The 109,162-nt window shown below is 73.5% G+C and carries 115 protein-coding genes and 2 pseudogenes (2 of these 117 cut by a window edge); 69 read left to right on the top strand and 48 right to left on the bottom strand.

Annotated elements, in window-relative coordinates; genetic code table 11:
- The 7 genes in view from ACPPVO_RS41195 to ACPPVO_RS41165 are tightly spaced (at most 23 nt apart) and all read left to right on the top strand, a layout consistent with a single transcriptional unit that may run on beyond the window.
- Positions 1–976: the 3' portion of a LacI family DNA-binding transcriptional regulator gene (locus ACPPVO_RS41195; protein WP_426504003.1), read on the top strand. 14 nt of this gene lie to the left of the window's left edge; 976 of the gene's 990 nt are visible here — the last part of the coding sequence; the start codon falls outside the window, past its left edge; its stop codon occupies positions 974–976.
- The gene (locus tag ACPPVO_RS41190) at positions 973–2,568 is read left to right on the top strand and encodes an FAD-dependent oxidoreductase (protein WP_426504002.1); all 1,596 of its coding nucleotides are present in this window, start codon (positions 973–975) and stop codon (positions 2,566–2,568) included. The genes ACPPVO_RS41195 and ACPPVO_RS41190 overlap by 4 nt, the downstream gene beginning before the upstream one ends.
- 18 nt (positions 2,569–2,586) lie before the next feature.
- The gene (locus ACPPVO_RS41185; RefSeq protein ID WP_426504001.1) at positions 2,587–3,849 is read left to right on the top strand and encodes an ABC transporter substrate-binding protein; all 1,263 of its coding nucleotides are present in this window, start codon (positions 2,587–2,589) and stop codon (positions 3,847–3,849) included.
- Positions 3,850–3,851: 2 nt separating this feature from the next.
- Positions 3,852–4,739 carry a carbohydrate ABC transporter permease gene (locus ACPPVO_RS41180; protein ID WP_426504000.1) on the top strand — a complete coding sequence of 296 codons (888 nt, stop codon included), beginning with the start codon at positions 3,852–3,854 and terminating at the stop codon, positions 4,737–4,739.
- Entirely contained in the window at positions 4,729–5,568 is an 840-nt protein-coding gene (locus ACPPVO_RS41175) for a carbohydrate ABC transporter permease (RefSeq protein ID WP_426503999.1), read from the top strand. Before ACPPVO_RS41180 ends, ACPPVO_RS41175 begins: the two co-directional genes overlap by 11 nt.
- Before the next feature lie 7 nt (positions 5,569–5,575).
- The gene (locus ACPPVO_RS41170; RefSeq protein WP_426503998.1) at positions 5,576–6,538 is read left to right on the top strand and encodes an acetylxylan esterase; all 963 of its coding nucleotides are present in this window, start codon (positions 5,576–5,578) and stop codon (positions 6,536–6,538) included.
- A 23-nt stretch (positions 6,539–6,561) separates the two neighbouring features.
- Complete coding sequence (locus ACPPVO_RS41165) at positions 6,562–7,140, top strand: hypothetical protein (protein WP_426503997.1); 579 nt, start codon at positions 6,562–6,564, stop codon at positions 7,138–7,140.
- A 42-nt stretch (positions 7,141–7,182) separates the two neighbouring features.
- Here ACPPVO_RS41165 and ACPPVO_RS41160 read toward each other — a convergent pair whose 3' ends face one another.
- The 3 genes from ACPPVO_RS41160 to ACPPVO_RS41150 form a co-directional block, all read right to left on the bottom strand.
- On the bottom strand, positions 7,183–7,635 hold the full coding sequence (locus ACPPVO_RS41160) for a hypothetical protein (RefSeq protein WP_426503996.1): 453 nt from the start codon (positions 7,633–7,635) through the stop codon (positions 7,183–7,185).
- On the bottom strand, positions 7,636–9,093 hold the full coding sequence (locus tag ACPPVO_RS41155) for an O-antigen ligase family protein (protein WP_426503995.1): 1,458 nt from the start codon (positions 9,091–9,093) through the stop codon (positions 7,636–7,638). It abuts the gene before it with no gap.
- 119 nt (positions 9,094–9,212) lie between these two features.
- Positions 9,213–10,097 (bottom strand): hypothetical protein, encoded by an 885-nt coding sequence (locus ACPPVO_RS41150; protein WP_426503994.1) that lies wholly within the window; start codon positions 10,095–10,097, stop codon positions 9,213–9,215.
- Between the two features lie 149 nt (positions 10,098–10,246).
- Between ACPPVO_RS41150 and ACPPVO_RS41145 the strand changes: the two genes are divergently transcribed.
- On the top strand, positions 10,247–11,899 hold the full coding sequence (locus ACPPVO_RS41145; RefSeq protein ID WP_426503993.1) for a beta-1,3-glucanase family protein: 1,653 nt from the start codon (positions 10,247–10,249) through the stop codon (positions 11,897–11,899).
- Between the two features lie 126 nt (positions 11,900–12,025).
- Here the strand turns inward: ACPPVO_RS41145 and ACPPVO_RS41140 are convergent, their stop codons facing one another.
- The 5 genes from ACPPVO_RS41140 to ACPPVO_RS41120 are packed head-to-tail and all read right to left on the bottom strand — an operon-like array spanning position 12,026 to position 17,263.
- The gene (locus ACPPVO_RS41140) at positions 12,026–13,159 is read right to left on the bottom strand and encodes a serpin family protein (RefSeq protein ID WP_426503992.1); all 1,134 of its coding nucleotides are present in this window, start codon (positions 13,157–13,159) and stop codon (positions 12,026–12,028) included.
- Positions 13,160–13,178: 19 nt separating this feature from the next.
- Positions 13,179–14,213, bottom strand: a complete 1,035-nt coding sequence (locus ACPPVO_RS41135; protein ID WP_426503991.1) for a LacI family DNA-binding transcriptional regulator — start codon at positions 14,211–14,213, stop codon at positions 13,179–13,181.
- A 31-nt stretch (positions 14,214–14,244) separates the two neighbouring features.
- The gene (locus ACPPVO_RS41130; protein WP_426503990.1) at positions 14,245–15,075 is read right to left on the bottom strand and encodes a carbohydrate ABC transporter permease; all 831 of its coding nucleotides are present in this window, start codon (positions 15,073–15,075) and stop codon (positions 14,245–14,247) included.
- The gene (locus ACPPVO_RS41125; protein WP_360372051.1) at positions 15,072–15,965 is read right to left on the bottom strand and encodes a carbohydrate ABC transporter permease; all 894 of its coding nucleotides are present in this window, start codon (positions 15,963–15,965) and stop codon (positions 15,072–15,074) included. Before ACPPVO_RS41125 ends, ACPPVO_RS41130 begins: the two co-directional genes overlap by 4 nt.
- Positions 15,962–17,263 (bottom strand): ABC transporter substrate-binding protein, encoded by a 1,302-nt coding sequence (locus ACPPVO_RS41120; RefSeq protein WP_426503989.1) that lies wholly within the window; start codon positions 17,261–17,263, stop codon positions 15,962–15,964. Before ACPPVO_RS41120 ends, ACPPVO_RS41125 begins: the two co-directional genes overlap by 4 nt.
- A gap of 136 nt (positions 17,264–17,399) precedes the next feature.
- On the opposite strand from ACPPVO_RS41120, the gene ACPPVO_RS41115 reads away from it, so the two are divergent.
- From ACPPVO_RS41115 to ACPPVO_RS41105, 3 genes are read left to right on the top strand one after another with little or no spacing between them, the layout of a single operon-like run.
- The gene (locus ACPPVO_RS41115; RefSeq protein ID WP_426503988.1) at positions 17,400–19,361 is read left to right on the top strand and encodes a beta-galactosidase; all 1,962 of its coding nucleotides are present in this window, start codon (positions 17,400–17,402) and stop codon (positions 19,359–19,361) included.
- Positions 19,358–19,915 carry a DeoR/GlpR family DNA-binding transcription regulator gene (locus ACPPVO_RS41110; protein ID WP_426503987.1) on the top strand — a complete coding sequence of 186 codons (558 nt, stop codon included), beginning with the start codon at positions 19,358–19,360 and terminating at the stop codon, positions 19,913–19,915. The genes ACPPVO_RS41115 and ACPPVO_RS41110 overlap by 4 nt, the downstream gene beginning before the upstream one ends.
- A gap of 30 nt (positions 19,916–19,945) precedes the next feature.
- The gene (locus ACPPVO_RS41105) at positions 19,946–20,512 is read left to right on the top strand and encodes a hypothetical protein (RefSeq protein ID WP_426503986.1); all 567 of its coding nucleotides are present in this window, start codon (positions 19,946–19,948) and stop codon (positions 20,510–20,512) included.
- Between the two features lie 30 nt (positions 20,513–20,542).
- On the opposite strand, the gene ACPPVO_RS41100 is transcribed toward ACPPVO_RS41105, so the two are convergent.
- Together ACPPVO_RS41100 and ACPPVO_RS41095 are read right to left on the bottom strand one after the other, a co-directional pair.
- The gene (locus ACPPVO_RS41100) at positions 20,543–21,643 is read right to left on the bottom strand and encodes a glycoside hydrolase family 53 protein (protein WP_426503985.1); all 1,101 of its coding nucleotides are present in this window, start codon (positions 21,641–21,643) and stop codon (positions 20,543–20,545) included.
- A 139-nt stretch (positions 21,644–21,782) separates the two neighbouring features.
- A complete protein-coding gene (locus tag ACPPVO_RS41095; RefSeq protein ID WP_426503984.1) occupies positions 21,783–22,634 on the bottom strand; it encodes a tetratricopeptide repeat protein in 852 nt (283 codons plus the stop codon).
- A 39-nt stretch (positions 22,635–22,673) separates the two neighbouring features.
- Between ACPPVO_RS41095 and ligA the strand changes: the two genes are divergently transcribed.
- Entirely contained in the window at positions 22,674–24,782 is a 2,109-nt protein-coding gene (gene ligA / locus ACPPVO_RS41090) for an NAD-dependent DNA ligase LigA (RefSeq protein WP_426503983.1), read from the top strand.
- Positions 24,783–25,519: 737 nt separating this feature from the next.
- Positions 25,520–25,888, top strand: coding sequence for a VOC family protein (locus ACPPVO_RS41085; protein WP_426503982.1), 369 nt, complete (start codon positions 25,520–25,522; stop codon positions 25,886–25,888).
- Between the two features lie 288 nt (positions 25,889–26,176).
- Here the strand turns inward: ACPPVO_RS41085 and ACPPVO_RS41080 are convergent, their stop codons facing one another.
- Positions 26,177–28,123, bottom strand: coding sequence for a DUF6541 family protein (locus tag ACPPVO_RS41080; RefSeq protein WP_426503981.1), 1,947 nt, complete (start codon positions 28,121–28,123; stop codon positions 26,177–26,179).
- 184 nt (positions 28,124–28,307) lie between these two features.
- Between ACPPVO_RS41080 and ACPPVO_RS41075 the strand changes: the two genes are divergently transcribed.
- Both ACPPVO_RS41075 and ACPPVO_RS41070 read left to right on the top strand, forming a co-directional pair.
- A complete protein-coding gene (locus tag ACPPVO_RS41075) occupies positions 28,308–28,967 on the top strand; it encodes a methyltransferase (protein WP_426514786.1) in 660 nt (219 codons plus the stop codon).
- Positions 28,968–29,363: 396 nt separating this feature from the next.
- Positions 29,364–30,113, top strand: coding sequence for a hypothetical protein (locus tag ACPPVO_RS41070; RefSeq protein WP_426503980.1), 750 nt, complete (start codon positions 29,364–29,366; stop codon positions 30,111–30,113).
- Between the two features lie 412 nt (positions 30,114–30,525).
- Here the strand turns inward: ACPPVO_RS41070 and ACPPVO_RS41065 are convergent, their stop codons facing one another.
- Together ACPPVO_RS41065 and ACPPVO_RS41060 are read right to left on the bottom strand one after the other, a co-directional pair.
- Positions 30,526–31,410 (bottom strand): diacylglycerol/lipid kinase family protein, encoded by an 885-nt coding sequence (locus ACPPVO_RS41065; RefSeq protein WP_426503979.1) that lies wholly within the window; start codon positions 31,408–31,410, stop codon positions 30,526–30,528.
- 47 nt (positions 31,411–31,457) lie between these two features.
- Complete coding sequence (locus ACPPVO_RS41060; RefSeq protein WP_426503978.1) at positions 31,458–32,489, bottom strand: LLM class flavin-dependent oxidoreductase; 1,032 nt, start codon at positions 32,487–32,489, stop codon at positions 31,458–31,460.
- Between the two features lie 82 nt (positions 32,490–32,571).
- Between ACPPVO_RS41060 and ACPPVO_RS41055 the strand changes: the two genes are divergently transcribed.
- From ACPPVO_RS41055 to ACPPVO_RS41040, 4 genes are read left to right on the top strand one after another with little or no spacing between them, the layout of a single operon-like run.
- Positions 32,572–32,718 (top strand): hypothetical protein, encoded by a 147-nt coding sequence (locus ACPPVO_RS41055; protein WP_426503977.1) that lies wholly within the window; start codon positions 32,572–32,574, stop codon positions 32,716–32,718.
- 32 nt (positions 32,719–32,750) lie between these two features.
- Complete coding sequence (locus ACPPVO_RS41050) at positions 32,751–32,987, top strand: hypothetical protein (protein WP_426503976.1); 237 nt, start codon at positions 32,751–32,753, stop codon at positions 32,985–32,987.
- Complete coding sequence (locus ACPPVO_RS41045; RefSeq protein ID WP_426503975.1) at positions 32,984–33,754, top strand: class I SAM-dependent methyltransferase; 771 nt, start codon at positions 32,984–32,986, stop codon at positions 33,752–33,754. The genes ACPPVO_RS41050 and ACPPVO_RS41045 overlap by 4 nt, the downstream gene beginning before the upstream one ends.
- 19 nt (positions 33,755–33,773) lie before the next feature.
- On the top strand, positions 33,774–35,540 hold the full coding sequence (locus ACPPVO_RS41040; protein WP_426503974.1) for a DUF6082 family protein: 1,767 nt from the start codon (positions 33,774–33,776) through the stop codon (positions 35,538–35,540).
- A gap of 82 nt (positions 35,541–35,622) precedes the next feature.
- Here ACPPVO_RS41040 and ACPPVO_RS41035 read toward each other — a convergent pair whose 3' ends face one another.
- Positions 35,623–35,994 (bottom strand): winged helix-turn-helix transcriptional regulator, encoded by a 372-nt coding sequence (locus ACPPVO_RS41035; RefSeq protein WP_426503973.1) that lies wholly within the window; start codon positions 35,992–35,994, stop codon positions 35,623–35,625.
- A 74-nt stretch (positions 35,995–36,068) separates the two neighbouring features.
- Between ACPPVO_RS41035 and ACPPVO_RS41030 the strand changes: the two genes are divergently transcribed.
- The 4 genes from ACPPVO_RS41030 (at position 36,069) to ACPPVO_RS41015 (ending at position 39,994) form a co-directional block, all read left to right on the top strand.
- The gene (locus ACPPVO_RS41030; RefSeq protein ID WP_426503972.1) at positions 36,069–36,860 is read left to right on the top strand and encodes an NAD(P)H-binding protein; all 792 of its coding nucleotides are present in this window, start codon (positions 36,069–36,071) and stop codon (positions 36,858–36,860) included.
- A 147-nt stretch (positions 36,861–37,007) separates the two neighbouring features.
- Positions 37,008–37,670: a zinc ribbon domain-containing protein gene (locus ACPPVO_RS41025; protein ID WP_360372111.1), complete on the top strand. Its 663-nt coding sequence runs from the start codon at positions 37,008–37,010 to the stop codon at positions 37,668–37,670.
- 1 nt (position 37,671) lies between these two features.
- A complete protein-coding gene (locus ACPPVO_RS41020) occupies positions 37,672–39,087 on the top strand; it encodes a hypothetical protein (RefSeq protein WP_426503971.1) in 1,416 nt (471 codons plus the stop codon).
- 52 nt (positions 39,088–39,139) lie between these two features.
- Complete coding sequence (locus ACPPVO_RS41015) at positions 39,140–39,994, top strand: alpha/beta hydrolase family protein (protein ID WP_426503970.1); 855 nt, start codon at positions 39,140–39,142, stop codon at positions 39,992–39,994.
- Here the strand turns inward: ACPPVO_RS41015 and ACPPVO_RS41010 are convergent.
- The 4 genes from ACPPVO_RS41010 to ACPPVO_RS40995 form a co-directional block, all read right to left on the bottom strand.
- On the bottom strand, positions 39,991–40,380 hold the full coding sequence (locus tag ACPPVO_RS41010) for a DUF4240 domain-containing protein (protein WP_426503969.1): 390 nt from the start codon (positions 40,378–40,380) through the stop codon (positions 39,991–39,993). The two genes, ACPPVO_RS41015 and ACPPVO_RS41010, sit on opposite strands and share 4 nt — an antisense overlap.
- Positions 40,381–40,391: 11 nt before the next feature.
- Complete coding sequence (locus tag ACPPVO_RS41005; protein ID WP_426503968.1) at positions 40,392–40,997, bottom strand: hypothetical protein; 606 nt, start codon at positions 40,995–40,997, stop codon at positions 40,392–40,394.
- 11 nt (positions 40,998–41,008) lie between these two features.
- Positions 41,009–41,410 (bottom strand): HIT family protein, encoded by a 402-nt coding sequence (locus tag ACPPVO_RS41000; protein ID WP_426503967.1) that lies wholly within the window; start codon positions 41,408–41,410, stop codon positions 41,009–41,011.
- A gap of 123 nt (positions 41,411–41,533) precedes the next feature.
- On the bottom strand, positions 41,534–41,971 hold the full coding sequence (locus ACPPVO_RS40995) for a hypothetical protein (protein WP_426503966.1): 438 nt from the start codon (positions 41,969–41,971) through the stop codon (positions 41,534–41,536).
- 23 nt (positions 41,972–41,994) lie between these two features.
- Here ACPPVO_RS40995 and ACPPVO_RS40990 point away from each other — a divergent pair, with 23 nt between their 5' ends.
- Genes ACPPVO_RS40990 through ACPPVO_RS40980 form a run of 3 tightly spaced genes read left to right on the top strand, consistent with a single transcriptional unit; the run spans position 41,995 to position 44,169 of the window.
- On the top strand, positions 41,995–43,257 hold the full coding sequence (locus ACPPVO_RS40990; protein ID WP_426503965.1) for an alpha-hydroxy-acid oxidizing protein: 1,263 nt from the start codon (positions 41,995–41,997) through the stop codon (positions 43,255–43,257).
- A gap of 15 nt (positions 43,258–43,272) precedes the next feature.
- Positions 43,273–43,821 carry a DUF4232 domain-containing protein gene (locus tag ACPPVO_RS40985; RefSeq protein ID WP_426503964.1) on the top strand — a complete coding sequence of 183 codons (549 nt, stop codon included), beginning with the start codon at positions 43,273–43,275 and terminating at the stop codon, positions 43,819–43,821.
- A 12-nt stretch (positions 43,822–43,833) separates the two neighbouring features.
- Positions 43,834–44,169, top strand: coding sequence for a hypothetical protein (locus ACPPVO_RS40980; protein WP_426503963.1), 336 nt, complete (start codon positions 43,834–43,836; stop codon positions 44,167–44,169).
- A gap of 303 nt (positions 44,170–44,472) precedes the next feature.
- Here the strand turns inward: ACPPVO_RS40980 and ACPPVO_RS40975 are convergent, their stop codons facing one another.
- Positions 44,473–45,066 (bottom strand): TetR/AcrR family transcriptional regulator, encoded by a 594-nt coding sequence (locus ACPPVO_RS40975; protein ID WP_426503962.1) that lies wholly within the window; start codon positions 45,064–45,066, stop codon positions 44,473–44,475.
- A gap of 137 nt (positions 45,067–45,203) precedes the next feature.
- On the opposite strand from ACPPVO_RS40975, the gene ACPPVO_RS40970 reads away from it, so the two are divergent.
- The gene (locus ACPPVO_RS40970) at positions 45,204–45,980 is read left to right on the top strand and encodes an alpha/beta hydrolase family protein (RefSeq protein ID WP_426503961.1); all 777 of its coding nucleotides are present in this window, start codon (positions 45,204–45,206) and stop codon (positions 45,978–45,980) included.
- Entirely contained in the window at positions 45,977–47,368 is a 1,392-nt protein-coding gene (locus tag ACPPVO_RS40965; RefSeq protein WP_426503960.1) for a YbfB/YjiJ family MFS transporter, read from the top strand. The genes ACPPVO_RS40970 and ACPPVO_RS40965 overlap by 4 nt, the downstream gene beginning before the upstream one ends.
- A 337-nt stretch (positions 47,369–47,705) precedes the next feature.
- Here ACPPVO_RS40965 and ACPPVO_RS40960 read toward each other — a convergent pair whose 3' ends face one another.
- Both ACPPVO_RS40960 and ACPPVO_RS40955 read right to left on the bottom strand, forming a co-directional pair.
- Entirely contained in the window at positions 47,706–49,607 is a 1,902-nt protein-coding gene (locus tag ACPPVO_RS40960) for an RICIN domain-containing protein (RefSeq protein ID WP_426503959.1), read from the bottom strand.
- A gap of 215 nt (positions 49,608–49,822) precedes the next feature.
- Entirely contained in the window at positions 49,823–51,757 is a 1,935-nt protein-coding gene (locus ACPPVO_RS40955) for a discoidin domain-containing protein (protein ID WP_426503958.1), read from the bottom strand.
- A gap of 383 nt (positions 51,758–52,140) precedes the next feature.
- Between ACPPVO_RS40955 and ACPPVO_RS40950 the strand changes: the two genes are divergently transcribed.
- From ACPPVO_RS40950 to ACPPVO_RS40910, 9 genes are all read left to right on the top strand, one after another.
- On the top strand, positions 52,141–52,404 hold the full coding sequence (locus ACPPVO_RS40950; RefSeq protein ID WP_426503957.1) for a maleylpyruvate isomerase N-terminal domain-containing protein: 264 nt from the start codon (positions 52,141–52,143) through the stop codon (positions 52,402–52,404).
- Positions 52,311–52,565: a hypothetical protein gene (locus tag ACPPVO_RS40945; RefSeq protein WP_426514938.1), complete on the top strand. Its 255-nt coding sequence runs from the start codon at positions 52,311–52,313 to the stop codon at positions 52,563–52,565. The genes ACPPVO_RS40950 and ACPPVO_RS40945 overlap by 94 nt, the downstream gene beginning before the upstream one ends.
- 163 nt (positions 52,566–52,728) lie before the next feature.
- Positions 52,729–52,950, top strand: a complete 222-nt coding sequence (locus tag ACPPVO_RS40940; protein ID WP_360372158.1) for an SCO4848 family membrane protein — start codon at positions 52,729–52,731, stop codon at positions 52,948–52,950.
- Between the two features lie 74 nt (positions 52,951–53,024).
- Entirely contained in the window at positions 53,025–53,576 is a 552-nt protein-coding gene (locus ACPPVO_RS40935; RefSeq protein WP_426503956.1) for a SigE family RNA polymerase sigma factor, read from the top strand.
- Complete coding sequence (locus ACPPVO_RS40930; RefSeq protein WP_426503955.1) at positions 53,576–54,760, top strand: hypothetical protein; 1,185 nt, start codon at positions 53,576–53,578, stop codon at positions 54,758–54,760. Before ACPPVO_RS40935 ends, ACPPVO_RS40930 begins: the two co-directional genes overlap by 1 nt.
- Positions 54,761–54,936: 176 nt before the next feature.
- Complete coding sequence (locus ACPPVO_RS40925; RefSeq protein ID WP_426503954.1) at positions 54,937–56,334, top strand: hypothetical protein; 1,398 nt, start codon at positions 54,937–54,939, stop codon at positions 56,332–56,334.
- Positions 56,331–57,467, top strand: a complete 1,137-nt coding sequence (locus ACPPVO_RS40920; RefSeq protein ID WP_426503953.1) for an ARPP-2 domain-containing protein — start codon at positions 56,331–56,333, stop codon at positions 57,465–57,467. The genes ACPPVO_RS40925 and ACPPVO_RS40920 overlap by 4 nt, the downstream gene beginning before the upstream one ends.
- A gap of 1,209 nt (positions 57,468–58,676) precedes the next feature.
- Entirely contained in the window at positions 58,677–58,955 is a 279-nt protein-coding gene (locus ACPPVO_RS40915; protein WP_426503952.1) for a GlsB/YeaQ/YmgE family stress response membrane protein, read from the top strand.
- A gap of 80 nt (positions 58,956–59,035) precedes the next feature.
- Complete coding sequence (locus ACPPVO_RS40910) at positions 59,036–59,578, top strand: GNAT family N-acetyltransferase (protein WP_426503951.1); 543 nt, start codon at positions 59,036–59,038, stop codon at positions 59,576–59,578.
- A gap of 1 nt (position 59,579) precedes the next feature.
- Here ACPPVO_RS40910 and ACPPVO_RS40905 read toward each other — a convergent pair whose 3' ends face one another.
- Entirely contained in the window at positions 59,580–61,040 is a 1,461-nt protein-coding gene (locus tag ACPPVO_RS40905) for a DNA polymerase ligase N-terminal domain-containing protein (protein ID WP_426503950.1), read from the bottom strand.
- A gap of 502 nt (positions 61,041–61,542) precedes the next feature.
- Positions 61,543–62,382, bottom strand: a complete 840-nt coding sequence (locus ACPPVO_RS40900) for a YunG family protein (protein WP_426503949.1) — start codon at positions 62,380–62,382, stop codon at positions 61,543–61,545.
- 184 nt (positions 62,383–62,566) lie between these two features.
- Here ACPPVO_RS40900 and ACPPVO_RS40895 point away from each other — a divergent pair, with 184 nt between their 5' ends.
- A complete protein-coding gene (locus tag ACPPVO_RS40895; RefSeq protein WP_360372189.1) occupies positions 62,567–63,070 on the top strand; it encodes an FBP domain-containing protein in 504 nt (167 codons plus the stop codon).
- Between the two features lie 52 nt (positions 63,071–63,122).
- Positions 63,123–63,515 carry a hypothetical protein gene (locus tag ACPPVO_RS40890; protein WP_426503948.1) on the top strand — a complete coding sequence of 131 codons (393 nt, stop codon included), beginning with the start codon at positions 63,123–63,125 and terminating at the stop codon, positions 63,513–63,515.
- Between the two features lie 12 nt (positions 63,516–63,527).
- Here the strand turns inward: ACPPVO_RS40890 and ACPPVO_RS40885 are convergent, their stop codons facing one another.
- Both ACPPVO_RS40885 and ACPPVO_RS40880 read right to left on the bottom strand, forming a co-directional pair.
- The gene (locus tag ACPPVO_RS40885; protein WP_426503947.1) at positions 63,528–64,496 is read right to left on the bottom strand and encodes a helix-turn-helix transcriptional regulator; all 969 of its coding nucleotides are present in this window, start codon (positions 64,494–64,496) and stop codon (positions 63,528–63,530) included.
- A gap of 3 nt (positions 64,497–64,499) precedes the next feature.
- Positions 64,500–65,390, bottom strand: a complete 891-nt coding sequence (locus tag ACPPVO_RS40880; protein ID WP_426503946.1) for an SDR family oxidoreductase — start codon at positions 65,388–65,390, stop codon at positions 64,500–64,502.
- A 62-nt stretch (positions 65,391–65,452) separates the two neighbouring features.
- On the opposite strand from ACPPVO_RS40880, the gene ACPPVO_RS40875 reads away from it, so the two are divergent.
- The 3 genes from ACPPVO_RS40875 to ACPPVO_RS40865 are packed head-to-tail and all read left to right on the top strand — an operon-like array spanning position 65,453 to position 67,330.
- Positions 65,453–66,238: a GNAT family N-acetyltransferase gene (locus ACPPVO_RS40875; RefSeq protein WP_426503945.1), complete on the top strand. Its 786-nt coding sequence runs from the start codon at positions 65,453–65,455 to the stop codon at positions 66,236–66,238.
- A 19-nt stretch (positions 66,239–66,257) separates the two neighbouring features.
- Positions 66,258–67,136 (top strand): fructosamine kinase family protein, encoded by an 879-nt coding sequence (locus ACPPVO_RS40870; protein ID WP_426503944.1) that lies wholly within the window; start codon positions 66,258–66,260, stop codon positions 67,134–67,136.
- Positions 67,137–67,168: 32 nt separating this feature from the next.
- Entirely contained in the window at positions 67,169–67,330 is a 162-nt protein-coding gene (locus tag ACPPVO_RS40865; RefSeq protein ID WP_426503943.1) for a hypothetical protein, read from the top strand.
- Between the two features lie 18 nt (positions 67,331–67,348).
- Here ACPPVO_RS40865 and ACPPVO_RS40860 read toward each other — a convergent pair whose 3' ends face one another.
- Complete coding sequence (locus ACPPVO_RS40860) at positions 67,349–67,897, bottom strand: YciI family protein (protein WP_426503942.1); 549 nt, start codon at positions 67,895–67,897, stop codon at positions 67,349–67,351.
- Positions 67,898–67,923: 26 nt separating this feature from the next.
- Between ACPPVO_RS40860 and ACPPVO_RS40855 the strand changes: the two genes are divergently transcribed.
- Positions 67,924–68,304, top strand: coding sequence for a hypothetical protein (locus ACPPVO_RS40855; protein ID WP_426503941.1), 381 nt, complete (start codon positions 67,924–67,926; stop codon positions 68,302–68,304).
- Positions 68,305–68,315: 11 nt separating this feature from the next.
- Here ACPPVO_RS40855 and ACPPVO_RS40850 read toward each other — a convergent pair whose 3' ends face one another.
- A complete protein-coding gene (locus ACPPVO_RS40850) occupies positions 68,316–68,858 on the bottom strand; it encodes a DUF6939 family protein (protein WP_426503940.1) in 543 nt (180 codons plus the stop codon).
- A 117-nt stretch (positions 68,859–68,975) separates the two neighbouring features.
- Between ACPPVO_RS40850 and ACPPVO_RS40845 the strand changes: the two genes are divergently transcribed.
- Together ACPPVO_RS40845 and ACPPVO_RS40840 are read left to right on the top strand one after the other, a co-directional pair.
- Positions 68,976–69,431, top strand: a complete 456-nt coding sequence (locus ACPPVO_RS40845) for an ATP-binding protein (RefSeq protein ID WP_426503939.1) — start codon at positions 68,976–68,978, stop codon at positions 69,429–69,431.
- 80 nt (positions 69,432–69,511) lie between these two features.
- Positions 69,512–69,865, top strand: a complete 354-nt coding sequence (locus tag ACPPVO_RS40840) for an STAS domain-containing protein (RefSeq protein ID WP_426503937.1) — start codon at positions 69,512–69,514, stop codon at positions 69,863–69,865.
- On the opposite strand, the gene ACPPVO_RS40835 is transcribed toward ACPPVO_RS40840, so the two are convergent.
- Positions 69,839–70,963 (bottom strand): ROK family protein, encoded by a 1,125-nt coding sequence (locus ACPPVO_RS40835; protein ID WP_426503936.1) that lies wholly within the window; start codon positions 70,961–70,963, stop codon positions 69,839–69,841. The genes ACPPVO_RS40840 and ACPPVO_RS40835 overlap by 27 nt on opposite strands.
- A gap of 42 nt (positions 70,964–71,005) precedes the next feature.
- Here ACPPVO_RS40835 and ACPPVO_RS40830 point away from each other — a divergent pair, with 42 nt between their 5' ends.
- On the top strand, positions 71,006–72,241 hold the full coding sequence (locus ACPPVO_RS40830) for an MFS transporter (RefSeq protein WP_426503935.1): 1,236 nt from the start codon (positions 71,006–71,008) through the stop codon (positions 72,239–72,241).
- Here ACPPVO_RS40830 and ACPPVO_RS40825 read toward each other — a convergent pair.
- Both ACPPVO_RS40825 and ACPPVO_RS40820 read right to left on the bottom strand, forming a co-directional pair.
- Positions 72,226–73,329, bottom strand: a complete 1,104-nt coding sequence (locus ACPPVO_RS40825) for a hypothetical protein (RefSeq protein ID WP_426503934.1) — start codon at positions 73,327–73,329, stop codon at positions 72,226–72,228. The two genes, ACPPVO_RS40830 and ACPPVO_RS40825, sit on opposite strands and share 16 nt — an antisense overlap.
- Before the next feature lie 28 nt (positions 73,330–73,357).
- Complete coding sequence (locus ACPPVO_RS40820; RefSeq protein ID WP_426503933.1) at positions 73,358–73,570, bottom strand: hypothetical protein; 213 nt, start codon at positions 73,568–73,570, stop codon at positions 73,358–73,360.
- A 105-nt stretch (positions 73,571–73,675) separates the two neighbouring features.
- Here ACPPVO_RS40820 and ACPPVO_RS40815 point away from each other — a divergent pair, with 105 nt between their 5' ends.
- Both ACPPVO_RS40815 and ACPPVO_RS40810 read left to right on the top strand, forming a co-directional pair.
- On the top strand, positions 73,676–74,272 hold the full coding sequence (locus ACPPVO_RS40815; protein ID WP_426503932.1) for an ArsR/SmtB family transcription factor: 597 nt from the start codon (positions 73,676–73,678) through the stop codon (positions 74,270–74,272).
- 1 nt (position 74,273) lies between these two features.
- Entirely contained in the window at positions 74,274–75,575 is a 1,302-nt protein-coding gene (locus ACPPVO_RS40810; RefSeq protein WP_426503931.1) for an MFS transporter, read from the top strand.
- Positions 75,576–75,663: 88 nt separating this feature from the next.
- On the opposite strand, the gene ACPPVO_RS40805 is transcribed toward ACPPVO_RS40810, so the two are convergent.
- From ACPPVO_RS40805 to ACPPVO_RS40785, 5 genes are all read right to left on the bottom strand, one after another.
- Positions 75,664–76,824: a hypothetical protein gene (locus ACPPVO_RS40805; protein WP_426503930.1), complete on the bottom strand. Its 1,161-nt coding sequence runs from the start codon at positions 76,822–76,824 to the stop codon at positions 75,664–75,666.
- A gap of 35 nt (positions 76,825–76,859) precedes the next feature.
- Positions 76,860–79,007, bottom strand: coding sequence for a heavy metal translocating P-type ATPase (locus ACPPVO_RS40800; protein ID WP_426503929.1), 2,148 nt, complete (start codon positions 79,005–79,007; stop codon positions 76,860–76,862).
- A complete protein-coding gene (locus tag ACPPVO_RS40795) occupies positions 79,004–79,825 on the bottom strand; it encodes a hypothetical protein (protein WP_426503928.1) in 822 nt (273 codons plus the stop codon). Before ACPPVO_RS40795 ends, ACPPVO_RS40800 begins: the two co-directional genes overlap by 4 nt.
- Positions 79,826–79,827: 2 nt before the next feature.
- On the bottom strand, positions 79,828–80,031 hold the full coding sequence (locus tag ACPPVO_RS40790; RefSeq protein ID WP_360372242.1) for a heavy-metal-associated domain-containing protein: 204 nt from the start codon (positions 80,029–80,031) through the stop codon (positions 79,828–79,830).
- Positions 80,032–80,179: 148 nt separating this feature from the next.
- Positions 80,180–81,040: a cupin domain-containing protein gene (locus tag ACPPVO_RS40785; protein ID WP_426503927.1), complete on the bottom strand. Its 861-nt coding sequence runs from the start codon at positions 81,038–81,040 to the stop codon at positions 80,180–80,182.
- 72 nt (positions 81,041–81,112) lie between these two features.
- Between ACPPVO_RS40785 and ACPPVO_RS40780 the strand changes: the two genes are divergently transcribed.
- Positions 81,113–81,982: an NADP-dependent oxidoreductase gene (locus ACPPVO_RS40780; protein WP_426503926.1), complete on the top strand. Its 870-nt coding sequence runs from the start codon at positions 81,113–81,115 to the stop codon at positions 81,980–81,982.
- Here the strand turns inward: ACPPVO_RS40780 and ACPPVO_RS40775 are convergent.
- Positions 81,972–82,889 carry an aminoglycoside phosphotransferase family protein gene (locus ACPPVO_RS40775; RefSeq protein WP_426503925.1) on the bottom strand — a complete coding sequence of 306 codons (918 nt, stop codon included), beginning with the start codon at positions 82,887–82,889 and terminating at the stop codon, positions 81,972–81,974. The two genes, ACPPVO_RS40780 and ACPPVO_RS40775, sit on opposite strands and share 11 nt — an antisense overlap.
- 68 nt (positions 82,890–82,957) lie before the next feature.
- Between ACPPVO_RS40775 and ACPPVO_RS40770 the strand changes: the two genes are divergently transcribed.
- From ACPPVO_RS40770 to ACPPVO_RS40760, 3 genes are all read left to right on the top strand, one after another.
- Complete coding sequence (locus ACPPVO_RS40770) at positions 82,958–83,599, top strand: hypothetical protein (protein WP_426503924.1); 642 nt, start codon at positions 82,958–82,960, stop codon at positions 83,597–83,599.
- 92 nt (positions 83,600–83,691) lie between these two features.
- On the top strand, positions 83,692–83,904 hold the full coding sequence (locus ACPPVO_RS40765) for a PspC domain-containing protein (protein WP_360372257.1): 213 nt from the start codon (positions 83,692–83,694) through the stop codon (positions 83,902–83,904).
- 21 nt (positions 83,905–83,925) lie between these two features.
- On the top strand, positions 83,926–84,228 hold the full coding sequence (locus tag ACPPVO_RS40760) for a hypothetical protein (protein ID WP_426503923.1): 303 nt from the start codon (positions 83,926–83,928) through the stop codon (positions 84,226–84,228).
- Positions 84,229–84,530: 302 nt separating this feature from the next.
- Here the strand turns inward: ACPPVO_RS40760 and ACPPVO_RS40755 are convergent.
- Together ACPPVO_RS40755 and ACPPVO_RS40750 are read right to left on the bottom strand one after the other, a co-directional pair.
- Positions 84,531–85,172 (bottom strand): annotated as a pseudogene (locus ACPPVO_RS40755) (cellulose-binding protein); the annotation flags it as partial.
- 135 nt (positions 85,173–85,307) lie between these two features.
- Positions 85,308–86,426: pseudogene (locus ACPPVO_RS40750) on the bottom strand (lytic polysaccharide monooxygenase auxiliary activity family 9 protein); the annotation flags it as partial.
- Positions 86,427–86,640: 214 nt separating this feature from the next.
- Between ACPPVO_RS40750 and ACPPVO_RS40745 the strand changes: the two are divergent.
- The 5 genes from ACPPVO_RS40745 (at position 86,641) to ACPPVO_RS40725 (ending at position 90,973) form a co-directional block, all read left to right on the top strand.
- Complete coding sequence (locus ACPPVO_RS40745; protein ID WP_426503922.1) at positions 86,641–87,831, top strand: FAD-dependent monooxygenase; 1,191 nt, start codon at positions 86,641–86,643, stop codon at positions 87,829–87,831.
- A gap of 74 nt (positions 87,832–87,905) precedes the next feature.
- Positions 87,906–88,673 (top strand): hypothetical protein, encoded by a 768-nt coding sequence (locus ACPPVO_RS40740; RefSeq protein ID WP_426503921.1) that lies wholly within the window; start codon positions 87,906–87,908, stop codon positions 88,671–88,673.
- 73 nt (positions 88,674–88,746) lie between these two features.
- Positions 88,747–89,685: a serine hydrolase domain-containing protein gene (locus ACPPVO_RS40735; protein ID WP_426503920.1), complete on the top strand. Its 939-nt coding sequence runs from the start codon at positions 88,747–88,749 to the stop codon at positions 89,683–89,685.
- Positions 89,686–89,738: 53 nt separating this feature from the next.
- A complete protein-coding gene (locus ACPPVO_RS40730) occupies positions 89,739–90,419 on the top strand; it encodes a DUF998 domain-containing protein (RefSeq protein ID WP_360372275.1) in 681 nt (226 codons plus the stop codon).
- Positions 90,416–90,973 (top strand): hypothetical protein, encoded by a 558-nt coding sequence (locus ACPPVO_RS40725; protein ID WP_426503919.1) that lies wholly within the window; start codon positions 90,416–90,418, stop codon positions 90,971–90,973. The genes ACPPVO_RS40730 and ACPPVO_RS40725 overlap by 4 nt, the downstream gene beginning before the upstream one ends.
- Here the strand turns inward: ACPPVO_RS40725 and ACPPVO_RS40720 are convergent.
- Both ACPPVO_RS40720 and ACPPVO_RS40715 read right to left on the bottom strand, forming a co-directional pair.
- Positions 90,963–91,484: a GNAT family N-acetyltransferase gene (locus tag ACPPVO_RS40720; RefSeq protein WP_426503918.1), complete on the bottom strand. Its 522-nt coding sequence runs from the start codon at positions 91,482–91,484 to the stop codon at positions 90,963–90,965. The two genes, ACPPVO_RS40725 and ACPPVO_RS40720, sit on opposite strands and share 11 nt — an antisense overlap.
- Positions 91,485–91,492: 8 nt before the next feature.
- A complete protein-coding gene (locus ACPPVO_RS40715) occupies positions 91,493–92,053 on the bottom strand; it encodes a helix-turn-helix domain-containing protein (RefSeq protein WP_426503917.1) in 561 nt (186 codons plus the stop codon).
- 74 nt (positions 92,054–92,127) lie between these two features.
- Between ACPPVO_RS40715 and ACPPVO_RS40710 the strand changes: the two genes are divergently transcribed.
- From ACPPVO_RS40710 to ACPPVO_RS40685, 6 genes are all read left to right on the top strand, one after another.
- Positions 92,128–92,847, top strand: coding sequence for a dienelactone hydrolase family protein (locus ACPPVO_RS40710; RefSeq protein ID WP_426503915.1), 720 nt, complete (start codon positions 92,128–92,130; stop codon positions 92,845–92,847).
- 134 nt (positions 92,848–92,981) lie between these two features.
- Positions 92,982–93,263, top strand: coding sequence for a hypothetical protein (locus ACPPVO_RS40705; protein WP_426503914.1), 282 nt, complete (start codon positions 92,982–92,984; stop codon positions 93,261–93,263).
- A 1-nt stretch (position 93,264) separates the two neighbouring features.
- On the top strand, positions 93,265–93,567 hold the full coding sequence (locus ACPPVO_RS40700; protein WP_426503913.1) for a hypothetical protein: 303 nt from the start codon (positions 93,265–93,267) through the stop codon (positions 93,565–93,567).
- 241 nt (positions 93,568–93,808) lie between these two features.
- The gene (locus ACPPVO_RS40695; RefSeq protein WP_426503912.1) at positions 93,809–94,435 is read left to right on the top strand and encodes a hypothetical protein; all 627 of its coding nucleotides are present in this window, start codon (positions 93,809–93,811) and stop codon (positions 94,433–94,435) included.
- Positions 94,436–94,478: 43 nt separating this feature from the next.
- Positions 94,479–94,949, top strand: a complete 471-nt coding sequence (locus ACPPVO_RS40690) for a VOC family protein (protein ID WP_426503911.1) — start codon at positions 94,479–94,481, stop codon at positions 94,947–94,949.
- Between the two features lie 10 nt (positions 94,950–94,959).
- Entirely contained in the window at positions 94,960–96,633 is a 1,674-nt protein-coding gene (locus ACPPVO_RS40685; protein WP_426503910.1) for an AMP-binding protein, read from the top strand.
- Here ACPPVO_RS40685 and ACPPVO_RS40680 read toward each other — a convergent pair.
- On the bottom strand, positions 96,623–97,216 hold the full coding sequence (locus tag ACPPVO_RS40680) for a LysE family translocator (protein WP_426503909.1): 594 nt from the start codon (positions 97,214–97,216) through the stop codon (positions 96,623–96,625). The two genes, ACPPVO_RS40685 and ACPPVO_RS40680, sit on opposite strands and share 11 nt — an antisense overlap.
- Before the next feature lie 82 nt (positions 97,217–97,298).
- Here ACPPVO_RS40680 and ACPPVO_RS40675 point away from each other — a divergent pair, with 82 nt between their 5' ends.
- A complete protein-coding gene (locus ACPPVO_RS40675; protein WP_360372300.1) occupies positions 97,299–97,751 on the top strand; it encodes an Lrp/AsnC family transcriptional regulator in 453 nt (150 codons plus the stop codon).
- 45 nt (positions 97,752–97,796) lie between these two features.
- Here ACPPVO_RS40675 and ACPPVO_RS40670 read toward each other — a convergent pair whose 3' ends face one another.
- Together ACPPVO_RS40670 and ACPPVO_RS40665 are read right to left on the bottom strand one after the other, a co-directional pair.
- Entirely contained in the window at positions 97,797–98,369 is a 573-nt protein-coding gene (locus ACPPVO_RS40670) for a GNAT family N-acetyltransferase (protein WP_426503908.1), read from the bottom strand.
- A 165-nt stretch (positions 98,370–98,534) separates the two neighbouring features.
- Positions 98,535–99,044 carry an AAA family ATPase gene (locus ACPPVO_RS40665; protein ID WP_426503907.1) on the bottom strand — a complete coding sequence of 170 codons (510 nt, stop codon included), beginning with the start codon at positions 99,042–99,044 and terminating at the stop codon, positions 98,535–98,537.
- A gap of 23 nt (positions 99,045–99,067) precedes the next feature.
- Here ACPPVO_RS40665 and ACPPVO_RS40660 point away from each other — a divergent pair, with 23 nt between their 5' ends.
- Positions 99,068–99,925 (top strand): ketopantoate reductase family protein, encoded by an 858-nt coding sequence (locus tag ACPPVO_RS40660; RefSeq protein ID WP_360372315.1) that lies wholly within the window; start codon positions 99,068–99,070, stop codon positions 99,923–99,925.
- A gap of 43 nt (positions 99,926–99,968) precedes the next feature.
- Here ACPPVO_RS40660 and ACPPVO_RS40655 read toward each other — a convergent pair whose 3' ends face one another.
- Entirely contained in the window at positions 99,969–101,231 is a 1,263-nt protein-coding gene (locus ACPPVO_RS40655; RefSeq protein WP_426503906.1) for a hypothetical protein, read from the bottom strand.
- Positions 101,232–101,325: 94 nt separating this feature from the next.
- Entirely contained in the window at positions 101,326–102,537 is a 1,212-nt protein-coding gene (locus ACPPVO_RS40650; RefSeq protein ID WP_426503905.1) for an MFS transporter, read from the bottom strand.
- 67 nt (positions 102,538–102,604) lie between these two features.
- On the opposite strand from ACPPVO_RS40650, the gene ACPPVO_RS40645 reads away from it, so the two are divergent.
- Positions 102,605–103,621 carry an ArsR/SmtB family transcription factor gene (locus tag ACPPVO_RS40645; RefSeq protein WP_426503904.1) on the top strand — a complete coding sequence of 339 codons (1,017 nt, stop codon included), beginning with the start codon at positions 102,605–102,607 and terminating at the stop codon, positions 103,619–103,621.
- Here the strand turns inward: ACPPVO_RS40645 and ACPPVO_RS40640 are convergent.
- Complete coding sequence (locus ACPPVO_RS40640; protein ID WP_426503903.1) at positions 103,603–104,196, bottom strand: TetR family transcriptional regulator; 594 nt, start codon at positions 104,194–104,196, stop codon at positions 103,603–103,605. The genes ACPPVO_RS40645 and ACPPVO_RS40640 overlap by 19 nt on opposite strands.
- Before the next feature lie 62 nt (positions 104,197–104,258).
- On the opposite strand from ACPPVO_RS40640, the gene ACPPVO_RS40635 reads away from it, so the two are divergent.
- A complete protein-coding gene (locus ACPPVO_RS40635; RefSeq protein WP_426503902.1) occupies positions 104,259–105,500 on the top strand; it encodes an MFS transporter in 1,242 nt (413 codons plus the stop codon).
- Here ACPPVO_RS40635 and ACPPVO_RS40630 read toward each other — a convergent pair.
- Both ACPPVO_RS40630 and asnB read right to left on the bottom strand, forming a co-directional pair.
- Positions 105,442–106,425, bottom strand: a complete 984-nt coding sequence (locus tag ACPPVO_RS40630) for a magnesium transporter CorA family protein (RefSeq protein WP_426503901.1) — start codon at positions 106,423–106,425, stop codon at positions 105,442–105,444. The genes ACPPVO_RS40635 and ACPPVO_RS40630 overlap by 59 nt on opposite strands.
- A gap of 37 nt (positions 106,426–106,462) precedes the next feature.
- Positions 106,463–108,340, bottom strand: coding sequence for an asparagine synthase (glutamine-hydrolyzing) (gene asnB / locus ACPPVO_RS40625; RefSeq protein ID WP_426503900.1), 1,878 nt, complete (start codon positions 108,338–108,340; stop codon positions 106,463–106,465).
- Positions 108,341–108,444: 104 nt separating this feature from the next.
- On the opposite strand from asnB, the gene ACPPVO_RS40620 reads away from it, so the two are divergent.
- The gene (locus tag ACPPVO_RS40620) at positions 108,445–109,161 is read left to right on the top strand and encodes a response regulator transcription factor (RefSeq protein ID WP_426503899.1); all 717 of its coding nucleotides are present in this window, start codon (positions 108,445–108,447) and stop codon (positions 109,159–109,161) included.
- A protein-coding gene (locus tag ACPPVO_RS40615) for a sensor histidine kinase (RefSeq protein WP_426503898.1) crosses the window boundary here: on the top strand, positions 109,158–109,162 show its 5' end (the start). 1,633 nt of this gene lie beyond the right edge of the window; 5 of the gene's 1,638 nt are visible here — the first part of the coding sequence; it begins with the start codon at positions 109,158–109,160; the stop codon falls past the right edge of the window. Before ACPPVO_RS40620 ends, ACPPVO_RS40615 begins: the two co-directional genes overlap by 4 nt.

The raw sequence follows: 109,162 nt of genomic DNA, 5'->3' as shown, positions 1-109,162 counted from the left end.
CCAGGCGACCGTGTCGCTCGTGCTCAACGGGCGCTCGGACGGCGACGTGCGCATCGCCCCGGAGACCCGCGAGCGGGTGCTGCAGGCGATCCGCGACAGCGGGTACGTCGCCGACCCCATCGCCCGCCGGCTCGCCGCGCGGGACAACCGGATCATCGGCGTGTTCACCTACGAGCCGGTGTTCCCGGCCGGCAACAGCGACTTCTACCACCCGTTCCTGGTCGGCATCGAGGAGCGGGCCGAGGCCCTGGGCAGCGACCTGCTCCTGCTGACCAGCGCCCCGGTGGTGGACGGGCGGCGGCGCATCTTCCACGAGGGCAACCGGCTGCGGCTGGCCGACGGCTGCATCCTGCTGGGCCGTTCGCTCGACCGCGACGAGCTGGCCCGGCTGGTCGCGGACGGGTTCCCGTTCGTGTCGGTCGGCCGGCGCGACGACGCCGGGGGGCCGGTGCCGTACGTCGGGGCCGACTACGCCGGCGCGACCGAGGCGCTCGTCCGGCGGGCGGTCGGGCTCGGGCACACTCGCCTGGCGTACATGGGCCAGGGGGAAGGGCCGGAGTCGCACGCCGATCGCAAGGCGGGCTTCGACCGGGGCGTGGCCGCGGCCGGCGTCGACAGCGTGCACCTGCCGGCCGACGACCTCGGCGCGGTGCTGTCCAGCGGCGCGACTGTCGTGTTCGCCGAGGAGCACAGCGACGGCGTGGCGCTGGCCGGTGAGATCGGTATAAGTGGTTCTTCGGGCGAAAAGTCCAGAACGTTGCCCGACGTTTCGATAGTCACCCTGGGCCAGCCCACCCGGCACGTCACCGACCCGACCGGCACGCAGTTCACCGGCTTCGCCATACCCCGGCGCGAGATGGGGGCCCAGGCCCTGGAGGTGCTCACCGCCCTGATCGACGGTACCAAGACGCGCCGGCAGCGGCTGCTGCCCTGCGAGCTCATTCCCGGCACCACCCTGGAAGAAAGATGGAAATGAACACTGATGTCCTGGTCGTCGGGGGCGGGCTCGGCGGCGTGGCCGCGGCGCTCGCGGCACTGCGGGCGGGCCGGCGGGTCGTGCTCACCGAGGAGTACGACTGGATCGGCGGCCAGCTCACCAGTCAGGCGGTGCCGCCCGACGAGCACTCCTGGGTGGAGCGGTTCGGCGTCACGGCGAGCTACCGCGCGCTGCGCGACGGGATTCGCGACTACTACCGGCGGCACTACCCGCTGACGGCGGCGGCGCGTACGTGGCGCGACCTGAACCCGGGCGCGGGCCACGTGAGCCGGCTCTGCCACGAGCCCCGGGTCGCGGTGGCCGTGCTGGAGGCGATGCTGGCGCCGTACCGCAGCAAGGGAACCCTGACCGTCCTGCAGCCGTTCGTGCCCGCGGCCGCGACCACCGACGGCGACCGGGTCACGTCCGTGACCCTGCGCCACCGCGACTCCGGCGCGACGGTGCACGTCAGCGCTCCCTACGTGCTCGACGCCACCGAGACCGGCGAGCTGCTGCCGCTGACCGGCACCGAGTACGTCACCGGCTTCGAGTCGCAGGCCGACACCGGCGAGCCGAGCGCCCCCGCCACCGCGCAGCCGGCCAACATGCAGGCGGTCTCGGTGTGCTTCGCGGTCGACCACGTCGACGGCGACCACACCATCGACCGCCCGGCCCGCTACGACTTCTGGCGCGACTACACCCCGCCGTTCTGGGGCGGCCCGCTGCTGTCGTTCCGCGCGCCGAGCCCCCGCACGCTGCTGCCGACCGAGCGGGTGTTCGACCCCAACCCCGGCGACGACCCGCTCGCCGTCGACGCCGACCAGCGCCGCAACCCGGGCGACCACAACCTGTGGACGTTCCGGCGCATCGCCGCCCGCGGGCTCTTCGCCCCGGGCGCCTACGACAGCGACATCTGCCTGGTGAACTGGCCGATGCTCGACTACTTCGAGCACCCGGTCATCGACGTGCCCGATGCCGCCGAGCACCTGGCCGCGGCCCGGGAGCAGGCGTTCTCGGTGCTGTACTGGCTGCAGACCGAGGCCCCGCGCCCCGACGGCGGCACCGGCTTCCCCGGGCTGCGGCTGCGCGGCGACGTCACCGGCGGCGCCGACGGGCTCGCCCAGGCCCCCTACATCCGCGAGTCCCGGCGCATCCTCGCCGAGACCACGGTCGTCGAGCAGGACCTGGCCCTCGCCGTGCGCGGCGACAAGGGCGCCGTGGACTACCACGACTCGGTCGGCGTCGGGATGTACCGCATCGACCTGCACCCCTCCACCGGCGGCGACCACTACGTCGACGTCGGCTGCTGCCCCTTCCAGATCCCGCTCGGCGCGCTCATCCCGCGCCGGATGGACAACCTGCTGCCCGCCGGCAAGAACATCGGCACCACCCACATCACCAACGGCGCCTACCGCCTGCACCCCGTCGAGTGGAACGCGGGCGAGGTCGCCGGCGCCCTGGCCGCGTTCTGCCTGGACCGTGCGTGCACCCCGCGCGCGGTGCGCAACACCCCCACCCTGCTGGCCGAGTTCCAGGCCCGCCTGGACCGCGACGGCGTCGAGCGGCACTGGCCCGATGTCGCCGGATACTGACACCCCCGAGGAGTTTCGATGCGATTCCGTGTTGCGATAGCCGCCCTGTCGCTGCTCGCGCTGGCCGCGTGCGGCGACGGCAAGAGCGGCAGCACCCCCGCCGCCGCCGAGACCGGCCCGGTCGAGCTGCGCATGACCATCTGGTCGGCCAACGAGGCCCACCTCAAGCTGTTCAACGACATCGCCGCCGAGTACAAGACGGCGCACCCGAACGTCAGCGTCAAGTTCGACCCGCTGCCGTTCGAGTCGTACTCGACCACGCTCACCACCCAGATCGCCGGCGGCAACGGGCCGGACCTGGCCTGGATCCTCGAGGACTCGGCGCCGGACTTCGTCGGCTCCGGGGCGCTGGTCCCGCTGGACAAGATCGAGCAGCCGGACGACCTCGCCCCGGCGGCCACGAAGCTGTGGCAGAACGGCGGGAAGTTGTACGCGTACCCGTTCTCGACCTCCCCGTTCGGCATGTTCGTCAACACCGACCTGCTCAAGCAGGCGGGCCAGGACAGCCCGGCCGACCTCGTCACCGCCGGCACCTGGACCTGGGACAAGGCGTTCGCGCAAGGAGCGGCGGTCAACGCGAAGACCGGCACCGCCGGCATCGTGGTGCGCGACTTCGACTACAAGACGTGGAGCAACCTCTCGACCGTCTGGACCGGGTGGGGCGCGCAGGCCTGGAGCGCCGACGGCAAGACGTGCGGGTTCAACGCCCCGGAGATGGTCGACGCGATGAGCGCCCTGCACAAGGCCGTCTTCACCGACAAGGCGATGCCCGGCCCGGGCGTGGCCGCCGACTTCTTCGCCGGGCAGTCGGCGATGACCATCACCCAGATCTCGCGGGCCTCGCTGCTCAAGGACGCCAAGTTCGGCTGGGACCTGGTGCCGCTGCCGGCCGGGCCGAAGGGCAAGTACTCCGTGGTCGGCCAGGCCGGGCTCGGGGTTCTGAAGAAGAGCAAGCACGCCGGCACCGCCGCGGACTTCCTGACCTTCTTCACCAACGCGGCCAACAGCGCCAAGCTCGCGCAGTACTTCCCGCCGGCCCGCAAGAGCCAGCTCAACGCCGAGACCATGGCCAAGACCAACCCGCTGCTCAAGCCCGCGCAGCTGCAGTCGGTCGTCGTCGACGGCATCGCCGGCGGCGTGGTCAAGCCCAGCCACACCGGCTCGGCCGAGATCGCGCAGAACGTCCGGGCCTCGCTCGACCCGCTGTGGAAGCCCGACGCGAACGTGAAGAGCGTGCTGGACAACGTCTGCTCTCACCTGTTGCCCCTGCTGGCCAAGTAGCGATGAAATTCTGGACCACGCGCCGGCGCGACCACCTGGCCGGCTACCTGTTCATCGCGCCGCAGCTGGTGGGCACGATCCTGTTCGTGCTCGTCCCGCTGGTGCTGGTCGCGTGGTACAGCCTGCACGAGTGGAACGTCCTCGCCGACGAGTTCAACTTCGTCGGCGGGAACAACTACCGGCAGCTGGCCGACGACCCCAACCTGCCGAAGGTGCTCGCCGCCACCGGCCTGTTCTCGGCCGGGCTGCTCGTGCTCAACCTGAGCCTCGCCCTGCTCCTGGCCGTGCTGCTCAACCAGCGGCTGCGCGGCACGGTCTTCTTCCGCACGCTGTTCTTCTCGCCGGTCGTCGTGTCGATGGTGGCGTGGACGATCGTGTGGGGGTTCCTGCTGCAGGACAACGGCGGCGTCAACGGCATCCTCGACTCCGTCGGGGTGCACGGGCCGAACTGGCTGCGCGGCGACGTCACCGCGATGATCTCGGTGATCGTCGTGCAGGTGGTCAAGAACGTCGGGCTCAACATGGTGCTGTTCCTGGCCGCGCTGCAGGGCGTGCCGTCCGGGCTCTACGAGGCCGCGCGGCTGGACGGGGCGAGCGCCTGGCGGGCCTTCCGCAGCATCACCGTGCCGATGATCAGCCCGACCATCATGCTCACCTCGATCATCACGGTGGTCGGCTCGCTGCAGGTGTTCGCTCAGATCGCGGTGCTCACCCAGGGCGGGCCCGGCACCTCGACCACGGTGCTCGTCTACTACCTCTACCAGCAGGCCTTCCAGTTCCACCACTTCGGCTACGGCGCCACGCTCTCGCTGGTGCTGTTCGCCATCGTCCTGGTCCTGACCACCGTGCAGTGGCAAATGCGCAAGCGATGGGTGTTCCATGAATCGTGAAACCGCTCGCCGGAAGGTCTGGCTGTACGGTCTGCTGTGCGTCCTGGCCATCCCGTTCGTCTTCCCGACGTGGTGGATGGCGACGTCGTCGGTGAAGCCGGTGAGCGAGGTCTTCAAGTTCCCGCCCTCGCTCATCCCGACCAGCGTCGACTTCTCCGCCTACAAGCAGGTGTTCGAGGCGCAGCCGTTCGCGCAGCAGTACCTCAACAGCATGTACATCGCCGTCGTGTGCACCATCGGCACGCTGGCGGTGTCGTCGCTGGCCGGCTACGCGTTCGCCCGCATCCGCTTCCGCGGCCAGAACGCGCTGTTCCTGTTCGTGCTCACCGGCCTGCTCGTGCCCAGCGAGGTGACGATCGTGCCGCTGTTCCAGATGTTCCAGCGCTGGGACATGATCGACACCCACTGGCCGCTCATCCTCGTGCCCATCTTCGGCGCGCCGAGCGTGCTCGCAACTTTCATCATGCGGCAGTTCTTCATCGCGCTGCCGCCCGAGCTCGAGGAGGCCGGGCGCATCGACGGCCTGGGCCGGTTCGGCCTGTTCCGCCGGGTCGCCCTGCCGCTGTCGCGCCCCGCCCTCGGGGCGGTCGCGATCTTCACCTTCCTGCACAGCTGGAACCTGTATCTTGAACCGATCGTGTTCCTGTCCACCCCCTCGAAGTTCACGCTGCCGCAGGCGCTCACCCAGTTCGTCGACGCCTACGGCGGGCCGGCGTGGAACGTGCAGCTGTCGGCGGCGACGCTGACCGCGATCCCGGTCCTCGTCGTGTTCGTCATCGCCCAGCGCCAGTTCATCGAGGGGCTCGCCCACACGGGACTGAAAGGCTGACGACGCCGTGCCGCTGTCCGACCTCACGCACGAGGACTGCCTCGCCTACCGCAGCACGGCCGTGGAGCCGGCCGGCTTCGACGAGTTCTGGGCAGGCGTGCACGCCGACACCGGGCCGGCCTCGTTCGAGCTCATCTCGACGAGCCTCAAGACGCTGCGGGTGTACGACGTGAGCTTCCCCGGCTACGAGGGTCAGCCGGTGCGGGGCTGGTTCGTCGTGCCCGCCGGGGCCGACGGGCCGCTGCCGTGCGTGGTGGAGTTCCCGGGGTACAACGGCGGCCGCGGGCTGCCCGAGGACTGCCTGCTCTACGCCTCGGCCGGCTACGCCCACCTGTTCATCGACGTGCGCGGGCAGGGCGGCGGCTGGCGGCGCGGCGACACCGGCGACGTCGAGCCGGTCGGCTCCGGGCCGCAGCACCCGGGGTACATGACGCGGGGCATTCTCGACCCGGCCAAGCACTTCTACCGCCGGGTCATCACCGACGCGGTACGGGCCGTGCACGCGGCCCGCAGCTTCGAGCTCGTCGACCCGGCCCGGGTCGCGGTCACCGGGATCAGCCAGGGCGGCGGGCTCACCCTCGCCGTCGCCGGGCTCGTCCCGGACCTCGCCGCGGCCGCCGCCGACGTGCCGTTCCTGTGCGACATGCGCCGCGGCGCCGAGCGGGCCGCGACCGGCCCCTACCTGGAGGTCGCCGGCTACCTGAAGGTCCACCGCGACCGCGTCGACACCGTGTTCGACACCCTCGGGCACTTCGACGGCGTCAACTTCGCCAAGCGCGCGACGGCCCCGATCCTGTTCAGCGCCGCGATGATGGACACCACCTGCCCGCCGTCGACGGTCTACGGCGCCTACCACAACTACGCCGGCCCGAAGCAGATCGAGGTGTACCACTTCAACGGCCACGAGGGCGGCGAGACCGTCCAGCACGCGGCCCGGCTGCGCTTCCTCGCCGGGATCCTGCATCCGTAGATCTTGATGTGTACCATGCGCCGGTGACCAACGGGGAGAACAACGGTCCGCGGCGCGTGCCCGGGCACATCATCGGCTCCATCATCGCCACCGGCTTCGGCACCGGCTTCATCGCCGGCAACTGCGGCAAGCTCGACGACCCGTGGCCGCAGGTGCTGCGCGTCGGTGCCGCCCTGGCCGCCGCCGCGCTCATCATCGCCGTGCTGCGCTCCCGCGGGGCGGCGCCGGCGGGCGGGCCCCGGCCGGACCGGGCGGGGCGGTTCATGGGCCGCGGGTACTGGATCGTCGTGGCGATCGAGGCGCTCGCGCTCTTCGGCGGCCTGGCCGTCATCAACGCCGTGCTGCACCGCTCCGAGGTCTCCGTGGCGTGGGTCGCGCTCGTGGTCGGCCTGCACTTCTACGGCCTCGGGTACGTCTGGAGCGCCCCGATGTACCACTGGCTCGCCACCGCCATGACGGTCCTCGCGGTCGCCGGGTTCGTCGTCTTCCTGGCCGGCGGCGGGGAGGCGGGCGTCGGGCTCGTCTCCGGCGTCGGCTCGGGCATCGCGCTGTACGGCGCGGTGCTGTGGGGCCTGACCGGGGGCCGCCGCCGGCTCGCCTGACGGCATCGGGCGGGGGGCTTGGTGCGCCCGGCCCGAACCGCGTCAGCTCTCGACGTTGACGATGACGCGACCGGTCTGCAGGCTCGTGTAGCCCCAGGGGCCGTAGACGTCGGCGTTGCCCACGGCGTAGGCGTCGCCCTTCTTGAAGGGGGCGCCGCCGCCGGCGACGGCGACGTGGACCTTGACCTTCTCGGTGGCGCCGGTGCAGGTCTGGCGGTCGAGGCTGCCGCTGCCGTTGGTGGTGCTGCTCCCGCTGACCGTCTGGGTGACGGTGACGTACAGGGAGTACTCGGACCCGGCGGGGCAGGTGACGTTGACCGTGACGACGGTGGCGGCGCCCTTGGCCTTGAGCTGGGCCTGCTTGACGATCTTGATGGCCGGCGCGCCGCCGGACTCGGACTGCAGGTTGACCGCCGCGCCGGCCGGCACGGCGAACGCGAGCACCGCGCCGAGCGCGAGCGCGCCCGCGCCGAGGTGGGACTTCTTGAGCTGCACTTAGGTGACCTCCCCGTTCGATGGTGGTACGGACTCTTCGCTGTGGTGCGGGCCCGCCAGGCCGGCGAGCACCCCTGCCAGGAGCGGGATGACCGCCAGCTCCCACAGGAAGTCGAATGCGCTGTGCACCGCGAGCGCGGCCAGGGCCGCCACCGCGCCGGCCCACAGCGGGTCGCCGGTCCGGCCCCGGCGCACCGCGAGCGCGAGCGCGGCGAGCAGCGCCAGCAGCAGCACGGCGCCGACGAGACCGAGGTCGACGAGCCACTGGAGGTACTCGTTGTGCACCCACCGGCTCGCCACGAGTTGCCCCTGGAAGTCGAACCAGAAGTACCGCGCCCGGCCCGGGCCGGTGCCGAGGAACGGGTGCCGGGCGGCCTGCTCCAGCGCCGAGTGCAGCGCCCCGGAACGGCCCTGGGAGGCGAGCGTGAACCGCCGCGCGAGTACCGCATCCAATGTGGACGGTGCCAGCAGCGGGACGGCGACCGCGCCGGCGGCGGACAGGACCAGCGCGGCCGGCGGCGGCAGGAGCGCGATCAGGGCGCCGGCCGCCAGCCCGGCGACGGCCAGGAGCGGGCGGGGCTCGGCGGTGGCGGGGAACGACGGGATGAGCGCGGCCAGGGCGACCGCGGCGCCGAGCGCGGGCGGCGCGAGACGCCGCAGCACATCCCGGCGGCGCAGCGCTTCCGGGCGGGGCACCGCCTCCGAGCGGGGCACCGCCTCCGAGCGGGGCACCGCCTCCGAGCGGGGCACCGCCTCCGAGCGGGGCACCGCCTCCGAGCGGGGCACCGCCTCCCGGCGGGGCGTGACGACCAGGAGCGCGATCACCCCCGCGGCGAAGGCGATCGCCCCGGCGCGGCTGAGGGTGGCCCCCAGTCCTGCCAGGATGAGGTACAGCAGCAGGCTTTGCGCCTTTGTCGTGGCGATGCTCAGGGCGAGCAGCGCGGCGGCCGCCAGGAACGCGGCCGCCGCGTTCGGGTAGGTCAGGGTCGACGACCCCCGATACAGCGTCGACTCGACCAGCACCGACCAGCGCCCGATCCGCCACGCGACGCCCGCCCAGGCCGTGACGGCGACGAGCCCGCCGAGGCCGGCGAGGCCGAGGGCCAGGTCGGCCGGGCGGGCGCGGCGGGCCGCCGTCATCCCCGCGACCAGCGTGAGCAGGCCGAGGCCGATCCCGGCCGCGTCCGCGAGGCCGCCCGCCGTGGCCGCCCGCAGCAGCGCCCACGCCGCGACGGCCGCCGCGGCGACGACGATCCGCCGGTCGAACCCGCTCCGGTCGAAGGCCAGGGCGAGTGCGACAAGTGCGAGGACGGTCACCAGGATGCGGCCCGGGAGGTAGAACCCGCCCTGCGCCACGACGCCCGCGGTGATCGCCGCGAGCAGCGCCAGGGTCGGCGCCGACCACGCCCCGGCCGTGCCGGAACGCGCCGGAATCGCTTGCAGCGCAGGCGAATCCACCACAACCACCCTCCCCGTCAGAGTGTTGAGCCGTGACCGACTATAACGACTCGTGACGATGCGTGAGGGTGTGATATCCGACTGGAACCTTTTGGCCGTTCGAAGCGTTCAGGTCTCTTTCAGCAGCTCACGTCGATGTCGAGGACGGCGACCGTCCGCGGGCCGGCGAACACGACGGTGCCGACCTCCGGGCCCTCCTCCTGGTCGTCCCAGTCGACGGGGAGGAAGCCGGTGCCGTGCACGGTCCCGGGCTCCGCGCGCTCGAGGAGGACGTCGAGAAGGTCGTGGCACAGGTGGGCCGCGATGTGGTGCTCGGGCAGCGCCGGGTACGCGCCCTCGCCGTTCCAGTCGGCGCCGAGGTCGTTGAGGCCGCCCCGGGCCACGTTGAGCAGGGCGGTGCGGATGTCGCTCGGGGAGTACACCCGGAAATCCGGCTCTTCGTCGTCGGGCTCCTCCCGGGTGCGCGCCCACCAGGCGCCCGGGCCCGCGTCGACGTCGCGGGGGCCGAGGAAGGCGCGGAAGGTCACCGGGTCGTTGTTGTTGAGCCAGAGCTGGTTGCTCAGCAGCGTCATGAGGCTGGGCAGCCGGCTGCCGTCGGGCGGCGGCGCCACGGCGGGCGCGGGCGCGATCGTCAGCCGCAGCGTGCGGTCCTTCCAATCGTGCACGAGGAGCACGAGGTCGTCGGCGGGAACGCGGCGCAGCTGCACGTACCGGCTGCCGAGCTCGCCGGCGAGGTACTCGCGCAGGGCGCGGCCGCGCGCGTCGGGGGCCGGCAGCCACTCGGCGAGCAGGGCGGCCACGTCCGGCACCGCGTCGCCGTCGAGGGCGTCGGCCGCGGCGAAGGAGGCGCGCCAGCCGGGCGTGGCGTCCGGGGACCAGGCGGCGAGCAGCCAGACGGCGGCGAGCACCACCGCCTGGGGGTCGGTCGGCAGGGGCTCGGCGCCGAGCGGGCCGGGCAGCGCATGCGGGTGCCAGGGGTCGGTGTAGCTGGTGAAACGGTCCACGGGGAGATCGAACCACACGGGCCGGGCCTCCATTGACAACAATCTTTACCGATCGATATGGTGAGAGCGCTCTCAAGACGCCACCCCGCCCTCGGTACCGTCGTCGTGAGAGCGCTCTCTCATGCCCGTCCGTAACGGAGGACACCGCCATGCTCCTCAGACGACGACTGCTCGGGCTGCTCGGCACGCTGGCCCTGGCCGGATCGGCCGCGGCCGTCGCGGCCGCGCCGGCCGCCCATGCCGTCGGCCCGAACCTGCTGCCCGTCACCGTCTCCAACACCACCGGCCGCGGCGACGCGGTCTACCTCTACGTACTCGGCGTGCAGCTCAGCAGCGGCCGCCTCGGCTACGTCAACTCGGCCGGCACGTTCACGGCGTGGAGCGGCGGGCAGATCCCGCCCTCGCCCGCCCCGGACGTCTCGATCGCCGGCCCCGGCAACGGCGGCTCGACCACACTGCAGTTCCCGCGCGGCTTCTCCGGGCGGGTGTACTTCTCCCTGGGCGAGAAGCTGAAGTTCTTCCTGACCCCGGACGGGCTCGTGCAGCCCGCGCCCTGGGCGTCCGGCGACCCGAACCAGAACATCCTGTTCGACTGGAGCGAGTTCACGTACAACGACGCCGGCCTGTGGATCAACAGCAGCCAGGTCGACATGTTCGCGGTGCCGCACGCGGTCACCGTCACCGGCGCGAGCGGCGCCACCCAGCGCACCGGCGACCTCGTCAACGACGGCCGCAACGCGGTCATCAACCAGATCAAGGCGCAGCCGGGCTGGGCCAACACCGTGTACACGCGCTCGGACGGCACGGTGCTGCGCGTGCTGTCGCCGGGCAAGGCGGCCGGGGCCGGGCTGCTCAGCCCCACGCTCATGGACTCCTACATCACGTCGGCCTGGAACGCGTACACGTCCAAGACGCTCACCGTGGTGCCGTTCGCCGACCAGCCGAACACGAAGTACTTCGGCCGTACGTCGGGCAGCACCATGACGTTCACGAACACCTCGGGCGCCGTGGTGACCTCGTTCAACCGTCCCGGCAGCGCCGACGTCTGGGGCTGCGCGGGCAACCTGCCGGCCCCGAACGACCAGGTCGTCGGCCCGATCTCGCGCACGCTGTGCGCGGCGCTGAACCGGGGCACGCTCGGCACGGTCGACACCCAGCCGGACCTCAACGCGGCCGGCTTCTACAAGAACAACCCGACGAACCAGTACGCGCGCATCATCCACGCGAACATGGCCGACGGGCGGGCGTACGCGTTCCCGTTCGACGACGTCGGGCACTTCGAGTCGCTCGTCACCGACTCCGACCCGCGCGCGGCCTCGATCATCCTGAGCCCGTTCGGGGCCGGCGGTGGCGGCGGCGGCCCGATCTCGTCCACCACCTGGTACAGCACGGTGAACAAGACCAGCGGCAAGTGCGTCGACGCCCGCTCGTCGGGCACCGCGAACGGCACGGCGATCCAGCAGTACACCTGCAACAACACCTATGCGCAGCAGTACCTGTTCCAGCCGACGAGCGACGGCTACGTGCGGGTGAACAACCGCAACAACTCGGCCCAGGTGCTCGACGTCGACGGCGTCTCCACCGCGGACGGGGCGGTCGTACACCTGTGGGCGTACGGGGGCGGCACCAACCAGCAGTGGCTGCCGGTCTCCGAGGGTGGCGGGTACTACCACTTCGTCAGCCGCAACAGCGGCAAGTGCCTGGACGTGCCGAGCGCCTCGACGGCGGACAGCGTGCAGTTGCAGCAGTGGACGTGCAACGGCACGGGCGCCCAGTCCTTCCGGCTGACCGCCCAGTCCTGACGATCGGAGGATGAGCCCCGGGCCGGAACGCTCCCGGGGCTCATCCCTGGAACGTTCCGGGCTCATTCCGGGATCCGCTCGGTCGTGGAACCGTTCGGTCGTGGAACCGCTCGGTCGTGGAACGGCTCAGTCCTGGAACCGCTCGGGCTCGGTGACCCAGCCGGCCACGAGGACCAGGCCGGTCGCACGGTGCACGGCGGCGAACCCGAACGGCCGGTCGAACACGACGCTGACGACCTGCCGGCGGTGGGTGCGCTCGGGGAAGAAGGCCCCGGCGAGCCGCAAGGCGAACGCGGTGACCGCGGAGGCCTCGAACCCGGTGGCCCCGAACTCGGCGACCGCGTCCTGCCGGGCCTGCGACACGGCCAGCGGCACGGGGCTGACCCCGGGAAAGTGCCCGGTGCTGGAGTCGGTGGCGGCGCGCAGCCCGAAGACGCCGGCCCGCTCGAGCAGGTCGTGCGACCCGCCGACCCGGAACCGCACGGTGCTCACCTCCAGCTCGGGCACGTCATCGGTGGCGTCCACCTCGCGCACGGCAACCCCGGGCCCGGCCCGCCCAGAGTCGAAGGCGGCCACGTCCGTCGTTGTGAGCGCGGCGATCGCCGCCGGTAGTACCGCCGCCGGCGGTTGGTCCGGCTCGCCCAGGGCCAGCACGACGTCCACGTCCTCGGCGCCCGCGACGGTCAGCAGCGTGACCGGGCCCGCCGGGGTGTCCGCGACCCGCAGCGCGCGCAGCGCCCCGGCCCCCCGCGTTCGGCGGTTCAGGCCGGCCAGGGCGCGCCCGGCCCAGGGGCCGGACCCGGGCCGCTGCACGCCGTCGTCGAACGGCTCGGCCCAGGCCGTGCGGACCGACAGCGCGCTGGCCAGCACCATGAGGGTGTCCTCGCCGACGCGGACGGGCAGGGCCGGGACCGCGCCGGCGGTCTGCTCCGCGGCCCACGCGTCGAGCAGCGGCTGGTCGACCGCGGGGTCGCCGGTGAGCGCGCCGCGCCGGGCGGGTGGGACCGCGGCGGTGAACTCGGGGGTCAGCGGCACCTCGGCGCGCGACCAGACCGCGGTCGCCATCCGGGTGGTGGGCGACTCCGGCAGGTCCAGCGGCTCGGGCGCGACGGCCAGGAGCTCCTCGCCGGCCGGACCGGCGGCGAAGGGGGCGAGCAGCGCCAGGAGCACATACACGCCGGCGCCGGACAGCACGGTGCCGCTGTCGTCCACTGTGGACGCCCAGCGGGCGGTGAGGGCGTTGGCGTTCGCGGTCGTCATGCCCGCAGCCTACGGCGGCTCACGCCGACTCGCGCACCACCAGCTCGGTCGGGATGATCACCGCGGCCGGGCTGTCGCCCTCGACCTGGCTCAGCAGCAGGCGCACCATCTCGGCGCCGATGCGCGGGTACGACTGGCGGATCGTGGTCAGCGGCGGCTGCGTGTTCGTCGCGATCTGGCTGTCGTCGAACCCGCCCACGGCCACGTCGGCCGGGACCCGCAGGCCCGCCCGGTGCAGCGCGTTCAGCGCGCCCGCGGCCATCAGGTCGGAGGCCACGAACACGGCGTCGAGGTCGGGGTTGTCGGCGATCAGCCGCAGCATGGCCGCCTCGCCGCCGGCGCGGGTGTAGTCGCCGTGCGCGATGAGCCCGAGGGCCTCCGTGCTGTCCAGGGCCAGGGCCTCGCGGTAGCCGGCCAGCCGCTCCACGCCGCCGGAGGTGTCCAGCGGGCCGGTGATGGTCGCGATGCGGCGGCGGCCGGTCGAGCGCAGGTACGTCACCATCTGCCGGGCCCCGTCACGGTCGTCGGCGGCCACGTAGGCGGCCTGGCGCTCGTAGCCCAGCGGCTTGCCGCAGACCACGACGGGCAGGCCGCGGGCGAGCAGCTCGGGGATGAGCGGGTTGCCGCTGTGGGTGGAGACGAGCAGCGCGCCGTCGACGTGGCCTCCGGTGAGGTACCGACCGAGGCGCTTGCGGTCTTCGAGGCTGCTCGCCAGGGTCAGCAGCAGGGTGATGTCGTGCTTGGCCAGGGCCTGGGTGCAGCTGTGCAGCAGCACGTTGAAGTTGGGGTCCTCGAAGAGGCGCTCCTGCGGCTCGGACAGGATGAACGCCACCGACTGGGAGCGCTGGGTCACCAGGCTCCGCGCGTGCTGGTTGACGACGTAGCCGGTCTTGCGCACGGCGCGCTCGACCGCCTCCTGGGCGGCGTCGCTGACGTCGCGGCCGCCGTTGAGGACCCGGGACACCGTGCCCCGGCTCACCCCGGCCGCCGCCGCCACGTCGTTGATCGTGGGGCGGCGGGCGGGGCGACGTCGGGTCTCGCGAGGTTCTGGCACGCCGCCATTCTGCAACACCGGCGCGGCCCGCTCAGCCCTTCACGGCGCCGGACAGCAGGTCAACGCGCCAGTACCGTTGCAAAGTGAGAAATAGCAGGACCAGCGGCGTGATGGACAGTAGTGCGCCGGTCACTACGAGCGTGTACAGCACCGGTGTGGTGTTGCCCTGCTTCAACATGGTGTATAGGCCGACCGTGACCGGGAACCGGTCGTCGGACGTCAGCATGATGTACGGCAGCAGGAAGTTGTTCCAGATGGCCACGAACTGGAAGAGGAACACGGTCACCAGCCCGGGGACCATGGACGGCACGGCGACGCTGGCGAAGATCCGCAGGTCCCCGGCCCCGTCGGTGCGGGCCGCCTCGACCAGCGAGTCCGGCACGGCCGCGGCGGCGTAGATGCGCGCGAGGTAGATGCCGTACGGGCTGAGGATGCTCGGCAGCAGCACGGACCAGTACGTGTCGGTCAGGTGCAGGCTCGCCAGCAGCAGGTACTGCGGGATCGCCAGCACCACCGCGGGCACCAGCACCCCGGCGAGCAGCACGTTGAAGACCGTGTCACGGCCCGGGAACCGGTACTTCGCGAGCGTGTACCCGCTGATCGCCGACACGGCCGTCGACAGCAGCGCCCCCACTCCGGCGTAGAGCGCCGTGTTGAGGATCCACTGCCAATAGATGCCGCCCTGGTACCGCGAAAGGTCGCCGATGTTGTCCAGCAGCGCGGTGCCGGGGGCGAGCGTGAACGTGCGGAACAGCTCGCCGTTGGTCTTCGTCGACGCGGTCACCACCCACACGATCGGCAGCAGGCAGTACAGCGCGCCCAGCACCAGCACGAACGAGGGCAGTACCGCGAACCGCCTCATGACTCCGCCCCGAAGGCACGGCGCTGCACGAGGCGCAGGAAGCCGAACGACAGCACGAGCGTGGCCGCGGCGACGACGACCGAGGCGGCCGCGGCCGTGTGGATGTCGTCGCGCGCGAACGCGTCCTGGTAGATCTTCATGAGCGGGGTCCAGTTCGACGGGAGCGCGTTGGTCAGCGGGCGCAGGGTGGTCGGCTCGCTGTACACCTGCACGGTCGCGATGAGCGAGAACACCGACGTCATGATCAGCGCCGGGGTCAGCATCGGGATCTTGATCTTCCGGGCGATCTGCCACTCGGTGGCGCCGTCGATGCGGGCCGCCTCGTAGAGCTCGGTCGGCACGGCCCGCAGCGCCGTGAACAGCACGATCATGTTGAACCCGGTGCCGCCCCACAGCGCGATGTTGGCGACCGAGAAGTAGATGCTGGTCGGGCCGAGCAGGTCGACGGGGTGCTGGCCGGCCCGGGTGAGCAGGTACTGGCCCGGGCCGACCGACGGCAGGTACATGAAGCCCCACATCAGGCTCGCGATCACCGCCGGCACCGCGTACGGCATGAAGATCGCCACCCGCGAGAACCGCCGGGCCCGGGCCCGGGGCAGGTCCAGCAGCAGCGCGAAGAGCAGGGCCAGGCCGAGCATCGTCGGCACGAGCAGGCAGCCGTAGATGAGGACCCGCACGGCACTGTGCCAGAACTCCCCGTCGGCGAATACGGCGCGGTAGTTGGCGAGCCCGGCCCACGACTCCACCCGGGCGGCCGCGCCGAGGCCCAGGCCCCGCACCTGGACCCGGCGCAGCGAGAGGTACCCCGTGTAGCCGATCGGCACCACCATGAACAGCACGAACAGCACGATGGCGGGCGACAGGAACGCGTACGGGACCCGGTGTCTCATCCGACCTTGAAGCCGTTCTTCTTCAGGTCGTCCACGGTGGACTGCTGCATCGCCGTGAGCGCTCCCGGGAAGGGCGTCTTGTCGGTGATGGCCTTGCCGAAGGCGTCCTTGTAGGTGGCGTACGTGACGTTCACGTTCGGCCCCCAGGTGACCCCGGCGGCCGTGCCGGCGATGGTCTGCGCGAGCGTGTAGAACTCGGGCTGGTTGCTGAAGAACGCCGGCGGCTTGGCCAGCGCGCCGCCCGACTGCGCGGCGGTGGCGGCGGGGTAGATGCCGCCCTCGGTGATGAGCCCGGTGACCGCGGCGGTGTCGGTGTTGAGCCAGATCGCGAACTCGGCCGCCTCCTTCTGGTGCTTGCTCTTGGCCGCGACCGCGGTCGACGAGCCGCCCCAGCTGCCGGTCTTGTGCTCGCCGGCGCTCCACTGCGGCAGCTCGGCGATGGCCCACTTGCCCGCCGTGTCGGGAGCGTTCCCGGACAGCACGCCGGGGCCCCAGACGGCGCTGGGCCAGGCGATGAGCGTGCCGTCGTTGAGCGCCTTGTTCCACTCGGGGGTGTACATCGGCTGCTTGTCGATGTCGCCGGAGGCGACCAGGCCGCCCCAGAAGTCGGCGACCTTCTTGGTGGCCGGGTCGTCGACGTGGACGCTCCAGGTGTCGCCGGAGATGCCGAACCACTTCGCGCCGGCCTGCTGGGCGAGGCCGGCGAACCAGCCCGGGTCGCCGGAGGAGAACGTGGTGAGGTACCGCTTCGGGTCCTTCTGCCGCACCTGCTTCGCCGTCTGCGCGAACTCGTCCCAGGTGGCCGGCACCTTGAGCCCGAGCTGGGCGAAGACGTCCTGGCGGTAGTAGAGCATCATCGGGCCGGAGTCCTGCGGGATCGCGTAGACGGCGTCCGTGCCCAGCGTGATCGTGCTCCACACGCCCGGGGCGAACTTCGACTTGGCGTCGCCGGTGTACTTCGAGATGTCGCCGGCCGCGCTGTTGCTCACAAGGGTCGGCAGGGCCTGGTACTCGGCCTGGAAGAGGTCCGGCGGGTTGCCGGCCTTGTTGGCGGTGAGGACCTTGGTGACCTCCTCGTCGCCCTGCGCCTGCTTGCTGACGGTCACGTGGATGTCGGGGTGGGCCGTGTTCCACTGGCTCACGACCTTGTCGATGCCCGGCACCCAGGACCAGAAGGTCAGCTCGACCTTGCCGCCGGATGCCGATGAGTCGTCGTCCGAGCCGGAGCAGCCGGCCGCGGCGAGCAGCAGCGAACCGGCCGCCGCGGTCGCGAGAAGAGCGCGCGTCGTGCGCTTCATGAGGGTCTCCAACAGTGGGGGTGTATGACTGGGAGCGTTCACAGTTTTGGCCCGGCAAAGCACGGTGTCAAGGGATCGGTTCTGCGCTAGAGTGCGTCTTCGGAGTCTGGGAACGTTCACGGTCAGGAGCACGGCTATGGGGGATTGGCGGCTGGACGGCCTCGCCTACGGCGGGGACTACGCCCCCGAGCAGTGGCCCGAGGAGGTATGGGCCGAGGACGTCGCCCTCATGCGCGAGGCCGGCGTCAACCTGGTCAGCGTCGGCATCTTCAGCTGGGCACTGCTCGAGCCGGCGCCGGGGGAGTACACCTTCGGCTGGCTCGACCGGGTCCTCGACCTGCTCCACGACGCCGGCATCCGGGTCGACCTCGGCACGCCGACCGCCGCCCCGCCGCCCTGGTTCGCCAAGCGCCACCCCGGCGCCCGGCTCGTCGACCGGGCCGGGCACACGCTCGGCCAGGGCGGGCGGCAGAGCTTCTGCCCGAGCTCGCCGCAGTACGCCGCGGCCGCCGCCGGCATCGCCGAGCAGCTCGGCCGCCGCTACGGCGACCACCCGGCCCTCGTGCTGTGGCACGTGCACAACGAGTTCGCCGGGGTCAACGCGCACTGCTACTGCGACACCTGCGCCGAGGCGTTCCGGGTCTGGCTGCGCGAGCGCCACGGCGACCTGGGCACGCTCAACGCCGCCTGGGGCACCGCCTTCTGGGGCCAGCGCTACGGCGAGTGGGACGAGATCGAGCCGCCGCGGCTCGCCCCCACCGCCGTCAACCCGGCCCAGCAGCTGGACTACCTGCGCTTCTGCTCCGACACCCACCTGGCCAACTACCGGCGCGAGCGCGACGTGCTGCGCTCGCACTCGGCGGCGGTACCGATCACGACCAACTTCATGATCGCCAACTGCAAGTGGGTCGACTACTGGAAGTGGGCCGGCGAGGTCGACATCGTGGCCAACGACCACTACCTCGCCTCCGAGCGCCACGACCGCCACGTCGAGCTCGCGATGTGCGCCGACCTCACCCGCAGCCTCGCCGGGGGCGCGCCCTGGCTGCTCATGGAGCACTCCACGAGCGCGGTGAACTGGCAGCCGCGCAACATCGCCAAGCGCCCCGGCGAGCTGGCCCGCAACAGCCTCGCCCACGTGGCCCGCGGCGCCGACGGCGTCATGTTCTTCCAGTGGCGGGCCTCGCGCTTCGGGGCCGAGAAGTTCCACTCGGCGATGCTGCCGCAGGCCGGCACCGGCACCCGGATCTGGCGAGAGGTCACCGAGCTGGGCACCCGGCTGGCCGGCCTCGGCGGGCTGCGCGGCACCCGGGTCGCGGCCGACGTCGCGGTGGTGTGGGACTGGGAGGCGTGGTGGGCGCTGGAGCTGGAGTGGCGCCCGTCGGTCGACGTGACGTTCCGGGAACGGGTCGAGGCGTACTACGCCCGGCTGTGGGAGGCACACCTCACCGCCGACTTCGTGCACCCGGAGGCGGACCTCGGGCGCTACCCGCTCGTCGTCGTGCCGTCGCTGTACCTCACCACCGCCGCGGCCGCCAAGAACCTCGACGCGTACGTGTCGGGCGGCGGCACGCTCGTGGTGTCGTACTTCTCCGGCGTGGTGGACGCCAACGACACCGTGCCCGACGGGCCGTACCCGGGCTCGCTGCGCGAGGTGCTCGGCGTGACGGTGGAGGAGTTCCTGCCGCTGCGCGCGGGCGAGCGGGTGCTGCTCTCCGACGGCTCGGCCGCGGATGTCTGGGCGGAGGACGTACAACTGGCGGGGGCTTCTCCGGTTCTTTCCTATGTGGACGGACCGGCGCCGGGCGGCCCGGCGGTCACCCGGCACGAGCGGGGTGCCGGCGTCGCGTGGTACGTCTCGACCCGCCTCGCCGACGCCGACCTCGGCCGGCTGCTGGAGCGGGTGTACGCCGACGCGGGGCTGGGCGCGCGGCCCGCGGTGCCGTCCGCAGTGGAGCTGGTACAGCGGCCGCCCTATCTGTTCGCCATCAACCACGGCGCCGAGGCGGCCGAGGTGCGCGGGGTGGCCGTGCCCGCCGGTGAGGTGGTCGTGCTGTCGTCGCCGTCGCCGTCTTCCTCGGAGGGGGCCGGACCGTGATCATCGAGGTGCGCCGGGCCGAGATCCTGGCCGCGGCCCGGCAGCGCGGCGGGGTCGGGCTGCGCGAGCTGAGCCGGCGCTTCCACGTCTCCATCCCCACCATCCGCCGCGACCTGTCCGCCCTCGCCGAGCGCGGCCTGCTGCGGCGGGTGCACGGCGGTGCGGTACCCCTGACGCCCGTCCCGGTCCCGGACCCCGCACTGGGCGATGTCCGGGCCGCGGCCGCCCTGGTCGAGCCGGGCATGGCGATCGGGATCTCCGGGCGGCGCCTCGGGCCGCGGCTGGCCGCCCTTGTCGCCGGCGTGCCCGCGCTGACCCTGGTGACGCCGATGCTCGCGGTGGCCCGGGCGGTGCGGGGTGACACCGTCACCCTGCTGCTGGTCGGCGGCGTGCGGACCCCGACGGGCAGCCACGCCGGGCCGCTCGCCGAGCAGACGCTGCGGGGGCTGCACCTCGACATCGCGTTCGTGGAGCCGGGCACGGCCGGCGACGAGCTCGCCGCGGCGACCGACCGGGCCATGCTGCGCCGGGCTCGTCGGCGAATCAGCCTGTAACCGCCGTTTCTTCACCATATGATGGGGTTCATGCCGTCCGAAGTCCGCGCCGCCTACGAGGAGATGCTCGCCACGCAGGTCGTGCCGCGGCTGCGCGCGCTGGGCTTCGACGAGGCGCTGCGCCGTGAGCTGCCCGAGGACGGGCTCGTCGCGGTCGGGTTCGTCGGCGAGGGGGCCACGTTCCCCGGGCAGCTGTCCTTCGCGATCGAGGTGCGGGCCGCGACCGGGCGCTGGGTGGCGTACGCGCGCGAGACCGGCGCCGACGAGCTCGCCCAGCTCTGGAGCCGGGTGGCGCCGCCGGCCGGATTCGGCTTCCACAGCGGCAGCGACGACTGGAACCTGCGCACGGCCGGGGATGCGCCCGGCTACGGCACGGAGATCGCACGGCTGCTGGGCGACGTCGTCATGCCCGGGATCGACCGGCACCTGGAGCTGAACGGGGCCCTGGAGCGGGCGTTCGCGGCCGGGGACGCCGTCGCCGCGTTCGGGACGCCGCCCGCACTGCCCGGGATCATCAACCGGATGTCGTACCTCGGCCCGGACGACCCGTACGTGGAGTGGCTGCGGGCCGGCGCCGCACACGCCGGCCCGTCGTGAAACTTCCGCGCTTCGCCGTGGTTTTTTCTGCTACGCCTTCCAGCTCACGTTCGGGTTGATGTGGCCGGTCCAGTCGAACAGGGCCATGTTGTCCCACTGGTCGCCGGTGCCGTTCATGTTGGCCGGGTCCCAGCCGTTGCCCTGGATGGCGTACCAGGTCGGCTCCCAGTAGAAGACCCCGACCGCGCCGGCCGAGCGGGCCGTGTTCTGCACGGCGGTGAACTCCGCGCCCTGGCCCTGCCACGTGGCCGGGTAGCCGGAGCACGGGGCCGAGCCGCCGATCGCGTTCGGCTCGGAGTCGGCGTTGGCGGCCGTGAACGGGTACGCGGTCTCGGCGAGGATGACCGGCTTGCCGTACCGGGTCCGCACGTCGTTGATGACCGAGGACAGGTTCGCCAGGGTGCCGTGCCACATGCAGTAGTACGACAGTCCCGTGATGTCCCAGGTCACGCCCTTGGCCCGGATGCCGTCGTAGAACCAGCGCGCGTTGGCGTCGCTGTCGGCGTCCGCGGTGTGGATGATGACCTTCGTGGCGCTGTTGCAGGCCTTCGTCGCGTTGTACCCGGACTTGAGCAGCAGGCTCAGGTTCGTGAAGTCGTTGTTGACGACCTTGCCGTCGTTCCACAGCATGCCGACGTTGATCTCGTTGCCGATCTGCACGCTGTCGGGCGTGGTCCCCTGGGCCTTGAGCGCGTTGCACACGGACAGCGTGTAGTTGTACACGTCGGTCTGCAGTGCCGAGATGTTGTGCGACGCCCAGGCCGCCGGCTTGTACTGCTTGCCCGGGTCCGCCCACGTGTCCGAGTAGTGGAAGTCGATCATCACCTGCAGGCCCTTGGCCTTCGCGGCCTTCGCCTGGATCAGCACCTTGGCGAGGTTGTTGTAGCCGCTCGGCGGGTTGTTCCAGACACGCAGGCGCACGTAGTTGACCCCGACGCCCTTGAGGATGTCGAGCGGGTCGGCGGCGGTGCCGGACGCGTTGTAGTACTTCGCGCCGAGGTCGAGACTGCGCTGCAGCGACGACACGTCGGCGCCGCGCATGCTGATGGTGGCCGCGGCGGCGGGGGCGGCGTTGCTGACGGCGATGGCGGCGCCGAGTGCCACGGCGGCGACGATGGCGGTTCTTCGCACGGGCTCTCCTTTGCTGGGATGCTCCTGTGAGCGCTCCCAGTCTTCGGAGGCCTTCTCGGCGGTGTCAACCCAATGACAGATGTTGATTGATTGTGGGACCGTTCACGGCCTGTCGCCCTTGGTAGTTCCATGTTTTCGATCATGGCCTTGGTAAGCCGAGCTGGGCCAGCCACTCGTCGACGGGGTGGCCGAGGTCGTCGGCGTGGTCCAGCCACAGCGCGGCGCGCTCCTCGTCCTCCTGGACCTCGCTGCCCATGAGGTACATGACGCCGAGCGTGGCCGCGGCCCGCGCGTTGCCGGCCCGCGCCGCGCGCTCGTAGTAGATGACGGCGAGCCGCGGGTCGTGGACCGCGCCGTTGCCGGTCGCGTGGGCGGCGCCGAGGTTGTACAGCGCCCGCGGCTGACCCAGCTCCGCGGCCCGGTGCAGCCAGCGGGCCGCCTCGGCGTCGTCGCGGTCCACGCCGGCGCCGGTGGAGAACAGGACGTACAGCTCGAAGGCCGCATCCGCGTCGCCCTGCTCCGCGGCGCGCAGGTGGTGCTCGACCGCCGCGCCGGGGTTGCCCAGCCACTGCTCCAGCAGGCCGTACTGGTACCCGGCGGCCGGATGCTCCCGGGCGTGCGGGCGCAGCCAGGCGCGGGCCGCCTCCTTGGCCGGCCCCGAGGCCTCCCGGGCGCACCGGGCGAACAGCAGCGCGCCCTCGCGGTCGCCGAGCGCGGCGGCCTCGGCGAAGCAGCGCAGCGCCCGGCCCCGCGCGTGCTCGGCCGGGTCGTCGAACGGCAGCCAGTCCGACCACGGCGCGGCCGGCAGCAGGTCGCCGTCGGGGCCCAGATAGCACATGCCCAGCTCCCGCCACGCCCGCGCGCTGCCGGCCCGGCCCGCGGCGCCCAGGCCCTCCACGACCGTGCCGGCCGCCGACTGGGGCAGGATGCCGATCATCATGTCGGCCCGGTTGATGCGCTGGGCCAGCTCAACGTACTCGTCCTCGTCCACGCTCCCGATTTTGTCGTACCCCACCAGTACGCTGCGTGCATGGCCGAGGCATTCCACACCGTTTCCGACTACCGCACCGCGATCGAGCGGGTCAGGGCGGCCGCCGCGGCCTATTACAGCGGACCCGACCTGGACATGGACGACGCGGACTACGACGCGCTCATGCACCGCGTCGCGGCGACCGAGACGGCGCACCCGGAGTGGAAGCCCGAGGACTCCCCGACGGAGGTCGTGGCGGCCGGCGCGGGCGTGGTCGGCGACGTGGTGCACACCGAGCCGATGCTCAGCCTCGACAACGTCTTCGACGAGGAGACGCTGCGGCGGTGGGCGGCCCGCCTCGACAAGCTGCTCGGGCGCCCGGCCGCCGGCTACACCGTCGAGCCGAAGATCGACGGGCTGGCCATCGCCGCCCGCTACGAGGCCGGGCGGCTGGTGCAGGTGGCGACCCGCGGCGACGGGCGGGCCGGGGAGGACGTCACCGGGCAGGCCCGGCGGGCCGCGGGGCTGCCGGAGACGCTCGCCGAGCCGGTGACGATCGAGGTGCGCGGCGAGGTGTTCATGACCGAGGCCGACTTCGAGATCGCCAACGCCATGCGCACCGGCACCGGGGAGCCGCCGTTCGCCCACCCGCGCAGCGCCGCCGCCGGCACCCTGCGCGCCCAGGACCGCACCTACGACGCGCCGATGTCGTTCCTGGCCTACGGCGTGCGCGGGCTCGGCGAAGGGCCGCACTCGGCGGCCATGGCGGAGCTCAACCGGCTCGGCATCGCCTCCACCGCCGGCACGCCGGTCTGCGAGACCATCGACGAGATCCTGGTCGCGGTCAAGGAGCTGAACGAGAACCGGGCCGCGCTCGGCTACGGCATCGACGGCGCCGTGATCAAGGCCGACCAGCCGGCCGACCGCGACCTCGCCGGGTCGTCGAGCCGGGCGCCGCGGTGGGGAATCGCGTACAAGTTCCCGCCCGACACCCGCACCACCCGGCTCAAGGCGATCGAGGTGCAGATCGGGCGGACCGGCGTCATCACGCCCGTCGCGGTGCTCGAGCCGGTGCAGATCAGCGGCGTCATCGTCACCTCGGCGACCCTGCACAACTTCGACGACCTCGTGCGGCGCAACGTCCGCCCCGGCGACACCGTCTTCGTCCGCCGCGCCGGCGACGTCATCCCCGAGATCACCGGGGCCAAGCTCGACGAGCGCCCCGCCGACTCGGTCCCGTTCGAGCCCCCGGCGACGTGCCCGCGCTGCGGCGGCGAGATCGACCGCACCCAGAAGCGCTGGCGCTGCACCACAGGCCGCGCGTGCGGCGCGCGCGAGGCCCTGTCCTACTACGCCAGCCGCGACTGCCTCGACATCGAGGGCCTCGGCGGCAAGATCATCGACATGCTCATCGCCGCCGGCCGCGTCACCGACCCCGCCGACCTCTACGACCTCGACGTGCCGACGCTCCTGACGTTCGACCGCATGGGCGAGGTCTCGGCGGGCAAGCTCGTCGCCGCCATCCAGGCCTCCCGGTCCCAGCCCCTCGGCCGCGTGCTCACCGGCCTCGGCGTGCGCATGACGGGCCGCTCCATGTCCCGCCGCCTGGCCGCGCACTTCGGCACCATGGACGCGCTGCTCGCCGCCTCGCCGCTCGACCTGCAGGAGGTGGAGGCGGTCGGCCCGGAGCGCGCGGTGACGATCGCCGCGGAGCTGGCCGAGCTGCGTCCGGTCATCGAGCGCCTGGCCGCGCGCGGCGTCAACATGTCCGAGCCCAACTTCCGCCCCCGTCCCGCTGCCTCACCCTCCACCTCCACCTCCACCTCCACCTCTCCCTCCACCTCCACCTCTCCCTCCGACTCCGCTTCCGCCGGCTCCGACCCAGCCCTCGCCGCCGCCGAGCCCTTCGTCCGGTTGCCGCTGCAGAAGGAGGACGGCACCCCGATGACCGTCGTGGTGACCGGCTCGGTGCCCGGCTTGACGCGCAACGAGGGCAACGAGGCCGTCGAACGCCTGGGCGGCCGCTCCTCGGGCTCGGTGTCGAAGAAGACGGACCTGGTGGTGGTCGGCGAGGGCGCGGGCTCGAAGGCGGCCAAGGCCGAGGACCTGGGCGTGGAGATCATGCCGGCCGAGACCTTCGCCGAGCTGCTGCGTACGTCGGGCCTCTGACCCCTCCGCCGGCTGTCGTCGGAGCCCTCGCCCCTGAGACGTCCGCCCGCGTCGCGGCCCGCCGTGCTCTGGCGCGCCCTGCTCTGGCGCGCCCTGCTCTGGCGCGCCGCGCTTCAGCGCACCGCGTCGTGGCCCGCGGTGCCCCGGCCTTCGGTGCCTTGGCGCACGGTGCTCCGGCCTCCGTGTCGCGGCGCCCCGTGTTCTAGCTCCGTGCCCCGGCGTGCCACGTGCTGGCGTGCCGAGCCCTGCTCTCCCGTGCCGTGCTCTGTCTCCCGTGCCGTGCTCTGTCTCCCGCTGCCGTGCCCCATACGCTGCCGTGCCGCGCCCCGTGCCGTGCCGTGCCGTGCCCCGCGCCGTGCCGTGCCGTGCCGCGCGCCGTGCCGTGCCGTGCCGCGCGCCGTGCCGTGCCGCGCCCCGTGCCGTGCCGTGCCGTGCCGCGCGCCCGTGCCGTGCCGCGTCGCGCCCGTGCCGCGTCGCGCCCGTGCCGCGTCGCGCCCGTGCCGCGTCGCGCCCGTGCCGTGCCGCGCCCGTGCCGTGCCGTCCTTTGGCTCCCGCGCCTCGGCACGCCGTCATCTCGCGCTCCGGCCCGGTAGTGCGGCCACGCTGGCCATGGTTTTGCACCTTCCCTTCTCGCACGATCGGGCTGTGACCTCGTCGGTTGTCGCTCGTTCGCAATCTCTATACACTGTACAGAGATTTCATCACGGGAGGTGCCAGTGCGGGTTAGTTCGTCTGCGGTGTCGTTCAACGTCGGTGATGCGGCGGCGTCGAGTGCGTTTCTCCGGGAGCACTTCGGCTTCCGGGAGGAGATGGCGGCCGAGGGGTTCGCGTCGCTGACCCGGGACGACGTCGGGCTCAACGTCATCTTCCTGCGGTGCGGGCTGCCAACGCTGCCGGAGGAGCAGCGTGACGTGCGGGCCGCCGGGGTCATTCTCGCGTTCGTCGTCGACGACCTCGAGGGGGAGTTGGAGCGGCTGGAGCGGGCCGGTGTTGCGATCACGATGCCGTTGACCGTGGAGGAGTGGGGCGAGCGGGCCTTTCAGGTGCGGGACCCCAACGGCGTCATCGTCCAACTCGTCGACTGGAACGGTGCGCCGGTCACCTGAGAGAACCGGTCCGCCGTGCGCGTCCCAGGGTCGTGGGCGACAGAAGTGTGCGCCCGGGCCGTGGGCGGACGGAGGTCTGTATCCCTCAGTCCTGGGCGGACGGGAGGTCTGTGTCTCTGAGCGTGGGGATAGCGCCTGGGCTGTGGGGAAATAACGGTCCCTGGGCCGTGGAGGCTGGGCCGTCGGCGGAGGTCTGTGCGTCTCGGGCCTGAATGGAAGACTGTGCCGAGAACGAGTGTGCCGCCGTCGAATCCCTGTGCGGGGGTCGGCGGCGGCACGGTCGTCTTCTCAGTGGGTAACTTTCCAGACCCAGACGTCGACCATGTGCTTGCCGGGGCCGAAGAACTGGTCCGCGGTCTGGTGTACCGCCTCGCTGTTGTTGTGCTGGTCCGGCAGCACCAGGTAGTCCGCCTGCCAGTAGGCCAGGTCGGCCTTTGCCTGGGCGAGCTGGTCCGGGGCGATCTGCGGCACCGTGCCGTCGTTCGCCGCCGTGTTCAGGATCTGCATCGTCGGGCGGGTGTGCGGGCCGAACATGGCGGCCTTGTTCGGGTCGTTGTCGTCCGGGACCAGGAAGTAGCCGCCCGCGATGCGGAAGTCCAGGCCCGCGCCCTCGGTGGACCAGCGCATCACGTCCAGGCCCTCGAACCAGCCCATCGGGATGCCCACGACGATGGAGTTCTCCGGGATCTCGGCGCGCCAGGCGTTGGTGCTGAAGAACGCGGGGATCGGGGAGCGCGGGGCCGCCGGCTGCGGGGTGGGTACGAGGGGGACCAGGGCGATGATCAGGGCCACCGCCCACAGCCAGCGGGCCGCCGGGGTCGTCTCCTCGAGCTCGGGGCGCCTGTCCGTCTTGACAGCCACCGCGCCTTCGGACTTTTCCGGCATCGCGGACGACTCGGCGGCTAGGACGCCGCGCGGGTCGGGCCGGTCGGGGGCGGGGGAGTCGTCGGGGTCGGGTCCGGAGGGCTCGGCGGGGGGTTGGGAGCTTCCGGCGGTACCGCCAAAGGGGGTTGAACCGGCGACGGCGGGTGCCGGGAGGCCGACGACATAGCGGTCGACCAGGAGCGCGAGCATCACGCCCAGCAGCGGGGCGATCACCAGGCCCAGTCGCGTCGGCACGACGGAGTCGAAGAGCGGCAGCTCGTGGACCCACTTCCAGGGGCCGTGCCAGGAGGTGTCGGCGCCGTTGTACTTGATCACCGTGCCCAGTGACAGCAGGGCGAACACGAGCGCCGTGATGAACAGCGCGCGGGCGGCGCGCTGTCGCCACAGGGCCACGGTTCCGGCCAGTACCAGGCCCAGCAGCGGCCAGCCGAAGAACGTGTTCTCCTCGGTCGCGCCGCCCATTTTCTCGATCACCGACAGATCGTCGGGCGCGAGGATGGAGCGGCGGCTGAACTCCTTGAACGAGGCGAGGTCGCTGGAGAAGCCGTGCACGAAGTCGGGCAGGCCGTGGTACGCCTGCGGGCCGAAGAACTGGTGGTAGAGCGGCACGGCGAGCAGTACGCCGGCGGCCACCGCACCCACCAGCAGGGCCGGCAGCGCCGTGCGGACCGTCGGGAGGTACTCGCGCGGGTGCAGGTACGCCAGGAGGAAGATGAACATGGCGACCGCGGTGAGGAAGAGGATCTCCTCGTTGATGAAGCACTGGTAGAGCACCACGGCGCCAAGCACCAGGCCGCGGCGCACCGCGGGGCCGGGCTCGCGCAGGCGCAGGACGTTCCAGACGATGAAGGGGATCAGGAACTGCCCGGCGATGTTGGGGTGCCCGGTGCTCTGCGAGATCATCGAGGGGGCGAAGCCGCAGAAAAGCCCACCGACGTACGCGGCGGCCCGCGATGTGACAACATGCCGGGAAAGAATGTAATACCAAGCGGCCGCGGTGCCGGCGAGGGCGATGGTGTCGATGAGCACAAACGTGACGCCGGCGCCGAACAGTAACGTGATCGGTGCCAGCGGTAGTGCCAGTCCGAGAACGGAAGTGTTCGCCATGAGATTGACACCCACGGGCGCATTCAGCTGATCGGTGAAGAACGGGTTGTCACCGTGAGTGAAGAGGCGTGCCGCATGCGTCAGCACCCACTCGAAGAAGATCTGGTCCTGGTTGTTGTCGGCAAACATCCGGCCCTGTGGATCGGCCCACAGGTGCTGGAGCACCAGCACGGCGCCCACGACATAAGTGAGCAGCGCAACCGCCGTGACCCGAACCTCGCGGGTCTTCTCCCCGAATTTCACGGTGACACCATAGTTGCCGTCCGAAGTGCGGCGTAGGGGCTGGCGGGGGACTATCAACGCCGATACACTACGCCAGTTCTGCCAGACATGATCAGTATTCACGTAGGGGTGCAGAGTGCCGAATCCGGATGCGGCAATCCTCGGAGACCAGGCCATCCAGTCGGAGGTGCTCGAGGGCCTGGCGATGGCGAAGAACCACCGCAAGTGGTTCGTGGCGTTCGCGACGCCGTTCCTGGGCGATCATCCGATCGAGGTCTCCGCCGGTCTTGGTGACTACGCCGCGGAGTGGCTCGAGCACACCGCGAAGATGACGCTCACCGAGGCCGAGCACAGCCGCATCGTGGCGCTCAAGGAGCGCTTCGCCGACAATCCCGGCGTCAGCGTGCGCGAGCTGCTGCTGCCGAGCGATGTGAGCGCGGACCACAGCGCCGCGATCTCGTACAACGTGCTCGAGCACATCGACGACGACATCGGCGGGCTGCGCACCATGCGCTCGCTGGTCCGCCCGGGCGGCTACGTGATCAACGTGGTCCCGGCGTTCCCGTTCGCGATGGGCCCGGCCGACATCGCCACCGGACACGTGCGTCGCTACACCAAGAAGACGATGCGCGCGGCCATGAACGAGGCCAACCTCGAGATCGTCAAGCTGCACTACGCCAACTCGCTGGGCCTCATCGGGTACTACGTGTCGACCTGCCTCCTCAAGCAGATGCCCGGCCCCGGCCCGATGGTCAAGTTCTACGACACCACGGTCGCCCCGCTGACCCGGTTCATGGAGCGCGGCTTCCGCCCGCCCTTCGGCCAGTCGGTGATCGCGATCGGCCGCCGCCCGCTCGAGGGCTGACGGCCGCGCCCCGGACCGGGGTGCTCATCTCCTGCCCCAGGGCGTGCGAAGCCCTGGGGCATGCGCCGCGCGGTGGTCTGCCACCCGCGGCGTTTGTCGTTTCCGGCCGATTTGTGCCGCGTCCGGTTCACCCGGAAAATCCCCTTCGCATCGCCCTCTGCGCGGGCCCGGACTCGCCTTGCCTGGCCGCCTTTCCCGCCGCTGATTTCGAGCCGGCTCAAAGCACATTCGGCTCGATCATACAAAATCATGAAATGTCCGGAATGTCGCGGCGCGCAGCGCCCGGCATTTCGCTCAACCCAACGAACCGAACGGTTCGAGAAATCGGCCTGAACGGCGGCAATCCAAAAGGCGGCGAAAACGGAAAGGCGAACCGGAAGCGGTACCGTCGGGCCCGTGCCCACCCGCCTGCGCCGGCTCGTGCTGCCCGTGTTCTGCGCCGCAATCGGGCTGCTCGCGTTCTGGCTGGGCACGGTCGAGGGGTACGGCTTCGTGCGCTGGGCCGGCCTGGTCGTCATCGGCCTGTCGGCCCTCGGCGCGGTGTTCGTGCTCATCGAGGACCGGCTCCCGGGCGCGCACGGCGCCGGAGTCACCGCCGCCGACCTGCGCCCGCTCGCCACCACCCGCGCCGAGCTCGCGGCCCGGCTCGGCTGGGAGGTGCGCAACAGCGATGCGCACCTGCTGGACTGGGCCCGCACCGGCCTGCTGGCCGACGGCGGCGAGCGCCGGGCCAACCACGTGCTGACCGGGGTGCGGCACGGGCTGCGGTTCGCGGTGTTCGAGTACGTCCGCCGCCGCCCCGGCGACGACGGCCCCGTCGGCACCACTGTGTGGATGGTGCTGCTGCCCGAACCGGTCCCGCCCTTCGAGCTCTGGCGCGATCCGCCGCACACCGACCGGGCCGCCTACCGGCCCCTCGCCCCCGGCTGGTCATTCCGGGCCGCTCATCCCGCGGTGGTACCACCCGTGCTCACCCGAACCGCATTGGCCCGTCTGGAAGAGGGCGGCCTCGTTCACCTGCAGGCGGAGGGCCCGACGCTGATCACCCACCGCCCCGGGTTCGCCTCGGCCGGCGGGGCCCAGTCCATCGTCGTGCGGGACGTCGAGCGCCTGCTGGCCGTCGCCCAGGCGCTGCCGGCGCCGTGAACCGTGCGCGCACGGGCGGTGCGAGCGTGCGCTGTGCGCGCACGGGGCGGTGCGAGCGTGCGCCGTGCGCGCACGGGCGGTATGAGCGTGCGCCGTGCGTACACGGCGGCGTGGACCGTGCGCACAGGGGCCGCGTGAGCGTGCGCTGTAGGCACGGGCGGTGTGGGCGTGCGCCGTGCGCGCACGGGGTACGGGCGGTGTGGGCGTGCGCCGTGCGCGCACGGGCGGTATGAGCGTGCGCCGTGCGTACACGGCGGCGTGGACCGTGCGCACAGGGGCCGCGTGAGCGTGCGCTGTGGGCACGGGCGGTGTGGGCGTGCGCTGTGCGCGCACGGGCGGTGGGGGCGTGCACTGTGCGCGCACGGGCGGTGAAACCGTGCGCCGTGCGCGCACGGGTGGCGTGAACCCGCGCTCACACGGGCGGTGCGACGAAGCGCCACGCGGCCGGGACGACGCGCCAGGAGTACTCGGTGAACGGGCCCGTCAGCTCCCCGTCGGCGTTGACGTGGAACGCGTCGCCGGTGATGTGCACCTCACGGGCCCGCAGGTGCAGCACATCGTCGCGGGACGGGTGGTCGCCGCGGCGCAGGGCCAGGGCGTACCCGGCCCGGGCGAGCGGGCCGACTGCGAACGACACCGTGAGGTCGGCGAGCCCGTCGGCCGGGTCGGCGTCCGGGCCCAGGCGCCCGGTACCCCCGGCGATCGTCGGGGCATTGGACAGCCCGGCCATGAGCACCCGGTGCCGGCCCCGGGCCACGACCCGCCCGTCGGCGCGGACCCGCAGCCGCCAGCCCTTCGTCGTGAACCCGGCCAGCACCGCGCCGATCGGGAACGCGGCGATGCGCAGCCGGCGCTTGAGCGGCAGCGCCCGCCGGGCCGCCTCCGCCCCGGCGCCCACGTGGACCGCGTTGACCACGACGCCGTCGCGGCCGGAGACGATCAGGTCCATCGGCCGCGGCGTGCCGGCGAGCGCCACCCGGGCCGCCGCCGCCGGATCGTCGACGGGGATCCCGGTACCGCGGGCGAAGTCGTTGCCCGTGCCCAGCGGAATGAGCGCCACCTCGCAGCCCGCGGCCTCGCCCCGGCGCCACAGCACGCCGAGCGCCGTGTGCAGCGACCCGTCACCGCCGACGACGACCAGCCGCCGCCCGTCCCGGCGGCCGAGAATCCGCTCCATGTCGTCGTCGGCCCGGCAGGTGGCCAGCTCGACGTCGGCGCCGCCGCGCAGCACGTCGAGCACGGCGCCGATGGTGTCGGCCTCGGTACGCCCGGCGCGTTCGTTCGTCACGACCAGCACGCGGCCCACGATAAGGCCCCCGCCCCGTCCGCGCCCGTCGGCGACGCTCAGGGCGCCGGGGTCCAGCCGAGGGCCGGGCCCAGCCGCGTCGCGATGTCGGTCAGGATCTGCACGTAGTCCTCGTGCGCGAACGTGAACGGCAGGGCGAAGGCGACCTCGTCGATCTCGCGGAAGGCCGCGTGCGCGTGCAGGCGCTCCGCGATCTCCGCGGACGAGCCGACCAGGTCCGGGGCGAACATCAGGCGCCCCGGGCCCTGCGGTGTGGCCGTGCGCGGCGTGCGTTTGGCGGCGTACTCGAGGTACTTCTCCCGCTGCTCCGGCGTCGCGCTGTCGGTCGGGATGACGACGAGGCCCTGCGACACCCGGGCCCGGGCGCCGTCCGGGTGGGCCGCGCGGAACGCCCGGACGTGGGCGAGCTGGATCGCGGCGAAGTCGGGCGCCGGGCCGTCGGGGTCCTCGGCCTTCACGACGCTGCTGGTGAGCAGGTTCATGCCGTGCTCGCCGGCCCACTGGGCCGAGCGCAGGCTGCCGCCGCCGTACCACATCCGCGCGCGCAGACCCGGCGAGTGCGGCTCCACGCGGCGCGAGAACACCTCGAAGCCCTCGGTGCCGTCGAAGTCGCTGGCCGGCTCGCCCGCGACGAAGGACAGGAGGCGCTCGACCCGCGCGTACGTGAAGTCCTCGGCGTCGGCGGTGTCCGGATAGAGCGCGGCCCGGACGTGCTCGTACTGCATCGGCGGCCCGACGCTGATCCCGGGGTTGAGCCGGCCGCCGGACAGCAGGTCGACGGTGCCCAGGTCTTCGGCCAGCCGTAACGGATTCTCCCAGCCCAGCGGCGTGACCGCGGTGCCCAGCTCGATCCGCGCCGTGCGCTGCGCGGCCGCGGCGAGCACGGTCAAGGGCGAGCTGATGCCGTACTGCAGGTGCCGGTGCCGCAGCCAGGCGCTGTCGAAGCCGAGGTGCTCCCCGAGTGCGATGACCTCGAGTGTGGACTCGTGTCCGGCCGCCGGGTCGGCGGGGTCGAACAGACCGATGGTGAGAAAGCCCAGCTTGCGCAGGGGTTGGCCGGCTGCCGGCATCGCGTGCTCCTCGAGTGTTTCATGTGGACGGTGTGAGGGGTATGCATCGGTCGTTCCGAACCCCTCATCCCCGGAGGCTGTCATGTCGGCTCAGGCCGTGCTCTACCTCATCGCCATCATCCTGCTCGTCGTCGCCGCGCTGCCGGTGCCGGTGCGTGGCGTGAATCTCGCGTGTCTCGCCGGCGCCTGCGCGCTGCTGGCGTACGCCTGGCCGACCATCACGGCCTGACCGGCGTCCCGGTGCGGGGTAGGCTGCCGGCCGTGCACCTCACGGTCATCGGCAACGCCGGCGCCTACCCCGACCCGGCGGCCGGCCGCGTCCTCGAGCGGTGCGGCGCCGGCGCCTACCCCGACCCGGCGGCCGGCCGCGTCCTCGAGCGGTGCGGCGCCGGCGCCTACCCCGACCCGGCGGCCGGCCGCGTCCTCGAGCGGTGCGGCGCCGGCGCCTACCCCGACCCGGCGGCCGGCCGCGTCCTCGAGCCGGGCGGTGCGGCGTGAGCCCGTCGCCCCGTGAGCACGCGGTCGCGCAGTACGCCGCCACCGACGGCCGGCTCGCGGCCCGGATCGCGCTGCACCAGGGGTACAGCACGAACCCGCAGGCCTGGTTCGCGTGGCTCGCCGAACGCCTGCCCCGGGCCGGCGACGTCCTCGAGGCCGGCGCGGGCACCGGCGCGCTGTGGGAACACGCCGGCACCGAAGGCCCGGCGACGCTGACGCTCACCGACTTCTCCGCCGCCATGTGCGCGCGGCTGCGCCGGTTTCCGGCCGCCCGGGTGGTGCGGGCCGACGTGACGCGGCTGCCCTTCGCCGCCGGGAGCTTCGACGTGGTCGTGGCCAACCACATGCTGTACCACCTCGACGACCCCGGCGCCGGCCTGCGCGAGCTCGCCCGGGTCCTGCGCCCCGGCGGCCGGCTCGCCGCGTCGACCAACGGGCCCGGCCACCTCGCGGAGCTCGACGCCCTCGGCCCCGCCGTCGGCCGCCCCGAGACCCGGGTGGGTACGCGGCTCAGCGCCTTCGACGCCGAGTCGGGCCCGCCGCTCGTAGCGCGCCACTTCGCCGGGGTCGCGGTCGAGCCCTACCCGTGCGACCTGAGGGTGCCCGAGCCCGAGCCGATCCTGGCGTACCTCGACAGCCTGGCCGACACCCCGCTCACCGCGCCGGAGCGGGCGGCGGCGACGGCGCTGGTGCGGGCCCGCATCGCCGCGGAGGGGGCCTTCACCGTCGCCAAGCGGACCGTGCTCATCACCGCAACCCGGCCGTAAATCCGCGATACTCGTCTATGTGGCCAAGGAGCCGGGGTCGCCGTCGCTGCGCAGGTGGGTGCTGCTCGGCCTGCTCGCTCTCGGCGCCGGGATGGTGCTGCTGACCCTGCTGGTGATCGCGGGGGTCGCCGCCGTCGCGCTCGTCGACCGGCTCGAGGGGCCCGAGGTCTGGAACCGCTGGTCCGAGATCGGCGACTCGTTCGGCGTGCTCAACGGCGTGGTGTCGGGCCTGGCCTTCGCGGCGCTCATGGCCACGCTGTGGTTCCAGTCGCGGGAGCTGTCGCTGCAGCGCTTCGAGCTGCGCATGCAGCGCGACGCGATCCGGCAGTCCGGCGAGGAGCTGCGCCGCACCGCCGACGCCGGGATGCGGAACCTGCACTTCGAGCTGCTCAAGATGAGCATTCACGACGCCGCGCTCGCCGATGTCTGGCCCGATCCGGTCCCGACGAGTGACGAGACGCGCCGCCGGCAGCTCCGCCGACGAGGTCGTGTACATCGGCGCGGACGGGTCGATTGTCGCCCAGCCGCACATGACGCTCATGCGGACCAACCTGGCGTACCGGCGGCTGTTCCGCGGGTACCCGGGCCCGTCGGGGCCGCCCCGCAGGCCGGGCGACGGGCCGCGCCGCCCGACCGACGCGCTGTCCGCGCCGCCGAACCGGGCGTACGTGCGGCAGGGGCCGATCGAGTTCCTCGCCGCCGCGGCCGGCACCGCCTCGAGCGTCGTGCTCGCCGGGCCCCGCCCCGCCGGCCCGGCGGGCGATCCGGCGCGGAAGGTGGAGACGTGCTGACCCGGGCCCGGCGCCGCCCGCGGGGCGTGTGGTCGGCGGTGCCGCTGGGGGCGGGCCTGCTGCTCACCTGCGTGCTCGCGCTGGTCACGGTGGTCGGCCGGTTCGTCGTGCCGGTCGTCCTGCAGCAGGTGCTCGACGGCGGCCGGCTGGTGCCGCGCATGTCGGGCGCCCCCGCGGTGTGGTGGACCGTCGGCGTCGGCGCGCTCGTCGTCGCCGGGTCGGTCGGCACCGCGTTCCTGCTGCACAGCCGGATGGCCCGGCGCAGCGAGATCCTGCTCGACGTCATGCGGCGGCGCGCGTTCCGGGTGAAGGCGCCCGACCCGGAGTCCCGGGACCGCACGGTCGCCGAGGCGGTCGACCACGTCGAGCACGTCAGCCAGTTCGTGCGCTGGTCCGGCCCGGCGCACCTGACCAACGGCGCGGCCCTGGCCGTCGCGGCCGCGGTGATGTTCGTGTACTCCTGGGCGCTCGCCGCGGCCGTCGTGCTCGCCTTCGTGCTGCTCGTTGTCACCCAGCGCCGGTTCGCCCGGCGGCAGGCGCGGTTGCGCAGGTCGCTGCAGGAGCTGGGGGAGCGCGTGCAGGCGCGGATCGTCGAGCTGGTGAGCCGGGCCGAGGACGGCTCGATCCGGGCGCTGCGGCTGCGCGCCGCGGCGGACCTCACCGCCGTGTCCCGGGACCGGGACCGGGAGGAGCTGCGGTCGGCCCGGCTCGACGCGGCGGGCTCGGCCTCGGCCGAGCTCGCGGTGGCCGCCGCCGTCGTGCTCACGGTCGTCGGCGGCGCGGTGCTCGGCCGCATGGGCGACATCTCGGAGGGCCGTCTCGCGGCGTTCGTCCTGGTGCTGATGACCGCGGCGGCGCCGGCCCAGGCGGTCGTGGCCGGCCTGGTCGAGCGGCAGCGGGCCGCGATCGGCTGGCGGCGCGTCCTCGGCGCGATCCGGCAGCGCTCCTGGGCGCCGGTGGCGGTCCTGGCCCGCCCGGCCCGCCGCCGGCTCTAGCGCGACCGGCCCGCGGCCCCGCCGGATCGGCGGCGGGGCCGCGGGCGTGTGCGAGCCGCCGCGCCGGCGTCGCGGGCGAGGTTCACCGCTTGACGTTGTCGTAGGAGACCCGGGCCGCCCCGACGGCCGGCAGGTGCTCCGCCGCCCACGTGCTCAGCTGCGCGAACAGCGGTCCCAGGCTCCGCCCGAGCGGGCTGATCTCGTACTCGACCCGCGGCGGGATCTCCGGTGTGTAGGTGCGGATGACCAGCCCGTCCCGCTCCAGCTGGCGCAGCCGCTGGGTGAGCACCTTCGCGGTGACGCCGCCGATGCGGCGTTCGAGCTCGCTGAAGCGCTGGCGGCCGTGCTCCTGCAGCGACCACAGGATCGGCGTCGTCCAGCGGCTGAACACGATGTCGACCACCGGCGCGATCGGGCAGGCCTGCTCCGGCGGGGTCTCGCTATCCCAGTTCATAGCCACTTTCCTCTAGGTACCTACTATCTTCATGATGCTAGCTTTCCGGAAGCCACCAGGAAAGGGAGCACATCATGATCGTGGTCATCGGGGCGACCGGCAACGTCGGACGTCCACTCCTCGCCGCCCTGCCGGACGCCCGGCCGGTGTCGCGCCGCACGGGCGCCGACCTCGCCGACCCGGCGAGCCTGCGCCCGGCGTTCGCCGGGGCCGAGGCAATGTTCCTCATGGTCCCGGGCGCCGGCGGGCACCTCGACACGCCGGCCATCCTCGGCGAGGCGAGCGCGGCCGGCATCAAGCGGATCGTCCTGCTGTCCTCGCAGGCCGCCGGCACGCGGCCGGGCTGGCCGTCGCACGCCCCGCTGCGCGCCCTCGAAGACCAGGTGAAGGCCGCGGTCCCGAGCTGGACCGTGCTGCGGCCCGGCGGCTTCGCCAGCAACGCGTTCGGCTGGGCCGAGTCGGTCCGGGCGCGGCGCACGGTCGCGGCGCCGTACGCCGGCGTCGCCCTGCCCATCGTCGACCCGGACGACATCGCCGCGGTCGCGGCCGCCGCGCTGCTCGACGAGCGGCACGCGGGCCGCACGTACGTGCTCACCGGCCCGGAGGCGACCACCCCGCGGCAGCGGGCCCAGGCGATCGGCGAGGCGATCGGCGCGCCGGTCGAGTTCGTCGAGCAGTCCCCCGAGGAGGCCCGGGCGCAGTTGCTCGGATTCATGCCCGAGGTGGTCGCCGACGGTACCCTCGCCATCCTCGGCACCCCGGAACCACAGGAGCGGGCGGTCAGCCCCGACGTCGAGCGGGTGCTGGGGCGCCCGGCGGGGACGTTCGCGGCGTGGGCCCGCCGGAACGCCGCCGCCTTCCGGTAGGCAACCGTGCAGTGGTACGTGATGGTTGTGCAGGTCAGAGGCCGATCAGGCGATGTCATATGACCGACTTGCCGATCATGTGTCCGGCGGGCAACGGGTACAAAAAAGGAGGAACGCCGGTTGCTCTCGAATAGGGGTCTGTCGCCGATGGCTGGCATGGTGCCGTTCACCAACAACTACTCGGACCACTCGACCCGCGAGGGGTACCAGTTCGAGTTCAACTGCATGCGGTGCGGGAACGGGTACTCCTCCTCGTTCCAGCACTCCGTCACCGGCTTCGGCGGCCGCCTGCTGCGCATCGGCGGCGACCTGCTCGGCGGCGACATCGGCAACAAGGCCGCGCAGGTCGGCTGGGACGCGGAGTGGATGCGCGACGGCGTACGCGGCTCGACCCGCGACAAGGCCCTGGCCAAGGCGGCCGAGGAGATGCAGTCGCACTTCACCCAGTGCCACCGCTGCGGCCAGTGGGTGTGCCAGCAGGTCTGCTGGAACCACGAGCGCGGCCTGTGCACCAGCTGCGCCCCGCGCCTCGACCAGGAGATCGCCGGCATGCAGGCGTCGGCCCAGGTCAACCAGCTGCACGAGCAGATCAACCAGGTCAACTGGACGCAGGGCGTCAACTACCGCGACCAGGCGGTGGGCCGGTGCCCGTCGTGCATGAACGAGACCGGCGGCGGCAAGTTCTGCCAGCACTGCGGCACCCCGCTCGCGGCCGCCCCGGCCCAGCAGAAGCGCTTCTGCGGCAACTGCGGGACGCCGGCGACGCCGGGCGCGATGTTCTGCGCCGAGTGCGGCACGTCGACGGCCTGACGTGCAGTACCGGCTCATCGCCGACGGCGGTGCCCTGCTCGACGAGGGCGGCGGCACCGCCGAGATGGCCGGCGGCGCACTGGTCGTGACCCCCGAGCGGGGCGCCGTGCTGCGCGTCGCGCCCGGGGACGTGGTGGAGATCCAGGAGCCGCAGCCGTACGTCGTGCTGCTCACGCTCTCCGACGGCGCCCGGCTCGAGCTGAGCCGCATCGGCGTGATGCGCACCCAGCTGCTCGCCGAGCTGTCGGAGGCCCGGGTCGCCGACACCGAGCGGGTGCTGCTCCTCGACGGCGTCGGCAAGGCCGAGGCGTTCCCCGGGTGGGCCGACGGCTCCCCGGCCGAGCTGCGCCTCTACGACGACGCGCTCGTGATCGTCCCCGCCGCCGGGCTCGCCGAGAAGATCCCGTACGCGTTCGTCAAGGGCGTCTCGACCGACAGCAGCGGGTACACCATAAATTTGCAGGTTCCGGGCCGGCCGCCGATCGTCGTCGGGCGGCTCGCCCGGCGCACCAGCGAGTTCCTCGACCTGCTGCGCGCCCGCACCGCCGCCGCGTCCGGGCGCACCAGCCACTTCCTCGCCGCGCTGCTGCCCGGCCTCGGCCCGGTCGCGCTGCGCTCGGTCGCGGCACTGCTGCGCGACGGGCTGGCCGCGCCGCGCGCCGAGCTCGAGGCGGTCGAACCGACCGTGTTCCCCGCGCTGCTGGCCGCGGCCACCCGGCCCGACCGGGTCGCCGCGGCCGGGCACCTGCTGGGTCTGGGCCCGTCGTGGCTGGGCTTCAAACAGACGGTGTCGGTACAGCGGGAAGGCTCCGGCGCCGGCCCGTGGCACGACTCCGCGCGGCCGCCGGTGCTCGACCACGACGGCCGGGCCGGACACTTCGGCGCGGGCCTGCCCGGGATGCTCGCCGCGGGCCTGATGTCGGGCTTCGACGGCCCGTTCGACTCCTACGGCCCGGGCCTCGCCTACGGGCTGCTCGGCACGGCGGGCGGCTTCCAGAGCCCGTCGGCCGGCGGCCCCCACCTGCCCCGCGCGGTCTTCCCGCACCAACCGGTCACCCCTGCGTACACCGACTACGCGGCCCTGACGGACGCGGCCGACCCCGCGGTGCTCGCGTTCCTGCTGGTCCTGACCCCCTCCGGGCACCTGGTGTACGAGGTGCTCAACGCCGCCGACCACGCCACCTACGTGTTCACCTGCCGTGACACCGACCAGGCGGCCCAGCTCAACCGGGCCCTGGACCTGCTCGGCTTCCGCGTCGAGGGCATCTACGCCGACGCGACCTCGGCCGGCTCCCGGTACCGCAAGGCGGCCGAGCGCCTGCCCGCGCTGCGGGTGCTGCGGGAGCGCTTCGCCGGCCGGGCCATTCATGACGACGGATGGAAACTGGCGATTTCACGGATCCCGGGCCCGGCCTGAGCCGCACACACTGACGCGCATCGCAGTATTCCCCACCTCCCGGGAGACAACGGTGCGAAACACCCCCGCCATCCGGCTCGCGCTGCGGGTCGGACTGCTCCTCACCCTCATGGGCTCGGCCGTCGCCACGGTCGCGTCCCCGGCGCTTGCCGACGAGATCGGCCAGGCCCCGACCTCGTCGAACATCACCGGCAACGGCAGCTTCGCCACCACCTCGGCGAGCATCTCCAGCACGGTCAGCGGCTTCGGCGGCGGCCGCGTGTACTACCCGACCGCCGCGGGCCAGTACCCCGTCATCGCGATCTCGCCCGGGTTCACCGCCACCTGGTCGAGCCTGGCCTGGATCGGGCCCCGCCTGTCCTCGTGGGGCTTCGTGGTGGTCGGGATCGAGACCAACTCGCTGTACGACCAGCCGGCCAGCCGCGGCAACCAGCTCCTCGCCGCGCTCAACTGGGCGGTGAGCTCCTCGCCGACGGCGGTGCGCTCGCACATCGACGGCAGCCGCCGCGGCGTGGCCGGGCACTCCATGGGCGGCGGCGGCACCCTCGAGGCCCTCGCGGCCGACACGACGGGCCTGGTGAAGGCCGGCGTGCCGCTGGCGCCCTGGGACTCGGACAAGACCTGGAACAACGTGAGCGAGCCGGTCCTCATCGTCGGCGGCCAGTCCGACACCATCGCCCCGCCGTCGAGCCACGCGATCCCGTTCTACAACACCCTCGCGGGGCCGAAGACGTACGTCGAGCTGACCGGCGCGAGCCACTTCTTCCCGCAGACCAGCAACGCGACCGTCTCGCGGGCGCTGGTCTCGTGGCTCAAGCGGTGGGTCAGCCAGGACGCCCGCTTCACCCCGTTCACGTGCGGCTTCTCGGGCGCGGCGGTGTCGGGCTTCCGTACCAACGCCTGCTAGCCCTGGTTCGCCTCGGCCCAGTGGATGTTCCCGCGCTCGTGCACCTCGCCGATGCGCGGGAACATCCGCCCGATCCGGGGCAGCCGCCGGGCCACCTCGCGTGGGTCGTCGAAGTCCCAGGCCGCGCCGGCCGGCTCCGCCACCGGGGCCGGCGGCGTGCGCTGCGGCCACTCCTCGGCCGCCCAGTCGCCGGTCTCGCGCCCGGCGAGGCGCCGGATCTCGGGCACGTCGGCGAGCGCGTCCGGCTCGGCCCGGACCCGCGCGGCGGTGTCCGGGTCCAGGGCGGTGACGATCCAGTGCTCGAAGGCCCGGAAGCCCGCGCCGGAGCAGCGTCCGTCCATGATCTGGTAGGCCGCGCCCCAGAGGTCGGCCGTGTCGGCGTCCACGGGCGCGGAGCCTAGGGTTCCCGGGTGTCCGGCACATCGACGGTGGTGGTGATCCGGGCCAACGACGGGTGGCGGGGCGTCGACCCGAACCCGAAGCGCACCGGCGGCTCGACGTCCGTCAGCGCCCCGAGGTCGCGCCCGTCCCACGCGGCGGTGGCGGCGACGATCGGGTGGAGGTCCTGAGCGCCGTACCATTCCCGCCGCCCGTTGCCCGCACTGCCGCGCGTGCGCACGCCCCGCAGCGCCAGGCGCGCCGGCCGGTCCAGGAGCCGCACCCAGTTCGGGTGCCGGGCGATCGGCGGCGGTACCGCGCGCAGCAGCCACCCCAGCCCGCTGCGCCGGCCCACGGTGAAGCGCAGCTCGAGCGGCCCGGCGGTGACCGCCCACGACCGCTCGACACTCACCGGCCCGAGCCGCACCTCGTCGAACGCGTACGTGGCGGCGACGAAGCGGGCCAGCTCCGCGTGCGGCGCGAGGAGCACCCGATGCCCGTCGGGGTGCTCGACCATCACGTCACTGACGGGCCCGAAGGGCGAGCGCGGCCAGTGCCCGACCACGAGCCGCGTCCCGCTGCCCGTCCCCAGCCCGGCGATCCACCCGTCGAACGTCAGCCGCACACGAACCCGCGCTAAAGCTCGGCCAGCGCGGCCCGGATCCGGTCCGCGGCCTCGTCCAGCGCGGCCGGGTCCGGGTTCTGGTCGACCCGCCCGAAGTCGAAGTCGTCCATGCCCCACGTCGGGAAGACGTGGAAATGCAGGTGTGGTACCTCGAAGCCGGCGACGACGAGCCCGACGCGCGGGGCGTCCCAGGCGCGCTGGACCGCGCGGCCGATCGTCTGCGCGACCGCGGTGCACCTGGCCAACAGGGCCGGGTCGGCGTTCGTCCACTGGTCGACCTCCTGGCGCGGCACGACAAGCGTGTGGCCGGGGCGCAGCGGGGCGATGCTCAGGAACGCGGCGACGTCGTCGTCCTGCCACACGAAACGGCCGGGAATCTCACCGGCGAGAATCTTCGAGAAGACGCTGCTCATGGACCTTCACTTTAGGCGGCGCGGCGCGGCGCGTGGCGCGCGGACCTTTCCCTCACGCGGCGCGCGGACTTTGCTTCACGCGGCGCGCGGACCTTTGCCTCACGCGGCGTGCGGACTTTGGCCTCAGGCGGCGCTGCTCAGCACGCGGCGCAGGGCCACCACGATCTCCGCCGGGGTGAAGCGTTGCCGGGCCAGGGTCTCCGCGCGGCGCAGGGCCACGGCCAGGGCCGCCGGGGGAGCGGCGCGGACGACGGCGATCAGCCAGGCCTCCAGCAGGGTCGCGTCGGCCGGGAGCTCGAGGTCCTCGTCCGCGATCGGCGGTGGCGGGGCGCCGGCCGGCGGCAGGGCGGCCGCGGCCGAGGCGTATCGGGCCGGCGGCACGCCCACCCGGTACGGGTGCACGCACGTCGGGGTGCCCGTGGCCGCGTGCACGCGGTAGCCGCGGCCGCTGTCGTACGGGACGGCCGGGCCGGGGCGGTCGGTGACGTCGAAGGAGCCCAGGGGCAGGGACTGGCCGGGGCAGGCCACGCAGGTGGCGTCGCGCAGGTCGTCCGGGCTCACCATTTGAAGGTACCGTCCCGCGCATGAGCATCGGGCGCGCGCGGCAGGGCATCGTGTATCGGCAAGGGTCCCTCGGGCGCCGGCCCTCCGTGCCCACCGACGCCGCCCGGCTCGAGTCCCGCGCCCGGGCGCGGATGTCCGCGCGGGCCTGGGCCTACGTGGCCGGCGGGGCCGGGGAGGGCGCCACGATGCGGCACAACCGGGCGGCGTTCGAGCGGTGGCGGGTGGTACCGCGCATGCTGCACGGCATCACCGAGCGCGACCTGCGCACCGAGGTCGTCGGCACGCCCCTGGCCGCGCCGCTGCTGCTCGCGCCCGTCGGGGCCGGGGCGCTGGTGCGGCGCGACTCCGACGTGCTCATCGCGCAGGGGGCGGCGGCCGCGGGGGTGCCGTACATCTTCTCGAACCAGGGCTGCAGCCCCATGGAGCGCACCGCGCGGGCGATGGGGGAGACGCCGTTCTGGTACCAGCTCTACTGGTCCACCGACGAGCGGCTGGTCGACTCGCTCATCGGGCGGGCCGAGGCCTGCGGGGCGAAGGCGCTCGTCGTCACGCTCGACACGACGATGCTCGGGTGGCGGCCGCAGGACCTCAACCTCGGCTCGTTGCCGTTCGCGCGCGGGCAGGGCATCGCGCAGTACACCTCCGACCCCCGCTTCATGGAGATCGTCCGCGAACGCGCGGCCCGGCCGCCCGGGAAGGCGCAGGTCACCCTCGGGGCCCTGCGCACGCTGCTGTCGATCGCGCGCGAGCACCCCGGCGGGACGTGGGCCAACCTGCGGTCGCGGGAGCCCCGCGCGGCGGTGGAGACGTTCCTCGACATCTACTCCAACCCCGGGCTGAGCTGGGCCCACCTGGAGACGCTGCGCGGCCGGACCCGGCTGCCGATCCTGCTCAAGGGCGTCCTGCACCCCGCCGACGCCCGGCGCGCGCTCGACGCCGGCGTGGACGGGATCGTCGTGTCCAACCACGGCGGCCGCCAGGTCGACCACACCGTGGCCGCGCTCGACGCCCTGGTCGCGATCCGCGCCGCGGTCGGCGATGAGCCCACGCTGCTGTTCGACAGCGGCATCCGTACCGGCGCCGACGTCTTCGTCGCCCTGGCCCTCGGCGCCGACGCGTGCCTGCTCGGGCGCCCGCACCTCTACGGCCTCGCGCTCGCGGGCGCCGACGGTGTGCGGCAGGTGATCGAGAACGTGCTCGCGGAGCTGGACCTGACGATGGGCCTGACCGGCGTGGCGAACCTCGCGGAACTGACCCCGGAAGCGCTGCAACCCGCGCCCTGAGGGCAGGATCGACGCATGAGACTCACGGGGGTACTGCTGCTCGCCCTGCTGCTCACCGCCTGTGCCAAGCCCGGTACGCAGCCGCGCAACACGCTGCCGACACCCGGCGTGTCACCGTCCGCCGGCGCGTCGCCGTCCCTGGAGGAGGAGTCGGCCGCCTGCCCCGAGGGCGGCGTGAAGATCACGGCCGACCGCGGCGACGCGGCCATGGGCTACCGCGAGATGGGCCTGCACCTCGCCAACTGCGGCGACCGCCCGGTCACGGTGAACGGCCAGCCCGAGGTCGTCGTGCTCGGCCAGGACCGCGACGTGCAGGACATCGCGATCGTGCCCGGCGTGCGCCACAACGAGCCGGCCCAGCCGCTGACCCTGGCGCCGGGCCAGAGCACGACGGCGGTGCTGGCCTGGCGCAACACGTACGACGACATCAGCAAACCCCCGGTGAGCGGCGTGTACCTCTCCGTGGCCCCGGCCCCGGGCGGCCCGCGCCAGATCGTGAAGCCGCCCGTGCCGCTCGATCTCGGCTCCACGGGTCGCCTCGAGGTGAGCGTGTGGCTAAAGTGACGGACTGTGCGGATGTCGTACACGCACTACGAGCACGTAGATGACGTCATGTCGCTGACGCTGGCGGAGGGGCCGGGCGAGAGCGGCACGGTGCTGCGCTTCATGCGCGGCACCTGGGAGGCCGAGCCGCACGAGGTGTCCAACGGCGACCGCGCGTGCGTGGAGTCGGCGGTGCGCGGGTGGCGCATGACGGGGGAGCGGCTGGAGATCGAGCTGCACGACGTACCGGCGGCGCAGCTCGGGGTCGGACCGGACCTGGACCTCACCGTGGACGCGGCGCCGCCACGGGTGTCGCGGGTGCACCGGGCCCTTGCCGACATCCTGCTGGACGTGCCGGAGCGCCGCTGAACACCTGCGCCGCCGCTTCGTGCGCGCGTGCGTGCGCTGCTGTGTGCGTGCTCCGTTGCTCTGTGCGTGCGCTGCTGGATGCTAGTGCCGCTGCTCTGTGCGTGCGCCGTTTTGTGTGCGCGTGCGTGCGCTGCTCTGTGCGTGCGCCGCTGAATGCGGCACTGGTCAGTGCGAGCGCGCTGCTGCTCTGCGCGTGCGCGGCTGAATGCGGGCGTCGGCCAGTGTGTGCGCCGCTGCTCTGTGCGTGCGCCGCGGTTCTGTGTGCGCGCTGTTCTGTGCGTGCGCCGCTGAGCCGGAGCGCCGTTAGGAAGGCGCGGTCCGTGCGGACGACAGCAGGACGCGCGCGGCCTGGCGCGCGGATTCGGCGGCGGCCGGTTCACTGTGGTGGTCGGCGACCGCGGTGGCCCCCGCGACCAGCATGAGCAGCTGCCGTCCGGTCTCGGGCGGGTTCGCGGCACCCGCGTCGATGGCGATGCCGGTCAGGAGCTGCAGGCGCCGGTCCAGGTGCCGGGCGGCCACGGCGCGCGCCGGGTCCTCGTGGCGCTGGGCGGCCGCGTTGAGGATCGCGCAGCCGCGGAAGTCGGGCTCGTCGTACCAGCGGCCGAGCGCGGTGAACACCGCGTCGAGCCGGGCGAACGGGTCGTCGCCGGCGGCCAGCGCGGCCTCCGCCAACCATGCGCTGACCCGGTCGCTGCGCTGCTCCAGCACGGCGCGGACCAGGCCCTCCTTGGAGCCGAAGTGCCGGTACAGCGTCTCCTTCGACGCCCCGACCGCCGCACACAGCTCCGCGACCCCGATGCCGTCGAGCCCGCGCTCGTAGAACAGCCGGGTCGCCGCGGCGAGCAGGGCCGCGCGCGTCTGCGCCGGATCGAGCTGCGCGCCTTTCGCAACGGGCATATCGAGATGGTACCGCCCGGTTCGATCACCTGCTACGGTGACGCCAGATCGAACCGATCGGTTCCATCACGCGATTGGGGACGCCAGTGGACCACCTCTTCGACGACCCTCCACCCCGCCCGGGACCGCGAGCGGCGATGGCCACCCCGGCCCTGCCCAGCGGCGACGCCCTGCTCCCGTCGGTGTTGCTGACGCCGGCCGGCGAGGGCCCGCACCCGCTCGTGGTGGTCCTCAACGGCTTCCCGGGCAACGAGCGCAACGCGGACCTGGCCCAGGCGCTGCGCCGCCTCGGCTACGCGGCGCTGAGCTTCCACTACCGCGGGTCATGGGGCACGCGCGGCACCTGGTCATGGTCGGGCGTCCAGGCCGACGTCGCCAACGTCCTGTCACTGATCTACGACGGTGCGCTCGCGGGCTTCGCCGTCGACCCCGCCCGCGTCGCGTTGGTGGGGCACAGCCTCGGCGGCTTCGCGGCCCTCCGTGCGGCGGCCGCCGACCCCGGCATCCGGGCCGTGGCCGCGCTAGCGCCATTCGATCTCGGCCGCGCCGGTGACCTGGCCGCCGGCGACGCCGCGCGGCACGCGGCCTACGTGCGGGACTTCGACGGAGAGTTGCTGCCGTTGCGCGGTACCAGCGGCGCCGCCCTCGTCGACGAGATGGTCGCGGCGGCCGCGGACTGGCGCCTGAGTGCCCTCGCCGAGCGCCTCGCGGGCCGGCCGGTGCTGCTCGTAGGCGGCGACCGCGACGCCGTGGCCGAGCCGGATGTGCATTTCCGTCCACTACTGCAGTCGTACGCCACGAATCCTGCACTCGAGCATGCCCTCCTCGACACCGATCACGCGCTGTCCGACCGGCGGGTGGCCATGATCCGCCTCGTGGCCGGGTTCCTGGGCCGTGTGCTGCCGGCCGGATGAGCGGGCCGATGCGCCGGCTCGCGCTGGGTAGCGCCACCGCGATCGGGCTCGGCCGGTTCGCGTACGGTCTCGTTCTCCCCGCGATGGCCGGCAACCTCGGCTGGTCGTTCGGCACGGCGGCGACGCTCGCCGTGGCCAACGGGGTCGGATACCTCGCCGGGGCGCTGGTCACGCCGGGGGCCGAACGCCGCTGGGGCCCGCGGGCCGTGTTCCGGGCCGGGATGGTGCTGTGCACGGTGTCGCTGGCCGCGACCGCCGTCACGGGGGATGAGTACGCGGTGGTGTTGTCCGCCCGTGCGGTGACCGGGTTCGCGGGCGCGCTCGTGTTCGTGTCCGGGGCGGTGCTGGCCCCGGGGCGCGGGTTCTTCGCCGGAGCCGGGCTGGGGGTCGCGGCGGCCGGGGCGGTGTTGCCGCTGCTGCTCGCGGGGGATGTGGGGCGCTGGCCCCTCGCCTGGCTGTACCTGGCCGTTGTGGCCGCCGTGTGCACGGCCGGGTCGTGGCGTATGGCCGAGGGGAGCCGGCCGAAAGAACCGGAGATGAGTTCGCCGCCCGTGCCGCCCGTGCCGCTCGGACCGTCCGTGCCGCGGGTGCCGTCTGGACCGCCCGTGCCGTCCGTGCTGTCTGGGCCGCTCGGGCCGCTCGGGCCGGCCGTGCCGCTCGGGCCGGCCGTGCCGCTCGGGCCGGCCGTGCCGCTCGGGCCGGCCGTGCCGCTCGGACCGCCCGTGCCGCCCGTGCCGTCCGGACCGCCCGTGCCGCTCGGACCGTCCGTGTCGCGGGTGCCGTCTGGACCGCTCGTGCCGCTCGTGCCGTCTGGATGGCTCGGGCCGTCCGTGCCGCTCGGGCCGTCCGTGCCGGCCGTGCCGCTCGGGCGCGTTGCTGTGGCCTATGCGTTGTTTGCGGCCGGGTATCTCGCCTATCTGACGTTTCTCTCGGCGTACCTCGACAGCCGCCACGCATCGGCCGGGCTCGTCGCTGTTGTGTGGACGCTGCTCGGGCTGGCCGTGCCCGCCGGGCTGCCGTTGTGGGGGCGGATGGGGCTTGCCGGGCCGCTGGTCGTTATCGCGTTGGCGGCGCTCGGGGCGTACCTGTGGCCGGTGCCGGGGGTTGTTGCGCTGTCGGCGGCCGCGTACGGGGCGGTGTTCATGGCTGTGCCCGCTGCCGTCACCGGGATCGCCAAGGCTTCGGCGGGGCCCGGCCGGGCGACCGTCGTGGTTGCGCGGCTCACCGTCGTCTTCGCGCTCGGGCAGGCCGCCGGGCCGTGGCTGGCCGGGCTGGTCGCCGATCGGACCGAGCCCGCCGCGGCTTTGCTGTGGACCGCGGGCCTGTGCGCCGCGGCCGCCGCGGCCGGGGCCACCCGGGCCCGGATGACGACCAGAACGGCCGGATAGGTGTGCGACGTGTGCCCTGAGTGGGACCTGACACGGGGATGAACGTGCGACCCGTGCCCGACTGGGACCTGGCATGGGGATGAGTGTGCGGACCGTGCGTGAGTGGGAGCGGGCACGGGGTGAACGTGCGTCCGTGTGACGACTGCGACCGGGCACCGGGCACCGGGATGAGTGTGCGGCCGTGTGATGACTGGGAGCGGGCACGGGGATGAGTGTGCGGCCGTGTGATGACTGGGAGCGGGCACGGGGATGAGTGTGCGGCCGTGTGATGACTGGGAGCGGGCACGGGGATGAGAGCCCCAGGGCCCGGCGAACGCGCGCCGGGCCCTGGGAGCGTTTACGGCTGGGCGACCAGGCGGAAGGTCTGGGCCGGGCCGCCGGTGCACGACCACTGCTGCAACTGGGCCCCGTCCGCCGTCGACACGTCCTTCACGTCCAGGCATTTGCCGCTGTTGCGGGCGATGAACCGGTACGTCCCGTTGCCGTTCGACACCGCCTGCCACTGCTGGTTCGTCGCGCCGCCGTACGACCACAGGTGGACCTGGGCGCCGTCGGCGGTTGCGCCCGTGCCGCCGTTGACGTCCCACGACAAGGGTGTGTAGCGGTTCACGACGTTGTAGTAGCCGCCGCCGGCCGCGCGGAACTGCCACTCCTGGTTCGTTGTGGCCGGGCTGCTGCACGACCACTGCTGCAGTGCCGTGCCGTTGGCCGTGCCCCAGCCCGTGTCGTCCAGGCACTTGGCGCTGTTGGCGTTGATGACCTGGTACCACGCCGCCGGGTCCGGCTGGGTGCCGCCGCCACCGCCGGTCGTGGGCGGGTTCGAGGTCGGGGTCACGGTGCCGCCCGGCCAGGTGAAGGTGGCCATCGCGCCGGCCGGCAGGTTGTAGCCGAACGACGAGCCGCCGTAGGAGACCTGGAAGTTCTGCGCGCCGCCCGAGTTGACCGCGACCAGCACGATCGAGCCGTCCGGGTTGCGGAAGGCGACGTTCTCGATGCCGCCCTGGCCCTGGTTCGTCGAGTCGATGCGCACCGCGCCCGGTTTCACGAACTTCGACAGGTGCCCGAGCACGTAGTACTCCGCGTTGTACGTGACGCTGCCGCCGTTCACGGTCACGACGCCCATGCAGTTGGTGCACGAGCCGATGACCGGGCCGTGCGACGCGTCGAGCGCCATGTTCCAGGTCGTGACCGTGCGGGCCCAGTTGCGCACGGCCCCGACCGCGAGGTTGCGGCCCTGCCACAGCAGCGAGTCGGCGAACGTGTTGCCCGACTCGGTGCCGGAGCACTCGGTGAAGAAGATGTCCTTGTTCGGGTACGCGTTGTGCACGGTCGTCTGCCCGCTCGGGGTGCCGCCGTAGCAGTGCCACGCCGTGCCGGCCACGTTGTTGCCGGCGTCGGCCAGGACCTGCTGGGGGAACGACGTGTTGTCCCAGTTGTGGTCCCAGGCCAGGATCTTCGTGCCGGTGCCGGCCGCGGACAGCTTCGGGGCGAGCGAGTTGATGATCCGGGCCTGCTGGTCGGACTGCATGAGCATGCCGGGGTACCCGGCCGGGGAGTACTGCGGCTCGTTGGCGATGCTGAGGTACTGCACGGGCACGCCGGCCGCCTGGTACGCCTGGATCGACTTGACCAGGTAGTCGCCGAACGCGCCCTCGTAGCCCGTCGAAAGCGAGCCGCCGACCATGTTGCCGCTGGTCTTCATCCAGCCCGGCGCGCTCCAGGGCACGCCCATCACCTGCACCTGCGGGTTGATGGACCTGGCCTGGGTGAGCAGCGGCAGGATGTACGCCTGGTCGTGCGCGACCGAGAAGCGGGACAGGCCCGGGTCGGCCGCCCCCTCGTCGTAGCTGTAGAAGCTGCGCGCGAAGTCCGAGGCGCCGAACGGCTGGCGCAGCCAGTCCAGCCCCATGCCGGACGACGGGCTGAACAGGTTCGTCATGACGGTGTTACGGGCCGAGGAGTTGTAGATGAGGTACGCGCTGGAGTCGGTCAGCGAGGCGCCGAAGCCGACCATCGACTGGTACGTGCTGTTCGGGTTCACGGTGATGACGGCGCCGCTGCCGGCGGTACCGAACGGGACTGCGCTTTTCTGGGACAGCAGGTTGGCGCGGTCGGGGGTCGTCAGCCAGACGCTCGCCGAGGTGGCGGCGAGTGCGGGGGCGGGCCGGGCGACCAGGTAGGCCACGCCGGCGACGAGCACGGTGGCGGCCGTGCTCATCGCCAGCAGACGGAGGCGCATGGCGGTGCTCCTTCGTGTGGAGGGAGCGTCCACGCAGGACGCTCGGACGGGGTAGGCCCTGTCCTGCCGATCATGCCGGCCTGCGCCGGGCCCAGATTCCGCCTGCGCGCACCCCGCGAAGGCCGGGTTACAACACCGGTAGCCAGGCCTCCGCGGGGCACACGCAGGCGAAATCTGGACCTCGTCTCGGCTCGACATGATCGACAGGACAGGACCTAGGCGTACAGGCGGATGTCGGCGAGGCTCCACCAGTTCCCGGTCGCCGCGGTCGAGGTGATCCGCACGTACCGGGCCCGGGTCGGGTGAACGTCCACATTGGTCAGTTGTCCGGCCCCGGCGCCCTGGGCGAGCGTCGTCCAGTGGGTGCCGTCGGTGCTGGTGGACAGCTGCCAGCCGCGGGCGTAGTCGCCGACGCTCGCGCCGCTGTCGATCGCGACGCGGCGGAAGGTGCGCGCCGAGCCGAGGTCGACCTGGAGGTACTGCCCCGGCTCCTGCGCCGCGCCGCTGGACCAGCGGGTCGTGGCGTCCTCGTCGACGGCGAGGGCGGCGTCGGGGCTCGCGGGCGACGACGACGCCGTCGCGCCCGCGATGGAGAGCAGCTTCAGGCCGTCGTCGAGCACCTTGCTCCGGGGCCAGGTGAACGTGGCGAGCGAGCCGCCGGGCAGGGTGTAGTCGAACGAGTGGCCGCCGACCGCGACCGTGAACGTTCTCGGTGCGTCGTTCTCGTTGTGGGCCACCAGGACCGTGGAGCCGTCCGGGTTGCGGAAGGCCACGTCGGTGACCTCGCCGTTCCAGGCGGGGTTGCCGAAGCTGGTGCTGGCGATGCGCACGGCGCCGGGCTTCACGAACTTGGACAGGTGCCCGATCGTGTAGTACTCGGCGTCGGTGGTCCAGGAGCCTTCGCCGTTTGCGTCAGCCCCGGCGGAGCCGTCGGGCTGCACGGTGATGAGGCCCGTGCAGGTGCCGCAGCCGCCGAGGTGCGGGCCGCCGGTCGAGTCCAGCGCCAGGTTCCAGGTGACGGCGGACTTGGCCCAGTTGCGGGTGACGCCGACGGTGATCGTGCGCGCGTGCCACTTCAGGGTGTCGGTGAAGTACTGCGCCGGGGTGTCGTTCGCGCCGTGCGATCCCGAGCACTCGGTGAACCAGATGCCCTTGTCCGGGTACGCGTTGTGCAGCGCCGTCATCGCGCTCGGGTCGCCGTAGTAGCAGTGGTACGCCGTGCCCGCGACCCAGCGGCTGGCCGGGTTCTGCAGAAGCTTGTACGGGTAGTCGGCCTCCGGGTCCTGCCCGGGCGGGGTGTTGGCGATGTCGTTCGGGTGGGTCTGCCAGTTGTGGTCGTACCCGAGGATCTTCGTGCGCGGGCTCACCAGCCGCAGCAGCGGGCCGAGGATGTCGATGACCTTGCCGGCCTGGGTGGTGTTCAGGCCCATCACCGGCCCGCCGCCCGCGTCACGGTTCTGCGGCTCGTTCTGCACGGTGATGTAGTCGACCGGCACGCCCGCGGCGGAGTAGGCGAGCACGAACCGGGTGAGGTAGAAGGCGTAGGACGCGTACACCTTCGGGTCGTCCTTGAGCTCGCCGCTCGCGAGGGAGTCACCGGTCTTCATCCACGCCGGCGGGCTCCACGGCGTGGCCATGACCTTCAGCTGCGGGTTGAGCTGCTTGGCCGTGCGCAGCAGGGGCAGGATCTGCGCCTGGTCGTGCGCGATGCTGAAATGGGTGAGCAGATAGTCCGTCTGGCCGGGCGGCATGTCGTCGTACGTGTAGTGCTCCGGCTCGGCCGTGAAGTCCGACGCGCCGATGGGCTGCCGCAGGAAGCTCACGCCGATGCCCCGGCCCGGGTCGAACAGCGCCTGCATCGCCTCGGCCCGCTTGGCCGGCGAGAGCCGGTAGAGCACGGCCGCCGACGAGTCGGTGATCGACGCGCCGAAGCCGTCCATGCTCTGGTACGTGCGGTTCGGGTCCACCGTGATCGTGGTCTGCGTGCTCGTGTTGGAGGTGAACGGGACGGCGGCCCGCTCGTGCATCAGCTCGGCCCGGTCGATCGTGGTGACCCAGACGCGGGCCGAGGGGGCGGCGCTCGCCTCGGCCGAGGCGGCCCCGGTGAGCCCGGCCGCGACCGCGGCGCCGGCCGCGACGAGACATAACACCCTGCGCTGCATACGCATCTCCCGCATGTAACAGATGAAACGAGAATGTAACGTGATGCAGGAAGCACAGCATCGGCCGAGCTGTATGTCAAGCAGCGCTAGCTGCGCCTGCGGCGCGGCGGGGGGTTCCCGCCCCGCACCCCCCACGGCCGCTCCGCGGCCACGCGATCGGGGGCGTCTGAAATCCCTGTGCGCCCTTCCGGCAGGCCCTGCTACGGTCGTCGCAATGCGGCCGGGGGCCCGGTGCGCAGGCATCGGATACTTCTAATCCAAGGGTCGCGGGTTCGAGTCCCGCCCGCCGCATGCGGCGGTAGCTCAGACGGCAGAGCATTGGGCAATCCACCGGTGCCGCTCGGATCTCGGGCCACCCCTACCGTGTCGTCATGGACATCGAGCCGCTGGATGCGTGGGCCGCCGAGACCGGGCGGCTCGTCGAGGAGCTGCGCGGCGTGCCCGCCGGGGACTGGGCCCGGCCGAGTCCGTGCCCGCCGTGGAGCGCCGCCGGGCTGCTCGGGCACGTCGTCGCCGGAGTCACGCGGGTGCCTGGCATGCCATGCTGCTCACCGAATTCCTGGTCACACGCGTGCTGGAGGCCGGGGTCCACGGGCTCGACCTCGCCGCCGCGCTCGGCCGGGAGCCGTGGCTGACCCCGCCGGCGGCCGGGCTGCTTGTCGCGCTGTACGGCGGCGCGGGGCTGGACTGGGACCCGGTCCCGCTGCTGCGCGTCGCCACCGGCCGGGCCGAGGCGACGCCGGAGCAGGCCGCCGACCTGGAACGGCACGGGCTGCGGCGGCTCACGCTCGGCTAGGTCCTGTCCTGTCGGTCATGCCGAGCCGAGACGAGGTCCAGATTTCGCCTGCGTGCCCCGCGGAGGGGTGTAACCCGGCCGTCGCGGGGTGCGCGCAGGGGGGAATCTGGGCCCGGCGCAGGCCGGCATGATCGGCAGGACAGGACCTGGGCATACTGCCTGAGTGGTGTTGTCGCGGCGCTGGTCCGTCTTTCTCGTGCTCGTCGGGGTCTGGAACTGGGTGATCTGGCCCCGGTTCCTCGTCGCCATCTGGAAGGACGACCGGGCCTGGGACGTCGCCGGGCACCCCACCGGGTTCTTCTGGGTCCACGCCGCGCTCATCGCGGTCTCCCTGGCCGTCGGTACCGCCGTCGGCGTGCTCGGGGTGCGCGGCTGGCGTTCCTGAGATCCCGCGGAACCTTTCGCGCCCCTGCGCAGTAGAGGAGGGCGAAGGTCACGACGGGGAGGAGCGATCGGCACATGCGAAGATCGATCGAGGCGCCGCGGGGGGACCCCGGGGGCGACCGGGACACGCAGTTCCAGGCGTTCATGGGCGGGGCGACGCAGCGGTTGTACCGCGTCGCGTACCTGCTTAGCGGGGACGCCGGCGAGGCCGAGGAGCTGACCCAGCACACGCTCGTGCGCACGTACGCGGCCTGGGAGCGGCTCGACGACGGGGACGCGTACGCGTACGCCCGCCGGATCCTGGTCAATCTGCACAGCGACTGGTGGCGGCGGAGGCGCCGGCGCGAACGGCCGGTGCCGCAGGTGCCCGAGCGCGTCGCGCACGGCGCCGACCCGGCCGAGGCCGCGCTGGACCGCACCAGCCTGGCCCGGGCCATGCGGCACCTGTCCCGGCGGGAGCGGTCGGTGATCGTGTGCCGGTACTACCTCGACCTCACCGAACAGCAGACCGCCGCCGAACTCGGCGTCGCCCTGGGCACGGTCAAGAGTGCCTGCGCGCGGGCCCTGCGCAAGCTGCGCGTCGACCCCGACCTGAGCCCGATCGTCCACCACCAGGGAGCGCAGTGATGCACACGACCGACGACCTGCGCCGCGCCCTGGCCGACGCGGCCCCCCCGCAGAGCACGCGGCTGAGCTTCGCCGACGTCAAGCGGGCCGCGAACCGGCGCCGGCACCGCACGTTCCTGGCCGGGATCGCCGTGGCCCTGACGCCCGTGCTCGCCGCCGGCGGCGCCGTCGCGCTCAGCCCGGCCGAGCCCGGCCCGTCGCCGACCCCCGACGCGCGGAGCACGGTCACCCCGCGGGTGCTCACCTCGGCCCCGGTCTCGGCCTACCCGCCGGACCCGTCGTTCCCGGTGCACGCCGAGAACATGGTCGCCACCGGCCTGCGCTTCGGCGACCACGAGGAGCTCGTGCTCTGGCTCGACGACATGGTCAACGGCGTCCGCGGCGGCCTGTACGACGAGAGCACCGGCCGGCTGCGAACCATGTCCTGGGTGGGGGTACCGACGAAGGGTTTCGGCCTCATCGGCGAGCTCGACGACCGGCACGGCGGCATCCTCGACTACGGCGTGGTGGGCGGCGACGGCGTCAGGGTCACGGTGGCGGCCGGCGGGAAGACCGCCGACGCGACCACCGCGCCGGTGCCGGGCCTCGCCGGGCGCACGATGTTCTGGAGCCGCCGCGGCGGGGTGATGGCCGGCACGACCGCCGAGCCGAACCCGGCGGTGCCCGACGCCGTGTTCACCGCGTACGGGCCGAACGGCACGAAGCTGGCCCAGTCCGACCCCTCGCTCATCCAGCGGGCCGACACCGTCGTGAACCGCGACGACACCACGAAGCCGATCGGCGAGCAGATGCGCACCGGCATCGCCCTGCCCGACGGCGGCGAGCTCGTCCTGTACTTCGACGGCGACGAGCACACGGCCCTGCTGCACGCCGGCCGCCGCGACGCGGGCGGTGCGGTCACGGCGCTCAAGGTGCTCACCTGGGTGAGCCGGCCGCCGACCGACCCCGGGGGCTTCTACCTGGGCCGGTTCACCGTCGACGGCGCGGGCGTCACGGCGTGCATCTACGTCGGGTCCGCGGCGCGGGTGGAGATGGGCGGCGAGGGTGGCGGGCCGCGCGGCTCGGCCGCCTGGACCGCGTACCCGCGGCTGCACGTCGCCTGGGTGCAGGGCGTCAAGGGGAATCCGTCGGCCGTCGCCTACGACGCCGCCGGCCAGGTGGTTGCGGCGACCGACTTCCGCTGAGGGCTCGGCGGCCCCCGCCCGAAACTCGAGGGCGGGGGCCGTACCTGCGGCGGTACATTGATGCCGCCGGTCGCGGGACTGTCCGTGCGACTTCCGGAACCCGCCTCTGAAGCGATGCTTCGCAGCTCGCGCGTCGAACTCCCCGACCGGCTCCTAAGACACCGTTGGGGGAGGCCGTGGAGCTGTCGGAGCTGACCGCGTGCGAGGACGTCGTCATGTTCGTGAACGCCGCCGTCGCCGCGACCGGGCAGCGCGAGTTCTACGGCGAGGCGCGGCTCTCGCTGGAGTTCCTGCACGACTACGTGCGCACCAACTACCGCGAGATCTACGCCGCGACCCTGGCCCTGGACATCAACGAGCGCAACGCCGCGGCGATCGTGCTCGGGCTGCTGCGCACGGCCCGGGAGGTACCGCTGCCGCAGCGCCGCCGCGAAGGGCAGCTCATCGCGGCCCGGCTCGCGCGGATGGCGCCGCAGCGGGTGTACCGCCTGCTGGCCACCCTGCGCGCGGAGGGCATCAACAACCGGCGCACCCGCGCGATCGTGCGGGACTGGGTCGCGGCCCGGCCCGACATCGCCTTCGACGCCGTGAAGTACCGCCGCGGCCTGGCGACCGCGGCCGGCCACGCGCACCTGCGCCTGCCCGCCGAGGTCGGCACCGTGCTCTTCGACTGGCGCCGCCCCGCCCGCTACGACACGCCGATCCTGGAGACCTGGCGCCGCGCGCACTACGACAAGCAGGCGCTGTTCGACCTGCCGTACACCGTCGCCGAGGGTCTCGCCTCGACCCGGCTGCGCACCCACGACCGGGCCCAGTTCCTGCGCGCGATCGCGCCGCGCCTCACCGAGCTGGAGCGCCTGCGGCTGCAGACCTCCGGCGCCGGGGTCGAGGGCGTCGGCGGGATGGATCTGCGCCGCGTGCCGCTCACCCGGCTCGCGCTCTACGCGCTGTCGCTGCCCCGCCCCGAGCGGGCCCGCCGGCGCGAGGAGCTCACCGGGGCGCTGCGGGCCGCGGCGCGCCGGGCCGCCGGGCGCCGCGCCGGCACCTGGGGCGACGTGGTCGGGCTGCTCGACGACAGCTACTCGGCGTCGGGCTCGGCCGTGAAGCGCCGCCGGCCGCTCGCCGTCGCGCTCGCCGCGCACTACCTGCTGGAGGCGCTGGCTTCGCGGTACCGAACCATCTGGCTCAACCACGAGGGCGACCCGCTGCTCGTGCACCCGCTCGGCGCCACGCCGCTGGGGGAGCGGCTCCTGGACGCGCTCGCGCTGCGGCCGGAGCGGCTCGTGGTCGTCTCGGACGGCTGGGACAACGCGCCGCCCGGGCAGGCCGCCGAGGTGCTGCGCGTCTGGCGGCAGCGGCTCGACCCGGCCGGGCACACGTCGATCGTGCACCTCAACCCGGTGTACGACGGCTTCGACGTGCGCCGCCTGGCGCCGTCGGTGCCCACCGTCGGCGTGCGCGACGCCGAGGACGCCGCCGCGCTGGTGGAGCTGGCGCGCTTCGCCACGGGTACCGCCACGTTCGCTGCTTTGAAGGTGTTCCTGGACGACCTCGTGGAAGGGTTCCTGCCGTGATCGAGGGCCTGCGCACGGGCCCCGCGCAGACGTGGGGCGCGGTGCGGCTCGTGCCGCTGCTGCGCGACGAGCCGATCACCGACCTGCGCCTGCACGCCCGCCTGCACGACGACGAGCTGTCCATTGTGGACCTGGGCGGCCGCGCGGCCTACCTGGCCTACGTTCCGCACGCGTTCGTGGCATCCTGGACGGGCGACGGTACGCCGGCCGCCGCCTTCGGCACCCAGCTGCTCGACCCGCGCGACCCGGGCCTGCCGCGCGTCGCCGGCCTGCGCTTCCGCCGCCGCATGGCCCGCCGCGAGGACCGCCACCGGCTCCGGTTCCTGCCGCTGCACCTGGCCCTGGAGGGCTACCTGAACCTGCAGTTCGGCGGCCCGCCGATCGCCTGGCAGGAGTGGACCCGCGCGGCCGTCACGCGTGGCCTCTCCCCGCGCGTCGAGGAGGCCTACCGCGGCGCGGCGGTGCAGGGGCTCGACGACGCCCTGCGCGTGTTCGAGGTCCACCCGGGACAGTGCGGGGTCGCGGTGTACCTGGCCGACGCCCTCGCGAGCGCCTTCGTCGTCCCGCACCCGGACGACTACCGGGCCCTGCACGCGACGCTCCTGCAGGACTTCTACGGCGAGCTGCTCTACCACTACACCCAGCTCTACCCGGCCGTGCCCGGCTTCGACCAGCCCGTGAACGCCGCGCGCGTGCACACCGTCGACGACCTGCGCGCCGAGCTCGCCCGCGTCCGCTCCGAGTGGGCGGCGTTCCACAACGACGTGATGTTCACGGTCCGGGCCCAGACGAGCCTGCGGGTGTACCGCATGGGCCGCTTCACGCTGTCGCGCTTCCTGCCCCCGATGAACCCCGACACCGACAACCACATCGGCGAGACGATCACGACGGAGGACGGCACGGTGGCGTACCTGAAGACGTACCGCCTCTCGGCCGCCCAGGCCCGCCGGGGCCACCTGCTGTCGCGCCTGGCCGAACACGACTGGTCCCTGGACCGCACGGCGGCGGCACTGGGCACGGACCGGCCGGGCCTGGCCCTGCGGTTGGACCGGGCGGGCTTCGGCTACCTCCTGCGCCCCGACATTCTGGACGCAGCGCGCAACGCCGCCCGCGCACCACGCCGCGACGGTTGAGAATGCAGAATGCGCCGGGCTGGGTTGACCGTTCCGCATTTTGGCGAAACCGTGGGCCGGTGCGATCGTGGTGCCAGAGTGCGCCAGAATGGACGTGCGGGGCCCGGACCGTTGGGCGCCGTGCGTATTGCGCGGCGGCGCGGAATCGCCGTCGTTCTCGGCACCGGTGGGCACCTCGGGTTGCTCCTCCGGCGGCGCAGGAGCGGCGGCCTGCTCGACCGGCGGGACCACCGTGACCGGTTCCTCGGCCCGCTCAACAGGCGGTTCCGGTGACTTCGGCGCGAGGGCTTCCCGGGCCCGCTGCTCGAAGTAGGCGTCGGCCGCCTCGACACTGCCGAACTGGTCGCAGAGCTTCTTGTCGTGCCGCTGCGCAAGCCCCCAATCGCGATGCCGCTGGTGTTCCTTCCGAAACTTCTCACCACCAGGCGAATAATTACGCCGCCGAGTAGCGTCATACATAGCAGTAATTTCCGCCCGACTGAACAACCCCCGCTGCCCCAACACATATCGATTATCCCAAATCACGGCAGAAAACAGGATCCCGTTCCAAATAGCGCAAGACAAAACAGGGACCACCGAATGACGACCCGCACGGACCCGGCGGCAAAACACGGCCAAGAGGCATAACCGCAGGCAACAACGAAAAGGAACCACGCTTACACGTTGCGGGAGCCGGAGGCTCCCGCGCACCATCGGCCGAGCGTCGTTTGTCAGCCCCTCGTCCAAGTAAACCCGCGCTCGTGGTGCGATCAGCGGTGCGCCGCCGGGAGGACGGGTGGGGGCCGCTCGTGGTGCGGCGGGCGGTGCGGTGGGGGAACCGGTGGGGGCCGCTCGTGGTGCGGTGCGCCGCACGGTGACGCGATAAGTCGGGCGCTCCGCGCCGCGACTTATCGAACTTGTCCCCCGCCAGTGCATATGTCGGTTCCGGCACGCCGAACGTCGGGCATGGCGCCGGTCGCGGGCCGTGGGTGCGGCCGGCGCCATACCGCCCTGTCGTGCCGTCCCCCACGGCCAACGGGGGAGGTCACCTGGCTGCCGGTGAGCTTGTGCGATCGCATGCTTCGCTTCCGGTACCACCAGTCTCGGCAGGACGCACCCGCCACACCGCCGGTTTGCCCGGAAAGCCACCCGATCGAAGTCGTGTTTGGCCGGACGCGCCCAGGGGCATCAATGAGTCGACCAAGAAAACGAGCTTTTCGAGGAGGAGCAGTGACTGTCACCGGAATCATCACGGCGCTCATCGTCGGTCTGATCGTCGGTGCGCTGGGTCGGCTGGTGGTTCCCGGCCGGCAGAGCATGTCGATCCTGGTCACGATGGTCGTCGGCGTCATCGCCGCGCTGCTGGGCACGGTACTTGCGCACGCCATCGGCATCTCCACCGACACCCCGGGTGTCGACTGGGGCGAGCTGCTGGTCCAGGTCCTGCTCGCGGCGGTCGGTGTGGCGCTGGTCGCCGGCCTGAGCGGCCGCGGTCGCCGGGCTCTGTAACCGGTAACGCCGCAGTACCACCTCACGATCCCCGGCCCGTGCGGGCCGGGGATCGTTGTGTCTGCGTACAGTTCCGGGCTATGGCCGCCGTCCCCGCGCACCCCGTCCCGATCGAGCTCGGGGACCTGGTGCTGCGCGCACCCCTCGACGCCGACGCGCCCGCGGTCGCCGCGGCGTTCGCCGACCCGCCGCTGCAGCAGTGGAGCCCGCCGCCCGCCGGCACCGACGTGTACGCCTGGATCCGCGACCGCGCCGACTGGTCGAGCGGCGCGCGGGTCGGCTGGGTGGTCGCCGCGGCGGACGGCGGGCCGGTGCTCGGCTCGGTCTCGGTGCGGGTCGACGCCACGCTGGACCACGGCATGATCGGCTACTGGACGGTGCCGGACGCCCGCGGGCGGGGCATCGCCACGCGGTCGGTGCGGGCCGCGGCCCGGTTCGCGTTCGACGTGGTGGGGCTGCACCGCATCGAGCTGTGCCACGCGGTGGACAACCCAGGCTCGTGCCGCGTGGCCGAGGGCGCCGGATTCCCCCTCGAGGGCATTCTCCGGGAGTCGTACCCGTACGGCGACGGCCGGCGCCACGACGAACACCTGCACGCGAAGCTGCGCACCGACCCCGACTGAGTCAGTGCAGCGGCGGGAGGGACTGCTTTGTGTGCAGTACACCCGCAAACAAATCGCCGTGGGTGGACAGTCGTGCACCGATCGAGCGAATGGTGAACGCGTCCGGGCGCAGCGCGGGATCGTCGAGCTCGTCCCAGGCGATCGGCGCGGAGACCGGCGCGCCCGGGGCGGGCCGCGGGCTGTACGGGGCCACGAGCGTCTTGTTCACCGCGTTCTGCGTGAAGTCGAGCCGCGCCCGCCCGCCCCGTTCGGCCTTCTCCCAGGCCCAGCTCACGAGCTCGGGCACCACCGCGCCGATCGAGCGCGACAGCCCCTCGACCCAGGCCCGCGTCTCGGCGAACCCGGGCCCGCGCTCGACCGGCACCCAGATCTGGATGCCGCGCCGTCCGGTGACCTTCGCGTACGCGGCGACCCCGAGGTGCTCGAACGCGGTGCGGTGCAGCCGGGCCAGCACGAGCAGATCCTCCCAGGCCGTGCCGGGGCCGGGGTCGAGGTCGACGAGGGCGTACGTCGGGGTGCCCGGACGGTCCACCTTGGACGTCCACGGGTGCCACTCGAGGCCGCCGTGGTTGGCCGCCCACACCAGCGCCGCGGCCTCGTCGGCGACCAGGTACTCGGTACCGGACTCCGGCTCCCGCCACCGCGGCAGCCATTCCGGCGCGTGCGACGGCAGCGCCTTGTGCCAGAAGCCCTTCGAGTCCGAACCGTTCGGGAATCGATGCAGGTTGAGTGCCCGTCCGGCGAGATAGGGCACCACGGTCGGCGCGATCTGCGCCGTGTACCGCAGGAACTCCCGCTTCGTCACGGCCTCCTCGCCGCCGCGCCCCGGGAACAGCACCTTGCCCAGGTTGGTGACGCGCAGCCGGCGCCCGAAGAGCTCCCAGGTGCCGTTGTCGCCGATCGCGTCGAGCGCGGCGAGCTCCTCCGCATCGCCCTTGAGCGCGACCGCGGCCCGCTCGGCGGGCAGGTCCGAGTGCCACTCCCACTCGGGGTCGGCCCGCACCTCGTCGCTGGTGCGTCCACTGAGGACAGATTGTGGATACGCGGCCGGGTCCCACCCGTCGGCGGCGTGCTCGTCGCGCTTCTTGAGCAGCAGCCACTCGTCGCCGCGGGTCCGTACGACGACGAACCGCCCGCGCAGCTTCTCCCCGTGCAGCTCGATGTGCAGCTCCCCGGCCCGCAGCGCGGCCGCGGGGTCCGGGTCCTTGTACGGCACCCAGTCCCCGGCGTCCCACACGATGACGTCCCCACCGCCGTACGTGCCGGCCGGGATCACGCCCTCGAACGCGACGTACTCCATGGGGTGGTCGCCGACCTTGAACGCCGCCCGGCGCACCTTCGGGTCGAGCGTCGGCCCCTTCGGCACCGCCCAGCTGACGAGCGCCCCGTCGACCTCGAGCCGGAAGTCGTAGTGGAGCCGCCGGGCCCGGTGCAGCTGCACCACGAACCGCAATTCGGACACCCCTCCAGTGTCGCGCGCCATAAGCGTTTCGCGATACGGATAGTCGACGCATAACGGATATTACGGGGGTACTGTCAGGCAACGTCGCCGGCGAACTGCGCGCCCTCGCCCTGACGGGCAAGGTGCGCGGGAAGGCCCCGCTGCCGGGCGCGAATGCGGGCGACAACACCGGCGCCGCGAACGGCCTGGTCCTGACGACGACGGGCTCCGACTGCACGTACACCTGCGCGGTCTCGACGATCCAGGCCCGCTCGACGACAACGGGCGCCCCGACCTGGTTGCACGACATCGAAGGTGAGGCCGGCTTCGGCCGCCCGACCCTGACGGCGGACCGCGTGCTCTGGCCCACCACCACTGCCGGCCCTCGCGGCGAAGGACGGCCACCGCCTGAGCGAGACGATGCTGGGCCGGGGCCTCCCCGGCCCGCTGACGGTCGCCGCGGGCGGGGTCTTCGCCGTGCACGACTACTCCGGCATCGTCGCCCTGCGCACCTGACCCGCGCTCACGCCGGCGTCGAGCGGCGGCCCGTCTCCGCGCGCACGGGGCTCGCCCGGCTGCTTTTGATCAGGGCCTGCAGGCACACCGCGGCCGTCGGGGACAGGTCCGTGGCGGCCAGGTCGTCGGCCAGGATGCCCGCGTCGCCGAGGTCGTGGCGACCCGCGAGGACCGTGAGCTCCACGTGCGGGGCGCGGCCCGTCACGTCGGGCAGGGTGCCGTGCCAGTGGTGGTGCAGGCGTTCGGCGTACTCGATGCCGGCCTCCTCGGCCAGGGCCCGCCGCGCGGCCTCCTCCGCCAGGCCGCGGCGTGCGAAGGCGTTGTCGCCGGGGTCGACGGGCTGGACGGCCGCGACCGGCGGCGCCCACTGGCCCGGCTCGAAGGCGGTGCTGGGGGAGCGGCGGCGCAGCAGCACCGCGCCCGCCGGGTCGACCAGCAGGGCCATCGCCAGCCGCAGCGGCGGGGCGGCCGGGTCGGGCGCCGGCCGGTGGCCCAGGCCCGTGAGGACGCGGTGGCGCAGGATCGCGTGCTGGCCGCGGCAGCGTGACGGCGGGCCCTCGGGCGGTACGACGACGGTGCCCGGGCCGACGAGCTCGCCGGGCCGGAACTGATCACGGGTCAGGTCGAGCTCGGTGCCGTCGGGGAGGCGGTTCCAGTAGTGGTGGCCGGCCTGGGCCCCGCCGGCCGTGACCCGGCCGAGGAGCAGGTCGCCGCCGAGGACCTCGCGCACGACCAGCGCGGTCGCGCCGCACTGCCCGCGGGACGGGTTGCCGGGGTGCCAGTCGGCGAGGTCGGACGGGTCGCATGTCTCGGGACCCCAGGAGCGCAGCAGGAGGGGGAGCAACATGGCCGCATCATGCCGGAGGGGTACGACAAAAACGCATCGCCGCTGGTCAACACCCCTGGCAACGCGATAAGTCGCCGGCCAGGGTATAAATCCGAAATGTCCGTCACGGAGTGTCGGACATTTCGGCAGCCTAAGTGGTTTAATGAGTTGCCTAAGGGCTTTAGGGAGTCGTACCGTCGACCCTGTGCAACCAGTAACCGAACCCGGCCTCCGCGCCGCCTTCGTCAACTGTTCCAAGGGCGAGGCGCAGCGCGCCCACGTCCCGCGCGACCTCGCCGAGCGGCCGTGGGACGACCTCGACTTCCTGGGCTGGCGCGACCCGGGCACCCTCGACCGTTCCTACCTCGCGGCCGAGCACGGCGGGCGCCTGATCGCGTTGTCGCTGCGGGTGGCCCAGCAGCAGCGGCGGTTCATGTCGCGCAACATGTGCTCGCTGTGCCTCACCGTGCACCCCGGCAACGGCGTGTCGCTCATGACCGGGCGCCGCACGGGCAAGGCCGGGCGCAACGGCGACTCGGTCGGCGTGTACCTGTGCTCCGACCTCGGCTGCTCGCTGTACGTCCGCGGGCTGCGCAAGCCGAACATCGGCGGCCGGCTGGACGAGACGCTCACCGTCGCCGAGCAGGTCGACCGGCTCAACGGCAAGCTCGCGGCCTTCCTGAACCGGATCGCCGAGGCGGCTGAGTAGATCCACAGGTTTCCTCAGCCTGGTCACAACGGGCGGGGGGAGCCTGAACGGTATGGCGATCGGGGAAGCATCGAACATCGTGCGCTGGTACGCGTACGCGGGCTGCCTGGCGGTCGTGCCCTTCGTCGTGGCCGGATTCCGGCTGCCCTGGTACGGCACGGCTGTGGTGCTCGGCGCGGCGCTGGCCGCGTGGGCACTGCTGCTGACCCTGGTCCGGCCCACCGCGGCGGCGGTTCCGCTGCCGGCGGTGTGGGTCGCGGCCGGGCTGCTCACGGTGTACGGCACGGGCGCGCTCCTGCTCCACGGCACGGTGAGCGCGGGGGCGGTCGCGGCCGGCGGCTACGGCTGGGCCCTGCTGGTCGCGGCGCTGTCGCACCAGCGCCGCCTCCGGGCCGCGACCCGCACGACGGCGGCCCGCGGCATGGCGACCCGCGCGAGCGCGTGAGGCGTCAACCGGTCAGGACCGGTACAAGGCAACGGTGCGCGACGCCGCCTCGGCGAGCATCGCGCGCAGCTCGGCCGGCGCCAGCACCTCGGCGTCGGGGCCGAGCGCGAGCATCTGGGTGTACGCGACCGCGACCGACTCGACCGGAAGCTCGACGGTGACCCAGCCGTCGGCGTCCGGCGGGCCGGCGCCGTCGGACGCGTCCCGGTACGCGACCGCCTCCACCGCGAACCGCAGCATCCGCCGGCCGTGCGGGCTCAGCCGCAGCGTCACCGTCGCGGTCAGTACGCCCCGCTCGAACTCGGCCGCGCGCTCGGCCCAGAACGCGGGCAGGTCGAACGCGTCGTCGCGGCCGAAGTGCTCGTCGGTGACGGTGGCGGACCGGATCCGGTCCACGCGGTAGGTGCGCGGGGTGGCATCGGCGCGGCCCACGAGGTACCAGACCCCGTTCTTGAGGACGAGCCCGAGCGGCGCCACGGTGCGGGTCACCTCGCCCTTGCGCCCGGCGTAGGTGAGCGCGACGACGCGGTCCTCCCAGACGGCCCGGGCGAGCCCGGCCAGCCCGGGCGGCGGCTCGGCGTCGCGGAACCAGCCGGGCGCGTCGAGGTGGAAGCGCTGCCGGGCGCGGGCCGAGGCCTCCCGCAGCGGGTCGGGCAGCGCCGCGGCGACCTTCAGCTGCGCCGTCGTGAGCGCCTCGCCGAGCCCCATGTCGCGGGCCGGGCCCGGCAGCCCGGACAGGAACAGCGCCTCGGCCTCGGCGCGGCTGAGGCCGTTGAGCCGGGTGCGGTACCCGTCCAGCAGCCGGTACCCGCCCGCCCGGCCCTGCTCGGCGTAGACGGGCACGCCCGCGGCCGACAGGGCCAGGATGTCGCGGTAGATCGTGCGCTCGGAGACCTCGAGCTGCCCGGCGAGCTCGGCCGCCGTGCGCGGGCCGCCGGACTGCAGCAGCAGCACCAGCGAGATGAGCCGGGAGACGCGCACCGGCTAACGGTAGTCCTCGGGCCGGGTGAAGCCGCCCTGCTCGTACCGCCAGAAGTCGGGCGCGCTGCCGTCGGCGTCGGTCAGGCCGTACTCCCGGGCCAGGTCGGCGCTGGACAGCGACGCCCCGTTGAAGCGCGCCTTCTGCGGGTCGAAGGCCAGCGCCGCGACGCCGCGCCCGACGTACACCGGCGACTCCGACATCGCGAAGTGCTCGTCCTTGGCGATGCCGTCGCGCCAGGCCGGCTCGGTGACGCCGAAGTGCTCGAGCATGAGCTCGGAGCGCAGGAAGCCGGGCGTGACCGACACCGCGGTGCCGCCGACCGGCTTCAGCTCCTCCGACAGCGCGAACGCCATCCGGTTCACCGAGGCCTTGGCCAGGTCGTAGAAGAAGGAGACACGGTACCGCCGGTGGTTGTACTCGGCCGTGCCGTCGGTCATCTCCACGACCAGCCCGCCCGGGTGGCGCACGAGCAGCGGCAGCGCGGCGTGGCTGGTGATGATGTGGGTGTCGACGGCCAGGCGCAGCAGCCGCTGCCCGCGCTCGAGGTCGTCCTCCCACAGCTTCTTGTCCCACGCGAACATGCCCTCGGCGCCCCAGATGTCGTTGACGAGCACGTCGAGCCGGCCGTGCTCGGCGTCGATGCGCGCCACGACGGCGCGGACCTGGGCGGGGTCGAGGTGGTCGGCGGGGATCGCGATGCCGGTGCCGCCCGCGGCGGTGACGAGGTCGGCGGTGTCCTCGATCGTCTCCGGCCGCCCGTACTCCGACTGCCGGGCGCGCGTGGTGCGCCCGGTGCAGTAGACGGTGGCGCCGAGCGCGCCGAGCTGGACGGCGATCTGCCGCCCGGCGCCGCGGGTGGCCCCGGCGACGAGTGCGATGCGGTTCGTGGTCATGCCCTCAACGTCGCAGAAAACCCTGACAAGGTACGTCGGGTTTTCTGCGACACTTCCAACTCGTGCTGACCGTCACCTCCGCGGCCGATGCCGCGCCCGCGCTGCCCTGGCTCCTGCGCGACCCGGTGCGCAACACCGTGCCGGGTGCCGTCCTGTCCGGTGGACCGCTGCCGGCGGCGACCCGGCTGCTGCTGGCCCGCGACGGCGGCGGCGACGTGCACGGCGTCGCGTTCCTGGCGCCCGGCCGCGCCTGGTTCGTGGCCTCCGGCTCGCCCGCCGGGGCGGCCGCGATCGGCGCGCACCTGCGCGATGCCGGCCCGCTGCGGGCCGACGGGCTCGACGAGGACGTGGAAGCATTTCGCTGCGGCGGTACCGTCGTGACGCGCACCCGCCTGTACGCGCTCGGCGAGCTGGTCCCGCCCCGCGGGGTGCCCGGCGAGCTGTCGCCCGTGACCGCGGCGGATCGCGACATCGCCGTCGCCTGGGTGCGCGAGTTCGGCGAGGAGACCGGCACCGGCGGCGAGGGCGCCGAGGCCGCCGTCGACAAGCGGCTCGCGGTGCCGGGCCGGTGCTGGTTCTGGCGCGTCGGCGGCGAGCCGGTGTCGTTCCTGTGGCTGACCGTGCCGTTCGGCGGGGTGGTGCGACTGAGCGCCGTGTGCACCCCGCGGGAGCTGCGCGGGCGCGGATACGCCTCCGCGTGCGTCGCCGCCGCCTCCGCGCACGCCCTGGCCGGCGGCGCGCGGCGGTGCGTGCTCTACACCGACCTGACCAACCCGCTGTCGAACCGCATCTACACGCGGCTGGGCTACGAGCCGGTGGCCGACGGCGGCATCCGCTCGTTCGAGTGAGCAGGCTATATTTGCGCACATGGATCTGCTCCGGCGGCGGTTGCGCGAGGCCGGGATGCCGGTCGCGGCCGTGACCGCGACGACCGGCGGGGTCGTCGCGCGCGGGGGCGTGGTCCGGTTCGCGGACGGCTCGTCGCTGTTCGCCAAGACCCTGCCCGACCCGGTGCCCGGCCTGTTCGAGACCGAGGCCGACGGCCTGCGGGCGCTGCGGGATCTGGGCGGTGCGACGGTGCCCGACGTGTACGCGGTCACGCCCGCCCTGCTGATCCTGGCCCGCCTGTTCCCGCGCCCGGCCGCGGACGCGTTCTGGGAGCGCCTCGGCCGGATGCTGGCCGCGCTGCACCTGTCCACCCGCGACGCCGCCGCGGGCCGGTTCGGCTGGCACCGCGACGGCTTCCTGGGCCGGATGCGCCAGGAGAACGGCTGGGACGTCGACGGGCACCGCTTCTTCGCCGAGCGCCGCGTGCTGCGCTGGCTGGCCGAGCCGGAGGTGGAGGCCGCGCTGAGCCCCGCCGACCGGGCCGCCGTGGAGCGCTGCTGCGCCGCCCTGCCCGAGCTCGTCCCGGTGTCGGCGCCGGTGCTGACCCACGGCGACCTGTGGACCGAGAACGTGCTGGCCACCGCCGACGGGGCCCCGGCGGTCATCGATCCTGCCGTATCCTTCGGATGGGCCGAGAACGACCTGGCGATGCTGTGGTGCTCGCCGCGGCCGCCGGAGTCGGGGCGGTGCTTCGACGCCTACGAGGAGCTCGCCCCGCCCCCGCCCGGCTGGCGCGACCGCATGCGCCTGCTGTACGTCCGCGAGCTGCTGAGCACCATCGCCCACGGCGACGACACCTGGGGCGCCGCGGCGATGCTGCGCGAAATCACCGCACCGTTCCGGACCTCGCTCCGCTAGCGTGCCGCCATGGCCTACCGCGACCCGAAGGCGTGGCCCTCGCGGCCGGCCTGACCGTCCGCGGCCTGCAGGAGCCGCTGTGGCCCCGGCTGGACGGCCACGGCGGCCCGGCCGCCCAGGCCCTCTGCCCCCGGGCCGCGGCCGACGCCTACACGTCGACCCCGGCCGCCGTGGTCGGCGAGTTCGCCCGCTGAACCGGCGTCCCGTGACCGCTACTCCGCGGCGGCCGGCCGTCCCCCGAAGCGCCAGGGCCGGACGGAGACCTCCCGCGCCTCGAACCCGGCCAGCATCATGGCCGCAGCACGGTCATCCGGTGCCTGAACGCAGGCCGCGACTCCGACCGGCCCTCCGTCTCCGACCGCCCGCAGCCGCCCGAGCACGATGAGCCCGTCCTGGTCCCGGTCGATCCCCCCGGCGTCGCCGTCCCCCAGCGCCACCACGAGAAACCGCGGCCCCTCCGGCCCGCGGAAGTCCCACATCGACCGCCCGAGCAGATCCTCGAATCGGTACACCTCCATCGCCGCGTACACGCCGGCCCGCCAGTTCGGCTCCAGCTCCCCGAACTCGCGCGCCGCCGCGTCCGAGGGCAGGTCGACGACGTGCAGGCTCCCCGTGGCGGTCTCGCCGTCGACGGTCAGCGTCGGCCCCCGCGCGTGCAGCCGCCCCGCGAAGCCGTCCATGTACGCCCAGTGCGCCTCGGTCAGCTCGCCCCGCAGCGCGGCGGAGCCGGGCCGGTCGATGCAGTACACGAAGTAGAACATGGCCTCCAAGGCTAAGCTCGACGTTGATGGAACGGAGCCCCGCCCAGCCCGCGATCGTCATCGACCTCGACGACGATGCGGGCGCGGCCGGGCGCGGCACCCCCGCCCCGGCCGCGGCGCGCCCGGGCCGGCCGGCCATGGGCCGCCGCACGCCCGCGGTCCGGGTCCTGGTCATGCTCGCGCTGGCGCTCGCCGTCGGGCTGCCCCCGGGCGCGACGCCGAGCCTGGTCAGCGCGGGCCGGACGGTCCCGCTCCCCAGCTTCTGCACCGGCACCCCGATCCCCGGGGGCCGGCTGAACATCGTGCAGAACGACACGTTCGTCCTGCTGGACGCGATCACCGGCACCGTCATCAACAGCGGCCGCTGCCCGCACGGGACCGGCACCCGCACCAACGACGGCAACTGAGCCGGCGCCGGTCACCCGCCGGGCCACTCGCCGAGCAGGTGTAGGCGGATCAGGGCGGCGTGCGAGAGCGGCTTGGACAGGTCGGCGACGTCGTCGTTGGTGGTGTAGTCGAGCAGGGCGAGCGGGCCCGCGGTGGCCAGCCGGCGCAGCTGGGCGAGCTCGGCCGACAGGTGGTGGTCGAGGACGTGGCGGTAGGCCGGGAGGTAGATGCGCCGCCGGGCGGTTTCGTAGTCCAGCAGGCCGGAGCCGTCGAGGCCGGCGCGGTGGCCGAGGACGCGGCCGTAGCGGCGGTCGGTGCGTTTGAGGCCGGTCATGCGGGTCGCCTGCAGCAGGGTGCGGTCCACGCCGGTCGACTCGAAGACCTTCAGCGCCTGCCAGATCGCCTCGACGGAGGTGCCGGTCACGCCCGGGCTCAACGGGACCGGGATGCCGCCGTGGGGGTAGAACGGGCTGAACCTGACCCAGGGGTGCGGGCCGCGCGAGGTGACGTCGACGACGGTGGCGGTGGCCGCGGCGGCGGTGCGGCGACCGTGGTGCACGACCCGGATCTGCATACCCGCATCCTGCCCGAGGGGTACGACATTTTCCCGGCGCCGGCCAGCGCGTGGACGGCGGGCAGTTTTCGGTGTGCGTGTGGTGGGTACGCCGTGGACGCGACGAAGGAGGAAGATGTGCCGCAGCACGATATGCGCCTGCAGTTCTCGCTCGAACTGCCCCGTGACGCCGCCCTGGTCCGCGACGCGCGCCGGACCCTCGACGGGGCCCTTGCCGGCGCCGGCGTGACCCAGGAGTGCCGCGACGACATCCGGCTCGCCCTCACCGAGGCGTGCGGAAACGTCGTGTCCCACGCCAGTCTCGCCAGCGATTACCACATCGACGTGTCGGTGGAGGGCGGCGAATGCGTGATCGAGGTCACCGACGACGGGGGCGGGTTCGACCCGGCCCTGGTGCCGGCGGTCGAGCCCGTGGAGCCCGCCGCCGAGCCGGAGGGGCTCAAGGAGAGCGGGCGCGGCCTGCAGGTGCTCGCCGCCGTGGTCGAGCGCCTCGACGTCGTCTCGGTCCAGGACACGGGGACGCTGGTGCGCTTCAGCAAACACCTCGAGTGGGACCCGTCCGGACGGGAGTAATCCGCTGTTCGGACGTATGCTTTGCCCGGAAGTACGGATAGTGCACATACACATGACAGCAGCCACGCCCAGGATGGGGCGTGCGGAGAAGGGGCGGGACGCCGATGCAGGTCACCTCGACGGTCGAGGGGTCGCGCGCCGTGGTCACGGCGAGCGGCGAGCTGGATGTCGCCACCGCCCCGGAGCTGCGCGCCTACCTGCACAAGGTGGTCGACGACGGCGCGACGACGCTGATCGTCGACCTCAGCGACGTCGGGTTCCTCGACTCCACGACGCTCGGCGTGCTCATCAGCGTGCACAAGCGACTCGCGGAGTCCGGCGGCGTCGTCGAGCTCGTCATCCCGCATGCGCGGCTGCTGCGCATCTTCCAGATCACGGGCCTGGACCGGGTGTTCACGATCCACAGCTCACTCACCGGTGCCGCCGCCCAGTAGCCCCCGGGCCGGCCGAACCGGCAGGCCGTAGGCGGCGTTGAGCACCTGCATCGCCGCACCGGCCGCGATCACGTCGCCGCCCAGCGCCGACACGGACACCGACACCGTGAGCCAGTCGGCGCGGGGCACCTCATGACGTACCGCCGAAGCCACCGCATCCACGTAGACCCCGCGGTGGCGCAGCAGGTCGGCGCCGGCCAGCACCACGTGCCCGACGTCGGTGATCTGCAACAGGTTGACCACCCCGACCGCCAGCAGCCGCGCCGCCCGGGGCACGTCCCCGGCGGTGACGGCCGCCTCGTGCAGCACCTCCAGGCAGCCGCGCCGCCCGCACACGCACCGCGGGCCGTCGACCTGCACGACCGTGTGCCCGAACTCGCCCGCGTTCGTGTGCGCCCCGCGATAGGCGGCCCCGCCCAGCCACAGCCCGGCCCCGATGCCGGACTCGACCATGACGAGGACCCCGTCGCGGAAGTCGCGGCCGCGCCGCCAGGCCTCCGCCGTCACGCCCGCGGTCACGTCCTTGTCCAGGTGTACCGGCAGGCCGAGGCGCCGGGCCGCGACCTCCCGCAGCGGCACGTCGTGCCAGTGCCGGAGCCGGTGGGCGTCGCGCACGATCCCGTTGGCGTGGTCGAGCGGCCCCACCATGCCGAGCCCGAGCCCGGCGATGCGCGCCGGGTCGGCGGGCCGGTCCCGCAGTAGCTCCGCGCGCGCGGAGTCCACGGCGTCGAGCAGCTCGCCGGGCGTGAAGTCGTCCGGCAGCGGCGCCTGCGCCCCGGCCACCACCGTGCCGAGCAGGTCGGTGAGGACCAGCCGGACGCGGGTGCGGGCGACGTGCACGCCGATCGCGTACCGGCTCGCGGCCACGATCCGGTAGATGGTCGCCGGCTTGCCGACCCCGCGGCGGCGCACCCCGGCCGGCTCGATCAGCCCGTCGCCGGCCAGCCGGGCCAGCACCTTCGACACGGCCTGCGGGGTGAGACCGGTCGCGGCGGCGATCGAGGCGCGGTCGAACTCGGGCGTCGTGCGGGCGAGGCCGACCACGAGCGCGTCGTTGTAGCCGCGCAGGTAGCCGAGGCCGGCGCCGGGCGTGTCCACGACCACAGTCTATAACGCAACACTGTTGCTAAACTGTCGCGCATGGACGACCTCACCGCGGTGCGCCGCTGGACCGCGCTGACGGCCCTGTCCCTGGGCGGCTTCGGCATCGGCCTGACCGAGTTCGTGGCCATGGGTCTGCTGCCCGACATCTCCCAGGACCTCCTGCCGCGGTTGTACGCCGACTCGCCCGCCCGGGCCGTGGCGCACGGGGGCTGGATGATCACCGCGTACGCGCTCGGCGTTGTCGTCGGCGCGCCCACGATCGCGGCCCTGACCGCGCGGCTGCCCCGCAAGACGCTTGTCGTCGGGCTGCTGGGGCTCTTCACCGCCGGTACCGTCGCATCGGCTCTTGCTCCTGGTTTCGGACTGGTGCTGGTCGCGCGGTTCGTGGCCGCCCTGCCCCACGGCGCCTACTTCGGCGCGGCCGGGCTCGTCGCGGCGGCCATCCTCGGCCCGGGCAGCCAGGCGAAGGGCTTCGCCGCGGTGCTCGGCGGCCTCACCGCCGCGAACGTCTTCGGTGTCCCGCTCATCACGCGGCTGGGCCAGGCCGCAGGGTGGCGGACGGCGTACCTCGCGATCGCCGCGATGTTCGCCCTGACCCTGGTCTTCGTCGCGCTCACCGTGCCGCACCAGCACGCCGACCCGGCCGGCTCGCCGCGCGCCGAGCTGCGGGCGTTCCGCAAGCCGCAGGTGTGGCTCGTCGCGGTCACCGCGGCCGTGGGCTTCGGCGGGTTCTTCGCCATCGACAGCTACATCGCGCCGGTGACCACGCACGTGTCCGGGCTCGGGACGGGCGCGGTGCCGTGGGTGCTCGTCGCGGTCGGCCTGGGCATGACGGTCGGCAACGCGCTCGGCGGCTGGGCCTCGGACCGCAACCTGCGCCGCAGCCTGCTGACCGGGTTCGTCGTCTTCATCGTGAGCATGGCGGCGTTCGCGGTGCTCGCCCACAACCGGTACACGCTGTTCGCCGGCGCCTTCCTCATCGGCGCGGCCGGGCTGTTCCTCGGCCCGGCGCTGCAGTCGCGGCTCATCGGGGTAGCGCCGGGCGCGCAGCTCATGGGGGCGGCGGTCAACCAGTCGGCGATGAACGTCGCCAACAGTCTCGGCGCGGCCCTGGGCGGGCTGGTGATCGCGGCCGGCTGGGGGTACGTCGCGCCGAGCTGGGTGGGCGTGGGGCTCGGCGTGCTCGGGCTCGGGCTGGCGGTCGTGAGCTTCCGGCTGGAGCGGCGCGTGGCCGTGGAGGAGCCCGAAGCCGTACTTCAGCCGGCTCGGTAGCGGACCCGCTGGGTGGGCCGGAACGGGCCGAGGACCAGGCCCCGGGCCGCGCCGCCGCGCACCGCGAACTGGGTGCCGGCCCGCATCGACACGCCGTAGATGCGCACCGGGCGGCGGACCTCGTACAGCGGCGAGAACGGCGGCTCGAAGTAGCACGTGTCGCCGGCCGCCGGCACGTGGTACCACAGGTCGCCCGTCTGCAGGCACGTGTCGATCTGCGCCTGGATCGCCAGGGTCGCGGCCGGGTTGGGGTCCGTGCGCCACATCTCGTCGAGCGCGAGCCGGGCGTGCGGGTCCTGCTTCCAGCGCGACAGCGTGGCCCGGTCGGTCATGCACCACACGTCGAACCGCGGCCCGGCCAGCAGCGCCGGCATCGCGGCGAGCTGCCCGACCCGGAACCACAGCTCGAGGGCGCGCTTGAGGTTCTGCTCGATGAGCTCGTGCAGGCCCGCGTGGTGGCGCCCGGTGCGCAGCCCGGCCGCGTAGTCCACGGCCGCCGACGCCGCCGCGGTGTCCTGGCGCAGCCGGTTGACGGCGGACTCGTACTGCGGCGGCACCCCGGTCTTCACGAGCGCATGCAGGGCCACCTCGACGTGCTCGCGCACCGGCGCCACCGCGGCCTGCAGCGCCGTCAGGTGCTCGGGCGGACACGTGGCCACCTCCGCCCACGCCGGCAGGGGCGCGGGCAGCACCGTGTGCATCGCGATGTCGTACTCCGGGTTGGCCCGCGCCTGCCGGGCCCGCGACACCCAGTCGCCGACGGCGTGCAGCCAGGCGGCCGCCTGGTCGTAGGTGACGGGCGGCACGTAGCCGGCGGTGCCCGGCCGCGCCGCGTAGTCGGCGTCGAGGAACGTCTCGCCGAGGGTCTGCAGCACGAACGCGTTCCACGCGGCCAGCAGCTGGCTCGTCGCCGCCGGGGGCGCGTTCCACAGGCTCGGCAGCTGTTCGCGCAGCGTGTCGGCGGCGAGGATCTCGTCGTACGCCGCCCGGCCGGCCGCGCGCAGAGCCTCCAGGTAGACCGTGTCCCGCTCGCCGGCCAGCCCCGCGCGAAGGCGCGTCAGGAAACCGGGTAACTGGGGATCGGACACCACCACAAGGTAACGCCCGGTGGCCACCTCAGCTCGCGCGTGCGGAGGGGGCGTCCACCTCCGTGAGCTCGCCCATGTCGACCCCGGCCTGCGACAACAGCTCCGCGACCCGCCCGATCGTCAAAAAGTCGACGGTGTTGTCGCGATGGATCAGCCGGTACCACCGCGAGCCGCTCGGATGCCGCACGACCTCGACGCGCCAGTCGCCGCCGGGCGTCTGCATCGCGCCGATGACCTTCATACCGCGAGGCTACTTCGCCATCTGACCTGCGCAAAGGCAAGATCGACAAGTGTGATTCCAAGCATCTGCTTGACATTGTCGGGACGGTGGCGACACACTCCAAGCATGTCTTTGGAATCTCGCCACACGCGGCGAATCCTGGACGACCCGGTGACCATCCGGGCGCTGGCCCACCCACTTCGGCTCAAGCTGCACGAGCTGGTCGGTCGGCAGGGCCCGACAACCGCGGCGCAGGCGGCCCGGCAGCTGGGCGTCAGCCAGGCGTTGGCCTCCCACCACCTGCGCCAGCTCGCCAAGTACGGCTTTGTCGAACCGGCCGACACCGCCAGCAACCGGGACCATCCGTGGCAGGTCACCGCCACGTCATACGCGGCGGCACGGGCCGGACAGGACGAAGTCAGTGCCGCCGTCGACGTCCTGGACCAGATGGTGGCCGAGCGCGGCGTCGAACACCTCGCCGCGTGGCACCGCCGTCGCGACCAGTACGACCCGCGGTGGCAGCGCAACGCCGGCGTCGGCCAGAGCCTGGTCTACCTGACGGTCGACGAGTTCACCGAGCTGCACGAGGCGCTGGACGCCCTGATCGCGCCGCTCGTCGAACGGCGCCGCCTGGGCGAACACGTCGCCCGACCCGCCGACGCCCAGCCGGTGAACCTGACCTTCATCAGCGTCCCGGTCGAGCCGACTACCACCGGCGGCTGAGATGCGCACGCTGTGGCGGGTGCTGACCCGCTACCGCGACCTGCGGCTGCTGCTGTCGGCCGGGCTCCTGTCGCTGATCGGTGACTGGGTCCTGCGCACCGGCCTGGCCTACCACGTCTACGCGCTGACCGGCTCCACCCTCGCCTCGGCCACCACCCTGCTGGCCTCCCTGCTCCCGCAGATCGCGTTCGGCCCGCTCGCCGGGGTCTACGCAGACCGGTGGGACCGCCGCCGCACCATGATCGTCACCAACCTGCTCCTGGCCGCCGGGTTGCTGCCGCTCCTCGCCGTCCACAGTAGGGACCAGGTCTGGATCGTCTACCTGGTCACCGTCGCACAGGGCAGCCTCGCTCAGTTCTTCATCACCGCCGAGGCCGCCATGATGCCCCGCACGGTGCCGTCGCCGGAGCTCGTGACCGCCAACGCGCTCAACGGGCAGAACCGCGACATCGCGCGACTGGCCGGCGCCGCGCTCGGCGGTCTCGCCGCCGGGCTGGGCGGCATTACGGCACTGACCCTCATCGACATGGCCAGCTTCGCCGTCGCCGCGGCGATCCTGGCCCTGATTCGCCACAGGCCCGGTCCCGCGTCTCGGCCGGCGCCGGCGCCGGCGCACCATGCGATCCGCGAGCTCACCCGAGGCGCGCGGATCGCCACGCACCACCCGGCGCTGCGCCTCCTCCTGCTCTTCGTGCTGATCACCGGAGCGGGCGAGGCCGTCATGGGCACCCTCATGGCGCCGTTCGTCCGCGACATTCTGCACGGCGATGCCGGAATCTACGGGCTGATCCTGTCCAGCCAGGCCGCCGGCGGCATCATCGGCGGCATCGCCGTCGCCGCCGCCGGAAGCCGCTTCTCGCCACGCCACCTGCTCGGCTACGGCGCCCTCGCCTTCGGCGGGCTGGATCTGGTGCTGTTCCTCTACCCGCTCCGGACCCAGGCGCTCTGGCCGGCGTTTGCCATCATGATCGCCGTCGGACTGCCCGGTGCCCTCACCGTCACCGGCCTGTTCACCCTGCTCCAGACCACCACCGACGACGCTCACCGCGGGCGGATCTTCGGCCTCGCCAACGCGATCCAAGGCGCCGCGATGCTCGCCGGGACACTCGCCGCCGGCGCCCTCGGCGACCGGCTCGGCATCATCCCCGTCATCGCCGTCCAGGGCGTCGGCTACTGCGCCGCCGGCGCACTCATGCTGCTGTTCCTGACGCGAGCAACCAGCCCGACCCCTCAACCGTCAACCAACGCCCGAATGACCATCGCATCGAGGACCACTCGCACGAGCGACGGCATGAAGGCGTAGGCGGTCTCGGCCTGCCGGCGTTCGTGGTCGGGCTCCACCAGCGGCTGACACAACGGCGTTGGTCGGTGTAATTCCGGACCGGGGCGGCTCAGGCCGGTTCGGCCGGGCGCATCGGCACGATCAGGTAGCGCAGGCCCGACGCTGGTGTGGTCAGCTCGGTGGCGCGCAGGGCCGGCTGGATGTGCAGGGTCACCGTCTCGCCCGGGAAGGCGTGCAGGGCGTCGGCGAGCAGCCGGGCCTGGTAGGCGCGCGTGGCCCGGCCGGCCCGGACGGCGGCCTTGACGGTCTCCTCCGACTCGCCGCGCAGCGGGTCGGCCGCCCGGACCAGGACCGCGCCCTCGACGGTCTGCAGCGTCAGGCGGCCGTGCTCCCCGGCGTAGGCGGCGGCGCGCTCGACGGCGGCGGCCAGCGTGCCGGCCTCGAGCTCCACCACGCACTCGGGGGCCACGTCGAGGAGGCGGTCGAACTGGGCGTCGGGGTACGCGTCGCCCAGGGTCGGGGTGACGACCGAGCCCCCGGGCCAGGACAGGGCGAACCGGTCGCCGCTCGCGTGCAGGCCCACGGACTCGGCCCGGCCGAGGACCGGGGCGATGCGGGCGAGGAGGGCGGCCGGCACCAGCGCCTCGAACGGGGCGCAGGCGGCCGGGACCGTGGCGGCGGCGAGGCGGTAGCGGTCGGTGGCGAGCAGGGTCAGGGCCTCGCCGGTGGCGCGGATCCGCACGCCGGTGAAGATGGGCAGGGCGTGCTCGCGCGAGGCGGCCCCGGCGACGGCGGCCGCCGCGGCCCGCAGCGACGGCCCGTCGACGCGAACCGACTCCGGCGGCAGCGACGCGGCCGGGAACCAGGCATCGGCGACCCGCGAGGTGGGCCCGGACGGCGGTGACGCGGCGCCCGCCGGGGACCCGGCTTCGGCGAGGATCGGCAGCGCGAAACGGGCGCCGGGCACCGTCACCGCCAGCCGGGCGCCCTCCACCGCCAGCCGGGCCTCGGGCGACGGCAGCCCGCCCACCGTGTCGGCCAGGCCGCGCCGGGAGACCAGCGCGCGGCCCGGCGTGTGCACGGTCGCGGCCACGTCGAGGCGCACGGTCAGCGAGCCGTCCGTGGCCGTCAGCGTCAGCCCGGCCTCCCCGCCGTCGAGCAGGACGGCGGCGTGGACCGGCTGCGGCGAGCGGGCCGTGAGCAGCCGCACGGCCAAGGCGGCGGCGTCGGCGAGGGCCCGGGCCGCGACGGTCACGTCAAGGAAGCTCATGCCCGCACCTTAGCGACGGGGTACGACAAAATCGGCTACCGGAAGGCCCGCAGGCGCAGCGAGTTGGCCACCACGAAGACCGACGACAGGGCCATCGCCGCGCCCGCCAGCATGGGGTTGAGCAGGCCGAGCGCGGCCACCGGCAGGCCCACGACGTTGTACGCGAACGCCCAGAAGAGGTTGCCGCGAATGGTCGCCAGGGTCGCCCGCGCGAGGCGGATGGCGTCGACGGCGGCGAGCAGGTCCGGGCGTACCAGGGTCAGGTCCGCCGCCTCGATCGCCGCGTCGGCGCCCGTGCCCATCGCGAGCCCGAGATCGGCCTGGGCGAGGGCGGCGGCGTCGTTGACCCCGTCGCCGGCCATGGCCACGACGCGCCCGCGGGACTGCAGGTCGCGTACCGCGGCGACCTTGCCCTCCGGCAGCACCCCGGCGATGATCTCGTCGATGCCGACCTCGGCGGCGACGGACCGGGCCACCTCGGGCGAGTCGCCGGTGAGCAGGACGGGGGTGAGGCCGAGGGACCGCAGCCGGCGTACCGCCTCCGCGCTCGTCGGCTTCACGGCGTCGGCGACCCGCAGCGAGCCCCGCACGGCGCCGTCCCACGCGACGAGGATGCCGTCGGCGTCGGCGTCGAGGCCGTGGGAACGCAGCAGCCCGGCGCGGCCCACGAGGACTGTGCGGCCCTCGACGGTCCCCTGCACCCCGAGGCCGGGCGCGTTGCGGAACCCGGTGACCTCCGGCAGTACCGACGCATCGGCCGCGGCCCGGGCCACCGCCCGCGCGACCGGGTGCTCCGACGCGTGCTCCACGGCGCCGGCCAGCCGCAGCACCTCGGCCGCGTCCTCGCCCGGGCGGGGCTCGACGGCCAGCAGCGTCAGCCGGCCGGTGGTGACGGTGCCGGTCTTGTCCAGCACGATCGTGTCGACCCGCCGGGTCTGCTCCAGGATCTCGGGGCCCTTGATGAGCACGCCGAGCTGGGCGCCGCGGCCGGTGCCGACGAGCAGCGCGGTCGGCGTGGCCAGGCCCAGGGCGCACGGGCAGGCGATGATGAGCACGGCGACGGCGGCGGTGAACGCGGCCGTGGTACCGCCGCCGGTGCCCAGCCGGAAGCCGAGCGTGGCCACGGCGAGGGCGATCACGACCGGGACGAACACGCCGGAGATGCGGTCGGCGAGGCGCTGGACGGCGGCCTTGCCGCTCTGCGCCTTGCGGACCAGCTCGGCCATGCGGGCGAGCTGGGTGTCGGCGCCGATGCGGGTGGCGCGCACGACGAGCCGGCCGCCGGCGTTGACGGTCGCGCCGGTGACGGCGTCCCCGGGGCCGACCTCGACCGGCACGGACTCGCCGGTGAGCAGGCTCGCGTCGACCGCGGAGCTGCCCTCCTCGACGACGCCGTCGGTGGCGATCTTCTCGCCGGGCCGGACCACGAACCGGTCGCCGACCCGCAGCTGCCCGGCGGGCACGCGGTGCTCGGTACCGTCGCGCAACACCGCCGCGTCCTTGGCCCCGAGCTCGAGCACCATGCGCAGCGCGGACCCGGCGCGGCGCTTGGCGCGGGCCTCGAAGTAGCGCCCGGCCAGCAGGAACAGGGTCACGCCGGCGGCGGCCTCGAGGTAGATGTCGCCGCTGCCGTCGGTGCGTTCGATCGCGAACGTGAACGGGTGCGTCATGCCGGGCTCGCCGGCGGAGCCGAGGAAGAGTGCCCACAGCGACCAGCCGAACGCGGCCAGGGTACCGACGGAGACCAGGGTGTCCATGGTGGCGGCCGCGTGCCGCAGGTTGACGAACGCGGCCCGGTGGAACGGCCAGCCGCCGTAGACGACGACGGGCGCGGCGAGCGTCAGGGAGGCCCACTGCCAGTAGGTGAACTGCCACGCGGGCACCATCGCCAGCAGGATCACGGGCACGGCGAGCACGGCGGTGACGAGCAGGCGGGTGCGCAGGTCGTCGGTCGGGTCCGGGGTTTCGACGACCGCCGCCGCCGTGTACCCGGTCTTCTCCACGGTCGCCACGAGGTCGGCCGACGTCAGCGGGTCCGGGTACCGCACGCTCGCCGTCTCGGTCGCGTAGTTGACGGACGCGACGACCCCGTCCAGGCGGTTGAGCTTCCTCTCGATCCGGGTGGCGCAGGAGGCGCAGGTCATGCCGCCGATGGACAGCTCGATGTCGTGTACCGCGCTCACGTCGCCTCCGCGGTGAACTCGGCGGTGTGCACGGACCCGCCGTGCTGGAAGTCCAGGTAGAGCCGGTACCGCCCGGCCGAGGGCACCTCCGCGGTGAACCGGACCTCGGGGCCGGCCGGGCCCGTCTCCGGGTGGACGTGCAGGTAGGCGAGGTCGCCGGAGCGCAGCGCGACCAGGTGGCCGTACGCGCCCAGGTACGGATCCAGGTCGCTCACCGGCACCCCGGCCCGCTCGACGCGCAGGGCGAGCGGGGAGGCGGCCCCGGCGCGCAGGTCGCCTTTGAGCGTGACCGTGTACCCGTCGACGCTCGCGGTCCGCGCGGGCGCCGGCAGCGGGGCCGGCCGGTAGTCGCCGGGCGCGTCGACGTCGGCGCCGAGCGTGAGGCCCTCGGCGCGGCCGGCCGGCACGAAGTCGGCGAACGCCCGGTACGGCCCGGCGCCCGTGACCCGCACCGGTGCGCTCCACACCCCGCTCGCGTCGCGGACCGGGTGCAGGTGCTGGAAGCCGCCCAGGTCGCGGCGGACCACGATGAGGTGCAGCTCCTTGCCGTGCGCGGTGGTGTACGCGGTCACGGGCCTGCCATCGGGCCCGTCGATGCGGAACCGGAGCTCGTCGCCGAAATCCAGCGGCACGAGCGAGTACCCCGCCGCGCTGATCTGCAGCCCGGCCGGGAGATGCTCGCCCATGTCCGCGTGCGCCGGGGCGGGCGGGGGCGCCACGGGCCCGGCCAGGTGGCCGGCGCCGAGGGCGACCGCGAAGACGCCCGCCAGCCCGGCGGCATACGCGCCGAGCCGTGCCGGCGCACTCAGCGTGGGCATGCTCAGGCCGCCACCGCGTAGCCGGCCTCGTCGACGGCGTCGCGTACCGCCGCCGGGTCGAGCGGGCCGGCGCTGGTCACGGTCACGGCGCCGGTCGGCAGGTCGATCGCCACGGCGGAGACGCCGTCGAGGTGCCGCAGCTCCTCGGTCACCGCCTGCACGCAGTGCGAGCAGGTCATGCCGGTCACGGTGTAGGTCGTCTGCATCGGGCGCTCCCTCGTCGATGTTACCCCCTGGGGGTACCTTCAAGGCTACGTCACGATAAACCCCAGGGGGGTATCCGCGTCAAGCGAGGTACGTCACGCGTACGGCCAGCACCCTCCGGTGGTGCCGGGGTTGCTTCGGTGGTACCGCTCAGACGGCGCCCCGGTACCGCCCGGGCGCGGTACCGAAGCGGCGCTTGAACGCGGCCGCGAAGGCGAACTCGGAGGCGTACCCGACCCGCCGGGCCACGGCCCGCAGCGGCGCGTCGGACTCGCGCAGGAGGCGCGCGGCCAGCGTCAGGCGCCACCAGGTGACGTACGCCAGCGGCGGCTGCCCGGTGAGCTCGGCGAAGCGCCGCGCGAACGGGGCCCGCGACAGGCCGGCCAGTTGCGCGAGGGCCGCGACCGTCCACGGGCGCTCGGGGCCGGCGTGGATGGCGTCCAGGGCGGCGCGCACCGCCGGGTCGGTGAGCGCGTCCGGCTCGCCGTGCTCGGCGAACCAGGCGCGGAGGGTGTGCAGGAACAGCAGGTCGACGAGGGCGGTGACGCCGATGCTGGCTGGGTCTCCGCCGGTTTCCAGCTCGGCCGCCAGCAGGTCGATGAGGGTGCGGACGGCCCGGCTCCCGCGCAGGTGGATCAGATCGGGGACGGTGCGCAGGAGTGGGTGCGTGCGAAGGTTGGTGAGCTCGTAGGCGGCGCAGAGAACAAGAGTTTCGCCCCCCAAATCGGATATTTCACGATTTGTCGGCATCTTGCAGGGCTGCAGCGGCGTCCGCGGGTTGTCGGCCAGGGCGTGGCCGCGGCCGTCGGTCAGCAGCACCACGTCGCCCGCCCGCAGGCGGATCGGGTCGCCGTCCGGGATCAGCCAGCACTCGCCGCGCACCACGACCTGGAGGCCGACGGCGCCCGGGACCGCGGCGAAGCGCTGCCCCCATGGCGCCGCCCACGACTGCGCCGCCGCGACCGGGCGGCCGGTGCGCATCGCGGTCACCGCGTCGCTGAGTACGTCCATCGAGACGCGATCGTATGCGTCCGGGACGCGTACGCATGGGCGCGGCCCGCTCCCGCTCGTAGGTTCACAGGCGTGAAGGCGATACGGATCCATACGTACGGGGACGCGTCGGTGCTGCGGCTGGACGACGTGCCGGTGCCCGTTCCGGGCGACGGGCAGGTGCTGGTCGAGGTCGCGGGGACCTCGTTCAACCCCTCCGAGGTCGGGCTGCGCAACGGATGGCTCCGCGGGGTGGTCGAGCTCTCCCTGCCGTACACCCTGGGCTGGGATCTTGCGGGAACCGTCGCGAGCGCCGGCGGCGGGCTCAACCCGGGCGACCGGGTGCTCGGGCGCGTCGACGGGGGCGCGGCCGCCGGGTTCGCGGTGGCCGACCCGGCGCTGCTCGTGCCGGCCCCGGCCGCCGTGCCGCTCGCCCACGCGGCCGCGCTGCCCGTGGCGGGCGTGACCGCGTGGCAGGCGGTGGTCGAGCACGCCCGGGTCGCGGCCGGGCAGACGGTGTTCGTCAACGGGGCCGGCGGCGGGATCGGCGGCTTCGCGGTCCAGCTGGCCCGGCGCGCGGGCGCGCACGTGACCGCGACGGCGAGCCCGCGCAGCGCCGCGGCGGTACGCGCGCTCGGGGCCGACGTCGTGCACGACTACGCGCGGGGGCTGCCCGCCGGCCCCTTCGACGTCGTGCTTCACCTGGTGCCCGGCGGCGCCGGCGTGCCCGGCCTCGTCCGGCCCGGCGGGGTGCTGGTCTCGGTCACCGACCGGTTCCCGCCGCCGGCCGTGCACTTCGTGGTGCGCAACGACCCCGGTGACCTCGCCGCGCTGGTGCGGCTCGTGGACGCGGGCGAGCTGCGGCTGGACATCGCGGCGGTGCGTACCCTGGCCGAGCTCCCGGACGTGCACCGCGCCGCGGAGGCGGGCCGGCTGCGCGGCAAGACGATCCTCACCGGTTGAGCCGGAGCCGCAGCAGCGCGGCCACGTCGAGGGCGCGGCTCGCCGGGGACCGGGAATCGCCGGGGTTCCAGTTCTCGGCCGTCCACACGTCGCAGAGCACGGCCTTGACGAAGCCCCACGCGACCAGGCGGTCCAGCGGCTGCCCCAGCAGCTCGGCGAGCCGCTCGAGGCGGCCTGGCACCAGGGCGAGCAGCGCCGGATCGCGGTCGGCGGGCTCGGGGTTGAAGAGCCAGGAGCCGATCTCGTACCCGGGGTCGCCGGTCAGTCCGTGCGGGTCGATCGCCAGCCAGGGCGCCCGCCCCGCCGACAGCACGTTGTCGTGGTGCAGGTCGCCGTGCAGCAGCACCCGCGACGGCGCCGACGCGCACAGCTCGCGCATGAGGCCGGCCGCGGTGGCGACGAACGCGCGGGGGAGCGGGTCGTCGCCCGGGAAACGGGCCAGGTGCCGGTCGAACGCGCGCACCTGGCCGAGCACGTCGGGCAGCAGGGGTTCGGCTGTGTCGTGCTGCGGCACGTGCAGCTCGCGCATCACGCCGGCGACGGCCGCGGTCGCCTCGGCGTCCGGCACGTCCCGGGCCCGCACGCCCGGCTCGGCCCGCTCCAGCAGCAGGGCGCCGCGCCCGAGGTCGGCCCGCAGCAGCCGTACCGCGCCCCGCCCCCCGAACGCCGCCAGCGCTCGCGACTCCTCCGCGAGCGAGTCCCCGCCCGGCACCCCGAGCTTGAGCACGACGGGCTCGCCCGCGGCGGTGGTGGCCGCGGCGACGAAGTGGAACGTGAGGTCGTACGGCGCGCCGACGGTCAGCCCCCACCCGACGGCGACCTCGCCGAGGGTCGCGGGCAGCGCGTCGAGCCAGCGGGCCCCGGCCTCGCCCCACACGGCGGTGACGTTCCGCCGGAATTCCGACATGCCGCCCATCCTGTCAGGCGTGCGTCAGTCACGACCCTCGGGCGGGTTCGGCCCCCATCATGGGGCCCATGTTCGGACGCTTCCGGCAGCAGCCCGGCGACCTCGGTGGCCCGCCCGACCTGTTCGCGCTGCCCCCCGTGCCCGTCGGCGACCCGCAGGGGCTGGCCGCGGTGCCGGTCGACCTGCTCGGCGCGTACCTGCGCCACCCCGTCGAGTCGATCGGCCCCCTGGACCCGCTGGGCCCCGAGGCGACCGGCTTCCTGGGCAACGCCATCCGTAAGGGTCTGCGCGAACGCGGCGCCGGCGCCCCCGAGCCCGTACCCGGCCTGCACGAGGCCCGGATGCGCGCCCAGGGCATGAGCGAGGAGCAGATCGAGCAGCTCCGGGCGACCCAGGCCGGGCAGCACCCGCCGGCCGGCTGGACGGTGCGGTTCACCGGCGACACCTACGCGTCGGTGCTCCCGCAGCCGCACGGCGTCGACGCGACCGCGTTCCGGACAATGCGGCAGCGGTACCGCCGGCAGCCCCCCGCGCCCGGCGTCCAACCGGTGCCGGGCACGCCGTACGAGTCCTACCACGACGGAGGTGCCCTGACCGCGGGCGGCCGCGCGCACGACGTCGCCGTGCAGTCGGCGGGCCTGCACGCCCGGCACTTCGTCGAGATCCTCGCCGGCCTGGCCGCGGTGACGCTCCGGGTTCTGGGCAGCTGAGCCTCAGGGGCTTGCCGGGGCCGTTCCCTGATGCGGCTGGGGTCCACGCACGCCGATGCTGGTGGTACACCAATCGTGATGGGAGAACGACAATGGACAGCGTGTACGGCTCGATGCGCCGGCAGGGTCTCGTCCGGCCGATGCACGGCCGGCTCCTCGGCGGCGTGTGCGCGGGCCTCGGGCAGCGCTTCGGCCTGGACCCGTGGATGGCGCGCCTGCTCTTCGTCCTGGTCCTGCTGATCATCCCCGGCAGCCAGATCCTGATCTACCCGATCCTGTGGCTCCTGATGCCGTCCGAGGCCTGATCGCCTGGCTACCCTTCGCGGGTGGATGATCGCGACTTCGGACCGGCCGGCCCCTACGAGATCGGCTCGTCGACGTGGCCGGGCCTGGCCAAACTGGCGGAGGAGGCCGGCGAGCTCGTACAGATCCTGGCGAAGCTCGTCGGCGCCTCGGGCCGCGACACCTACTACGACGGCACGGACCTGCGGGCGCGCCTGGTCGAGGAGTGCGGCGACCTGCTCGCGGCCGTCACGTTCTTCACCGAGACGAACGCGCTGGGGCCGGCCGTGGACGCCCGGGCCCAGGCCAAACTGGAGCTGTTCCGCCGCTGGCACGCGGAGGGCTGATTTTCGCGGGCTTCTTCGAAAGCCCCGGCACTTCGCCGCCTCGACGAAGTCACTCGGGTTTGGGCCCGAAAGTCCAACACTCCGTATTCAGCCGGAAAAGTCCGAGGCGCCGTGACGCCTCCGAAAAGTCCGGCATCCGAGCAGTCGACCGAAAAGTCCGACACTCCGTGATCGGACTTTTCGCATTTATCGCCTGACGGGTTATAAGTCCGAAAAGTCGCGGCGCGGAGCGCCCGATTTTTCGTGCTGAAGGGTGCGCCCGGCCCACAGAAAAGCGGGCCGGGCGCCTTTGTGCAAGAGACCTAGCAGCCGATGCGCGAAGCGCCGACCGCCACGTCGTCGTACCACAGCGTGTCCGAACCGTCGCCGTAGGCCTCCCAGCCCAGGCGGAGGTCGGTCACCTGCGGCTTCCACGAGCGTGCCAGCCACTGCTGGTCGATGTCCGCCGTCGGCGTGCCGTCCACGGTCAGGCCGGGCACGGCCGTCCCGTCGAGCCACGTCGACAGCGTGCCGCGCCCGTCGACCATGAACTCCACGCAGTTCCAGGAGTTCGTCGGCAGCGGCTTGGACGTGGCCACGCCGGCCGGGCTCTGGGCCGGCAGGGTGGCGTCGTCCGACTCGCGGTTCCACTGCAGGGCGCCGTTCTGCCCGCCCATGCGCAGGTCCTTGCCGCCGTCGCCGTTGTCCTTCAGCGCCGCGAACGCGACGTGCTGGGCCGGCAGGGCGGTGGTGTGGCGCACGTAGAACCGGCCGTACCACACCGACCCGAGGCCGCTGAGGTCCTTGGTCGGCTTCACCAGGACGTGGTTGCAGTACCCGGCCGCGCCGTTGATGCGCACCGACTTGCCCCCGCTGTGGGCGACGGACGAGTCGACGGTGGCGGTGCCGGAGCCCTGGCAGTTGGCGAACGACGTGGTCCAGTCGCCGGACACGGCGGTGCCGGTCTGGTTCTCGAAGCCGTCGCAGAACGCGGCCCCGTTGCAGCCGGCCGGCGTGCCGCCGCCCGGGCTGGTGCTCGGGGTCGGACCCATCGAGCGCGAGGCCGAGGCCGACGCGGTCGGTGAGGTCGGGCTGCCGCCGTTGGCGGCGCAGGACAGCGTGGGGGCGGTACCCGCGTTGCCGTTGCCGAGCATGCCGAAGTTGGTACTGCCGCCGGCCGGGACGGTGCCGTTCCAGGCGACGTTCGCGGCGGTCACCGCGGTGCCGGACTGGGTGACGGTGGCGTTCCAGCCCTGGGCGACGGTCTGGCCCCCGGTGTAGTTCCAGCCGACCTTCCACGAGGAGATCGGGGCCGTGCCCGGGTTGGTGACCTTCACGTCGGCCTGGAAGCCGCCCTGCCAGCTGCTGGTGATCGAGTACGTCGCCGTGCAGCCGCCGCTGCCCCCGTTGCCGGGGGTCGACGACGACGCCGCCGGGCTCGACGGGCTCGACGGCGGCCGCGAGGTCGGGCCGCTGGACGTGCTGCCGCCAGTGGGGCCGCCGCCGGTGCCGTCGCCGACGCCGGTGACCTGGCCGTTGCCGCCGTCGAAGGTGACGTCGGAGCAGCCGTAGAACGTCTCCTGGCTGTCCGAGCGGGCCCAGACCGAGTAGATGATGTGCCGGCCCGACTTGGCCGTCGGCAGCTTCCCGCTCCAGTAGTAGTGCCCGTCGGTGGTACCGGGCGATCCGACCTGCGGCGGGTTGGTGACCTGCAGGAACGGGGTCGACTCGAGGTCCGACCAGGCCATCGGCTTGGTCGGGTCGAAGCCGTCCTTGGTGACGTACAGCGAGAACGTGCCCGGGTGGGCCGCCCAGTTGCTGTAGTCGAACTCCATCGTCGCGCCCGCGGTGAGGTGCGTCAGGGGCCAGTCGCTACGGGCCAGGTCGAAGCCCGAGAAGTCGTACACCTTGGCGTCGGCGCTGCACACCTTGCCGTCGGGGATGAAGCCGGACGTGCGCCCGGCCCCGTCGGAGCGCAGCATCGCGAACCAGTTGTACAGCGAGTTGGGGCCCATCTGCGCGACGGCCGCGGCGCACGCCGGGTTCTTCGGCGCGATCTGGCCCGTGGCGGTGAGCCCGTCCTTCCAGCACAGGTACTGCCGGCTGCCCGGCTGCATCAGCGCGCCGTGCGCGGACGCCGGGGTCGCGAACACCACGACCGCTCCGGTTCCGGCCAGGACCGCGGCAAACCACAGCGCGAGCCTTCTTCGTCGGTTCATGCCCACCTTCCATCCCATCGAGGGCAGTCCATTTACCGGATTGAAGGTCGGTGAGCAGCGAAGTGACAATTCCGAAACACGTTTCGTGCGTGGGTACTGGCAAATGCGATGAAAGATTCATCACGGGACGCTGGCTAGGCGCATGTGCGGGTGGATAGGCTCCTGTCGCCCGATGGGCCATTTGTCCGTGTCACATTGTCGATATCTCATATACGTGGAGTACTCGATGGGTTCGTCCCCGCTGCGCGTCGCCATCGTCGGATCCGGCATCGGCGGCCTCGCCGCCGCGGTCGCCCTGCAGGCCAAGGGCTTCGAGGTCGAGGTGTTCGACCAGGCGGGCGAGCTGAGCGCGATCGGCGCCGGCATCGCGCTCGGCGGCAACGGCATGCGCGTCCTGGACGACCTCGGCGTCGGCCGGGCCGCCCGCGACGTGGCGAGCAACCTGCAGCGCATCCAGTTCCACCACTGGCGCTCCGGCGAGATCTTCTACGAGCACCCGATGGGCGACTGGTACGACGAGCGCATGGGCGGCCCGTTCCTGGGTATCCACCGCGCCGACATGCACCAGGTACTCCTCGACGCCTACCAGGGCGAGCCGCAGCTCGGCCGGCGCGCCGCGGCCGTGCACGAGTCGCCCGACGGCGCCGAGATCGAGTTCGCCGACGGCACCAAGGTGCAGGCCGACATCGTCGTCGGCGCCGACGGGCTGCGCTCCGCGGTGCGCCACCACGTCGCCGGCCCCGACGAGGCCGTGTTCTCGGCGATGAGCTGCTTCCGCGGCCTCGTCCCGGCGCAGAAGGTGCCGGGCTCGGAGTCGATGGGCCTGACCTTCATGCTCGGCCCCGGCCGGCACCTGGTGATCTACCCGGTCCGCGGCGGCGAGCTGGTCAACTTCGTGGCGTACGTGCCGGACCCCGAGTGGACCCTCGAGTCCTGGTCGTCCAAGAGCGAGCCGGCCGAGGCGGTCGCGGCGTTCGACGGCTGGAACGACACCGTCGTGTCGATGCTGTCCAACGTCCAGGAGGTCGGCCGCTGGGCGCTCTACGACCGCGAGCCGCTGCGCAAGTGGAGCACCGACCGGGTCACGCTGCTCGGCGACGCCGCGCACCCGATGCTCCCGCACGCCGGGCAGGGCAGCAACCAGGCGATCGAGGACGCCGCCGCGCTGGCGTTCTACCTGACCGCCGACGGGCTGTCGGTGGCGGAGGCGCTGCAGCGGTACGAGCACCTGCGCAAGGCCCGCACGCGGAAGATCCAGATGGGCTCACGCGGCAACGCGGCCTGCTTCCAGGTGCCCGACGGCCCGCCGGCCGACGAGCGCAACGCGCGCCTGCAGTCGCTGCCGGACAACGTCGCCTGGATCCACGGGTACGACATCTTCGCCGACCTGCAGGAGACGAAGTAGACCTCGAGTGCCCGCCGGGCCTGGACCCCGGCGCCATCCCCGCCCAGTTGCACCGCTGGGCGGGGTCACCGGCGATGCGGGACCTGGTGTCCGCGTTCGGCGGCGAGCTCCCGGGCGAAGACCTCCTCGCCTGGCTCGACGCGTTCTCCGACGCGCACTGGAACTTCCGCGGCCGCCTCGGCGGCGTCGAGCGCGACCGCATCCGGGTCGACCTGCCGCCGCACCTGGCCGCCGCGGCCCTGGACGCGGCGGCGGGGCTCGGGCTGACGGACAGCGCCGAGCCGCCCCACGACGAGTACGCCCACGTGCTCGTCCTCGGCGGCCTCGCCCGCGCCTGCCTGCAGCGCACCGAGCACGCCGCCCGGCTCGCCGCCACCCGGCGCATCGGCTCCGTCGCGGCACTGGGCAGTCTCCGCCCGCTCGGCCCCGAGGAGCGCGCCGTCCCCGGCGTCGAGGGCTGCGCGACCGAGGCGGACGCGCTCGCCGCCGGGGTGAGGGCCGCGTTCGGCGGCGACGTCCCCGTGCTCGTCGCGCCGCCGCGGGCGCCGGGGGCGGGCCGCGCGAACACCGCCGACACCTACGAGCACTGGGCCGCCCTCGCCCGCCCGCGCGCCGACCAGCGCATCCTCGTCGTCACCTCGCCGCTGTACGTGCCGTTCCAGCACTGCGACGCGATCCGGATCCTTGGGCTGCGGTACCGCTGCGGCATCGACACCGTCGGCTTCGACCCGCTCCGGGCGAGCACGCCCCAGCCGCCCGGGGCCGCGGGGCCGGACCGCTGCCTGCAGGAGATCCGCTCCGCGATCCGCGCCGCCCGCGCCCTGCTCGCCGCGGTTGCCTGAGATGCCGCCGTCGCCTGAGATGCCGCCGTCGCCTGAGATGCCGCCGTCGCCCGAGATGCCGCCGTCGCCTCAGATGGCGCCGTCGCCTGGGGCGTGGCTGGACGAGCTCGCCGCGCGGTCGCCCACGCCCGCCGTCGCGGTGGCCGTGTTCGACCGGGAGCGGGTGCTCGCGCACGCCGTGCGCGGGGTCGCCGACCTGGGCACCGGGCGCCCGGCCACGCCCGCGTGCTGGTGGGACCTCGCGAGCCTCACGAAGGTCCTGGTGACGCTGCCCGCCGTGCGGGCGCTCGGCCTGCCCGGGGACCGGGCGATCGGCGAGCTGTGGCCGCGGGCCGCCGGGCGGGCCGCGGGCCGGGCGAGCATCGACGACCTGCTCGCGCACCGCTCCGGGCTGCCGGCCACCGCGCGCTACTACGAGACGCTGCGCGGGCCGGCGATCGTCGACGCGGCCCTGGACACCGAGCCTTGCGAGCCGGGGCCGGTGTACAGCGACCTCGGGTACATCATCCTCGGCGCCCTCGTCGAGGACCTCACGGGCCGGCCGCTCGACGGCGGCGGCCTGCGGATGGGCGGCCCGGTGGCGCCCGCGGTCGCGACCGAGCGGTGCCCGTGGCGGGGCCGCCTCGTGTGCGGCGAGGTCCACGACGAGAACGCGTACGCGATGGGCGGGTACGGCGGCCACGCGGGCGCGTTCGGCACCCTCGGCCGAGTCGTCGCCGCGGCCCGCCCGTTCCTCGGCCCGCCGCCGCCGTGCCTGGCCGAGAGCGCGGCGGGGGAGCGGTTCGCGGCCGGGTGGTGGCTGCACCCGACGCGCGGGATCGGCGGGCCCGGCGCCGGCCCGGACGGGTTCGGGGCGACCGGTTTCGTCGGCAACCGGCTCTGGTTCGAGCCTTCGCGGGGGTACGGCGTGCTGGTGCTCAGCAACCGCATCCACCCGGTGCGCGGCGACCGGGGCCCGTTCGCGGCGTGGTGCGACGAACTTTTCTCCCGCGTCGCCGTCGAAATCCGCTGACCCTCTTCGACGCGTTGGCAGAAGCATCCAACGCCTCGAAGGGAACCACCACCATGACCCGGTACTCGCTCGCGGCCGGCACCGCCGCCGCGCCGCTGTTCGCCGTCGTCGCCCTCGCCCAGGCCGCCACCCGCGACGGCTACGACATCACCCGCCACCCGGTCAGCATGCTCAGCAACGGCGACCTCGGCTGGGTCCAGATCGCCTCGTTCCTGGCGACCGGACTACTGTCGATCGCCGCCGCCCCCGGCACCCGCGCCGCCCTGCGCGGCGGGCCCGGCGAGCGGTGGGCGCCGCGGCTGCTCGTGCTCATCGGCGCCGGCATGCTGATCGCGGCCGTGTTCCGGCTCGACCCGGCCGACGGCTTCCCGGTCGGCACCCCGCTGGGCCAGCCGACGTCGTTCAGCTGGCACGCGATCGTGCACAACATCGGCGGCAGCCTGTCGTTCTTCTCGATGATCGCGCTGTGCTTCGTGCTGGCCCGCCGCTTCGCCGCCGACGGGCAGCGCGCGTGGGCCTGGGCCGGGCGGGTCTGCGCGGTCGCGTTCTTCGCCCTCCTCGCGTGGGCGTTCACCGGCGGCGCGGACGGCGCCCTGACCCTGTTCGCCGGCGTGCTGCTCGCCTGGGGCTGGATCGCGGCCACCTCAGGGATCCTGCTCCGGCGGAGCTCCGGGTCGCGTCGGGGTTCTGCCCGGATGTCCGCAACGGCGAGGGCGACGACGCTCGTGGCATGACCTCCTCCTCGCTCGTGCGCACCGGCGCCATCGCGGCGCCGGTGCTGCTGTTCGGCTACGGCGCGCTGCGGCTCATCGACGGCCTCGACGGCCACCACGACAAGGGCGCCTGGATGTGGAACACCGGCCACGTCATGTTCTTCGCCGCGATGGCGCTGCTCGGCGCGTTCGCCGTCGGGGTGCGCCGGCTGCTGCCGTTCCGCGACTTCCGCAACCGCCTCGCCGCCAACCTCGCGGTGATCGCCACCCTCGCCGGCATGGTGGCGTTCCTGTGGGTCATCGTCGGCGACCTCGCGCCGCGCTTCGCCGACGCCGCCCCGCTGCCGTTGCCGCTGCAGATCGTCGGGCAAACCGCGCTCGTGCTCGGCCTGGTGACGCTGCTGGTGCAGCTCGTCCGCGCGGGCCGGGCGCCGGCCTGGAGCCCGATCGCGGCGCTGTTCGCGTTCCTGATGATCCCGGTGAACCTCGACCTGATCCCGGTCGCCGCGGCCCTGCTCTTCGTCGGCCTGCTGCCGCTGGCCGGCGCGCAGCGCGGCGCCCCGGTCAGGGCCTGAGCCGCTTGAAGAAGAAGCTGCAGTCCTCCAGGGTGCCGGCCGGGTCGGTGGCGTACTCGGGCACGATGCCGTACCGCGTCCAGCCCGCCGTCTCGTAGAGCCGCTCGGCGGGGCTGCCGGTCACGGTGTCGAGCAGCAGCAGGCCGGCGCCCGCGCCGGCGGCGGCCGCCTCGGCGGTGGCCAGCAGCGCCCGGCCCAGGCCGCGTCCCCGTTCCCGGCTGTGCACCATGAGCTTGAGCACCTCGGCCCGGTGCCGGCCGTTGGGCTTGGGTTCGAGGGCGAGGCTGACGGTACCGATGACGGCGCCGTTGTCCTCGGCCAGCCAGACGTGCAGGGCGCCGTCGCGCACGGCCGCCTCGCGGGTGCGCCACCACGCGGCGGCGTCGCCCGGGCCGAACGGGGCCCGGAAGCCGACCGAGGCGCCGTGCGCGACGGCGTCGGCGAGGATCTCGGCGAGGGCGTCGACGCGGCCGGGGTACGCCCGCGGGGTGAGCCGGGTGATCGTGGGCATCGCGCTCCTCAGGGCATGACGATGAGCAGGACGTAGCGGACCGCCGCCGGTCCGGGGTTGACGAACCGGGAGGGGCCCCAGAGGCGGTACCGCAGGCAGTCCCCGGCCCCGACCGCGTGCGCGGCGCCGCCGACGGTGAGCTCGAGCCCGCCGTCGAGGACCCACAGGTGGTGCTCGAGCCCCGCGAGCGGCGGCTCCTCGTAGGTGATGTCGGCCCCCGGCTCCAGCACCGCCTCGACCACCTCGCCCCGCAGCCCCGGGTGCGGCGGGGAGACCGAGCGGCGGGTGTACCCGGTCACGCGGTCCCGCCACACCGGCTGGGCCCCGGCCCGCACGAGCTGCGGCGGCTCCGGCTCCACCTCGGCGAGCAGGCGCGACATCGGCCGCCCGTACGCCGCGCACAGCCGGCCCAGCAGCGCCGCCGTCGGGCTGATCTCGCCCCGCTCCAGCCGCGACAGGGTCGAGCGGCTCACCCCGGCGCGCCCGGCGAGGTCGTCGAGCGACCAGCCCCGCTCGGCGCGCAGCTCGGCGAGGCGCCCGGCCAGCTTGACCTCGAGATCGTCTCCCACATGCGGGACGATATCCCAGATTCGGGAGATCCGGCGGTGTGGTGGTCGTCACCGCGGGCTGGGACGATCGGCGCATGAGCGAGGTGTCCATCGACAGCGTCCACGGCACGATGCCCGCGTACCTGGCCGTGCCGGCGGGTCCCGGCCCGCACCCGGGCGTCGTCGTCATCCACGACGCCATGGGCATGGGCCAGGACACCCGCGACCAGGCCGACTGGCTGGCCGGGGAGGGGTACCTCGCGCTGGCCCCGGACCTGTTCTTCTGGGGCCGCCCGATGACCTGCCTGCGCACCGTCTTCGCCGACGTACGCCGCCGCTCGGGCCCGACCTTCGCCGACGTCGAGGCGGCCCGCTCGCTCCTGGCCGCCGACGAGCGCTGCACCGGCCGGATCGGCGTCATCGGCTTCTGCATGGGCGGCGGGTTCGCGCTGCTGCTGGCGCCCGGGCACGGTTTCGCGGCGGTGAGCGCCAACTACGGCAGCGTGCCGAAGGACGCCGCGGACCTGCTGCGCGACGCCTGCCCCGTGATCGGCAGCTTCGGCGCGCGCGACCTGACCCTGCGCGGGGCGGCGACGCGGCTGGAGGCGGCGCTGACCGTGTGCGGGGTGCCGCACGACGTGAAGGAGTACCCGGACGCGGGCCACGGCTTCCTGAACGACCACGTGCGGGCGGGCGACCCGATCCCGCTGATGGTGCGCCTGGGCAAGCCGTTGCTGCGGTACGGCCCGCACGAGCCCTCGGCCGCCGACGCGCGCGAGCGCATAACGACCTTCTTCGCCGAGCACCTGACGTGACGGGGCGCCGGCGCGGGCCGGGGCCGAAGATGAACCCTTCCGCGCAGGTGACGCCGGGTCACGCGCCCGGCGGCGACCGTTGGGCCCGTAACCGCCCCGTGCCCGGGGCGACACCCCGATACGAGGAGACTTCCGTGACCAGTTCGACCGCCGAGCGCCAGGACTCGGGCATGGAGCAGCAGGGCATGGGCATCGACCATCCGCTGCTGCTCGCCGCGCTCATGTCCCGCCGCGAGGAGCACGACAGCATCATGGACCACCCGTTGATGCTCGCCGCCCTCACCCGCCGCCGCGGCCGGCGCTCGGGCATCGAGCACCCGCTCCTGCTCGCGATGCTCATGCAGCGCCGCGACGAGGAGGGCGAGGGCATGATGGACAACCCGCTGCTGCTCGCGGCCCTGCTCTCGCGCCGCTGACATGGCCCAGGACGACAACGGGGGCGGCCAGCCGGTCGACGGCATGATCGACGACCTGATTCTCGACATCCTCAACGACGCCGGGCGGGGGCAGGGCACACCCGCGTCGATGGTGCCGCAGCTGCCGCGGGGCACGCCGCTGCTGGAGCGGGTGCTGCTCGCCGAGGCCGTCGCCGGGGCGCTCGCCGACGCGCTCGCCCCGGCCCTGGCGACCGCCCTCACGCCGCGCATCCTGCACCTCATGGAAGGCGCCGAGCCGGCCCCGGCCAAGCGCCCGGCGGCCCGTTCGAAGCCCGCGAAATAAAGCGAAGCCCGCGAATGAATCCCCGCGCGAAGCCGGCGACAAAGCCCGCTCGAAGCCGGTGATAAAGCCCTGCTCGAAGCCGGTGATAAAGCCCTGCTCGAAACCGGTGATAAAGCCCTGCTCGAAGTCGGCGAATGAAGCCCGCTCGAAGCCCGCGGCAAAGCCGGCTCGAAGCCCGCGAAACAGACTGCGCAGTAACGCACGGCGCCTCCCGGCGGTTGAACCCGCCGGGAGGTGGCGCGTGCGGGCCCTTGCGGCGCTCATGACGGTGACGGCCGGCCTGGTGGCGGGCGTGCTGCCGGCCGCGGCCGCGGACGTGTTCGGCCACCCGCCCGGCCCGCCGCCGGCCCGGGAGCGCCTGCTGCTGCTCGCCGCGGCCGCCGGGCCCGCCGCGGGGGACACGAGCATCGGACGGTACAGCCGGATCCAGCTCCGCCGCTGGGTGCGCACCGGCACCCGGGTCACCCGCTTCGACAGCGAGCGGTGGCGCGCCGCGGACGGCTCCGGCCGGCTCGCCGAGCGGCGCCTCGACCCGCCCGGCACCGCCGCGACCCGCACCGACTTCCCGCCCGGCGGCCTGCCCCTGCGCCCGGCCGGCCCCGGCGGCGACCCGGCGGCGGTGGTGACCTCCCTGCTCGACATGATCGGGATTCGGTACCTCGACCGCGCCGAACGCGCCGCCGTCCTGCGCACGGTCGCGGGGCTGCCCGGCCTGGCCGTCGCGGGCCGCACCTTCACGCTGCCCGCGGGCGAGGGCCGGCTGGCGCTCGACGTCGACCCGGCCACCGGCGAGATCGTCGCCTGGCAGTACGACGACGCCGTGCGGGTCGAGGTGCTGCGCCGCGACCGGGTCCCGGACCTGTCGTGAGTTGCGGCCGGAACCTGGCCGCAATGGCGCGCACGCTGAGGCCATGAGTACCGAGAACCTGACCCCGTGGGCCATCCTCGACGGCGTGCCGGCCTTCCTCGACTGGCTACGCGACGTCTTCGACGCCGAGGAGGTCGTCCGGATGCCCGGCCCCGACGGCGTGCGGATCGTGCACGCCGAGGCCCGCATCGGCGGCTCGCCGCTGATGATGTTCGACTCGGCGCCGGACTGGCCCGCGACCCCGGCGTTCCTGCGGGTGTACGTGCCCGACGCCGACGCCGCCGTGGCGCGCGCCGCCGCCAGAGGGGCGCGGGTCGTCACCGAGCCGACGACGCTGTGGTTCGGCGACCGCATCGCCCGCCTCGCCGACCCCTGGGACAACCTGTGGTGGGTGCACACCCGCGTGGCCGCGCCCTCGCCCGAGCGCCTCGCCGCCGGGCCGACCCCGGAGGAGGCCGCGGCCGCGGAGCACGTGGCATCGTCGCTGGAGGTGGAGATGCGCCGCCGGAAGTAGGCTGCGGGCCATGTCGTACGCGTTGTTCAAAGAGGCCCGCGATCTCCTGCTGGCCACGCGGGAGGACTACGCCGCCGCCCTGGAGCGGTTCCGCTGGCCCCGGCTCGGCGAGTTCAACTGGGCGCTGGACTGGTTCGACGCCGTCGCCGCAGGCAACGACGCGCCCGCGCTGTGGATCGTCGAGGAGGACGGGCGCGAGGAGCGGTACTCCTGGGCCCAGATGTCCGAGCGCTCCAACCGCCTCGCCAACTGGCTGCGCGCCCAGGGCGTGGCCCGCGGCGACCGGCTCGTGCTCATGCTCGGCAACCAGGTCGAGCTGTGGGACACGATCCTCGCCGCGATGAAGCTCGGCGCGGTCATCATCCCCGCCACGCCCCTGCTCGGCCCGGCCGACGCCCGCGACCGGGTGCTGCGCGGCGGCGCCCGGCACGTCATCGCCGGGGCCGCGTCCGCCGGCAAGTTCGCCGGCGTCGACCCGGAGGTGACCCGGATCGCGGTCGGCGGCGAGGCCGAGGGCTGGCTGCCGTACACCCTCGGCGACGACCCGACGTTCACCCCGGACGCGCCCACGAACGCCGCCGACACCCTGCTGCTGTACTTCACCTCCGGCACCACCGCCCGCCCGAAGCTCGTGGAGCACACCCACGCGTCGTACCCGGTCGGGCACCTGTCCACGATGTACTGGATCGGCCTGCAGCCCGGCGACGTGCACCTCAACATCTCCTCGCCCGGCTGGGCCAAGCACGCCTGGAGCAACGTCTTCGCCCCCTGGAACGCCCAGGCCTGCGTGTTCATCTACAACTACACGCGCTTCGACGCCGCCGCGCTCATGCGCGAGATGCAGCGCTGCGGCGTGACCAGCTTCTGCGCGCCGCCGACCGTGTGGCGGATGCTCATCCAGTCCGACCTCTCCGCGCTGCCGACCCCGCCGCGGCTGGTCGTCGGGGCCGGCGAGCCGCTCAACCCGGAGGTCATCGAGCGGGTACAGCAGGCGTGGGGAGTGACGATCCGCGACGGCTTCGGCCAGACCGAGACGACCGTGCAGATCGCCAACCCGCCCGGCCAGCCGGTCAAGCCGGGCTCGATGGGCCGTCCCGTCCCCGGGTACGCCGTCGCCCTCATCGACCCCAACACCGGCGAGCCCGGCGAGGAGGGCGAGATCTGCCTCGATCTCGCCGCGCGCCCGCTGGGCCTCATGACCGGCTACCACGGCGACGAGGCCCGCACCGAGGAGGCGATGGCCGGCGGCTACTACCACACCGGCGACATCGGCTCCCGCGACGCCGACGGGTACATCACCTACGTCGGCCGCGCCGACGACGTGTTCAAGGCCTCCGACTACCGCATCTCCCCGTTCGAGCTGGAGAGCGTCCTGATCGAGCACGACGCCGTGGTCGAGGCCGCGGTGGTGCCCTCGCCCGACCCGGTGCGCCTGGCCGTGCCCAAGGCCTACGTGGTGCTCGCCGCCGGCTGGGAGCCCGGCGAGGAGACGGCCCGGTCGATCTTCGAGCACTGCCGGGCGCACCTGTCGCCGTTCCAGCGCATCCGCCGCCTCGAGTTCGCCGAGCTGCCCAAGACCATCTCCGGCAAGATCCGCCGGGTGGAGCTGCGCGGGCAGGAGCGCGACAAGCACCCCGACCCGACGGTGCCGGCCGAGGGGGAGTACTGGGACGTCAGCCGGTGAACCGCTGCACCAGCAGCGCGGCGCCGAGCCCGAGCATCGCCGCCCCGGCCAGGCGGGTCGTCCACGCGGCGACCCCCGGCCGGGCCGCGGCCACCGCGCGCGAGACCGACCCCAGCGCCAGGTAGAAGGCCACACAGGTCAGCACGAACGTCAGGCCGAGCGCGGCGAGCTGCAGCCACACCGGCCAGGCGGAGGACGGGCGGCTGAACTGGGGCAGCAGCGCCACGAACAGCAGCAGGCCCTTCGGGTTCAGGGCGCTCACGGCGACGCCCTGGCGGAACAGGCCCGTCGTCGCCCCCGCCCGTTCGAGCGGCCCCGGGCGCCGGACCAGGGTGCGGGCGCCGTGCCAGATCAGATAGGCGCCGCCCGCCACGGTCAGCGCCGTCATCGCCGCGGACGAGCGGGCCACGAGTGCGCCGACGCCGGCCGCGACCAGGATCGTGAGCGCCGAGTACCCCGCCGCGAGGCCCGCCACCGCCGGAAGGACCCGGGGCGCGCCCAGCACGAACGCCCAGTCGGGGCCGGGCACGGCAATCAGCAGCAGGGACAACAGCCAGAACGCGGCGAGGGCGCTGACGGGCATGGCGGCAACGTATCGACTTTTCCGCCGAAGGTGCTTCCAACTTCTGCCCGGTCCGGACCCAACAGTGGAAGGATCTGCCCCCGTGGACGCCATCGACCGGAAGATGCTTGCGCTGCTGCAGGACGAGGGGCGGCTGACCGTCACCGAGCTCGCCGCGCGGGTCGGGCTCAGCCTGTCGCCGTGCCACCGGCGGCTGCGGGACCTCGAGGGGCGGGGGGTCATCAAGGGGTACCGTGCCATCGTCGACGCGGATGCGGTCGGGCTGACGTTCCAGGCGCTCGTGTTCGTGACGATGCGGCAGGAGGACCGCGAGACGCTGCTCGGGTTCGAGGCGGCGGTCGCGCGGATCCCCAACGTCGTACAGGCGCAGCGGCTCTTCGGCGACCCCGACTACCTGCTGCGCATCGTGACCGCGGACCTCGCGGCCTACCAGCGGTTGGAGGACGATGTGCTCGCGGTCCTGCCCGGCATCCAGCGGCTCAACTCCACGCTGGTCATGAAGCACGTCGTGGCCGACCGGCCGCTGCCCGCCTGATGGCCGGGGACCAGCCGCATCCGGCGCGGGTGTGGCCCGCGTCCGCTAGAGGTCCGCCCGGATCAGGCTGTACACGGCCATGTCGGCCCGGGGGCCCTGGCGGGTCGGGGCGAGGCTTCGCAGTACACCCTCGAACTGAAAGCCCGCGGCCTCGGCGGTCCGCCGCGATGCCGCATTCGTCGTGTCCGCCTGCAGGTGGACCCGCTCCAGGCCCACGTCCCGCAGCGCCCACCGGGCGACCGCCGCCGCCCCCTCGGCCGCGTAGCGGTGCCCCCGCGCCCACGGCGCCGTCCAGTAGTGGATCTCCGCGGTGCGCGCGTCCCAGTCGGCGCCGAACAGCGCCACGTGCCCGGCGAGCCGCCCGCCGGCCCGCGGCGCCAGCGCGAACCCGACGCCCTTGCCGTCCAGCCGCCGCTGCTCGATCCCGCTCGTGCACCACGCCACCGCCGTGGGCAGATCGGCGCCCGCGTACGGGTAGCCGACCGGCGCGCTGGCGACGAACGCCGCATCCTGCCACGCGGCGTGCACGTCGGGCGCGTCGGCGGCGGTGAACGGGCGCAGCAGGAGCCGTTCGGTGGTGAGCACGGTGCTGGGAAAGATCTCGCCGGGCCGGAGCATGCCCGAAAGATAGCCCGTGTCCGGCTCAGGAACCGGACCGCGGTGCCGATCGGGCCGGTACGCAACTGCGTCATCGGCTGCTGGCGCTGGGCGTCGTATGACCGCGGCCGCTGCGCAGCGGGCGGTGGAGAGGTCCCGGGAGGTGGCCTCGCTGACCGCCCCTGGTCAGCCGATTCCGGCTATGACCGTGGCCACTCGGTTTTTTACTACCCCCGGCGGCACCTCGACGAGCTCGTAGCCGAGCTCCCGGTACACCGCCGCGTGGATCCGCTCGAAGCGGATGGAGTCCTCGAGGCCGATGCGCCGCGCCCTGGTCGGCACGATGAAGCCCATGAGCTTCACGAAGAAGACCGTCCGCTCGTACGTCCCGTCGTTCTCGGCCGCCTTCCGCAGCGCTCGGCTGGGCGTCACGCCGAGGTAGACCGCGAGCGCGAGCGTGCAGGCCGGCGCGCGGTCGTGGATCTGCAGCGCGCTCTGCTGGGCCAGCCGCCGTTCGTTCTGGACCTGCAGGATGCGCGCGAGGAACGCGGGATGGTCGGTCTCCAGCTCGGGCGACTCCCCGATGACGTCGGTGGCGGCCTCGTCGACGACGGCGTACCCGAGCTCGCGCAGCGCGAGGGCGATCGTGGTCTTCCCGGCTCCCGGGGCTCCGGTGAGCACGTACCGGCGGGTCATGGCGGCTCCTATAGGTTTGGGGCATGGCAACGGTGGCGATCGTCGGCCCCGGCGGGGTCGGGGGACTGGTGGGTGCCCTGCTGACGCGGGCCGGCCACGACGTGGTGTACGTGGCGCGCCCGGAGACCGCGGCCCGGCTGAACGCGGACGGCATTGCGGTGCACAGCGTGCGGTTCGGGGATTTCACCGTGTCGGCGCGGGCGGTCTCGACCCTGCCCGCGCCCGTCTCGCTCTGCGTGGTGGCAACGAAGGCCACGACACTCGGCGACGCTCTGGAACGCGTGCCGGCGGACGGTGCTGAGCTCATACTGCCACTGCTCAACGGCGTCGACCACATGGGGGTACTGCGCGCCCGGTACCCGTCCGCGCGCGTCACGGCGGGTTCGATCCGCGTGGAGAGCACGCGGGTGGCGCCCGGGCGCATCGAGCACACCAGCCCGTTCTGCCTGGTCGAGCTGGCCGGCCCGGGCGCCGAGGACGTAGCCGCCGTACTGTCCGGCTCGGGCCCGGACGTGCGCATCCGCCCCGACGAGTCCGAACTGCTGTGGGACAAGCTGTCGATGCTGGCCCCGCTGGCCCTGATTACGACGGCGGCCCGGGCGGGGGTGGGCACGGCACGCGCACTGCGCCGCGACGACCTCGTCGACATGGTGTCGGAGGTGGCCGCGGTGGCCCGGGCCAACGGAACCACGACCTCGGCGGCGGCGCTCCTGGACGTGATCGACCAGATCCCGGCCCCGATGAAGTCCTCGATGCTGCGCGACGCGGAGGCGGGGCGGCCCTTGGAGCTGGACGCGATCGGCGGGGCGGTGCTGCGGGCCGGGGTCGCCTTGGGCATCCCGACGCCGGCTACTGCGCGGGTGGTTCGGGAGTTGAGCTGACAGCACGTTTGCGACTACGGTTGGTATTTACCGGCGTGATCGGTTAGGACGGCTGTGGTACGGTTTTTGAAGACGGAACGGCCCGACCGACCTGGCCGCGTTTGTAGTGGTTGGCGACCGCGTGGAACGCCGCTTTCTTGACGTTGCCGGTGTTGATGCCCTTGGGTCGGGTCGCGTGGTCGAGCTTAGTGGTCGCGTGCGTCTCGGCGTCGGCGCTGGTGGGGCTTGCGCGTTGGATCGTGGCGTGGACGTCGGCTTCGGCATTGGCGGGGGTGTGGATCTCGCCCGCGGCCGTCGCGTTGCCCTCGCCCGCGGTCGTCGCGCTGCCCTCGCCCTCGGTCGTCGCGTTGCCCTCGCCCTCGGTTCGCGTTCGCGTTCGCACAAGGCTGAAGCCGCTCATGTCGAGGTCGTAGCGCGGGTCCGGGCTGTATGGCAGCATCGGCTCGGCGTACTGGCACACGAACGCGCCCTCGACCCCGGCGCGCTCGAAGATCTCGAGGTCCTCCGCGATGCGCCGGGCCTGCAGCGCCTCGTCGCGCACGTGATGCCCCCGGACAAGGCGCGGCCGGACGAAACGCCCGAGCGCGGGGACCCGGTGCAGCGCGACCGAGGGCCAGTTGATCAGGCCGATGCTGAGCAGGTTGGGGTCGCGGTCGGCACCCTCGTACGCGCGCATGCCGAACTCCGTGATCACGACCGGCTTGCCGTGGCGGAACTGGCGCTGCAGGACGTGCTCGAAGTGCGGCTCCGAGGTGACGTAGCGGTAATGATCGACCCCTACGAAGTCGAACAGGGACCAGTCGACGCGCTCGAACGGCAGGGACGCGTACGTCAGGGGGCCGCCGAAACTCGCGCGTGCCACCCGTGCCGCCGCGGCCAGGAAGTCGGCCAAGGGCTCCGTGTGGCGGCCCGCTCGGATTGCCGGCGCCGGGTTCTTCGTGCGGGCGGCGAACGTCCGGCCCGGCAGGATGCCCCGCAGGAAAAACGTCGCCTCCGTCGCAACGCTCAAAATAACGTGATTTTTCCGGATCTGTCGTAATTGCTCGGCGACCTCCGCGGCCGCCGACAAGTACGTCAGTGTGCGCGCCGGGGGCTGGTTCCACAGCTCCGGGGACAGCCACACCTCCAGGCCCAGCGCCAGCGCATCCTCCGCCGCGGCGGTCAAGCGGTCCAGGTCGCGGCCGCACAGCTTGACGGCGTTGCAATGCAGCTCGTCGCGTATCACCCTCAGGTCGCGGCGGGTCTCCTCGCGGTCGAAGACCGGGCGCCAGTTGAAGCCGAGCACACGGCCGGTGTCGTAGAGCACCCCTCGTCGATTCATGCGGCCACCGTGCGCTCTCACCCCACGTGAAGGTCAAACCCAAACCGAGGCACGCCGTGCTGGCAGACCCGGCGAGCATTCATGACGCCGCGCCGCTGAACTGCGCGGCCGCGGACGGCGACGGTTCGCGCGTCGGCTGGGTGCGGTACGACCGGGCCAGCAGTACCGACACCACGATCGAACCCAATGCCATCACCGCCATCGCCCGCCCCGCCGGCATTACCTGCGCCACCGCGCCGGCCAGCGTCGCGCCCACCGCCTGCATCGTGAACATGCCCGAGCTGTGCAGGCCCAGCGAATGCCCGCGCAACGCCGGCGGGGTGAGCTCCACCAGGCGGTCCTGGAGCAGCAGACTCCCGCAGTACCCGACCGACGCCACCGCCACCAGCGCCACCGCCGGCCACAGCGGCAGGACGAAGACGAAGGCCAGGTACGGCACCGCCAGCAGCAGCTGCACCGGCGTCGTGAAGCGCCGCCGCAGGCGGGCCGGCAGGAAGCGGCCCGCGAACACGTCGCCCGCGAGCATGCCCAGGGCTCCGGCGACGAACAGGGCGCCGGCGGCGCGGGGGGAGTACGGCACGAACAGCGCCTCGCAGCCGACGATCAGGCCGTTCGGCACCCACAGTCCAATGTAGACGGCGCGACGCGCGGGCGACGACAGCAGCTCGCGGTTGCCGCGCCAGGTGGCGCGCACCGACGCGCGGCCGGTCGCGCGCGGGGCGCGCGGGGACAGGCCCAGGCGCGCGACCGCCGCCGCCAGCAGGTTCAGGGCCGCGCCGATGAGCAGGACCGCCGACGGGTTCGCGGTGGCCAGGAGTACGCCGCCGGCCGCGAACCCGGCGATCTGCATGCCGCCGACGGACATGTTGAGCAGGGAGCGGCCCAGGAGGTACCCGTCGGGGGGAACGATTTCGGAGAGCAGCCCGAAGCGGACCCCGCCGCCGATGGAGGCGACCAGGCCCTGGGCCAGCACCACGGCGAGGACCGCGCCGACGGGCAGGCCGGGCAGTGCGAGCAGGGCGGTGGTGAGCGCGGTGAACGCGGCCAGGCCGGCCAGGGCGGCGCGGGGCGGGAGCCGGTCGGCCGCCGACAGCAGCGTCGCCGCGCCGATGACCTGCGCGAACGAGGAGCCGAACATGCTCAGCGCGGACAGCAGGGGCGAGCCGGTGCGGCCGTAGACGAGCGTCGCCAGCGCGATTCCGCTCACCGTCTGGGCGCCGACCTGCGCGGACACGGTGGCGAAGAGGGCCCGGAACTCGGCGGCGGCGAACAGCTCGCGGTACGTGCGCATGACCCGCAGCCTGCGGGCCGCCCGGGCTGAAACGTTAGAGTTTCGGTTGAACGCGAAAGGTGGACACATGGGGTTCTGGCGGATCGACGCCGACGTGCTGGTCACCAGCCGGTTCGTCGTGTCGCCCCTGGCCGAGACCGTCGGCTGCCTCGCCGCCCTCAACGGCCAGCACCGCGTCTCGCCCGCCCAGCGCGACTGGCTGACCGAGGCCCTGCCCGTCTTCCGCGCCCGCTGGGCCGCCGACGACTTCGCGCTGCCGTTCCTGCGCGACGCGATCCGCCCTGGCTGGCTCGCCGACTTCCTGGTCAAGCCGCCGCAGACGGACGCGCCGACGTTCGCCGAGGAGCTCGCCCGCGTCGCCGACACCACCGACGAGCAGGCCCGCCGCGACATCGTCGGGACCACCACCGACGAGCAGGCCCGCCCCGACGTCCTCGTCACCACGGACCGCACCCTGGCCCCGGTGCTGCGCCGCGGCGGCCTGGTCGAGCGGGCGGTGGAGCTGCTGGACTGGGTGTGGCGGCACACGGTACGCCCCGGCTGGCCCCGCCGCCGCCGCGTCTTCGAGGCCGACATCGTGGCCCGCACCGACCGGCTCAGCACGGGCGGCTGGGCCGCGGTCCTGGACGGGATGCGCCCCGGGATGCGCTGGCTCGGCGACGGCCGGCTGCAGATCAACACCTACGACTACCCGCCCCGCGACGTCACCGGCAGCCGGCTCCTGTTCGTCCCGACCACCGTCCACCGCGGCTGGGTGAGCTGGGAAGAACCGGGCGACGTGCACGCGATCATCTATCCGTGCACGGGCTGGCTGGCTCAAGATCCGGCAGCGGTACCCGCTGAAGCCCTCGCCCGCCTCATCGGCCCCGCCCGCGCACGCATCCTCACCCTCCTGGCCGCCCCGAAGAGCACGACGCAGCTCGTGGCCCTGACGGGCCAGCCGCTGGGCTCGGTCGGCGGCCACCTGCGGGTCCTGCGCGAGGCGGGCCTCGCCGCCCGCCGCCGCGCCGGCCGCTCGGTGCTCTACTACCGCGCCCCGCTCGGCGACGCCCTGTGCGCGGGCGTTCAGCCGGCGGACATGTAGCGCCGCAGCAGCACCTTCAGCTCCGCGAGCACCCACGGGTCGCCGCCGGGGTCGGTGCGGAAGGCCTGGTTCAGCATGAACTCGGTGAGGCGCACGACCAGCAGCAGCCGCCGGCCCAGCGCGCCGTCGTCGGGCACGCCGTAGTGCCCGGTGAGGACGGCGCGCAGCCGCCCGGCGAGCTGCTCGTCGTTCTGCGCGCCGGCGCCGGGGGGCATGCGCAGGGCCTGGCTGCCGAGGGAGACCTGGCGGTAGCCGGGCTCGGCGCGGAAGAACTCGGCGAACGCCTCGACGATCCGGTCGACGAGCGCGCCGATGGCCGGGGGTGGCGCGGCGAGCTGGGCGTCCATCAGCTCCAGGACCTTGTCCAGCCACGTCGCGGAGAGCGCGGAGAAGATCGCGTCCTTGTCGGGGAAGAAGCGGTACAGCGACCCGACCGACACCTCCGCGCGGTCCGCGATCTGCCGGGTGCCGATCTCGTCGTACGGGACCTCCTGCAGCAGGGCGGCGGCCGCGGCCAGCACGCGGTCCCGCTTGTCGCGGCTGCGCTGCTGCTGGGGCTCGGTCCGCGTCTGCATGGCGCCGACGATTGTCGCACGGCCCTTGACACCGTCGCAGAATCTGAACCAGACTCCAGTTCATGTTTGCGAATCGCGGGTTCGTGCTGCTCTGGCTCGCGTCCGTCACGTCCGCGCTCGGCAACGGCATGCGCTGGGCCGCGCTGCCGCTGCTGGCCGCCGGGCAGTCCGGCGACCCGTGGGTGATCTCGCTGATCACGGCGGCCGAGCAGCTGCCCTGGCTGCTGTTCGGCCTGTTCGCCGGCGTGCTCGCGGACCGCTTCGACCGGCGCCGCCTGGCCCGGTGGAGCGACCTGGCGCGGGCGGCGGTCATGGCGGCGTTCGCGGCCGCGGTCGCCTGCGGGTACGCCCCGATCGCCCTGATCGCCGCGCTGGGCTTCGTCCTCACCTGTGGCGACACGGTGGCCGGGCCCGCCCTGGCCGGGCTGCTCCCCGCGGTGGTACCGCCGTCCGACCGCCCGGCCGCGAACGGCCGCCTGCTGGCGGGCGTCCAGATCACCGACACCATGCTCGGGGCCACCGCGGGCGCGGCGCTGATGGCCGTGGCGGCGGCGGCCCCGTTCGCGATCGACGCGGCGACGTTCCTGGCCTCGGCCGTCTTCCTGACCCTGCTGCGGGCCCCGGGCCCGCCCCCGGTGCCGGCTGAGGGTCGCGGCCGCATCCGGGCCGAGCTCACCGGCGGGCTGCGGCTGATGTGGGCCACGCCGGCGCTGCGCGGGCTGGGTCTGCTGCAGGCGGTGATCAGCGTCGCGTACGCGGCGGTCCTGGCCGTACTCGTCCTCTTCGCCACCCGCGAGCTCGGGCTGGGCCCGGCCGGGTTCGGGCTGCTGCTCGCGGTGTTCGCGGTCGGCGGCGTGGCCGGGGGCGTCGGGGCGGGCCGGCTCGCGCGCCGGGTGGGGACGCGGCGCGGCCTGATCGCCGCGGTCGCCGGCTCGGGCCTGTGCGTCGCGGCGCTCGGCGCCGTGCACGGCGCGCCCGCGGCCGTCGTCGTGGCCGGACTGCTCGGCGCGACGTCGACGCTGGGCGACGCCCTCGCCGCGACGATGCGCCAGGCGCTCGTCCCGGACGCGTACCTCGGCCGCGTCACGAGCGCGTTCCGCATCGTCGGGCTCGGGGCGGCCCCGGCCGGCGCGCTCGCCGCGGGGGCCCTCGCCCACGCCTACGGGCTGCGCGCCCCGTTCCTCGCCGGCGCGGTCCTGCTCGCCGCCGGCCTCGCGGGGTGCGCGCCGCTGCTGCGCGCGCCGCTCACCACCAGCCCTGGCGCTTGGCCCACCCCAGCAGCGTCGCCGACATCACGGCCATGAGCAGCAGCACCGCGACCAGGTGGTGCACCTGGGTGTGGTCGCTGACGATGAGGTTCATCCCGTACACCGACGACAGCGCCGTGATGGGCAGTGTGATCGCGGCGATCACGGCGAGGCGCTCGGCCGCGATCGTCATCTTCGTGTCGGTGCGGGCCTTGTAGAACTCGATGACGCCCTGGAGGTACTCCCGCTCGCCGTCGGCCACGCTGCGGACCCGGTCGAACTGGTCGACCACGTCGGTCACCAGGTGCTGGGCCTCCGCCGGCACGGCGCGTGGCAGCGTCGCCAGCCGGCCGTAGATGGCCCCGCCCAGCGTCGCCATCGTGCGGACCGCGAGCAGGCCGTGGCGCGCCTGGAACAGCTCCTCCAGGAACTGTTCGGGGTTGCCGAGGTGCCCGGCCGTGACCCGCTGCTCGAGCCGCCAGACCTCGGCGGTGACGTCCTCGACCATCGTCTCCTGCAGCCGCGTGATGGCCGAGACGACCGCGTACGACAGCTCGAACGCCGAGGCGGGCGCGAACCGGCCGGACTCGATGCGCCGCAGCACGTCGCGGGTCTGGCGCAGCGGCACGTCCGGCGGCACCGCGGGGTTGACGGGACCGTGGACGGTCACGAGGTACCGCGGCCCGATGAACTGGTCGAGCTCGACGTAGTGCACGTGCCCGCGCGCGCCGGAGTGCGGCGCGTGCAGGATCACGAAGACGTGCCCGGCGTAGGGATGGATCTTCGGCACCCGGTTGCGCACCGCCGCGTCACGCAGCGCGAGCGGATGGAACCCGAACGCGTCGCGCAGTACCTGCGCGGCCGCCGGGTCGCACGTGGCGATGTCGACCCAGACGATGCCGTCCTCGCGGGCCAGCAGCGCCGGCAGCTCGTCCTCGGTGTGCGTGCTGACCCCGCCGGGCAGGATCAACCGGACGTCCATGCGGCGAGCATGCCAGCCCGCACCCGGGCCCGCCAGATCACGGACGTGAACTCACGGGGCGGCGGGCGGCGGGCGGCAGCGTCGCGGTCGAGGGCTGCTGGGTGTACCAGAGGCAGAACATCAGGACCGTCCAGATCTTGCGGGAATGGTCGACCCCGCCGCGGCGGTGGGCGCTCAGCAGGCGCTGCACGTGGGCCAGGTCGATGAGGTGGTCCACGTCCGCCGTCGCGAGGATCTCGGCCGCCCACTCGCCTACGCGGCCGCGCAGCCACACGCGGGTCGGGGTCGGGAAGCCGAGCTTGCGCCGGGTCACCACCGCGTCGGGGACCAGGCCGCGCACCGCCTCGCGCAGGGCGTGCTTCGTCGCGTGCGGGCTGAGCTTGAGCTCGGGCGGCAGGGCGGCCGCCGCGGCGTACACGGCCCGGTCCAGGAACGGCACGCGCAGCTCGAGGGAGTGGGCCATCGACATGCGGTCGGCCTTGGTGAGGATGTCGCCGGGCAGCCAGGTGTGCAGGTCGACGTACTGCATCGCGCTCACGTCGTCCAGGCCCGCGGCCGCGTGGTACAGCGGGGCGGTGACCGACGTGTGCGGGTCGGCCGGGCCGCGCATGAGGCGGGCCTTCTCCACGGGGCCGAAGATGCGGGCGTTGCCGTAGTAGCGCTCGCCGATCGGGGTCGTCGCGCGCTCGAGGAAGCTCTTGCCGCGCACGCCCGCGGGCATCACGTCGGCGACCGCGCGCAGGCCGCGGCGCACCGGGTCGGGCAGGCCCGCCACGCGGGCGAGGGCGGCCGGCTCGCGGTAGATCTCGTAGCCGGCGAAGAGCTCGTCGGCGCCCTCGCCGGACAGGACCACGGTGACGTCGCGGGCGGCGGTGCGGCACAGGAAGTACAGCGGCACCACCGCCGGGTCGGCGACCGGGTCGTCGAGGTGCCACACGATGCGGGGCAGCGCCTCGATGACGTCGTCGTCGCGCACGAGGGTCGCGGTCAGCTGCACGTCGAGCGCGGCGGCGGTCTCGGCGGCCGCCTCGATCTCGCTGTACCGCGCGTCGTCGAACCCGGCCGTGTACGCGCGCAGGTTCGGGTGCCGTTCCCGGGCGAGCGCGACGATGGCGCTGGAGTCGACGCCGCTGGACAGGAAGGCGCCCAGCGGCACCTCCGACTGCAGGTGCGCGTGCACGCTGTCGCGCAGGGCGTCGCGGATGGCCGCGACCGCCTCGGCGGCCGGGCGCCGCACGGGGCGCAGCGCGTGGTCGAAGTACCGCCGGATCTGCGGCTCCTCGCCGGGCCGGCCGGTGAGCGTGTGCCCCGCGGGGAGCCTGTGCACGGCGGGGTGCAGGGTGGCGGGCTCGGGCACGTACTGCAGCGTCAGGTAGTGCGACAGCGCCGCCGTGCCGATGCGCTGCGCCCCGCCCGCGAAGGGCAGCAGCGCCTTCTTCTCGCTGGCCAGGTACAGCCCGTCGGGGGTGCGCAGGTGGTACAGCGGCTTGATCCCGAACGGGTCGCGGATCGCGTGCAGCGTCCGGGTCTGGGCGTCCCACAGCACCGCCGCGAACATGCCCCGCAGGCGCCGGACGGCCGACGGTCCCCAGTGGTGGAACGCCGCGGCGAGAACCTCCGCCTCCCCCTCGGTGGCGAAGGTCGCGCCGTGCCGGGCGATCAGGGCCGCCCGCAGCTCGCGGTAGTTGTAGAGCTCGCCGTTGAAGACGACGGTCCACCGCCCGGCGTACTGCAGGGGCTGGTGGCTGTGCGTCCGGTCGACGATGGCCAGGCGGGTGAAGCCGAACACGACACCGTCGGCGGTGCTCATCGCCGTCTCGTCCGGGCCGCGGTGGCGCAGCCGGTCGAGCGCGGCGGCGAGGGCGGACCGGTCGGCGGTACCGTCGCAGCTGAGGAACACCAGGAGTCCACACATGCCGGCGACGGTAGGAACCGGGTCGTTGGGAACCGATGAAGAACCCGTTGCCGGATCGAAACCCGAACCCGATTTCGCAGGTTCCTCACATTCGCCGGGTCACAATGGCCGGGATGAGCGCACGAATCCTGGTCGCGGACGACGACCCGAAGCAGGCCGAGCTGATCCGGCTGTACCTCGAGCGCGACGGCCACAGCGTGCTCACCGTGCACAACGGCCGCGCGGCGCTGGAGCAGTGCCGCTCCCGCAAGCCCGACCTGCTGGTCCTCGACGTGATGATGCCCCAGGTCGACGGGCTCGACGTGTGCCGGATCATGCGGGCCGAGTCCAGCGTGGCGATCCTGCTCGTCACCGCCCGCTCCACCGAGGACGACCTGCTGCTCGGCCTCGACCTCGGCGCCGACGACTACATGACCAAGCCGGTCAGCCCGCGCGAGCTCGCCGCCCGGGTCCGCGCCCTGCTGCGCCGCTCCGGCATCGGCAGCCCCGGCCACCAGCGGGTGTTCGCGGTCGGCGACCTGGTCGTGGACGCCGGCCGCTTCGAGGTGCGCGTGGCCGGGGAGACGGTCGTGCTCACCGCGAAGGAGTTCGGCATCCTGGAGCTGCTGGCGGCCGAGCCGGGCCGCGTGTTCACCCGCGGCGAGATCATCAACCGGGTGTTCGGCTTCGAGCGCGACGTGTCGGAGCGCACGGTCGACGCGCACGTGGTCAACCTGCGCCGCAAGCTGGAGGACGAGCCGGTCACGCCGCGGTACGTCCAGACGGTGTACGGCCGCGGCTACCGCCTGGCCGAGCCGCCCGTCCCGGACGGGCGGCCGTGAG

Origin of the sequence: Dactylosporangium sp. McL0621, from assembly GCF_049995355.1 — a bacterium.
GTDB lineage: Bacteria > Actinomycetota > Actinomycetes > Mycobacteriales > Micromonosporaceae > Dactylosporangium.
The sequence above is the reverse complement of the archived record's forward strand: the minus strand, read 5'-3'. Positions and strand labels throughout refer to the sequence as shown.

Coding starts and splice junctions, on each gene's coding strand:
- ACPPVO_RS41190 (WP_426504002.1), top strand. CDS start 973: ATGAACACTGATGTCCTGGTCGTCGGGGGCGGGCTCGGCGGCGTGGCC.
- ACPPVO_RS41185 (WP_426504001.1), top strand. CDS start 2,587: ATGCGATTCCGTGTTGCGATAGCCGCCCTGTCGCTGCTCGCGCTGGCC.
- ACPPVO_RS41180 (WP_426504000.1), top strand. CDS start 3,852: ATGAAATTCTGGACCACGCGCCGGCGCGACCACCTGGCCGGCTACCTG.
- ACPPVO_RS41175 (WP_426503999.1), top strand. CDS start 4,729: ATGAATCGTGAAACCGCTCGCCGGAAGGTCTGGCTGTACGGTCTGCTG.
- ACPPVO_RS41145 (WP_426503993.1), top strand. CDS start 10,247: ATGCTCCTCAGACGACGACTGCTCGGGCTGCTCGGCACGCTGGCCCTG.
- ACPPVO_RS41140 (WP_426503992.1), bottom strand. CDS start 13,159: ATGACGACCGCGAACGCCAACGCCCTCACCGCCCGCTGGGCGTCCACA.
- ACPPVO_RS41130 (WP_426503990.1), bottom strand. CDS start 15,075: ATGAGGCGGTTCGCGGTACTGCCCTCGTTCGTGCTGGTGCTGGGCGCG.
- ACPPVO_RS41125 (WP_360372051.1), bottom strand. CDS start 15,965: ATGAGACACCGGGTCCCGTACGCGTTCCTGTCGCCCGCCATCGTGCTG.
- ACPPVO_RS41120 (WP_426503989.1), bottom strand. CDS start 17,263: ATGAAGCGCACGACGCGCGCTCTTCTCGCGACCGCGGCGGCCGGTTCG.
- ACPPVO_RS41115 (WP_426503988.1), top strand. CDS start 17,400: ATGGGGGATTGGCGGCTGGACGGCCTCGCCTACGGCGGGGACTACGCC.
- ACPPVO_RS41105 (WP_426503986.1), top strand. CDS start 19,946: ATGCCGTCCGAAGTCCGCGCCGCCTACGAGGAGATGCTCGCCACGCAG.
- ligA (WP_426503983.1), top strand. CDS start 22,674: ATGGCCGAGGCATTCCACACCGTTTCCGACTACCGCACCGCGATCGAG.
- ACPPVO_RS41075 (WP_426514786.1), top strand. CDS start 28,308: ATGGCGAAGAACCACCGCAAGTGGTTCGTGGCGTTCGCGACGCCGTTC.
- ACPPVO_RS41060 (WP_426503978.1), bottom strand. CDS start 32,489: ATGCCGGCAGCCGGCCAACCCCTGCGCAAGCTGGGCTTTCTCACCATC.
- ACPPVO_RS41055 (WP_426503977.1), top strand. CDS start 32,572: ATGTCGGCTCAGGCCGTGCTCTACCTCATCGCCATCATCCTGCTCGTC.
- ACPPVO_RS41035 (WP_426503973.1), bottom strand. CDS start 35,994: ATGAACTGGGATAGCGAGACCCCGCCGGAGCAGGCCTGCCCGATCGCG.
- ACPPVO_RS41030 (WP_426503972.1), top strand. CDS start 36,069: ATGATCGTGGTCATCGGGGCGACCGGCAACGTCGGACGTCCACTCCTC.
- ACPPVO_RS41025 (WP_360372111.1), top strand. CDS start 37,008: ATGGCTGGCATGGTGCCGTTCACCAACAACTACTCGGACCACTCGACC.
- ACPPVO_RS41000 (WP_426503967.1), bottom strand. CDS start 41,410: ATGAGCAGCGTCTTCTCGAAGATTCTCGCCGGTGAGATTCCCGGCCGT.
- ACPPVO_RS40990 (WP_426503965.1), top strand. CDS start 41,995: ATGAGCATCGGGCGCGCGCGGCAGGGCATCGTGTATCGGCAAGGGTCC.
- ACPPVO_RS40985 (WP_426503964.1), top strand. CDS start 43,273: ATGAGACTCACGGGGGTACTGCTGCTCGCCCTGCTGCTCACCGCCTGT.
- ACPPVO_RS40980 (WP_426503963.1), top strand. CDS start 43,834: ATGTCGTACACGCACTACGAGCACGTAGATGACGTCATGTCGCTGACG.
- ACPPVO_RS40975 (WP_426503962.1), bottom strand. CDS start 45,066: ATGCCCGTTGCGAAAGGCGCGCAGCTCGATCCGGCGCAGACGCGCGCG.
- ACPPVO_RS40970 (WP_426503961.1), top strand. CDS start 45,204: ATGGCCACCCCGGCCCTGCCCAGCGGCGACGCCCTGCTCCCGTCGGTG.
- ACPPVO_RS40965 (WP_426503960.1), top strand. CDS start 45,977: ATGAGCGGGCCGATGCGCCGGCTCGCGCTGGGTAGCGCCACCGCGATC.
- ACPPVO_RS40960 (WP_426503959.1), bottom strand. CDS start 49,607: ATGCGCCTCCGTCTGCTGGCGATGAGCACGGCCGCCACCGTGCTCGTC.
- ACPPVO_RS40950 (WP_426503957.1), top strand. CDS start 52,141: ATGGACATCGAGCCGCTGGATGCGTGGGCCGCCGAGACCGGGCGGCTC.
- ACPPVO_RS40945 (WP_426514938.1), top strand. CDS start 52,311: ATGCTGCTCACCGAATTCCTGGTCACACGCGTGCTGGAGGCCGGGGTC.
- ACPPVO_RS40935 (WP_426503956.1), top strand. CDS start 53,025: ATGCGAAGATCGATCGAGGCGCCGCGGGGGGACCCCGGGGGCGACCGG.
- ACPPVO_RS40930 (WP_426503955.1), top strand. CDS start 53,576: ATGCACACGACCGACGACCTGCGCCGCGCCCTGGCCGACGCGGCCCCC.
- ACPPVO_RS40910 (WP_426503951.1), top strand. CDS start 59,036: ATGGCCGCCGTCCCCGCGCACCCCGTCCCGATCGAGCTCGGGGACCTG.
- ACPPVO_RS40900 (WP_426503949.1), bottom strand. CDS start 62,382: ATGTTGCTCCCCCTCCTGCTGCGCTCCTGGGGTCCCGAGACATGCGAC.
- ACPPVO_RS40890 (WP_426503948.1), top strand. CDS start 63,123: ATGGCGATCGGGGAAGCATCGAACATCGTGCGCTGGTACGCGTACGCG.
- ACPPVO_RS40880 (WP_426503946.1), bottom strand. CDS start 65,390: ATGACCACGAACCGCATCGCACTCGTCGCCGGGGCCACCCGCGGCGCC.
- ACPPVO_RS40870 (WP_426503944.1), top strand. CDS start 66,258: ATGGATCTGCTCCGGCGGCGGTTGCGCGAGGCCGGGATGCCGGTCGCG.
- ACPPVO_RS40860 (WP_426503942.1), bottom strand. CDS start 67,897: ATGTTCTACTTCGTGTACTGCATCGACCGGCCCGGCTCCGCCGCGCTG.
- ACPPVO_RS40855 (WP_426503941.1), top strand. CDS start 67,924: ATGGAACGGAGCCCCGCCCAGCCCGCGATCGTCATCGACCTCGACGAC.
- ACPPVO_RS40850 (WP_426503940.1), bottom strand. CDS start 68,858: ATGCAGATCCGGGTCGTGCACCACGGTCGCCGCACCGCCGCCGCGGCC.
- ACPPVO_RS40830 (WP_426503935.1), top strand. CDS start 71,006: ATGGACGACCTCACCGCGGTGCGCCGCTGGACCGCGCTGACGGCCCTG.
- ACPPVO_RS40820 (WP_426503933.1), bottom strand. CDS start 73,570: ATGAAGGTCATCGGCGCGATGCAGACGCCCGGCGGCGACTGGCGCGTC.
- ACPPVO_RS40815 (WP_426503932.1), top strand. CDS start 73,676: ATGTCTTTGGAATCTCGCCACACGCGGCGAATCCTGGACGACCCGGTG.
- ACPPVO_RS40810 (WP_426503931.1), top strand. CDS start 74,274: ATGCGCACGCTGTGGCGGGTGCTGACCCGCTACCGCGACCTGCGGCTG.
- ACPPVO_RS40805 (WP_426503930.1), bottom strand. CDS start 76,824: ATGAGCTTCCTTGACGTGACCGTCGCGGCCCGGGCCCTCGCCGACGCC.
- ACPPVO_RS40795 (WP_426503928.1), bottom strand. CDS start 79,825: ATGCCCACGCTGAGTGCGCCGGCACGGCTCGGCGCGTATGCCGCCGGG.
- ACPPVO_RS40790 (WP_360372242.1), bottom strand. CDS start 80,031: ATGCAGACGACCTACACCGTGACCGGCATGACCTGCTCGCACTGCGTG.
- ACPPVO_RS40785 (WP_426503927.1), bottom strand. CDS start 81,040: ATGGACGTACTCAGCGACGCGGTGACCGCGATGCGCACCGGCCGCCCG.
- ACPPVO_RS40775 (WP_426503925.1), bottom strand. CDS start 82,889: ATGTCGGAATTCCGGCGGAACGTCACCGCCGTGTGGGGCGAGGCCGGG.
- ACPPVO_RS40770 (WP_426503924.1), top strand. CDS start 82,958: ATGTTCGGACGCTTCCGGCAGCAGCCCGGCGACCTCGGTGGCCCGCCC.
- ACPPVO_RS40765 (WP_360372257.1), top strand. CDS start 83,692: ATGGACAGCGTGTACGGCTCGATGCGCCGGCAGGGTCTCGTCCGGCCG.
- ACPPVO_RS40740 (WP_426503921.1), top strand. CDS start 87,906: ATGCGGGACCTGGTGTCCGCGTTCGGCGGCGAGCTCCCGGGCGAAGAC.
- ACPPVO_RS40735 (WP_426503920.1), top strand. CDS start 88,747: ATGGCGCCGTCGCCTGGGGCGTGGCTGGACGAGCTCGCCGCGCGGTCG.
- ACPPVO_RS40730 (WP_360372275.1), top strand. CDS start 89,739: ATGACCCGGTACTCGCTCGCGGCCGGCACCGCCGCCGCGCCGCTGTTC.
- ACPPVO_RS40725 (WP_426503919.1), top strand. CDS start 90,416: ATGACCTCCTCCTCGCTCGTGCGCACCGGCGCCATCGCGGCGCCGGTG.
- ACPPVO_RS40720 (WP_426503918.1), bottom strand. CDS start 91,484: ATGCCCACGATCACCCGGCTCACCCCGCGGGCGTACCCCGGCCGCGTC.
- ACPPVO_RS40710 (WP_426503915.1), top strand. CDS start 92,128: ATGAGCGAGGTGTCCATCGACAGCGTCCACGGCACGATGCCCGCGTAC.
- ACPPVO_RS40700 (WP_426503913.1), top strand. CDS start 93,265: ATGGCCCAGGACGACAACGGGGGCGGCCAGCCGGTCGACGGCATGATC.
- ACPPVO_RS40690 (WP_426503911.1), top strand. CDS start 94,479: ATGAGTACCGAGAACCTGACCCCGTGGGCCATCCTCGACGGCGTGCCG.
- ACPPVO_RS40685 (WP_426503910.1), top strand. CDS start 94,960: ATGTCGTACGCGTTGTTCAAAGAGGCCCGCGATCTCCTGCTGGCCACG.
- ACPPVO_RS40680 (WP_426503909.1), bottom strand. CDS start 97,216: ATGCCCGTCAGCGCCCTCGCCGCGTTCTGGCTGTTGTCCCTGCTGCTG.
- ACPPVO_RS40670 (WP_426503908.1), bottom strand. CDS start 98,369: ATGCTCCGGCCCGGCGAGATCTTTCCCAGCACCGTGCTCACCACCGAA.
- ACPPVO_RS40665 (WP_426503907.1), bottom strand. CDS start 99,044: ATGACCCGCCGGTACGTGCTCACCGGAGCCCCGGGAGCCGGGAAGACC.
- ACPPVO_RS40660 (WP_360372315.1), top strand. CDS start 99,068: ATGGCAACGGTGGCGATCGTCGGCCCCGGCGGGGTCGGGGGACTGGTG.
- ACPPVO_RS40650 (WP_426503905.1), bottom strand. CDS start 102,537: ATGCGCACGTACCGCGAGCTGTTCGCCGCCGCCGAGTTCCGGGCCCTC.
- ACPPVO_RS40645 (WP_426503904.1), top strand. CDS start 102,605: ATGGGGTTCTGGCGGATCGACGCCGACGTGCTGGTCACCAGCCGGTTC.
- ACPPVO_RS40640 (WP_426503903.1), bottom strand. CDS start 104,196: ATGCAGACGCGGACCGAGCCCCAGCAGCAGCGCAGCCGCGACAAGCGG.
- ACPPVO_RS40635 (WP_426503902.1), top strand. CDS start 104,259: ATGTTTGCGAATCGCGGGTTCGTGCTGCTCTGGCTCGCGTCCGTCACG.
- ACPPVO_RS40630 (WP_426503901.1), bottom strand. CDS start 106,425: ATGGACGTCCGGTTGATCCTGCCCGGCGGGGTCAGCACGCACACCGAG.
- asnB (WP_426503900.1), bottom strand. CDS start 108,340: ATGTGTGGACTCCTGGTGTTCCTCAGCTGCGACGGTACCGCCGACCGG.
- ACPPVO_RS40620 (WP_426503899.1), top strand. CDS start 108,445: ATGGCCGGGATGAGCGCACGAATCCTGGTCGCGGACGACGACCCGAAG.